The organism is Photobacterium kagoshimensis (assembly GCF_050337045.1).
Classification (GTDB): Bacteria; Pseudomonadota; Gammaproteobacteria; order Enterobacterales; family Vibrionaceae; genus Photobacterium; species Photobacterium kagoshimensis.
Map to the genome: position 1 here is coordinate 1 of NZ_JAKJSO010000023.1, position 95,767 is coordinate 95,767.

General features: G+C 46.0%; 68 protein-coding genes and 1 other annotated feature. Of the genes, 33 read left to right on the forward strand and 35 right to left on the reverse strand.

Annotated elements, in window-relative coordinates; all coding sequences use genetic code 11:
* Positions 1-964: 964 nt before the first annotated feature.
* Positions 965-1,270: an MliC family protein gene (locus tag L4C35_RS19555; RefSeq protein WP_428464476.1), complete on the forward strand. Its 306-nt coding sequence runs from the start codon at positions 965-967 to the stop codon at positions 1,268-1,270.
* Positions 1,271-1,448: 178 nt separating this feature from the next.
* Here the strand turns inward: L4C35_RS19555 and L4C35_RS19560 are convergent, their stop codons facing one another.
* From L4C35_RS19560 to hemL, 14 genes are all read right to left on the reverse strand, one after another.
* Positions 1,449-2,861, reverse strand: coding sequence for a phosphoglucomutase/phosphomannomutase family protein (locus L4C35_RS19560; protein WP_428464477.1), 1,413 nt, complete (start codon positions 2,859-2,861; stop codon positions 1,449-1,451).
* Between the two features lie 60 nt (positions 2,862-2,921).
* Entirely contained in the window at positions 2,922-5,327 is a 2,406-nt protein-coding gene (locus L4C35_RS19565; RefSeq protein WP_428464478.1) for a glycoside hydrolase family 94 protein, read from the reverse strand.
* Between the two features lie 32 nt (positions 5,328-5,359).
* Positions 5,360-7,297 (reverse strand): beta-N-acetylhexosaminidase, encoded by a 1,938-nt coding sequence (locus L4C35_RS19570; RefSeq protein WP_428464479.1) that lies wholly within the window; start codon positions 7,295-7,297, stop codon positions 5,360-5,362.
* The gene (locus L4C35_RS19575; protein WP_428464480.1) at positions 7,297-8,196 is read right to left on the reverse strand and encodes a glucosamine kinase nucleotide-binding domain-containing protein; all 900 of its coding nucleotides are present in this window, start codon (positions 8,194-8,196) and stop codon (positions 7,297-7,299) included. The genes L4C35_RS19570 and L4C35_RS19575 overlap by 1 nt, the downstream gene beginning before the upstream one ends.
* Positions 8,189-9,925, reverse strand: coding sequence for a glycoside hydrolase family 9 protein (locus L4C35_RS19580; RefSeq protein ID WP_428464481.1), 1,737 nt, complete (start codon positions 9,923-9,925; stop codon positions 8,189-8,191). The genes L4C35_RS19575 and L4C35_RS19580 overlap by 8 nt, the downstream gene beginning before the upstream one ends.
* A 91-nt stretch (positions 9,926-10,016) precedes the next feature.
* Entirely contained in the window at positions 10,017-11,012 is a 996-nt protein-coding gene (locus tag L4C35_RS19585) for an ABC transporter ATP-binding protein (RefSeq protein WP_428464482.1), read from the reverse strand.
* A 26-nt stretch (positions 11,013-11,038) separates the two neighbouring features.
* Positions 11,039-12,010 (reverse strand): ABC transporter ATP-binding protein, encoded by a 972-nt coding sequence (locus L4C35_RS19590; protein WP_428464483.1) that lies wholly within the window; start codon positions 12,008-12,010, stop codon positions 11,039-11,041.
* Positions 12,010-13,035 (reverse strand): ABC transporter permease, encoded by a 1,026-nt coding sequence (locus tag L4C35_RS19595; RefSeq protein ID WP_428464484.1) that lies wholly within the window; start codon positions 13,033-13,035, stop codon positions 12,010-12,012. The genes L4C35_RS19590 and L4C35_RS19595 overlap by 1 nt, the downstream gene beginning before the upstream one ends.
* A gap of 1 nt (position 13,036) precedes the next feature.
* Entirely contained in the window at positions 13,037-14,023 is a 987-nt protein-coding gene (locus L4C35_RS19600) for an ABC transporter permease (RefSeq protein WP_048900315.1), read from the reverse strand.
* A 141-nt stretch (positions 14,024-14,164) separates the two neighbouring features.
* Positions 14,165-15,844 (reverse strand): ABC transporter substrate-binding protein, encoded by a 1,680-nt coding sequence (locus L4C35_RS19605; protein WP_428464485.1) that lies wholly within the window; start codon positions 15,842-15,844, stop codon positions 14,165-14,167.
* Positions 15,845-16,599: 755 nt separating this feature from the next.
* Positions 16,600-19,986: a response regulator gene (locus L4C35_RS19610; RefSeq protein ID WP_428464486.1), complete on the reverse strand. Its 3,387-nt coding sequence runs from the start codon at positions 19,984-19,986 to the stop codon at positions 16,600-16,602.
* 345 nt (positions 19,987-20,331) lie between these two features.
* A complete protein-coding gene (rsmC, locus tag L4C35_RS19615; RefSeq protein WP_428464487.1) occupies positions 20,332-21,351 on the reverse strand; it encodes a 16S rRNA (guanine(1207)-N(2))-methyltransferase RsmC in 1,020 nt (339 codons plus the stop codon).
* Between the two features lie 106 nt (positions 21,352-21,457).
* Positions 21,458-22,543 carry an AI-2E family transporter gene (locus tag L4C35_RS19620; RefSeq protein WP_428464488.1) on the reverse strand — a complete coding sequence of 362 codons (1,086 nt, stop codon included), beginning with the start codon at positions 22,541-22,543 and terminating at the stop codon, positions 21,458-21,460.
* Positions 22,544-22,967: 424 nt separating this feature from the next.
* A complete protein-coding gene (hemL, locus tag L4C35_RS19625) occupies positions 22,968-24,266 on the reverse strand; it encodes a glutamate-1-semialdehyde 2,1-aminomutase (protein WP_428464489.1) in 1,299 nt (432 codons plus the stop codon).
* Between the two features lie 283 nt (positions 24,267-24,549).
* On the opposite strand from hemL, the gene clcA reads away from it, so the two are divergent.
* Both clcA and erpA read left to right on the forward strand, forming a co-directional pair.
* Positions 24,550-25,941 carry a H(+)/Cl(-) exchange transporter ClcA gene (gene clcA, locus L4C35_RS19630; protein WP_428464490.1) on the forward strand — a complete coding sequence of 464 codons (1,392 nt, stop codon included), beginning with the start codon at positions 24,550-24,552 and terminating at the stop codon, positions 25,939-25,941.
* Between the two features lie 59 nt (positions 25,942-26,000).
* Positions 26,001-26,342: an iron-sulfur cluster insertion protein ErpA gene (erpA, locus tag L4C35_RS19635; RefSeq protein WP_048900320.1), complete on the forward strand. Its 342-nt coding sequence runs from the start codon at positions 26,001-26,003 to the stop codon at positions 26,340-26,342.
* 112 nt (positions 26,343-26,454) lie between these two features.
* Here the strand turns inward: erpA and shyC are convergent, their stop codons facing one another.
* Entirely contained in the window at positions 26,455-27,774 is a 1,320-nt protein-coding gene (gene shyC, locus L4C35_RS19640) for a peptidoglycan DD-endopeptidase ShyC (protein ID WP_428464491.1), read from the reverse strand.
* A gap of 128 nt (positions 27,775-27,902) precedes the next feature.
* On the opposite strand from shyC, the gene tyrS reads away from it, so the two are divergent.
* Positions 27,903-29,090: a tyrosine--tRNA ligase gene (gene tyrS, locus L4C35_RS19645; protein WP_428464492.1), complete on the forward strand. Its 1,188-nt coding sequence runs from the start codon at positions 27,903-27,905 to the stop codon at positions 29,088-29,090.
* A gap of 54 nt (positions 29,091-29,144) precedes the next feature.
* On the opposite strand, the gene L4C35_RS19650 is transcribed toward tyrS, so the two are convergent.
* The 8 genes from L4C35_RS19650 to gltB (L4C35_RS19685) form a co-directional block, all read right to left on the reverse strand.
* The gene (locus L4C35_RS19650) at positions 29,145-29,753 is read right to left on the reverse strand and encodes a TRIC cation channel family protein (RefSeq protein ID WP_428464493.1); all 609 of its coding nucleotides are present in this window, start codon (positions 29,751-29,753) and stop codon (positions 29,145-29,147) included.
* A gap of 54 nt (positions 29,754-29,807) precedes the next feature.
* Positions 29,808-30,641 (reverse strand): vitamin B12 ABC transporter substrate-binding protein BtuF, encoded by an 834-nt coding sequence (btuF, locus tag L4C35_RS19655; protein WP_428464494.1) that lies wholly within the window; start codon positions 30,639-30,641, stop codon positions 29,808-29,810.
* Positions 30,642-31,598, reverse strand: a complete 957-nt coding sequence (locus L4C35_RS19660; RefSeq protein ID WP_428464495.1) for a cobalamin biosynthesis family protein — start codon at positions 31,596-31,598, stop codon at positions 30,642-30,644. It abuts the gene before it with no gap.
* Positions 31,598-32,296 (reverse strand): 5'-methylthioadenosine/S-adenosylhomocysteine nucleosidase, encoded by a 699-nt coding sequence (gene mtnN, locus L4C35_RS19665; RefSeq protein ID WP_428464496.1) that lies wholly within the window; start codon positions 32,294-32,296, stop codon positions 31,598-31,600. Before mtnN ends, L4C35_RS19660 begins: the two co-directional genes overlap by 1 nt.
* A 146-nt stretch (positions 32,297-32,442) precedes the next feature.
* The gene (locus L4C35_RS19670) at positions 32,443-33,855 is read right to left on the reverse strand and encodes an FAD-dependent oxidoreductase (protein WP_428464497.1); all 1,413 of its coding nucleotides are present in this window, start codon (positions 33,853-33,855) and stop codon (positions 32,443-32,445) included.
* Between the two features lie 12 nt (positions 33,856-33,867).
* Positions 33,868-38,331: a glutamate synthase large subunit gene (gene gltB / locus L4C35_RS19675; RefSeq protein ID WP_428464498.1), complete on the reverse strand. Its 4,464-nt coding sequence runs from the start codon at positions 38,329-38,331 to the stop codon at positions 33,868-33,870.
* 433 nt (positions 38,332-38,764) lie between these two features.
* Positions 38,765-40,237, reverse strand: a complete 1,473-nt coding sequence (locus L4C35_RS19680; protein ID WP_428464499.1) for a glutamate synthase subunit beta — start codon at positions 40,235-40,237, stop codon at positions 38,765-38,767.
* Entirely contained in the window at positions 40,230-44,777 is a 4,548-nt protein-coding gene (gene gltB, locus L4C35_RS19685; RefSeq protein ID WP_428464500.1) for a glutamate synthase large subunit, read from the reverse strand. Before gltB (L4C35_RS19685) ends, L4C35_RS19680 begins: the two co-directional genes overlap by 8 nt.
* A 623-nt stretch (positions 44,778-45,400) precedes the next feature.
* On the opposite strand from gltB (L4C35_RS19685), the gene mnmL reads away from it, so the two are divergent.
* The 4 genes from mnmL to L4C35_RS19705 all read left to right on the forward strand — a co-directional run bounded on the left by mnmL (position 45,401) and on the right by L4C35_RS19705 (position 51,326).
* On the forward strand, positions 45,401-46,336 hold the full coding sequence (gene mnmL, locus L4C35_RS19690) for a tRNA modification radical SAM protein MnmL/YtqA (RefSeq protein WP_428464501.1): 936 nt from the start codon (positions 45,401-45,403) through the stop codon (positions 46,334-46,336).
* A gap of 146 nt (positions 46,337-46,482) precedes the next feature.
* Positions 46,483-48,312 (forward strand): sensor domain-containing diguanylate cyclase, encoded by a 1,830-nt coding sequence (locus L4C35_RS19695; RefSeq protein WP_428464502.1) that lies wholly within the window; start codon positions 46,483-46,485, stop codon positions 48,310-48,312.
* Positions 48,313-48,474: 162 nt separating this feature from the next.
* Positions 48,475-50,844 carry an aerobic respiration two-component sensor histidine kinase ArcB gene (arcB, locus tag L4C35_RS19700; protein ID WP_428464503.1) on the forward strand — a complete coding sequence of 790 codons (2,370 nt, stop codon included), beginning with the start codon at positions 48,475-48,477 and terminating at the stop codon, positions 50,842-50,844.
* Positions 50,841-51,326, forward strand: a complete 486-nt coding sequence (locus tag L4C35_RS19705; RefSeq protein ID WP_428464504.1) for a hypothetical protein — start codon at positions 50,841-50,843, stop codon at positions 51,324-51,326. The genes arcB and L4C35_RS19705 overlap by 4 nt, the downstream gene beginning before the upstream one ends.
* 103 nt (positions 51,327-51,429) lie before the next feature.
* Here the strand turns inward: L4C35_RS19705 and arcA are convergent, their stop codons facing one another.
* A complete protein-coding gene (gene arcA, locus L4C35_RS19710; RefSeq protein WP_048900329.1) occupies positions 51,430-52,149 on the reverse strand; it encodes a two-component system response regulator ArcA in 720 nt (239 codons plus the stop codon).
* 669 nt (positions 52,150-52,818) lie between these two features.
* Between arcA and L4C35_RS19715 the strand changes: the two genes are divergently transcribed.
* Positions 52,819-53,310 carry a putative 4-hydroxy-4-methyl-2-oxoglutarate aldolase gene (locus L4C35_RS19715; protein WP_428464505.1) on the forward strand — a complete coding sequence of 164 codons (492 nt, stop codon included), beginning with the start codon at positions 52,819-52,821 and terminating at the stop codon, positions 53,308-53,310.
* Positions 53,311-53,445: 135 nt separating this feature from the next.
* Here the strand turns inward: L4C35_RS19715 and L4C35_RS19720 are convergent, their stop codons facing one another.
* Together L4C35_RS19720 and aceK are read right to left on the reverse strand one after the other, a co-directional pair.
* Complete coding sequence (locus L4C35_RS19720; protein WP_428464506.1) at positions 53,446-53,907, reverse strand: hypothetical protein; 462 nt, start codon at positions 53,905-53,907, stop codon at positions 53,446-53,448.
* A gap of 293 nt (positions 53,908-54,200) precedes the next feature.
* A complete protein-coding gene (gene aceK / locus L4C35_RS19725; protein ID WP_428464507.1) occupies positions 54,201-55,916 on the reverse strand; it encodes a bifunctional isocitrate dehydrogenase kinase/phosphatase in 1,716 nt (571 codons plus the stop codon).
* 299 nt (positions 55,917-56,215) lie between these two features.
* Positions 56,216-56,331: a sequence feature (Thr leader region), on the forward strand.
* A gap of 84 nt (positions 56,332-56,415) precedes the next feature.
* On the opposite strand from aceK, the gene thrA reads away from it, so the two are divergent.
* The 3 genes from thrA to thrC are packed head-to-tail and all read left to right on the forward strand — an operon-like array spanning position 56,416 to position 61,134.
* Positions 56,416-58,887 carry a bifunctional aspartate kinase/homoserine dehydrogenase I gene (thrA, locus tag L4C35_RS19730; protein ID WP_428464508.1) on the forward strand — a complete coding sequence of 824 codons (2,472 nt, stop codon included), beginning with the start codon at positions 56,416-56,418 and terminating at the stop codon, positions 58,885-58,887.
* 1 nt (position 58,888) lies between these two features.
* Positions 58,889-59,845 carry a homoserine kinase gene (thrB, locus tag L4C35_RS19735; RefSeq protein ID WP_428464509.1) on the forward strand — a complete coding sequence of 319 codons (957 nt, stop codon included), beginning with the start codon at positions 58,889-58,891 and terminating at the stop codon, positions 59,843-59,845.
* 2 nt (positions 59,846-59,847) lie between these two features.
* Positions 59,848-61,134, forward strand: coding sequence for a threonine synthase (thrC, locus tag L4C35_RS19740; protein WP_428464510.1), 1,287 nt, complete (start codon positions 59,848-59,850; stop codon positions 61,132-61,134).
* A gap of 121 nt (positions 61,135-61,255) precedes the next feature.
* On the opposite strand, the gene L4C35_RS19745 is transcribed toward thrC, so the two are convergent.
* Positions 61,256-62,434: a dicarboxylate/amino acid:cation symporter gene (locus tag L4C35_RS19745; protein WP_428464511.1), complete on the reverse strand. Its 1,179-nt coding sequence runs from the start codon at positions 62,432-62,434 to the stop codon at positions 61,256-61,258.
* Between the two features lie 297 nt (positions 62,435-62,731).
* Positions 62,732-63,109, reverse strand: a complete 378-nt coding sequence (grcA, locus tag L4C35_RS19750; protein ID WP_428464512.1) for an autonomous glycyl radical cofactor GrcA — start codon at positions 63,107-63,109, stop codon at positions 62,732-62,734.
* Between the two features lie 407 nt (positions 63,110-63,516).
* On the opposite strand from grcA, the gene nfo reads away from it, so the two are divergent.
* From nfo to L4C35_RS19765, 3 genes are all read left to right on the forward strand, one after another.
* Positions 63,517-64,368, forward strand: a complete 852-nt coding sequence (nfo, locus tag L4C35_RS19755) for a deoxyribonuclease IV (protein ID WP_428464513.1) — start codon at positions 63,517-63,519, stop codon at positions 64,366-64,368.
* A 530-nt stretch (positions 64,369-64,898) separates the two neighbouring features.
* Positions 64,899-65,579 carry a uracil-DNA glycosylase gene (gene ung / locus L4C35_RS19760; RefSeq protein WP_428464514.1) on the forward strand — a complete coding sequence of 227 codons (681 nt, stop codon included), beginning with the start codon at positions 64,899-64,901 and terminating at the stop codon, positions 65,577-65,579.
* A gap of 193 nt (positions 65,580-65,772) precedes the next feature.
* A complete protein-coding gene (locus L4C35_RS19765) occupies positions 65,773-66,312 on the forward strand; it encodes a hemerythrin domain-containing protein (protein ID WP_428464515.1) in 540 nt (179 codons plus the stop codon).
* 91 nt (positions 66,313-66,403) lie between these two features.
* Here L4C35_RS19765 and L4C35_RS19770 read toward each other — a convergent pair whose 3' ends face one another.
* Positions 66,404-66,586 (reverse strand): DUF3545 family protein, encoded by a 183-nt coding sequence (locus L4C35_RS19770; RefSeq protein WP_428464516.1) that lies wholly within the window; start codon positions 66,584-66,586, stop codon positions 66,404-66,406.
* A gap of 732 nt (positions 66,587-67,318) precedes the next feature.
* On the opposite strand from L4C35_RS19770, the gene L4C35_RS19775 reads away from it, so the two are divergent.
* Complete coding sequence (locus tag L4C35_RS19775) at positions 67,319-68,758, forward strand: alanine/glycine:cation symporter family protein (protein WP_428464517.1); 1,440 nt, start codon at positions 67,319-67,321, stop codon at positions 68,756-68,758.
* A gap of 140 nt (positions 68,759-68,898) precedes the next feature.
* A complete protein-coding gene (yaaA, locus tag L4C35_RS19780) occupies positions 68,899-69,678 on the forward strand; it encodes a peroxide stress protein YaaA (protein WP_428464518.1) in 780 nt (259 codons plus the stop codon).
* A 136-nt stretch (positions 69,679-69,814) separates the two neighbouring features.
* Here the strand turns inward: yaaA and srmB are convergent, their stop codons facing one another.
* Positions 69,815-71,074 carry an ATP-dependent RNA helicase SrmB gene (srmB, locus tag L4C35_RS19785; protein WP_428464519.1) on the reverse strand — a complete coding sequence of 420 codons (1,260 nt, stop codon included), beginning with the start codon at positions 71,072-71,074 and terminating at the stop codon, positions 69,815-69,817.
* A gap of 153 nt (positions 71,075-71,227) precedes the next feature.
* Positions 71,228-71,944: a tRNA1(Val) (adenine(37)-N6)-methyltransferase gene (locus L4C35_RS19790; protein WP_428464520.1), complete on the reverse strand. Its 717-nt coding sequence runs from the start codon at positions 71,942-71,944 to the stop codon at positions 71,228-71,230.
* A 348-nt stretch (positions 71,945-72,292) separates the two neighbouring features.
* Between L4C35_RS19790 and brnQ the strand changes: the two genes are divergently transcribed.
* The gene (gene brnQ / locus L4C35_RS19795) at positions 72,293-73,600 is read left to right on the forward strand and encodes a branched-chain amino acid transport system II carrier protein (protein WP_428464521.1); all 1,308 of its coding nucleotides are present in this window, start codon (positions 72,293-72,295) and stop codon (positions 73,598-73,600) included.
* 92 nt (positions 73,601-73,692) lie between these two features.
* On the opposite strand, the gene fldB is transcribed toward brnQ, so the two are convergent.
* Positions 73,693-74,211, reverse strand: a complete 519-nt coding sequence (gene fldB, locus L4C35_RS19800; protein ID WP_428464522.1) for a flavodoxin FldB — start codon at positions 74,209-74,211, stop codon at positions 73,693-73,695.
* Positions 74,212-74,450: 239 nt separating this feature from the next.
* Between fldB and xerD the strand changes: the two genes are divergently transcribed.
* From xerD to L4C35_RS19835, 7 genes are all read left to right on the forward strand, one after another.
* Positions 74,451-75,347, forward strand: a complete 897-nt coding sequence (xerD, locus tag L4C35_RS19805) for a site-specific tyrosine recombinase XerD (RefSeq protein WP_428464523.1) — start codon at positions 74,451-74,453, stop codon at positions 75,345-75,347.
* A 245-nt stretch (positions 75,348-75,592) separates the two neighbouring features.
* Complete coding sequence (gene dsbC / locus L4C35_RS19810; protein WP_428464524.1) at positions 75,593-76,321, forward strand: bifunctional protein-disulfide isomerase/oxidoreductase DsbC; 729 nt, start codon at positions 75,593-75,595, stop codon at positions 76,319-76,321.
* Between the two features lie 163 nt (positions 76,322-76,484).
* On the forward strand, positions 76,485-78,209 hold the full coding sequence (gene recJ, locus L4C35_RS19815; protein ID WP_428464525.1) for a single-stranded-DNA-specific exonuclease RecJ: 1,725 nt from the start codon (positions 76,485-76,487) through the stop codon (positions 78,207-78,209).
* Between the two features lie 295 nt (positions 78,210-78,504).
* Positions 78,505-79,603 (forward strand): peptide chain release factor 2 gene (gene prfB / locus L4C35_RS19820; RefSeq protein WP_428464526.1). Its coding sequence is split into 2 segments (ribosomal slippage): positions 78,505-78,579 and positions 78,581-79,603, totalling 1,098 coding nucleotides; the frame shifts between segments, so codons are not numbered across the junction.
* A gap of 32 nt (positions 79,604-79,635) precedes the next feature.
* Positions 79,636-81,141: a lysine--tRNA ligase gene (lysS, locus tag L4C35_RS19825; protein ID WP_428464527.1), complete on the forward strand. Its 1,506-nt coding sequence runs from the start codon at positions 79,636-79,638 to the stop codon at positions 81,139-81,141.
* A gap of 524 nt (positions 81,142-81,665) precedes the next feature.
* Positions 81,666-82,940 (forward strand): dicarboxylate/amino acid:cation symporter, encoded by a 1,275-nt coding sequence (locus L4C35_RS19830; protein WP_428464528.1) that lies wholly within the window; start codon positions 81,666-81,668, stop codon positions 82,938-82,940.
* A 232-nt stretch (positions 82,941-83,172) separates the two neighbouring features.
* A complete protein-coding gene (locus tag L4C35_RS19835) occupies positions 83,173-84,516 on the forward strand; it encodes a VpsR-related response regulator (RefSeq protein WP_428464529.1) in 1,344 nt (447 codons plus the stop codon).
* A gap of 74 nt (positions 84,517-84,590) precedes the next feature.
* On the opposite strand, the gene L4C35_RS19840 is transcribed toward L4C35_RS19835, so the two are convergent.
* A complete protein-coding gene (locus L4C35_RS19840) occupies positions 84,591-85,052 on the reverse strand; it encodes a PACE efflux transporter (RefSeq protein ID WP_428464530.1) in 462 nt (153 codons plus the stop codon).
* A 127-nt stretch (positions 85,053-85,179) separates the two neighbouring features.
* Between L4C35_RS19840 and L4C35_RS19845 the strand changes: the two genes are divergently transcribed.
* Both L4C35_RS19845 and L4C35_RS19850 read left to right on the forward strand, forming a co-directional pair.
* A complete protein-coding gene (locus tag L4C35_RS19845; RefSeq protein ID WP_428464531.1) occupies positions 85,180-86,061 on the forward strand; it encodes a LysR family transcriptional regulator in 882 nt (293 codons plus the stop codon).
* A gap of 407 nt (positions 86,062-86,468) precedes the next feature.
* Positions 86,469-86,714, forward strand: a complete 246-nt coding sequence (locus L4C35_RS19850; RefSeq protein ID WP_428464532.1) for a hypothetical protein — start codon at positions 86,469-86,471, stop codon at positions 86,712-86,714.
* Positions 86,715-86,807: 93 nt separating this feature from the next.
* Here the strand turns inward: L4C35_RS19850 and L4C35_RS19855 are convergent, their stop codons facing one another.
* Positions 86,808-87,842, reverse strand: coding sequence for an NADP(H)-dependent aldo-keto reductase (locus tag L4C35_RS19855; protein WP_428464533.1), 1,035 nt, complete (start codon positions 87,840-87,842; stop codon positions 86,808-86,810).
* Positions 87,843-88,067: 225 nt separating this feature from the next.
* Here L4C35_RS19855 and L4C35_RS19860 point away from each other — a divergent pair, with 225 nt between their 5' ends.
* The gene (locus L4C35_RS19860; RefSeq protein ID WP_428464534.1) at positions 88,068-88,370 is read left to right on the forward strand and encodes a DUF6482 family protein; all 303 of its coding nucleotides are present in this window, start codon (positions 88,068-88,070) and stop codon (positions 88,368-88,370) included.
* Positions 88,371-88,387: 17 nt separating this feature from the next.
* On the opposite strand, the gene mutH is transcribed toward L4C35_RS19860, so the two are convergent.
* A complete protein-coding gene (gene mutH / locus L4C35_RS19865) occupies positions 88,388-89,071 on the reverse strand; it encodes a DNA mismatch repair endonuclease MutH (protein WP_428464535.1) in 684 nt (227 codons plus the stop codon).
* A 783-nt stretch (positions 89,072-89,854) separates the two neighbouring features.
* Between mutH and rppH the strand changes: the two genes are divergently transcribed.
* The 5 genes from rppH to L4C35_RS19890 all read left to right on the forward strand — a co-directional run bounded on the left by rppH (position 89,855) and on the right by L4C35_RS19890 (position 95,361).
* Positions 89,855-90,376, forward strand: coding sequence for an RNA pyrophosphohydrolase (gene rppH, locus L4C35_RS19870; protein WP_048897990.1), 522 nt, complete (start codon positions 89,855-89,857; stop codon positions 90,374-90,376).
* A gap of 41 nt (positions 90,377-90,417) precedes the next feature.
* On the forward strand, positions 90,418-92,673 hold the full coding sequence (ptsP, locus tag L4C35_RS19875) for a phosphoenolpyruvate--protein phosphotransferase (RefSeq protein WP_428464536.1): 2,256 nt from the start codon (positions 90,418-90,420) through the stop codon (positions 92,671-92,673).
* 9 nt (positions 92,674-92,682) lie between these two features.
* Entirely contained in the window at positions 92,683-93,486 is an 804-nt protein-coding gene (locus L4C35_RS19880) for a sulfite exporter TauE/SafE family protein (RefSeq protein ID WP_428464537.1), read from the forward strand.
* Positions 93,487-93,517: 31 nt separating this feature from the next.
* Entirely contained in the window at positions 93,518-94,324 is an 807-nt protein-coding gene (gene lgt / locus L4C35_RS19885; RefSeq protein WP_428464538.1) for a prolipoprotein diacylglyceryl transferase, read from the forward strand.
* A 185-nt stretch (positions 94,325-94,509) separates the two neighbouring features.
* Positions 94,510-95,361, forward strand: coding sequence for a thymidylate synthase (locus tag L4C35_RS19890; RefSeq protein ID WP_428464539.1), 852 nt, complete (start codon positions 94,510-94,512; stop codon positions 95,359-95,361).
* The last annotated feature ends 406 nt before the right edge of the window (positions 95,362-95,767 follow it).

Below are 95,767 nucleotides of genomic sequence, written 5' to 3' on the forward strand. Positions count from 1 at the left end.
TAAAGTCCCGTCCGCTCCGCCACTTATACTAAGCCCGAGTCTTACGACTTGGGCTTTTTTACGTTTGTACTTTGGCTAATCATAGCGCGGCAGCGGTCGTTCAGTTAGTTAGCCTCTTTACCTTGAAGGCGGCGGCCTATCACGCCGGGGGCGCTGATTTTCGGTGTGGCAGTTTATCTATATAAAGTCCCGTCCGCTCCGCYACTTATACTAAGCCCCCTTTTGTTCGCAAATAAGAAAGTACGACTCGGGCTTTTTTACGTCTGAAATTTATGAAAGGTCTCGCTGAGCGGTCGTTCAGTTGGTTAGTCTCTTTACCTTGAAGGCAGCGGCCTATCACGCCGAGGGGTGCGCTGATTTTCGGTGTGGCAGTTTATCTATATAAAGTCCCGTCCGCTCCACCACTGATACTAAGCCCCCTTTTGTTCGCAAATAAGAAAGTGCGACTCGGGCTTTTTTACGTCTATTGCTTGGTAAAAACGCTGTGTTCATAGGGTTGTTTTATATAGAGTTTCTTCTCTACATTATCTTTGCGATAAAATGTTTTAATTCTTCATAATCGCACTTCACCTATTAATGATTCTGATCTGGCTGTTCATTGTTAACTATTTGTTTTTGATGTTTATTTTGTTATCGTATTGTTTAAATAAAGGCGACAAATACGCTTAAAAGAAAACAAATCAACGAAAGTAAAGTCAACGAGGTAAATATGTCTGAGTTTGAAATGTTAGTGATGACCGCTCTGGCGTGCGTCGGAATGGGAATGCTTGTAGTTGGTCCTGCTGTGGTTGCATACGGGCTATATAAAAAGAAGAAGACCCAAGCTTAATTGTAATAATGACTTAAATTATGAAGGCCCCTGTAATGTGCTCACCATTACAGGGGCTTTTTGTTATTGATATGTAGGGATCTTATCTACACTCATTATTGATGATGTGTTGTACTCGAAGCTAAGGAGCTATGAATGCGTAGATTGATTATTCTTGCCATAGGTTACTTAATAGTGGGGTGCTCCGTTGATCAATCTGCTTTTCCAGTTGAGATTAATTACAGTTGCCCTGCTGGCCAATTTTTTACTGTGCGTTATCCAACGGTAGAGTCTGCCGTCATTTATTATTTAAATGATGTCCGAACTTTGCAATATTACCCTTCGGGATCGGGTGCGAAATATCAGGATATATCCGGTGAAACTTTATTGTTTACCAAAGGAGATGAGGCGTTACTGGAGTGGGATGAATATCGCTTAGAGGGTTGTATGGCTGAAGAGTGAGATACGCGAATGGGTGAAAATAAGGGTGGCTGAATAGCCACCCTGTTCGCGAAAACCTGAATCCAGTAGGGAGCGATAAAGTAACACAACAATGTGGTTACCGAAGGACTCAACATTGACCTATTACTAGGCTGTAATAGCACGGCATAACTGGTCTATAACGTGCTATTCGGGGGAACTACATAAGTAAAAACTTACGCATTTTTTCAAGTACTGCTTCTGCTCTTTCTTTGTTCTCCATTTCGACAAAAATGCGTAGCAATGGCTCTGTGCCAGAGAAGCGAGCTAGTGCCCAACCGCCATTTTTGAAGTACACTTTAGCGCCATCAGCGTAGCTGACTTTCTCTATTTCATCTGTAAATTCAGGAAGCTGTTTGTCGATATAAATCTTGTTGTAAAGGCTTTCCCTTTCCGATGCTTTGAAAGTGCAGTCGCCTTCAGCGGTGTAGGCATAACCATATTTATCATAGATTTCATCGAGCATCTCAGAGAGTTTCTTCCCTGTTACACTGATCATTTCAACCAGTAAGCTTGATGCAAATACGCCATCTTTCCCTTTAATATGGCCACGAATAGTTAGGCCACCCGAACTTTCACCACCCAGTAACGAATCATCCGCTTCCATTTGTGAGCTGATATGTTTAAAGCCAACAGGCACTTCAAAGCATTGCTCATCATGAGCATGAGCGACTTTATCCAGCAGGTGAGTGGTTGCTATGTTGCGTACCACAGATCCCTTCCAACCTTTGTACTCTAGTAAGTAATAGTAAAGCAGTAATAACACTTCATTCGGGTGGATGAAGTTACCCTTTTCATCAATGATACCGAGTCTATCGGCGTCACCATCGGTGCCGATTCCAATGTCGTAACCTTCATGAGCAACAATATGCTTGAGACGGTATAGGGTTGCCGCATTGGGGGATGGCATCAGTCCACCAAAGGAGGGGTTTTGACCGTCATTAATCACATCGACATCACAACGGCCTGAAATTAATACGGTTTGAAGGGCATTTTTGGCTACCCCAAACATAGGGTCTATAACAACACGCAGGTTGGCTTTCTTGATCGCTTCAATATCGATAAAGTTGATGATGGAATCAACAAACTCGTTCATTGGGTTGATGACTTCAATTAACCCATCGCGCTGAGCGGTTTCAAATTCAACCGACTGAATGGATTGTTGCGTGATTTGAGCAACTTGCTGTTCAATCTTTTCAGTGATGATCTCGTCTGCATCTCTTCCCCCCTCAATGAAGACTTTTATGCCGTTGTAATCAGCAGGGTTGTGTGAAGCCGTGATGCACGCGGAGTAGGTTGCACCCATCGCTTTTGACTTAAACATTACTATCGGGGTTGGCACGTATTTATTGATAAAGCTAACTTTGATGCCATTGCCCGCTAAAACCTCAGCAAACCAAGCTGCGGCTTTATCAGATAGAAAACGACGATCGTAGCCAATCACAAAGCCATTTGCTTGCACTTGTTCTGTTTGCATAATATTGGCGAGAGCTTGCGCTACTAATCTAACATTGTCTTTGGTGAACTCTTCACCAATCAGGGCCCGCCAGCCGCCTGTTCCAAACTTGATCATGTGGAACTCCTATTTCTCTCGATCTCAAAATAAGGGGAGAAAGTCTCCCCTAAAAAAGTATTAGCCCATGACGACAGTAACGGTATTCACTGAGCCTGCTGCTTGTACGGGAATGGCACCTGAAATAGCGTTGCCATTGAGGGTTATAGAGGCTATGCCCTTACTAACGTTAGCTGGGTTTTCAACAGTGATATTGAAGGTCGCACCACGCCATTGGCGAGTGACTTCAAAGCCAGGCCAATCTTTTGGAATACATGGATCGACAATCAAACCATCAAAGCTTAAACGCACGCCGAGAATGTAGTTCGTTGCTGCAATGTAAGCCCAGCCAGAGGTGCCGGTTAGCCAAGGGTGGTTGGCACGACCGTGATCTTGATGGTCGCGACCCATGATGAACTGCACGTAGGAATAAGGTTCAGTTATACGTGTTTCAATCATGTCATTTTGATTGTATGGGTTTAAGGCATCGTAGAATTTCATTGCCTGATCACCACGGCCTAGCTTGGCTTCGGCTACCCATGCCCAAGGGTTAGGGTGAGAGAAGATAGCGCCATTCTCTTTAACGCCTTGGTATACGCGAGTCACAAAGCCGATATCATCATTAGGGGTGGCGAATGACGGTGCATTGAGGTGAAGGCCGAAGTCTGAGTAGAGGTACTCATCAACTGCGTTCATCGCTTTCTCACCACGCTCTTGCGTTACAGCACCAGAAACTACGGCCCAAGTATTCGATTCAAGGTGAACCTTACCTTCGGTTTGTTCGTTAGTACCCACTTTATCGCCATTTTTGGTAATACCGCGGATATACCAGCCACCATTTTCATCCCATAAGTGCGTTTCACACGCATGCTTCACGCCACCAGCCATGTCTTGGTAGCGGGCGATATCGTCATCTTTACCGAGGAATTTTGCGAGTTCAATAAACTCGGTGATAGCCCAATAGTGAAGGAAAGCCACCATCGAAGATTCGCCACCACCTAAGTTTAGGCAGTCGTTCCAGTCTGCACGCAGACCTTTGGCTATACCTGTTCGCCCTACATGTTCAGCGGTGAAGTCGAGTGCTGCTTTCATGTGGTCGTATACGGTTGCTTCGCCACCATCGGCATAAGGAATGACTTGGTCGAAGAATTCGGTTTCGCCTGTTTCCATCACGTATTTACAGATGGTTGGCACTATCCATAAGTGATCGTCGGAACAAGTATCTTCAATACCATGGATTTTATCTTCATCACTCGGTGTTGGTACAACCGTCGGTGACTTTGATGGTGCAACGTCCGCTTTTTCTGGGTCGAACCAATCAGGATCAAACAGGTGCAAACCATAGCCTGCTTTTACTTGGCCACGGAGTAGATCCACGAGGCGTTTTTTGGTCATCTCTGGGTTGGAATGTGGAACAGCCATGGCATCTTGGGCAGTATCACGATAGCCCAAGCCTGTACGTCCGCCCACTTCGATAAATGACGCAAAACGAGACCAAACCACACAGGTTTCTGCTTGGTAAAGGGTCCACGTGTTCAGCATGGTATCTAAACCTTCGTTAGGCGATTTCACTTGGAACTTGGCACAGCGCTCATCCCAGTGAGCTTTGATCCCAGCAAAAGCGGCATCAACATTGGCATGATCTTGGTATTTTTCACGTAGTCGCGCACCGTTGCCTTTACCTAAACCAAGGATATAAACGAAGCGAACTTCTTCACCTGGCTGAATCACAAATTGCTTATGTAGTGAACCACAATGGTTGTAACAGGTTTGTGCGCTGTTATTACATTGGCCTTGTTCAACGGCAATCGGGTTTGACTCGTCACGGTATAAACCAAGGAAGCTATCACGTTGGCCATCGTAGCTGTCAGGATCAAAGGTTGAAGCTAGGTAGTAGAAGCCTTCGAAATCATTGGTGTTGTAATACAGGTCGTATTCGATCACACCTTGTTGATAAGACGTACCCGCAGAGTAGAGACTCATCTGGTGGTTTTGGTTATCGGATTCAATATGGCTAAATGAAAACTCCACAAATGAAAATGCACTGATAGTACGAGGCTTATCGCTGTCATTTTTAAGCACAACATCCCAAATTTCAGCATCTTCTCCTTTAGGTACAAACAAGGTTTTTTGGGCTTTGATGCCGTTATAGTCACACTTAAATGTTGAGTAGGATAAGCCATGACGCACCTCGTAGGAGGCTTCTTCTAAGCTTTTTGCGACAGGTTGCCATGAGATAGACCAGTAATCGCCAGTCTCATCATCGCGAAGGTAAACATAGTGTCCTGGTCGATCAAAGGTGCCGTTCGGACGGAATTTAGTGACGCGATTGTACTCTGGTGAGTTATAGAACGAGTAGCCGCCTGCATTATGAGAAATCACAGTACAGAACTTTTCCGTGCCGAGGTAGTTAGTCCAAGGTGCTGGGACATCTGGTCGGGTAATGACGTATTCACGGTTGTCGTTATCAAAATAGCCGTATTTCATGTGTAACTATCCTTTTACTGTTCGATGCTGTGTTATTCACAGTGGCGGTACTGGATACCGACCGTATCTAAATATTTAAGTTGACCATTAAGACGAGCGGTGAAGTCGTCCCAGTGTCGTAAATTAGGCTGACTCCAGCAGACCTCCGCCAAAGCTAATAAGCGGGGGTAGAGCATGTGGTCAAAACGTTGTTGGGTATGGATCCGCTCACACCATAATGCCCCTTGGATCCCCATGATTTTTTTGTGAATAGGATCATGGGGTGAAAGTTCGGCAAGTGGGTGATAGCTATAAACTTTATCGAGAGGTAACTTACCCGCCCAATCGACCCCCATCTCATCAGGGGAGTAGCCTTGGACCAGATCGAGGTAAGTGAATTGAGCGGGTTGCATGATGACATCGAAGCCTTGTTGCGCTGATGTCAGTCCTGCTTCTTCACTGAGCCAAGAGTAAATAACGGTGCGGTTATCAATTTGTCCACCCTTGGTCACTTCTTCCCAGCCCATCATGCGTTTGCCTTTGGCCTGTAGGATTTCATCGGCGAAACGTAATAGGTGGCTTTGCAGTGCCATTGGGTCATGGTAGTTATGTTCCGCCATGAATGCTTGGCATGCTTCACTTTTCTCCCATGCGCCAGTAGGTACTTCATCGCCTCCTATATGGACATAAGGGGCAGGGAATAGCTCAGCCACTTCTTGCAGTACCGTTGCTATAAATTCATACGTGCCAGGTAAAGCCGCTGATAAGATGTTGTCGCTATAATTTTGGGCGCTGTTGTATTGCGATTGGTCATTAACGTCTAGCAATAGGTGCGGTAAGGATTTAATCGCTGCGCGGCAATGCCCAGGAATATCAATTTCAGGGATGATAGTGATCCCGCGATCGCTCGCATATTGAATTAATTCGCGGACATCATCTTTACTGTAAAAACCCCCATAACGCTGCATGAGGTTTGTGTATTGTGGCTCTAGTTTTTCGTTCGGGCCACGCCATGCACCAATAGCGGTGAGCTCGGGATAAGCATCGATTTCGAGTCGCCACCCTTCATCATCGGTTAGGTGCCAATGGAAGACATTGAATTTGTAGCGAGCCAATTGATTGATGAAGCTTTTTAAACGCGGTAACGGATGAAAATGACGGGCGCAATCAAGCATCATGCCGCGATAGTGATGATGCGGCTGGTCAGTGATTTCGACCATAGGTACGCTATAGTTGAGCTGAGAATCGGCATGTAGAGGAAGCAATTGAAGCAAGCTTGCGGTTGCATGAACAAAACCTGCCGGTGTGCTTGCTTGCAACCAAATATGATCTTCTTCGATCAACAAATGGTAGCCATCTTGATCGACTTTTTCACTGTACTGATAATGAATATGGCCATCGCGTTGTAAGGTTAACTGGATGGCAAAGTGTTGCTCTAGTTCCGATTGTAGCCAGCGGATAGCGTTTTCAGCACGAGGATCGGCTTGGGCGATGATAGTTGTAGCTGATAAAGTAAATTGACCCGATAACGCGGTAAGTTGAGCGGGTACAGGGATGATATTGATGGCTTTTGCTGGGTGTAATGGTGTGATGTAGCGATCTATCGGAGAGGAGCCCAAATCGACAGTGGTCACTTCTACGGGAATAGGATCCAATAGTCTCTGCTCTTTTTCTTGCCCTGTTTTACTGGTTAAGAACGCATCATTAATACCGTCATCATGAAATGAAAAAGCGGTGGTATTCATTTTAAACTCAGTATAGAAACTGGAGTTCGGCGCTAATACTGGCTCACCATTGGGTGTAAAGACACAATAGCTACCATTTTGCTCAAGGTGTCCGTTAGCAAACGATGCTGCATTGATTTTACGACTATTCGCAAAGTGCAGCACCCAATGTTTTAACGCGCTATCGGTGAGGTTGTGCAGTGTGAGCGCAAAGCGAGTTGATGACTCTGTTTTGGCTATCACTGTCATATCAAGGCGAAAGCTCATCATGCCTCCTCACTCAATGAGTAAAGGTTGTGATTAGCGCGTGCCATGGCGATCGCGCCATCCATTGCATCACCTTGAGGTTGAGCAAGGCGTTGCTGCATGGGCGGGGTTAACCAAGGGTGAATGCGCTCAGCTATGCTTCCCATCAAGCAAATTTGGTTAGCGCCACGCTTGATTAATGCCTGCATCCACATTTCAGTATCTCGTGCTGTTTGCTGCAATAGCTCGATGGCTAAGCGATCTCCTTCGTTAGCAAGAGCAAATATTTGTGGCGAGAATTGGCCGTAGTCACAAGGACGTGCGGTTTTAGACCAATCCACAATGGCATCGACATCATGGTTAAAGTGCTGCAATACATGTTGGGTCAGCGGCGTTGATTCTATGATGCCGTCAACGCTCAATAGCACTTGCTGAATAAGACGAAGCCCCATGACAGCACCGCCACCTTGGTCTGAAATAGGGAATTCACGACCACCGACGATGTGTTGCTGGCCCTTGTTAATGAAAATGCCGCATGATCCTGTGCCACCAATGAGAATGGCACCATCGTTACCGCCCCATGCACCTAAACAGGCACCGTAAGCATCAGTATTTAATGTCACCGCACCGTATGGCGTAGGTTGGTGCATAAAGGCATACCAGGCTTTTTTCTGTTCCGCGCCCGCGAGGGCGAGACCCACAGACATTTCACAATAATTGTCTGCGGTTAAATTGGCCTGGGCAGTGGCAAGCGCGATCGCCTCATTGATTGAATTGAGCGCCACGTCAGCGCCTAATAAAATATTCGCGCTGCCTGTTTTCGCTTCGCCAAGTAGTGCGCCATTAAGGTCGCAAATACGGGCGCGGCATGACGTACCGCCGCCATCAATCCCAACCAGAAAACGAGTCGTGTTATGCATGGTAGCGCTCCTTATATTGCAATGTAATAGCTAACAAATACCATGCACCATGAGGGATCCATTGCTCCCCCCAGCGCCAATTTTGGAGCATGTCATCTTTTTGTGGGTCAGGATTAAAGGCAATATCATGCTCGTTACTAAACCCTGATGTGATCCCATTACAGACGCCACCTTTGGCGTTATAAAACCCAAGGTGGGGTAAGTAATCGGGGTTGTTGCGGCCGTGGCCATCAAGCATCGACATATCAAAAGGGTTCAGCCCCACAATCCAGTTAAGGGCTTGGTGGCCATAGTCTTTCAGTTGGCGGGCTAACTGAGGATCTTCAATATAGGTTTGTGCCATAAAGGCCATTGCCGCTAATGAAGCGATACGGGCATTCTCACCTTGCCACCAGTAGCCAGTTTCATTGTGATGAGGAATGAAAAAAGCACTTTGCTTCTCACCATCGACCGCTTTGGTGTATTGGCGAGGGTAGCCAAAGGGGTTATTCACTTGGTGCGTAATGGTTAGCTCAAATTGCAGCGCCTGCTGTAAGGTTGTCGCAATTGGCTGGTAATGTTCATTTTTACTCTCAATGCTGAGGTAGCGCATTAAGGCGATAGCGGGTAATCCAGCTTCTGCTGCATGATAAAAAGGACGAGAACCATCTTGGGTGGCTGACCAAAAGTGCGCCTGTTGATCATCTGAACATTGGCGAGCACTCAGGCGAGCAGCCCAATCGCGCGCTTCATCAAGAAAGACGGTTTGTTCGGTGGCTTTGTATAATTCAACACTGGCTAAAAGGGCGCAATATTCATCGATGATATTCTCTACACCATCGTCAAGGTATTGCGTGTTATGTTCTTTTAAGTGCCAGTAACCTTTGCAGGCTGCGGCAAGGTAATCCAGGCTTGATATCGCGTAATCGGGCGAAATACGGCTGACAGATTGTTGCTGTGATAAATGCGCCGTAGCAGCCAGAGCGGCAATCGCTACACCACCACCTTGGCGGAATCCTGCGTGGTAATCTGCTGTTTTGTCACCATTTTGCGAAGTATAAGCGCAGATGTCGCGTTGACGGGTTGATTTACTCCATTTGTCGAAGACTGTCATGTAGAAGTAGCCTTGCGGTGATTGCATACGCAATAAGAAATCAGCACCATGCAGCAGCTCTTCTAATAAACGGACGCGAGTAAAATCAGCAGTATCTTGCTCATCTTCTAGTTGCGAATAGGCATGGGCCATATTCCACACAACCATAGGAATTTGTTGTGGGTTTAAGTAATTACCGTAAGAAAGGTGACTGAGGTATTTGCTGACATCACCCGATGCATCGTACCAACCGCCACGGACATCCACGGTTTTATCGCTATTCAATAAGGGCGCGGCTTGATCAGCTAGATCATACTGACCACTACAACGTTGGGATTTGAAGTAGTGAATAACGTCGCTGAATGTACGATTCATCAACAGACCTTCGGCAATTTGAAAAGAAGCTGAGTGTGAATCGCCAACACGCAGATAATATTCGCCATCGGTTTGAATATGGCTGAAATCGATACGATATATATCGCCGGTATGCCATTGATCAACTTTGCCACAGTGGGCAATTGGCAGCTGTATGACCGATTCGCCATCTGTACGACAGACTAATTGCGCCGTGCTGATTGTACATTCAGTGTTGGTCTGAATAAGTGCGTGTTTCACGCCAATACGCTCATAGCCTAGATGATTGATTAACAGCTGCATGTTTCCTCCCTTGACCGCTTTGGGTGAAAGCGGTCAGATTACTAAAGTATTTCTTACTGCGTGTGAATGGGTGTTAGGACTTATTTCCCATTTATTTTTCGTATAAATAACAACGAACAAAGTGGTTGTCAGAGAGTTGAGTGATACTCGGCAGTTTGTCACGGCATTGCTCGGTTGCATGAGTACAACGTCCTGCAAATGGGCAACCTAGGCTTTCTGGTGTCCACAATGGGATCTCACCCTTATTACCTTTGAGTTTTTCGTGGATCGACTTGCTAGGATCAGGGACCGCAGACACCAGTAGTTGGGTGTATGGGTGTTGTGGATCGTGAATAATCTCTTCGGTATCTCCCCACTCGACCATGTGACCGACATACATCACGGCGAGATCTTCAGCAATGTAACGCGCGGTAGCGATATCGTGAGTGATGTAGAGCAGCGCCATTTCTCGCTCGAACTTCATCTCTTCCATCAGGTTAAGCACACCCGCTCGAATCGATACATCCAGCATTGAGGTTGGTTCATCGGCCAGTACGACCTCTGCGCCTACTGCGATATTACGTGCAAGGTTAACCCGCTGGCGTTGACCGCCTGATAACTGGTGCGGGTATTTTGCTGCAGTTTCTTTGGGTGGGATCAGCCCCACTTGTTCAAGCAAGCTGTAGACGTGTTCTTCCAGCTCTTTTTTATTGGTTTTGCTGACTTTGTTATGGATTAACAAAGGGCGCGCAATGTGGTGGAAAATGGTATGGGTTGGGTTTAATGACCCGAACGGGTCTTGCCATACCATTTGCACGCCTTGGCGGTATTGCATCAGATCTTGATGGTTTTCAATCTCTGCAATGTCGCGGCCAAAGTACTCAATGTGGCCTGACGTTGGCGCGTACATTTTGGCAATCATTTTTGCTGTGGTTGATTTACCTGAGCCTGATTCTCCCACCACGGATAAGCCGCGGCTTTTGTACATTTTGAATGAGACGTCATTGATGGCCCGCATCATTGATTTCTTTAATGAGTTACTGTTGACGGGAAAATCTTTTACGAGATTCTTCCCTTCAATAATTGGTGATCCTGTTGGCTTGCTCATCATGTTTCCTTACTGAATTCTTTTTATTAACTGCTTTTATTGAAAAGGTGGCAGTTTGAAAAGCGATGTGGCTCTAGCTGACGAAGTTGAGTAGGGATGCTAGAACATGCGCCATGGACTTTGCTACAACGCGCTTGGAAGCGACAACCTTGTGGAACTTCCAGTAAGTTCAATGGGTTACCTGGGATACCTGTTAATCGCGTTTTGGGCCCCGTTAGTGGTGGGAATGAGCTACCCAAGCCTTCGGTGTAAGGGTGGAACGGTTTTTCCAGTATTTCTTTTGATGGCGCGACCTCGACCAGCTCACCTGAGTACATGATGCCAATGCGATCGGAGAACTCGACCATTAGCGATAAGTCATGAGTGATGAATAAGATCGAAAAGCCAAACTCTTCTTTGAGTGCATAGATCTTTTGTAGAATTTCACGCTGTACCACCACATCAAGCGCGGTGGTTGGTTCATCCATGATGATCATCTTAGGATTGAGCGCGAGGGCGATAGCAATCACTAAGCGTTGACGCATACCACCTGAAAATTGGTGCGGGTAATCGCGCAGACGATCAGGGTGAATATCAACAATTTCGAGTAAGCCTTGTGCACGACGAATAGCATCTTTGCGGCTCATGTTAGTGTGGCGCATTAGCACGTCACAGAATTGGTCTTCCATGGTCAATACAGGGTTGAGTGCATTCATCGCACTCTGGAATACCATTGACATTTGACTCCAGCGAAAGGCTGTCATATCTGGTTCGCTGAGGTTTAAAATGTCACCCTGTCCATCGAAAATCACCTCACCACCGGTGATAAATGCTGGTGGCTTATGAAGGCGCATCAGCGCCATCGCAACGGTCGATTTACCACAACCAGATTCACCGGCAAGGCCAAAGATTTCACCTTTGCCAATATCGAAACTGACGTTGTTGACGGCGCGGACATCGCCAGCATCAGTAATGTAATCCACGCAGAGATTGCGAATGGAGATTTGTGGATTAGTCATTATTTATCGCCTCCTTGAAGAGCGGGTTGTGGAGCTTCTGCCATTGCTGGTGCTTTTTCTTTTTTATTTGCTAAGTTCTTCCAACGGCGCATGCCTTTGTGTGAACGCAGTTGTGGGTTAGCAATTTCATCGACAGCGAAGTTAAGTAACGCAAGGCCAACCGCAATAAAGGTTAACGCCATACATGGCACCAATAGCTCCCACCATGCCCCGACGAGCATTGATGATGAGGTTTGCACGTTGTACAGCATGATGCCCCAACTAATGGTGCTTGGGTTACCGAGACCCAGGAAGGACAAGGTTGCTTCGGTCATGATGGCGAGCATCACTGAGCCAATGAAGCTTGCACCCACGATAGAGATCAGGTTGGGTAGAATCTCAACAAAGATGATACGGGCCGAGGATTCTCCAAGTACTTCAGCGGCTTTGATAAATTCTTTTTCACGGATTGATAGGGTTTGCGCTCTGACAACCCGCGCGCCCCAAGCCCAGGAGGTAATACCAATCACCAATGCAATCGTGGTTGGGCCTGCTTCACCAATGAAGGCGGCAATCACAAACAGTAAAGGCATTTGCGGTATAACCAGCATGATGTTCATGGCAGCAGAAAGAATGTCATCAACCCGTCCGCCAAAGTAGCCTGCAGAGACCCCGATTATGGTGGCAAGGAAACACACCATGATACCGGCACCAAAGCCAACAGCGAGAGATGTACGCGCCCCGTAAACCACTTGTGACCAGACATCTCGCCCCATACGTGTGGTGCCAAGTACATGCTCAGCATCTTTTGACATGCGCAGTGTACGTTTGCTATCTGCAAGGTTGGTTGCCACCCATCCGTCAGGGTTATTTTGCGCAGCTTTAACAACAAATGCAGGGTACTCGTGTGGATTACCTGTACGTTTGTTAGGTGCATGTTCGGTGATCACAGGGGCAAAAATGGCACCAAAAATAAAGATTAAGATAATCGATAACCCAACCAGTGCTTTAGGGTTCCCTGAGAGTAATTTAATTAAACCTTTCATATTATTTGCCTCCTTTACGTAGGCGAGGGTCCAGTGCCACGATGAGGATGTCGGCCAAGAAGTTAAAGAACAGCATAAACAGCGTCATAATCAGTAGCTGACCTTGCAGGACTTGGTAGTCACGCGCTTTGATGGCGTTGAGTAGTACGGTGCCTAGGCCTGGGTAGTTAAAGATCATCTCGATAATGAGCTGACCACCAATAGCCATACCCAATGCCATCGATAGAGCCGTTACACTCGGTAGCATGGCGTTACGTGCGGCGTAGTTGAATACCACGCGACTTTCACTCAGGCCCTTACCTTTTGCCATCGTGATGTAGTCTTCGTTTAGCAAGTTGATCATGTTATTACGCATGTTGATCAAGAAGCCGCCGATTTGAATGATGGTGGCACAGAACAGAGGCAGTACGGCGTGGTAAGCCACATCCTTAAGGAATGCCCAGCTGGTCCAGTCTGGTGTGGTGCCCGCGGTGTAAGCGTAGGTTGACGGGAACCATTTGGTGCCGATAGCAAAGGTATAGAGCACCAGCATGGCAACAACAACAGGGGGAACGGCTTGAACAACCATCATCCCTGGTGAAATAAATGCATCGTATTTACTGCCGCGTTTCCATGCTGCGTAAATACCCAATACAGAACCTAAACAGAAAGCCAAGATAACAGCAGTACCTGCAAGAAATAGTGACCAGCCCACTGCGCCAGCCATGACTTCGTTTACGGTTTGTGGGAAGGTTTGGATAGAGATACCCAGATCCCAAGCAAGAATACCTTTAAGGTAAATAAAGTATTGCTGGTAGATAGGGCCATCAACAAAGCCCAGCAGTTCTTTCATTGCCGCAATACGCTCTGGGGTCACTTGCACAGACGCATTAGCGAACATCATTGTCACGGGATCACCCGGCATGGCTCGCGGCAAAATAAAATTCAGTGTTATTGCAAATAAAAGTGCTATCAAATAAAACGATAACCGACGTATAAAGAATCCCATAACTCACACCTTAATCATCCAGCATTTAATCCCTGTGCTAGATTCAGGACAGAAATCCCCCTGACGCAAAGCGCCATAACTTTCAAAAGAGTGGGGGAAGAGGCGGTGCGCAAGGTGCACACCGCAAGTTAGTTACCTAAATTATGCTTTAGGCTTTAGATCAAGTACTTGTAGCAGACGTTCTTGCGTGTTGGTGATTGGCATTGGACGACCTTTCGGATTCTTCTCATTCCACCAACCCGTAAAGCGAGAGGTGTTGTATTGAGAAGTGTACGCACCAGACATAACAGGTACCGTTACTTGGTTTTCTGCAATGATTTTCTGGATTTTATGCGCCATGCTGATTTGCTCATCACGGTCTGCCGTTTTGTAGAAGCCATCAAGTAGCTTGTCTAGCTCTGCGCTCTTCCAGTAGTGAAGGGCGAAACGAGGCATACCTTCGTTTGCTTGGAAGCGTGAGTGGTATGCACTATCCCAGTAAGTGTATGGATCCGCACCGTGGAAGTAGTTGGTGTAAGCCACATCGTACTTCGCATCTAGCATCGTTTGGTTGTATACCGAGAAGTCAGGTGTGCTTGCTTTCGCTTTGATACCCACTTCTTCTAGCATTTCAACACTTAGCTGTACTGTGTTGTTGAAGTCAGTCCAACCGTTTGGTGATTGAATAACTAGTTCAAGTTTTTTACCCGATGGTGTTTCAACAAAGCCATCGCCGTTACGATCTTTAAAGCCCGCTTTTTTCAGTAGAGCTTTGGCATTGTTAACGTTGTAAGTCATGTAAGGCTTGTACTTGTTATGTACTTTTTCGTCAGACCATGACTCGAATGCTTGACCAAGACCTGAAGCATAATCATTCACTACACCACCGCCGTAGAAAGCGATATCGATGATAGTTTCACGGTCGATAGCCATAGAGAAGGCACGGCGGAAATCGATGTTGTTGATCGCTTCGGCGTTACCCGCATTTGGCGATTTGTAGTTGAACATAAATGCTTGGCTACCACCTGCTGGGTACCAGTATTTATTGTTCGGGCTAGCCGCTGCGTATGTGCTATCTACATCAGGAATAAAAGAGTAAGTCCAGTCAAATTGGCCACTTAGAACCTGACCTAGGAACTGATCATTACCTGCAACTTGTGGTAGGCGAAGACAATCAACGTCTAGGTTGCCATTATCCCAGTAGTTAGGGTTACGACATTGGGTGTAAAGCTGTGGAGTGAATGTTTCGATTTCTGTAAATGGACCAGTACCGACAGGGTTGGTGTTGGTAAAGCGAGTTGGATCGTCAACCTTGCTCCAAACGTGCTTAGCAACAACAGAGACTTTAGAAATCAAGTAAGGGACGCTTGAGTTTGCTTCTGTTAGTTCAAACGTGACTTTATCGCCAGATGCTTTCACGCTTTTTAGGCGCTTGTTGATACCCGTACGGTCAAGCTCTGGGTGCTCTTTTAGCATGTTGAAAGTAAAGGCTACATCCTGTGCTGAGAAGGCCTTACCATCAGACCATTTCACGCCATCGCGAATTTCAAATGTCACTTTCATTAGGTCGTCAGACATGTAGTAGTCTTTCGCCAAACGCATGACTGGCTGATTACCTTTTAGCTCATTGAATACAACAAGTGGCTCGTAGATAAAATCTTGAACGGTATCCAATTGAGTTTGTAGGTAAGGGTTAAAGTTACGAACAAATGTAGGGTAGAACTTAGGTACCATAGTCAGTTCACTACGATCAGCAGCAGCGGCAATTGGCGCTGTGAATACTGTTGTAGCAGCGGCAACTACCGCAAGTGCTAACTTGGTTTTCTTAATATTGGCAAGCATAGCTGTTCCTTACTTGTGCTTAGTTTCACTTAATGGAAATAAGTTCCGGACATATCGAACCTACTATGAAGGAAACCAACCGTGGTTTTTTCAAATGGTCGTGTAGGCTCTCAGTCCCTTAAGGAAACGCTTGAAACGGAAAATCGTCAATCTGCTCGCTCGTTAAAAACGTTAAAATATTAAAAAGTGACGTTAAAAACGTTATTTTGCGATTTGGTGATAGTATCGAGGCCGTGAAAGAGTGTGTTTTAGGTCACGTTTGTTGCTCGGCGTTACATTGGTTTTGTTAGTGCTTGCAAACCTGTTTGGCTTTGTTTTTAAAGGTTTTTGATGGCTGTTGTTTTCTTCTGTGATGTAACTCAATAGCTATTTTATAGTTAATTCCTTGCGGAAAATTTATCGATAGAATTTGTTGTGATTCGCTTCTCATAAACCACAATATTTTTCTTAGGAGGCGATAAATACGCTTATTTGCACTAATTTTCACCATCGGATAGCGTGAAATTTAACTGGTTTTCTTGCCGTTCTGAGGCTATTTTCAAGCGTGAAATTAGTCTTTTTGAGTGATGCTTATCTAATGAAATATCTGCCACCTCGCTTGTTAATCACGACTCGCTACTAAGGTGATGAGCGGGATTAGGGAGCATTGAATGGCTAGGTTTAGGGCGTCGCTGAGGTGGAACCGTGTGGGGGGAGTTAGAGCCTAAAAAAGCCCACAGAAAACAATGTCTCTGTGAGCTTGTTTGCATCACGCTTTATTGGGTAATCAGGTGCTGTAGCTTATCGCGTTTTATTAATAGTGTTTGGTAAGCGTTTGAGTGCTCATCACAGCGCGCCATAACAAAATTGATAGTGCTCAGTACCGTACGCCATCGTGGGGTTTTCGGTAGGGTTTCGACATGTAAGTATTTATCTAAAGTTCGCGTTTGCAGGGTGCTACGGTCAAGGTAGACTCGCCATAAACCACTCTCTTCAGCCAAATCAAATTTGGTTTTTTTAGTGGTTTGTTCCCAAGTAGACAGTGTTGTTTTCATCACATCCACTAGTAGTTCTCGTACGATACTGCCCTTATCTTTGTTATCACTGCCGAGCTTATCGGCTAAACGGGTAAATTCACCGCCTAATTCACGCAGTTGTTGGAGGTTATTTCTATCACCATCAAAGGCAAACCCCGACAGTACATCGATAGCACTTTCTAATTCGCTGATCCTATGTTGAGCGGAAGGGCCGACATTATCAAAAATAAACATGCGCTTAAGCCCTGACTCTTCTGGTAAATTAATGACATCAGTATCAAGTGCCTTGAGCTCATCACCGATTCGGAAGGTAAGCTGGCCATTAAAATGGTGGCTTTGACTGATGTCATCGGGCAGGTGTGTTACCAAAATATCATCAATGGTATGGCGTTCTAGCTGCTCCGGTGCACGTTTAAAGAGCTTTCCTGCTGCGGCATTAGCATAACGAACGCGACCTTCATTTTGCACACAAACGATGGCTTCGCTGGTGGATTCAAGTAACCCCATCAGACGAGTTTGGGTTTCTAACAAGCCTTCTTCAACTTGTTCCCGACGGTCAATTTCCTGTTGCAGCAATTGGTTTTGATGGCGTTGTTGTTCGGTTTTCCCTGCTTGGATATGTGCGCCAATACGGGCTATCAGCTCTTCTTTGTTAAAAGGTTTTGCGAGATAGTCATTGGCACCATATTCAAAGCCTTTCACTCTATCCTGCACTTGCCCGAGCGCAGAGAGCATAATGATAGGCAATTCCCGCAAATCGTATTGTTGACGTAAATGCTGGCACACTTCATAGCCGCTCATTTCAGGCATCATGATATCAAGTAGGATCAAAGCGGGTTGATGGTGCTCCATTAATGATAGAGCTTGAGGGCCGCTTTCTGCGGTTAATACTTGGTAGCCTTCAAGGCGCAAGAAGTTGTTCAATACCTGTAAATTGACGGGTTCATCGTCTACAACCAGCAGTAATTCACCATCAGGGTTGGAGGGGAGTGTTTCATCTTTGCAGCTTGAAACACCTAGTGTTGGTGCTTTAAAGTGGCTGCTACGACCCAGCTTACTCTCTGCGATATCTTGCTCACTGGCAAGGTTGAGGGTGAAGCTAAAGGTTGCCCCTACCATAGGTTGGCTGCTGACATACAAACGACCGCCCATTAATTCGATTAGCTGACGGCTGATTGATAGGCCTAACCCAGCGCCTTGGCGATAGTGTGCCGACCCCGTATTGGCTTGAATGAGAGGTTCAAAAATATGTTCAAGTTGCTCTGGGGGGATCCCTTGACCTGTATCTACCACTTGGACTCGAATTTGGTTTTCCAGCACCATGGCAGAAAGCACGATTTTTCCTTCTGAGGTGTATTTAATCGCATTGCCTATCAGGTTATACAGCACTTGCTCTAGGCGCTGTTCATCCGCAAGCACTGGCGGTAAATCAGCAGGGATCTGATTGATGATCCGAATCGGTTTATTGCCAACCAAATGGCGTGATAATTCAAGCACTAGATGTGTTGCAGAGGACAGATCCACCGCATGTTTATTGATGTCGAGATCGCCATAACGCATCTTGTGGTAATCCAATAAATCATCCACTAGATTTGTTAATCGCTGGCCACTATTGATCAGCATTTCAAGCTGGCGGCGTTGTGATGCCTGCACTGGGCCATTAGCGCCTGCTAATAATGATTCAGCAATGCCAACCATCCCATGGAGTGGTGTTCGTAGCTCATGCGAGGTGGTTGCCAGAAATTCATCTTTAAGCTTATCGGTAACTTGCAGTTCTTTGTTTTGCTGCTGGATAACTTTAAGATTTTGTTCCAATTCAGTATTTTGGTCGCGGATCAGGCTGATTTTTTCACGAACAGACCGTTGCATTCGCGCAAAGCTAACGGCAAGGCGACCAATTTCGTCACTTCGCTCAACGCCTTCAATTTTCTGGTCTAAATCGCCAGCGGATACGCGCTCTGCGGCCCAGGTTAGGCGTAGCAGTGGCGCTGTAATGGAGTTTGAAAGTAGGTGCGATGCAATGATCACCAATACAATGGCTGTGATCATCGCGACTAAAAATATCTTCTCAAGCTGGCGGATCCGCGCAAAGGCTTCTTCTTCTGGAAGTTCAACCACTAATGCCCAAGTATTTCCGAGGACATTGATGGGTGAAAAGGCACTCAGTACCGGGGTTTGGCTAAAGTTTAAAAAGCTACCAACGCCAGTGCTACCTTCGAGAGCTTGAGTAATACTTTCACTATTAAGGGTGTCATTATCGTTGTTACTGGTTGGGATCCTTGGTTGATGATCACTGCCGACCAGCACGGTTTGAACATAGTTATTGGTTGGAGTGGAGTCGGCAATTAGGCTGCTTATCCTGTCGTTGTTAAGTTCAAAAAAGACGTAACTGTGCAGATAGCCTTGTTGAATAACAGGTGCAGCAAACCATGCCGTTTGTAACGTTTCACCGTTATTTTGGGAGAAATCAGTAAAGGCAATCGGCACCTGTTCTGGTTGGCCTTGTATATCAATAGTTTGTGCTTTGATGGCTTTAAAAGTATTGCTGATCGCATTACCAGAAAATCGCGGGTCATTTAAGCCGATGCCGAACCGTTCAGGGTGATTGACGGAATACACCACATTACCTTTGATATCGACCAGCATGATGTCACTGAAGTCAGATCGTTTGAGGTATTCTTCAAATGCCCAATGATAACGCTTGTACATCAGGCGATAACGTTCGTGACCTATGTAGTTGGTATTGTGGTTATTAACCGATTTACCTTTTTCCGTTAGGGTATGGGTGAAATAGGTGCTGCGGTTATTGTCATCCAGTTTGCTTGGCAGCTCACCCAGTTGATGAAAAGCCCCCACTAAACCATAAAATCGCCCCCCGCTAGCATTGGCCAGCTCTGAGCGCGCAAAACTTTTTGCTTCTGATTCTTTCGCGACAAAGAAGTTATTGAGTTGCTTCTTTTTATTTTCAAGCAGTGATGCGAGGTGGGTTGTGCTTTGCTCAACCAAATCCTTGGTGTGAGAGTTCATGAAAAACATTGCTGACAGCGTTAATGGCGTAATACTCAGCACCAAAAAGGCGGTCATTAAGGTATTTTGGAGGCGCTTAAATTGGGTGGTGTTTTTCATTGCGTTGCCTGCGTGTAGGGCCATCATTTAGCGAGTTGCATGGGTGTTAATACTGTGAATCTTTACGTGGTTAATTAAAAGCGATCGCACAGTGGTGTCAATTTAACTAACTGTATTACCAGTATATTATTTTGACGTATTGCGCGTAAGAGAAAACCAGTAATGATAACAAAGCGACGAATAAAAGGAGCATTGTACACTTGTTATACTGAGTTTTTTTGAGGGATCAAGCAAGTGGATGATGAAGCGTGTGTCAAAACACAAAATTGACGGACTTAACGGAGGGGAAGCGTGATAAATGACGTAATAAGCAGCAGGTTGAGCAATTTCAACCTGCTTGCCAGGTTATTTTTTCGCGGCGTAAATATTGAATTTATTGGTGCTAGCCGCAGTGCGACACTCACCAAGACTTTTCTCAATCAGTGGTGGATATTGTAAGAAGCTATTGGCCACAATTATCAATGCACCATCATCGTGTAGATGTTGAGGCGCTTGTGCAATAAAGTCTTCCGTTGCGGTATAGAAGGTTTTTAAACCGGCATGGAACGGTGGGTTACTGATCAGGTAATTGTATGAACCTGGTAATTCGGCATAAACATCGGTTGCAGTGAATTTCGCTTCAAGATTATTGATTTTGAAGGTCTCTTTGGCTGATTCAATCGCCAGTGCGCTGATGTCACACAGTTCTAATTCAATGCTTGGGTTATTGGTTTTCATGACCGCACCGATCACGCCAGCGCCACAACCGAAATCAAGCACTTTGCCGCGTAGCTTAGGTAGCGTGTTAAGCAATAACTCAGAGCCTTTATCGAACTCACCGTGGCTAAATACACCTGGTAAAGAACGAATGGTCAGTTCTGTACCCGCGACTGTGATTGGGTAATTACGGAACCATGCTGAGAGTTCAAACGGTTTTACTTCGTTATCGCAACGGCCCCAATAAAAGCCACAACGACGTGCTGAGTCATACTTGGTCAGTGGGCCGTACGGCGTGAACATTTTTTCTGCACTACGCACACCACTGCGGTTTTCACCGACGACACAGATTTCAGTGCCAGTGCCAAATTTAGCCAATAGCATCGACAATAAATAATCCGCTTCCGCTTTAGCTTTTGGCCAGTACAGTAGGATCATGTCGATATCTAAATCTTCGGTTAATTCCGCGCCAAAGTAGCTGGTTACTTTGTTCGAGCGGCTGATTTGTCGGTGGTAGCCATAGTTAGTGGTAAATACCGATACAGACTGCGCAACGTCTACCAACGCCAGTGGGTAGTCATCGCTAAGTTCACCGACGACGAGTACTTTACGGTTGTCAAAAAACTCAAGTTGACGGGCAACGACCTGACTGGCTGCGGTATAGGACATAATGGGCCTCAAATAAACATCACGAAGGGCGCGAATTGTTCCATAAAACCAGCAGTAAAGGAAGATGAGCACCGCCGTATCAGGGCTGATACGGCGGGTTTAGCGATTAATTTCGGTCTTGTTGTTCGAGGAAGTCTTTAAATTCAACTTCATACATATGGAATAACACGGCAGTCACGGCAAAAATGATTGGGCCGTAAATCATCCCTATTAAGCCAAACAGGTGTAAACCACCTAAAATAGAGAAGAAGATCAGCAGGGTATTCATGCTGGAATTACCTTGCATCAATAATGGGCGAACTACGTTATCGATCGATCCCACGACAATGATCCCCCATGCGGATAAGAACAGCGCCCATTCCCATTGATCCACCAGTAATAAGTAAATAGAAGCAGGTAACCAAATCAGCGCGGTGCCCACCACGGGAATAAATGAAGCAAAAGCCATCATCGATCCCCAGAACAGTGCGGGGAATCCTGCTAACCACATTGCAAATCCACCGACAAAGCCTTGTACTATTGCTGTTAGAAATGCCCCGAGTACGGCGGATTTAGCCACTTGCTCAACTTCGTTAAGTAGGGTGTCTTCTTGGCTACGTGAGAGTGGGATAATCAAGCGTAGGGTCGACACCATCTTTTCGTGATCACGCAGTAGGAAAAATAACACAAACAGCATCAGTAAGAAGCTCACCAAAAAGTTGGTGGCATCACCGAGTAATTTGGCGCTCATATTGATGAGCTGTGACCCAAACTTCGATGCTGCGGAGGCGATCTTCTGGATAATAACTTGGCCATCGACGCTTTCAAATGGTGAGTATTTGTCTATTAAGCTAAGGGCTGACTGTGCATAAGGGTGGTTAAGCATTTGCTCTGCGCCACCACTTGTTAGCCAAACATAGCTGCCTTTTGAAAAGGTTGTGCCTTGCTGAATGATTGAACTAAAGACCACCAGCAGCGGGATCACGATAATGAAGGTTAATAGTGTGCATGACAAAATAGCGGCGCTATTAGGGCGCTTGGGCATTTTCGCTTCAATTTTTTCGTGAATAGGGTAGTAAAGTAACGAAATAATGAAGCCCATAACGATAGGGCCTAAATAAGGTTCAATCAGGCGGTAGCTGGCATAAGCGGCAATGATCAATGCCACAATTAACATCCAATGTCTGGATTCGGCTTTAAATGGTTTTGGCACTTTCATGTCCTTACAAGGTCAATATACCGAAAGGTTGATCACCTATCAGTGAAATAAGCTGTTAATTATCAGTCGATACTGCTTATCATCGCATCAATTTCTGTCTATGCAATAGTGATGACAAGAAAAGACTACCAGGCTGTTTTAGTTATAATGCAAAGAATAGAACAGCTTCAAAGTTATTGACCGAATGAACCGACTAAGAGAGGGATTAAATGGGATGTTGTGATAACCAGTGTGATAAAAAACCTAAACGCCGCCCGCCTTTTGCTTTAATGATCTTACTTGGCTTGGTCGTGCTTGCGGTTGTGTTTTGGCAGTAGTGTCTTGGCAGTAGTGGTTCAATTGCGTTTACTCTTTAACGGCAGGTAAAAAAACGCCACGACGAGCGTGGCGCTTTGAGTAATATTTTGAACGAATTCGCTTACGCGTTAGCTTCTTCAGCCAGAGTTGCGAATGCACGATCAGCTGCCGCGAGGGTCGCTTCGATCTCTTTGTCACCGTGTGCTAGTGACGTAAAGCATGCTTCGTATGCCGACGGTGCAAGGTAAACACCATTTTTCAGCATAAGGTTGAAGAAACGCTTGAAGCGCTCAACATCACACTTAGTCACGTCTTCGTAGCAAGTTACGTTTTCTTGGGTGGTGAAGAAGAAACCAAACATGGCGCCCACTTGGTTGGTTGCAAGTGGAATACCGTGTTTTTCTGCTAGGGCTTTAAAGCCTTCAGCGAGGTGTTTAGTTGTGAGAGAAAGACGACGCTCGTTGCCTTCTTCGGTAAGTACGGTTAAACACGCATGACCTGCAGCCATAGCAACAGGGTTACCAGACAATGTACCTGCTTGGTAAACTGGGCCTGTTGGCGCGACATATTGCATCACGTCTTTACGACCACCGAAAGCACCCACAGGCATACCGCCACCGATCACTTTACCCAGTGTGGTTAGGTCGGGTTTGATGTTGTAGTAACCTTGCGCACCACCGTGAGAAACACGGAAGCCTGTCATCACTTCATCAAGAATCAGTAGTGCACCATACTCGTCACAGATCTCGCGAAGACCTTCAAGGAAGCCCGGTACAGGTGGAATGCAGTTCATGTTACCCGCAACAGGTTCAACGATAATACAAGCAACGTCTTCTGGGTTTTCTGCAAACACAGTACGTACTGATTCTAAATCGTTAAAGGTACAAGTTAAGGTGTGTTTTGCGAAATCAGCAGGCACGCCAGGTGAGCTTGGTTGGCCCAGTGTTAGTGCGCCAGAGCCTGCTTTAACCAGTAGGCAGTCAGCGTGACCGTGGTAACAACCTTCAAACTTGATGATTTTGTCACGGTTAGTGAAACCACGTGCTAGGCGAATCGCACTCATGGTTGCTTCAGTACCTGAGCTAACCATGCGGACTTGTTCCATTGATGGCACTAAGCGTGACACCATTTCGGCCATGGTGATTTCCATTTCAGTTGGCGCACCAAAGCTAAGGCCACGCTGTGCTGCGTCGATAACGGCATCACGGATAGCAACATGGTTGTGACCAAGAATCATAGGACCCCATGAGCCAACGTAGTCGATGTACGCTTTACCATCAGCATCGAAAATGTAGGCACCGTCAGCACGTTCGATAAATAGTGGGTGACCACCCACGCCGGCAAATGCGCGGACTGGTGAGTTTACGCCACCCGGGATGGCTTCTTGTGCTTTGGCAAATAATTCTGCTGATTTGCTCATTAGTAGTGTCCTATTTAATTTATTTAATTCAGGCTGCGGCATTGTACCCAAAGGAAAACCGCCAGCGCTAGGGATGTTTGTCACCATTTCGCAGTTCTTTTCGATTTCTCACGCAGTGATCAGTGATGGAAAGCTAGTTTTCAACATTGTGAGTGTTAACTTGTGCTGGTATTGGCTAAGCTTGCAGTAGCAAATAGCTGCATATTCTTTCAGTGATTTGCACTACAGACTCTACAAGTCGTGTCTATCCTTTCTGCTGCTTACTAATTTATACGGTTTAACCATGACGGAACCTGCTCAACCTCAGGCGACAGCTCATCGTCGTCATCCTACGCGCCTAATGCGGCGTTTTTTATCGCAAGATAAAACCCCAGTATCTGTGTTACTGCTTGCTGCTATTGTTGGTGTCATCGCAGGTTTGATGGGGACACTGTTTGAAATTGGTGTGCATTGGGTCTCTGAACAGCGAACTGATTGGCTACGTGCCGAGATCAGCAGCAGCTTACCTTTGTGGCTAACCGCATTTATGGTGAGTGCAGGGTTAGCTTTCGTGGGTTACTTCTTAGTGCAGCGTTTTGCGCCAGAAGCGGCGGGTTCAGGCATTCCTGAAATTGAAGGGGCGATGGAAGATATTCGTCCTGTGCGCTGGTGGCGAGTGATCCCCGTGAAGTTTATTGGTGGCTTAGGGGCGCTAGGCTCTGGCATGGTGCTGGGTCGCGAAGGTCCAACGGTGCAGATGGGGGGAAATATCGGCCGCATGATCACTGATATTTTTCGTTTGAAAGATGAAGAAGGTCGCCACTCTTTATTAGCGGCGGGTGCGGCAGGTGGTTTGGCTGCCGCATTTAATGCGCCGATGGCTGGGATCATGTTTGTGGTCGAAGAAATGCGCCCCCAGTTTCGCTATAGCTTGATTTCGATTAAGTGTGTCATGATCTCGGCAATCGTGGCCAATATTGTCTTTCGTAGCATTCGAGGACAAGAAGCGGTGATATCGATGCCGCAATACGATGCGCCTATGCTGACATCGTTGTGGCTGTTTCTTTTGCTGGGGATGTTTTTTGGTGTCTTCGGGGTGATCTTCAACCGTTTAGTGACCCTTTCTCAAGATCTGTTCGCTCGAATTCACAACAATGACCGTCGTCGTTATTTGATCACTGGTACCTTATTGGGGGGCTGTTTTGGCCTGCTACTGCTTTATTTACCTGAGTTGACTGGCGGTGGTATTGCGATTATTCCTGATGCGACCAATGGTAAATACAGCGTTAGCTTACTATTTATCTTATTCTTAGCGCGTGTCGCTACTACGCTATTGTGTTTTGGCTCAGGTGCTCCGGGTGGTATTTTTGCGCCCATGTTAGCGCTGGGCACTCTATTTGGCACCTTCTTTGGTTCTATTGCGCAAGCGTGGTTCCCTGAATTTGGATTAGAACCAGGAATGTTTGCAATAGCAGGTATGGGCGCATTGTTTGCGGCGACCGTACGGGCACCTATTACCGGTATTTTGTTGGTGATCGAAATGACCAATAACTACCATTTGATCGTGCCTCTGATCATTACTACCCTTGGTGCAACTATGTTGGCGCAGGTTCTTGGTGGTAAACCGATCTATTCTCAGCTACTACACCGCGCAATTAAAAAAGAAAAATTACGTGCAGAGGTGGTCAATACTTGAACGAGCTAGTCAGGTATTAGATAATCCTCTTAATAACTCGATATGTTTGTGAGGTCTTGATGAGCGACACCAATTTGCCGCTAAATTTTTCAGATGTTGCCGCGAATAAAGTGAAAACGCTAATCGCTGAAGAAGAAAACCCAGAACTGAAGCTGCGTGTGTACATCACAGGTGGTGGCTGTAGTGGTTTCCAATACGGTTTTACTTTCGATGAGAAGGTAAACGAAGGCGATATGACAATTGAAAAACAGGGCGTAACACTTGTTGTTGACCCGATGAGCCTACAATACTTGATCGGTGGTACGGTTGATTACACTGAGGGCCTAGAAGGTTCTCGTTTCTTCGTTAATAACCCGAATGCCACAACAACGTGTGGTTGTGGTGCATCGTTTAGCGTTTAATTTAGCGCGAATGATGCGAGAAGACTTATGAGTCTTCTGCTGGATAAGAAGATAATAAAAAGCCGTCACTTATTGTAAGTGACGGCTTTTTTGTTGCCGGTGAGCTGGAGAATTAGCCTTGGTTGATAATCAATGGGCTGTTTGTCCCTGCCAGTAAGTTACTGAACTGTGCTAATTGGTTTAAGCGTTTATCAGCATGCTTTTTAAAGGCGGTCTTTTGCTTACCACTTAGCGACTCAGCTTGCGGTAGTTTCACAGTACGAGGGTTTTTGTGTACGCCGTTGACCAAGAACTCATAGTGTAAGTGCGGACCCGTTACGCGGCCTGTACCGCCTAGCGTGCCTACCGTTTGCCCTTGTTTCACACGTTGCCCTGTTTTGACTTTACGCTTGGTCATGTGCAGGTATTTAGTGATATAGGTGGAGCTATGGCGAATAAAGACATAGTTACCGTTAAACTTGTTGTACGACGACTTCATCACGATACCATCACCAGCCGCCCAAATAGGGGTGCCAACAGGGGCTACATAATCGGTACCACGGTGTGCTTTGACTCGACCCGTTACAGGGTGTAAGCGGCGAGGGTTGAAGTTAGAGCTCACATAACGGAAGTTTATTGGTGAACGTAGGAAAGCTTTACGCATGGCATTGCCATTTTTATCGTAATACTTGCCGTCTTCACTGCGTACTGCGGTAAATGTCTGACCTAAGTTGGTAAATGTCGCGGCAAGGATATTGCCTCGGCCAATAGATTCACCTTCCACAAATTGTTCTTCGAACAAGACTGAGAACTTATCACCGCCACGAATATCTAATGCGAAGTCGATATCCCAACCAAAAATCCCCGCAATCTCCATGATTTGGTTAGCAGTCAGCCCTGCTTTATCACCTGCATTCCAAAAGCTGGATGTGATGGTGGCTTTCGCAAAGTTCAGCTGAGTATCAACCGTTTTTGTTTCTTCTTTAGAGACAAAGCTATCTGCGGTACGGGTAATAACTAGGGTGTCGGTAGCCGTATTAGGCTTGATGAGTTGGACCAACTCATTATTCGCATCAAAGCCAAATTTCAGAGTGTCGCCTGGGCGTAGGTTAGTGAGAGAGCGTGTGCCTTCATCGGCGTTGACGAGACGGTATAAGGTTGCAGGGCTTAATCCGACTTTATCGAAGACGACAGCAAGGCTTTCACCTGATTTTATTTTGTGCTTTTTCCATGTCAGCGGCGCGGAGGGTAAAGGTGTACTTTCTGCGGGTAGCAGTTGCGGGGTCTCCACATTGACAGCAACGGGATACGCCTTGCCTACTTCAAATTTACGATCAGCCGGCGCCATGTTGTCGGGTGAAGGTAGCAGAAGCAGCAGCACGATAAGAGCACTGATCGTGGCGATCAGTATCTGATGAATCTTGGGTAATTGAGCTAGCTTACGAAACGGCATGGTGTATCTATAAATGGCCTGAATAAAAAAATAGACAACACCCAGTCTAACTGGTTTCAAAAAACATCGCTATTCAAGTAAGATGGTCGATTATTACTTTTTTGCCAATTCTGTGGGAGCGAACAAGAATGGCCAGCATTGAACAGGCTTTAGCTGAAATTAAGCGTGGTGTCGATGAGCTTATTCCAGAAGAAGAGCTGATTGCCAAGTTAAAAGAAAACCGTCCATTACGTATTAAACTGGGTGCAGATCCAACAGCCCCAGATATCCACCTAGGTCACACAGTTATCCTAAACAAGCTTCGTACTTTCCAAGAGCTTGGTCATGATGTGACGTTCCTGATCGGTGACTTCACCGGTATGGTGGGTGACCCAACTGGCAAAAACACTACGCGTCCACCGCTGACACGTGAAGATGTTTTAGCAAATGCCGAAACATACAAAGAACAAGTATTCAAAATTCTAGATCCAGCAAAAACCAAGATTGAGTTTAACTCAACATGGTTATCTGAACTGGGTGCTGAAGGCATGATCCGTCTAGCGGCAAACCAAACGGTTGCCCGCATGCTAGAACGTGATGACTTTAAAAAGCGCTACGCTGATGGTCGTCCTATTGCAATTCACGAATTCATGTACCCGCTGCTACAAGGTTACGACTCAGTAGCGATGGAAACTGACGTTGAGCTTGGCGGTACGGATCAGAAATTCAACCTTCTGATGGGTCGTGAGCTACAAAAAGCAAACGGTCAAAAACCACAGGTTGTGCTAACTATGCCACTATTGGTTGGTTTGGACGGCGTGAAGAAAATGTCGAAGTCGGCGCACAACTACATTGGTGTGAACGACGTGCCAAACGAGATGTTTGGTAAGATCATGTCTATCTCTGACGATCTTATGTGGAACTATTTTGAGTGCTTGTCATTCCGTCCACTAGAAGAAATCGCGCAGTTTAAAGAAGACATGGCGAACGGTAAAAACCCACGTGATGTTAAGATTCTTTTAGCGAAAGAAATCATTGCTCGTTTCCACTCTGAAGCAGATGCTGACGCAGCAGAGCAAGAGTTCATCAACCGTTTCCAAAAAGGTGCGATGCCAGAAGAAATGCCAGAGCTTGAGTTTGAAGCGGGTATGGCGATTGGTAACCTACTAAAAGAAGCGGGTCTGGTTAACTCAACATCAGATGCGATGCGCATGATCCGCCAAGGTGCAGCGAAGATCGACGGTGACAAAATCGAAGATACTAAGCTAATCCCAGCAGCTGGTACTGCGGTTTACCAAGTGGGTAAACGTAAGTTTGCACGTATTACTCTGAAGTAATCGTTGCTGATTATTGAGAGAATAAAAAAGGCGCTTCGGCGCCTTTTTTTATGATTAACGTAGCGTCAGAGACGGTAATGATAAGTGCCAGCGAATGGCGGCGAGACGAATCGTTAGCGTGGTGATGATACCTGCAAGAGAGGCGACTTCGGTGGCGAAGCCTGCCAATAAACCTGTGGTGTGGACAATCCCACCAAGAATACAGGCTGTTGCGTACACCTCCGTTCGTAATACCATCGGAATTTCACGCGCCAGTACATCGCGGATCACCCCACCCCCACAGCCTGTCAGTACACCCATGATCACAGCCACCATAGGCGAGGCACCAAAACGTAAGGCTTTTTCAACACCAATAGCTACAAACACCGCTAAACCTATGGCATCGGCCACGGGTAGGACATACCAAGGTAATTTTTGGGGGCGACGAATCGCAGCCATGGTAAATAAGCATGTAATAAAGATCACCCAAAGGTAATTGGTATCGGTGACCCAAAATACAGGCGTTGCGCCCAAGGCCATGTCGCGAATCGTACCGCCACCAATAGCCGTTACGCTGGCGAGTACCACGACGCCAAAGGGATCCATTCGTAACCGTCCAGCCAAGAGCACACCTGATACCGCAAACACAGCAGTACCAAACATATCAAGGAGATAGATAAGCATTAAAGTATTACCTGATAAAGAAAGCGAAAATAAAGATGACGGCAGAGTAGAGGACTACTGTGTCGCACGTCGTTGTTCTCGTACCGTGTCTAGGTGATCGCATACCTGTTTGATCGCTTTTAGCGTTCGAGGTGTCGGGCGGTTAAGCCAGTCTGAATTCACGGTAAAAACCTGTCGATTATCGACAGCGGGTATTTTACCCTGCCAGTCTTGCCATATATCAACATTTGTATTGGCGTGAGAGGTACCAAATATGATTTCTGGTTGACGGATCACAACTTGCTCTTGTGATACCTGCGGATAGGGGGCTTTACTCGTGGCAAAAATATTCTCACCGCCACAGACTTGAAATACTTGAGTTGGCCAATGGCCATCCGCGACGGTGATCATTGGGGCGGCACTGATTTGATAGAAATACCGCACTTTTTCTTGGCGCTGATATTTTTTGGTTAGTGCCGCAAGCTTTTTTCGGTAATCGTCAGCGGCCTGCTGTGCCTGTCGAGGCGAGTCAGCATATTGCCCGAGACGTTCAATGGTATCAGCAATGGCAGGTAATGCCTTGGAGGTGGAGTACACCACATTGAAGCCGAGTTGCTCAAGTTTGGCCATCTCTCTTGGAGGGTTACCGCTTTTCCACGCTAAAATTAGGTCGGGTTTTAGCGCAACAATGCGTTCGAGTTTGATGCCTCTGTGGTTAGCAACGCGTTCTAGTTCAAGTGCAGCTTTGGGGTAATCGCTGTATTCTGTCGCAGCAACCAGTTTATCACCGAGGCCAGCTACATAAGCCAACTCTGTCATATGAGGTGATAAGCTGATCACCCGCGTTGCAGGCTGTGTTGCAAAACTCAGGGTAGAAAAAAACAGTAAACAACAGCAAGCGAAACGCACTTAAAAAGCTCCTTGAAAAAGAATAATGAGGCAACTTTGTACCACTAGCCAAATAATGATTCGGTTTTTAATAACTTGCTCTATTTGTGCAAGATGTAAGGCGGCAGGAGCAATCTTTCCGCCTAGCCGTGGACGCTCTAACTTACGTTCACCATATATCGCAGGGCCACCAAGAGAGAGTGATAACTTATTTCCTGTCGCGACCAGTAACCAACCTGGTCCTGGTAGCTGCCAGTTTTCGCCTTGTTGCCATAAACTGCGCAGTGCTGCCTTGCCGTTTTGCCCAAGGGCGATGAGTAATGCAAACAAACGTAATGGCACTATGTCGAGGACGGCTAAAATACGAATGGCAGGGTAACCAAAAAAGACATATTGTTCACGGGTTGGTGACCATACTCGAGCGAGACTAACGGCAAGGCGATACATGAGTGCGCCAATGCCGCCTGCTAGGCCGTACCAAAACAGCACGCCGATCACTTGACGGCCATAGCCGAGCAGTTGTGTTTCCGCGCTCGCTTTTCCTAGCCCTAATAAAGACAGGCTCTCTGTTTGGCGGTTGAGTGTAGTGCTAAGTAGGCGTCGGCAGAGGGTTTTATTTTCAGCGCTATAGGCTTGGATCAGCTGTTGACTGAGTTGACTGATATTTTTCCAGCCCAATGCAAACCACAGTAAAGTAAGGTCAAATAGGGCATCAACCCAGACTAGCTGTTTGCAGGCAATCAGCATTATAAGCACGGTAAGCCACATTAGTGACCAAGTTAGTAAACCTGATAGCAAACGCTGGTGGCGGTTATCATTAGGTTTATTAACGCGGTTGGCGAGCATGATAGCCATGCGTTGCCATAAGTTGAGCGGGTGAAGGTCTTGCGGAATGGCAATAAGCCAATGCAATGCAATGGCACCCCACATTGCGAGTAGGGTGCTATTGTTAGCGAGTATCGCTAAAAAGTCGTTCATTACTTATTCAGTAACTCAGCCATTTTAGCCACCATCACTGAAGAGCTTTTCGCCGCTAGCGGTAGGAACTCATCAAAGCTCATTGGTGATTCTTTGTCTGCTACATCTGAAATTGCACGAACCACAACAAAGGGTACGTTGAACTGATGACATGCCTGTGCGATAGCGGCTGCTTCCATTTCTACCGCGATAACAGTTGGGAAGTTGTCACGGATAAACTGTTGTTTTTCAGCGCTACATACAAAAGCATCACCGGTACAAATTAGGCCACGTACTGCGTGCACGTCTTCCATCGTTGCCAGAGCTTGCGCTGCGATATCCATTAGCTTTTCGTCAGATGCGAAAGCGGCTGGCTGTTGTGCCATTTGACCGATTTCGTAACCAAAAGCAGTTACATCTGCATCGTGGTAGCGAACTTCTGTTGAAATCACCACATCACCCACGTTGAGGCTGCTATCAAAACCACCCGCAGAGCCAGTGTTAAGTACAACGTCTGGTTGGAATACTTCTAGCATGATTGCAGAACCTACAGCCGCTGCCACTTTACCAATGCCTGATTGCAGTAACACGATATCGGCACCGTTAAGTGTACCTGTGTAAATGGTACAGCCTGCTTTTTTATGTGTTTCACAGTTAGTCAGTTGGTCTTTTAGGATCGCAACTTCTTGCTCCATTGCACCAATAATGCCGATTTTCATAGCTAGCTTCTCTTAGTTGTTCAGTCGTGCGCTCACACTGAGCACATAATGGCGAGATTGTAACAAATAAAAAGCGAGAGGTCAGAGCTTAACGCCTCGTCTCTCTCGCTGTTTTGATCTTTCTGGATGACGTTATCCGTTATTGATTAGACATCAAGGTAGTCCATGATCCCATCGGCTGCACGTCGTCCTTCATCTATAGCTGTCACAACTAAATCTGAGCCCCGAACGGCATCACCTCCCGCAAAAATCTTAGGGTTCGATGTTTGAAAGGGGAAGGCATTTTCACGCGGGGCTTTTATGCGTCCCCATTGATCCAATTCGACATTGTAATCACTGAGCCAAGGCATCGCATGGGGTTGGAAACCAAAGGCCATGATCACCGCATCGGCTTTAATACTATGTTCGCTGCCCGCGACGGGCTGTGGGCGGCGGCGGCCTGCATCATCGGGTTCACCAAGGGCGGTTTTGACTACTTTGATGCCCGTGACATGCCCCGCTTGGTCTATCTCGACACCGAGCGGTTGTAGGTTAAACATGAAGTTAACCCCTTCTTCGCGGGCGTTTTTCACTTCGCGTTTAGAGCCCGGCATATTGGCTTCATCACGGCGGTATGCACAAATGACGTTGCTGGCTCCCTGACGGACAGAGGTACGGACACAGTCCATTGCGGTGTCACCACCGCCGAGTACCACCACACGTTTGCCTTTCATGTCGGTAAAAGGCGTTGTGGATTCTAGCCCCATGACTTTATATGTGTTGGAGATCAGAAACGGTAGCGCATCATACACGCCTTGGGCATCTTCATTTACCAGCCCAGCTCGCATGTTTTGGTAAGTCCCCACGCCGAGAAAAACTGCATCATAGTCGTTGATGAGATCGGCTAATGGCACATCTTTTCCTACTTCTGTATCGAGTTGGAACTCAACCCCCATTTCAGTGAAGATCTTGCGGCGGTTAATCATGACCTCTTTTTCTAATTTGAACGAGGGAATACCAAAGGTCAGTAAGCCGCCAATCTCAGGGTAGCGATCAAAGACCACGGGTTTGACCCCATTGCGCACTAATATATCGGCGCAAGATAGCCCCGCAGGGCCCGCCCCGATAATCGCGACTTTCTTGTCAGTCCACTCAACATGAGACATGTCGGGCTTCCAGCCCATTTCAAAAGCTTTATCGGTAATGTACTTTTCGACGTTGCCGATAGTGACAGCGCCAAAATCTTCATTGAGCGTACATGAGCCTTCGCACAAACGATCTTGAGGGCAAACACGGCCACACACTTCGGGCAAGGTGTTGGTTTGGTGCGATAACTCAACGGCTTCTATGATCCGTCCTTCGTTCGCGAGTTTTAGCCACTGCGGGATGTAGTTGTGAACGGGGCACTTCCACTCACAGTACGGGTTACCGCAGTCGAGACAGCGATCGGATTGGGCACTGGCTTGTTGTTGAGTAAAAGGTTCGTAGATTTCGACAAACTCGATCTTCCTGATTTTGAGTGGTTTTTTCGCCGGATCGACGCGCGCAATATCAATGAATTGGTAAACGTTCTGGCTCATGAGGCTCCCTCCTTATTGTGCTTGAACGCGCAGTTCAGCGGCTGAACGACTTTGATGACCCAGTAGCGTGTTTACATCGGCTGATTTGGGTTTTGCCAAATAGAACTTAGGGATCCATTGGTCAAAATCGGCCAGTATTTCTTGCGCTCTGCTAGATCCTGTTTCTTCTAAGTGGCGGTCAATCAGTCCACGAAGGTGTTCTTGATGGATAACGAGATCATCGAGTGGTAGCGCCTCGACCAGTTCAGGGTTAACGCGTCCTACAAAATCGCCATTTTGGTCGAGGATATAGGCAAAACCGCCTGTCATACCTGCGCCAAAGTTCACCCCGGTGTTGCCTAAAATTGCCACAATACCCCCTGTCATGTACTCACAAGCGTTATCTCCAACCCCTTCTACCACAGCGATAGCGCCAGAGTTACGCACTGCGAAACGTTCGCCTGCTGTGCCTGCAGCAAACAGTTTTCCGCCGGTTGCACCGTATAAACAGGTGTTACCTATGATGGTGGCTTGGTGGGTTTTAAAGGCTGATCCCATAGGTGGGTGAATGGTGATTATCCCGCCAGCCATGCCTTTACCCACGTAGTCGTTCGCATCCCCTGTAAGGTGAAGGTTAAGGCCGCCAGCATTCCATACCCCAAAAGATTGCCCTGCAGTCCCTGTTAAGTGGATATTGATCGGTGAGGAAGCCATGCCTTGATTGCCATAGCGGCAGGCGATTTCACCTGACAAACTGGCGCCAATCGAGCGATCCGTGTTGCGGATATTGTGGTAGAGATCGGCGCTACTACGTGACGTTATGGCAGGTAATGCTTGTTCCAATAAAACTTGGCTTAATGCTGCTTCATCAAATGGGGTGTTGGCTTCACTGCAGTACAAGGTTTTGCCTTCAGCGGGGGTGGGCGCATGGAGTAACCCTGTTAAGTCGAGCTTTTGTTGCTTGGCGCTCACGCCATTAAGAGCGACCAATAAATCGGTACGGCCAATTAAGTCGGTCAGTTGCTCGACCCCGAGTTGGGCCAGTAGCTCGCGAACTTCTTGGCCTAGCCCGACAAAGTAATTCATCACTTGTTCTGGCAAGCCTTTAAAGTAATCACGGCGCAGTTTTTCATCTTGTGTCGCTACGCCAGTTGCACAGTTATTGAGGTGGCAGATACGCAGGTACTTACACCCTAATGCCACCATAGGAGCGGTGCCAAAGCCAAAACTTTCCGCGCCCAAAATGGCGGCTTTAACGACATCCAACCCTGTTTTTAGTCCCCCATCGACCTGCAGGCGGATCTTATGGCGTAAGCCATTGGCCACAAGGGCTTGCTGGGTTTCTGCAAGGCCAAGTTCCCACGGGCTACCTGCATATTTCACCGAGGTTAATGGGCTGGCGCCTGTCCCGCCATCGTAACCAGAAATCGTGATTAAATCGGCATAGGCTTTGGCCACGCCGGTCGCGATGGTGCCCACGCCAGGTTCGGAAACGAGTTTGACCGAAACCATGGCACTAGGGTTGACCTGTTTGAGGTCGAAAATGAGCTGAGCTAAGTCCTCAATTGAATAAATATCGTGGTGTGGTGGTGGCGAAATCAAAGTAACGCCGGGGACGGCATAACGCAGTTTGGCAATTTCGGTGGTGACCTTATGGCCGGGCAATTGGCCGCCTTCACCGGGTTTTGCGCCTTGGGCGACCTTGATTTGAATGACATCAGCATTGACCAAGTAGTGCGGTGTCACACCGAAACGGCCTGATGCGACCTGCTTGATCCTTGAGTTGCGCTCGTTGCCAAATCGGCGAGGGTCTTCACCGCCTTCACCTGAATTGGAGTGTCCGCCTAAGCGGTTCATTGCGATAGCGAGCGCTTCGTGTGCCTCGGGGCTCAGGGCGCCAATCGACATCGCGGCGGAGTCAAAACGTTTATAGAGCTCAGTAGCCGCCTCGACTTGCTCGATAGCAATAGGGGGGTCACTGCGCTTGAGTTGTAATAAATCACGAATTGCTGCGATAGGGCGTTCATTGACCTCGCGAGCAAAGGCGAGATAGTCTTGGTGATCCCCAGATTTCACAGCCTGTTGAAGTGTGCCAACCACATCAGGGTTATAGGCATGAAATTCACCGCCGTGGACATATTTGAGTAAACCACCGTGCTCAATCGGTTTGCGCTTAAGCCACGCTTTACGGGCTAAGTTGACGGCATCTTGCTGGAAATCCTCAAAATTAGCACCAGAAATGCGGCTCGCTGTGCCTTTGAAGCAGAGTTGAATAACGTCTTGATGAAGGCCTACGGCTTCAAATAAATGCGAGCAACGGTATGAGGCGATGGTAGAGATCCCCATCTTAGACATGATCTTAAATAAGCCCTTATTGATGCCGTCACGGAAATTGAGCATCACGGTGCGATAAGGCTTATTGATCGCACCCTTATCGATCTGTTGGCCGAGGGATTCATAGGCTAAATACGGGTAAACCGCGGTTGCGCCATATCCCAGTAAGACTGCAAATTGGTGTGGATCACGCGCGGTTGCGGTTTCGATAACAATGTTGGCATCGCAGCGTAAGTTGGTTTCAACGAGGCGAGTTTGTACTGCGCCCACAGCCATTGCGGCAGGGATCGGCAGTTTGCTGACATTAATACCGCGATCGGAAAGGACAATGAGCACAGTGCCACTGCGGACTAAGCGTTCGGCTTGATCACACAGATCGAGAATAGCTTGCTGTAAATCTTTTTCGGCGGGGTCGTAGTTAATGTCGATGATGCTGTTGCGGTAATACTGGCTGTCGAGTTCAAGTAATTGAACCAGATCGGAATACAGCAGTACAGGGGATTTAAAGGCGACACGATAAGCATGGCCGTCGGTTTCACAAAACACATTCATCTCGCGACCAATGCAGGTGGCCAGCGACATCACATGTTTTTCGCGTAATGGATCAATCGGTGGGTTGGTGACTTGGGCAAACATTTGGCGAAAATAATCGGTGATCCCGCGTTCTTTGGAAGAGAGTACCGCCATTGGTGCGTCATCGCCCATCGACCCTGTCGCTTCTTGGCCGTTTTCGCCAATCACGCGAAGGACTTGATCGATTTCTTCGCGGTTCATGCCAAATTGTTTTTGGTAGGTGCTTAATTCATTGTCTGATAACGAACGGCTGCCGACTTGCTCATCATCCAATTGTTCAAATGGGGTAAGGTGTTTAACGTGGCTGTCGAGCCACTCTTTGTATGGGTGACGCGCCATTAAATCGTTATCTATGTCTTTGGAGTGCCAAATCTTGCCAAATTTGGTGTCGATAACCAGCAGCTCCCCAGGACCGACACGGCCTTTTTCTAATACTTCATCGGGGGCGTAATCCCAAATGCCAATTTCAGAGGCCAGAGTGATCAGTTTATCTTTGGTGATCACATAGCGAGCAGGGCGTAAGCCATTGCGGTCTAGGTTACATGCGGCGTAGCGACCGTCTGACATGACGATCCCAGCAGGTCCGTCCCACGGTTCCATGTGCATGGAGTTAAAGTCGTAAAAAGCGCGTAATTCGGGATCCATGTCGGGGTGATTTTGCCAAGCAGGTGGCACGAGCATCCGCATCGCGCGAAAGAGATCCATCCCTCCCGCCAGAAAGAGTTCGAGCATGTTATCCAGGCTTGAAGAATCAGAACCGCTTTCATTGACAAAAGGGGCGGCGGTTTGCAAATCAGGTAGCAGTGGCGAGGAGAACTTGTAACCGCGGGCGCGCGCCCATTGGCGATTGCCTGCAATGGTATTGATTTCACCGTTATGCGCTAAATAACGAAATGGTTGAGCCAGTGGCCAGCGTGGCTGAGTATTGGTCGAAAAACGCTGGTGGAATAAACAAATGGATGACTGTAAACGAAGATCGCCCAAGTCGGTATAAAAGCGCGGTAAATCCGCAGGCATGCAAAGGCCTTTGTAGACGGTCACTTGGGTCGACAAGCTACAGATATAAAAATCAGGATCTTCGTTGATCCGCTGTTCGATGCGGCGACGGGCGATATACAGGCGGCGATCGATGTCGCGAGGCTTCCAGCCTGCAGGGGCATTAATGAAGACTTGAACAATGTCAGGCAGAGATTCTTTGGCGATAGGCCCAAGGACTTGAGCATTGATTGGCACGTCGCGCCAACCTGCAATCGAGAGGGTCTCTTTACTGAGCTCTTCAGTGATAATTGTGCGGGCTTGCTCAGCTTTGACAGGATCGGTACTGAGAAATAGCATGCCAATGGCAAATTCGCGGGCCAATTTCCAGCGGTGTTCTTCTGCAATAATACGGTAGAAGTCGCTGGGCTTTTTCATTAATAGCCCGCAACCATCACCGGTTTTACCATCTGCCGCAATGCCGCCACGGTGGGTCATACGGTCCAGTGCTGAAATCGCTGTTCTTACTAACTTATGGCTTGTTTCCCCTTCAATATGGGCAATTAAGCCAAATCCACAATTGTCTTTTTCCAGCCTTGGGTCATACAGTGTCATGACAACTCTCCCTTGGTCTGCTCATCCTGAGCGTAAACTTTTAACCCTACCATTTGCGTATTGATAAGATTAAAAGTGGTCTGACTGCATCGTTATGGCGTTAATGGCTCACCATGGCGCATCCTGCGATCTTCCAAGTTAACGACAATTTACAGAAAGGTCAAATTTCAACCATTTACGTTTTTATTGGGCTAAATAGCGATATTAAAAACTGTAATGAATTGATATTAAACCTTATTTTAACAAGCTGTTAACAGTAAGGGGTCGAAAGAGCATCGTCTTATTGTTGCGATTATTTTGATGAAATAAGGTGATGGTGAGCTACTTTCTTTAAAGAAACGCTAGGGAAGTAGAGTGCTATCTACTGAATAATCATATAAAAAAAGCCAGCTCTATTGAGCTGGCTTTGATGTGTAGTATGTTGAGCTGAGGTTTAACTATTAGAGAGCATTAATGAATCAGCTTTGGCTTCAAGGTTAGAGCCACCCATTAAGAAATCATCGATTTCACGGGCAGATTCTCGGCCTTCATTGATACAACGAACAACCAGAGATTGGCCTGTGCGCATATCACCCGCAGCAAATACACCTGGTTGACTGGTAGCAAAACCTTCTGTCGCCACGTTGCCGCGATCATCAAGCTTAATGTCGAGCTGAGCCAGTACACCTGTTGGTTCTGGGTGTAAAAAGCCCATCGCAAGGAAGGCGAGATCACATGGAATAATACGCTCAGATCCTGCAACTTCTTCAAAGTTCGGGCGTTCACCAGCTGTCGCTTCTTGCCACTGAATATCGGCGATACGCAGGGCTTTGACATTACCAGCATCATCGCTGATGAACTCTTTGGTTAAGATGTTCCAGTGACGATCACACCCTTCCTCGTGCGAGGTCGAGGTTTTCATGATCATCGGGTACGACGGCCAAGGTTGATTAACAGGTCGTTTTTCTGGCGGGATCGGCATGATTTCCACTTGGGTTATGCTCGCCGCGCCATGGCGATTTGAGGTACCGACACAGTCTGAGCCTGTATCACCACCACCAATCACCACCACATGTTTACCTTTGGCGTGAATGTTTGCTGTTTTTAATGGCATGTCATTGGCACGGCGGTTATTTTGGGCGAGGAACTCCATCGCAAAATGGACCCCCTTGAGTTCACGACCTGGAATAGGCAGGTTGCGCGGGACGGTTGAGCCGCCCGTTAGCAAAACGACATCAAAGTCTTGGCGAAGCTGCTGGGCATTAATGTCCACGCCAATGTGCGCATTCACTTCGAATTTAACCCCAGCATCAGCCATCAGATTGATCTTGCGATCTATGATGTCCATGCCGAGTTTAAAGTCAGGGATGCCAAAGCGCAGCAGGCCGCCGACTTTTTCATCACGCTCGAACACAGTCACGCAGTGACCCGCACTGTTTAATTGTTCAGCGGCGGCTAACCCTGCAGGACCGCTACCTATGATAGCAACGGTTTTACCTGTGCGTGAACGTGGTGTTTTCGGTTTGGCATAGCCTTCGCGGTAGGCGGTTTCAACGATGGTTTTTTCAATATTACAGATAGTGATTGGGTCTTGGTTGATACCCAGTACACAGCCACTTTCACAAGGTGCTGGGCACACACGCCCTGTAAATTCTGGGAAGTTGTTGGTTGAACTTAAAATGTTCCACGCTTCTTCCCAGCTATCACGGAAAACCGCGTCGTTAAACTCAGGGATAATGTTCCCAATTGGGCACGAGTTATGACAAAACGGCACGCCACAGTCCATACAGCGTGATGCTTGTGTATTGATCTTGTCACCAAACTCCTCGTTCAAGACAAACTCTTTGTTATCTTGAATACGAATACTAGGGTCTAACTTTTTTGGTAACTCACGACCATGCTCTAAAAATCCAGTAGGCTTACCCATTTACGGCCTCCAACTCTTCCTTGTTTGCAGCTTCCGCTTTACGTTGTTGTAATACCGCTTTGTAATCCCTTGGCATCACTTTCACCATCTTTTGAAGGTTAGTTTCAAAGTTAGATAGGAAGGTTTGGGCCACAGTACTACCTGTGTATTCAACGTGCTTACTGAGCATGCGCTGTAGACGTTCTTTGTCTTCTTGCTCGATAGGATCGAGGTCAACCAGTTCTGGGTTGAGTTTGGTTTCGAAATCGCCAAATTGGTCCCAAACATAGGCGACACCACCACTCATCCCAGCGGCAAAGTTGCGACCTGTTTGACCAAGAATAACAGCAACCCCGCCCGTCATGTATTCGCAGCCGTGGTCTCCCACGCCTTCAACAACGACTTCTGCTCCTGAGTTACGGACACAGAAACGCTCGCCCGCGAGGCCTCGAATGTAAGACTCACCCGATGTTGCACCATAGAAACAGACGTTACCAACGATGATGTTATCTTCAGGTATGATGCTTGAATTGGCATCAGGGTAGAGCACGAGCGTACCGCCAGATAGCCCTTTACCCCAGTAATCGTTCGCATCACCTTCTACTTCAAATTTCACGCCTTTGGCGAGGAAAGCCCCAAGACTTTGCCCTGCCGATCCTGTGAACTTCACATTCATAGGTTGCGGTAGACCTTGGTCTTTGTAGATCTTAGAGATTTCATTCGACAGCATGGTGCCGACACTGCGGTCGGTGTTAATGATCTCAAGTTCGGTATCGACTTGCTTACCTTGAGTCAGCGCAGGTGCTGCTGCTTCAATCAGTTTGCGATCTAATACGTTTTCAAGGTTATGGTCTTGTTCTCGCTGGTTGTAGATACCATCTTCTTGACGTGCTGGTTCAACAAATAGCACCGGGCTCAGATCGAGGTTTTTGTATTTCCAGTGACCGATATCCTCACGGATTTTTAGTTTGTGTGACTGGCCGACCATCTCATCAATGGTGCGGAAGCCCAGCTCAGCCATGACTTCTCGTAGCCCTTCTGCCATGTACTGGAAGAAGGTGACTACGTCTTCGACGCGGCCATCAAAACGCTCACGCAGCGTTTTGTTTTGGGTGGCGATACCAACAGGACAGGTGTTCTTATGACACTTACGCATCATGATACAGCCTTCAACCACCAGTGCCGCAGTGGCTACGCCCCATTCCTCTGCACCTAATAAGGTGGCGACAGCAAGATCGCGTGGTGTTTTCATCTGGCCATCAGACTGCACGACAATACGGTTACGTAGGCCATTTTTCAGTAGGGTTTGGTGCGTTTCAGCAAGACCGAGTTCCCACGGTAAGCCCGTGTGGCGAATCGATGACATTGGTGATGCCCCCGTACCGCCATCAAAGCCTGCAATCAAGACCACATCGGCTTTGGCTTTTGCCACGCCAGAGGCAATGGTGCCTACGCCAGCTTCAGAAACCAGTTTCACGTTAACGCGGCCAGCACGGTTGGCATTTTTCAAATCGTAGATCAGCTGAGCCAAATCTTCGATGGAGTAAATGTCGTGGTGTGGCGGTGGTGAGATCAGACCCACCCCAGGGGTTGAGTGGCGGGTTGCCCCGATCCAGTCATCAACTTTATCGCCAGGTAGTTGACCGCCTTCGCCTGGTTTTGCCCCTTGCGCCATCTTGATCTGAATTTCATCAGAGTTTGTGAGGTAGTAAGAGGTAACACCGAAGCGGCCTGACGCAACCTGCTTGATTGCTGATCGTTCCCAGTCGCCGTTTTCTTTCTTCTCAAAACGATCCGGGTCTTCACCGCCTTCGCCCGAGTTAGATTTAGCCCCGATACGGTTCATAGCCACGGCAAGGGTGGAGTGGGCTTCATAAGAGATAGAGCCAAAGCTCATCGCACCGGTTGCAAAGCGTTTTAGAATGCTTTCAATCGGTTCCACTTCTGCCAGTGGAATGGCGCCTGCTGGGCTTTTGATGAACTCAAGTTGGCTACGCAGTGTTGCGGCATTATCACCTTGAGAGTCGACAGCATGGCAGTATTGTTTGAACTGACTGTAGTCTTTGCCGCGAGTGGATTGCTGCAGCAATGAAATTGTCTCTGGGTTAAAGAGGTGTTTTTCACCGCGTTGCTTCCACTGATAAACCCCACCCACATCCAGCATCTGAATGGGGATTTCACGGGTTGGGTAACCCACACGGTGACGGATCAGCACTTCGTGTGCGATATCATCAATGGTGAGGCCTTGAATACGCGAAACAGTCCCTGTGAAGTACTTATCAACCACAGCTTTGCTGATACCTAATGCTTCAAAAATCTGTGCACCGTGGTACGACTGTAGCGTCGAGATGCCCATTTTAGAGAAGATCTTCAATAGGCCGCCGTTTACCCCTTTACGGTAGTTGTTGAACAGCTCTTCGGTTGGCAGTTCAGGGTCGAGCTTACGTTTTTTCTGTAAGTCGACCAGCGTTTCTGTCACTAGGTATGGGTTGACTGCGTTTGCGCCGTAGCCCACTAGTGTTGCGAAGTGATGGGTTTCACGCGCATCACCGGTTTCCACTATGATGTCACACTTCGCACGCAAGCCTTTGCGGATCAGGTGGTGGTGAACCGCGCCGACTGCCAGCATGGCTGGAATAGCAGCATGGTTGGAGTTAACAGCACGGTCAGTCAGAATAATGATCGAATAGCCATCTTGCACTGCATCTTCCGAGTATTGGCAAATACGCTTAAGGGCGCGCTCTAGCTTGCCGTTTTCGCCATTGGCGCGAAAGACGATGTCTAAGGTTTTGGCTTGTAAGTGTTCTTTGTCTATCGCACGTAGCTTTTCTAATTCAGCATTCGATAGGACGGGGGATTCTAACTCTACCTTTTGGCAGTGTTCTGGTGTTTCGTCTAGCAGGTTTTGGTCTTTACCCAGGTAGGTGTTGAGTGACATCACCATACGTTCACGGATCGGATCGATCGGCGGGTTAGTCACCTGCGCAAACAGCTGCTTGAAGTAGTTAGAAAGGTGCTGTGATTGGTGCGACAGTACGGCCAGCGGCCAATCCGCGCCCATTGCACTAAGAGGCTCATACCCTGTTTTTGCCAGTGGAACGATAATTTCGTTCACTTCTTCTGAGCTCATACCAAAGGCTTGCTGGTGATGCAGCAGACGCTCAGGCGTTGGCTGATGGTGCATGTTATCGGCATCAGGCAATGATTTAAGCGTAAGCAGGTTGTCTTTCACCCATTGCTCGTAAGGCTGTGCTGAGGCGATACTGTCTTTTACTTCTTCATCTGAAATGATACGACCTTGCTCAAGATCGGCGACAAAGATACGGCCAGGTTGCAAACGACCACGGAATTGCACATTCTCAGGTTCAATTTCTACCACCCCTGATTCCGATGCCATCACTAAGAAGTCATCTTTGGTGACTGTGTAGCGCGATGGACGTAGACCATTTCGGTCTAGGGTTGCACCTACTTGAACACCGTCGGTGAAACAAACAGACGCTGGACCATCCCAAGGTTCCATTACATTCGCGTGGTATTGGTAAAATGCGCGACGTTTAGGATCCATGTTGGTGTTTTCTTGCCACGCCTCAGGGATCAGCATCATCAAAGCATGCGGTAGGCTACGGCCAGAGAGAACCAGTAGCTCCAGTGCCATATCGAAGTTGGATGAGTCAGAGCTACCTTCTTGACAGATAGGGAGCAGCATGTCGATTTCTTGCTGGCTGAACAAGTCAGACTCAAGAATGGCTTCACGCGCCTTCATCCAATTCAAGTTACCGCGCACTGTGTTGATTTCACCATTGTGGGCGATGTAACGGAAAGGTTGGGCGAGACGCCAGCGTGGGAAGGTATTGGTTGAGAAGCGAGAGTGCACGAGGGCAAGCGCTGTCACCATAGTTGGGTTTTGCAGGTCAAGGAAGTACTGAGGTACCTGCTCTGTGGTGAGCTGACCTTTATACACCAATGTCTTATAAGACAGTGAGTTGATGTAGAAGTCATCGCCAATATTCGACACGCTTTCTAGGCACACACGCACCGTATAGTTACGAAGCACGTAGAGTTTGCGTTCGAGTACGGCAGGATCTAGGTTACTACCACCTGTGATAAACACATGTTCAAACTGGGGTTCAGTGCTGAGCGGATCGTCACCAAGCATTGAGTTATCAACGGGTAAAACGCGATAACCGATCACTTCAAGGTCGAGGCGATTCGCATTACGTTCGAGGATATCGCGACACTGTTGACGTTTGTGTTCGTCTTTTGGAAAAAGCACCACACCGACACCATATTGCTCAAAAGAGGGCAACTTGATACCGAGCTTAACGGTTTCTTCGAGTAAGAACTCGTGCGGTTTCTGCAGTAAAATACCCGCGCCATCACCACTTGATGGATCACAACCTTGGCCGCCGCGGTGTTCCATGCGGGCCAGCATATCAAGGGCTTGAGTGACAATCTCGTGGGATTTACGGTTCTTTAAATGGGCAACAAAGCCGATACCACAGGCATCGTGCTCTAATTCAGGTACATAAAGCCCCTGAGCATTAAGCTCTTGATCTGTCATAGATACATCCTTCCAGTGTTCAACAGGCCTTTCCCAGGTCTGTTCTATCCCTAATCGTTATATCGTCACATCTTGCTCACTGTGAGTGGACTACCTGTCCAGTGATCAAAACGGTGCGTTTGCTGTGGGATGATGTGTGAATCATTTAGCAAACTTAATTTTGCAGCACATCTATTCTGGTAATTAGATATGCTGTCTTTTAATGAACTAGTGACATAAATCACTGCTTTTAGCGGGTTTTATGTCACAAATGTTGCTCATTATTTGCACACAAGTGTAACTATCCTACAGTTTTGATACTTTAATTACCAACAAAAAATAGCGTGATGAATCCACTATCCTCATAACCACTGCATGTAAGTGATACATGGGTGCGTAAATATTCGATAATCGTTCTTATTTTGCATATTAACCAAACACCATTTTTATTTGTCCCTGTTAACTTTGTGGGTAATGGGTGTGAGTGGTTGTTTCAGTTGTTGTTTTTTATTTACATAGAAAAAGGGACTGGCCGAGCGAGGGAGATTTACGTGCTTTTCTTGTTTTAACACAATTTTAAGCATTCGCTTTGGTGCTACGCTGCGCGGCTTATTTTTTCCATGGCCGAATATTCAGGTGATAAAATGCAACTACACGAACTCGTAAATACATTCGGGCAAGATTTACACCGCCGCTATGGTGAAAAAGTACATAAGTTAACCTTACATGGTGGCTTCAGTTGCCCTAACCGCGATGGCACAATTGGTCGCGGTGGCTGTACCTTCTGTAATGTCGCCTCGTTTGCTGATGAGCAAGCACAATACTTACCTATCGAGCAGCAACTAAACCAACGCGCGGGTGAGATCCACCGTGCCAAGCGCTATCTTGCGTATTTTCAGGCATATACCAGTACCTATGCTGAAGTACAAACCCTGAAAAAAATGTATGAAGAAGCCCTTCAAAGTGCTGATATTGTCGGTTTGTGTGTGGGAACACGTCCAGATTGTGTGCCAGATGCCGTGCTTGAACTTTTGGCGGAGTACCACCAACAAGGCTATGAAATTTGGCTCGAACTTGGGCTACAAACCGCGAACGATAAAACCCTCAAGCGGATTAACCGTGGTCATGACTTTGCGTGTTACCAAGCCATTACACAGCGAGCACGCGCCCTTGGGTTAAAGGTTTGTGCGCACTTGATTGTTGGCCTGCCTGGAGACACCAAAGCCGATAACATCGAGACGATTGAAAAAGTCGTTGCGGCAGGGGTGGATGGGATTAAATTGCACCCGCTTCATATTGTCGAGGGCAGCAAAATGGGGCAAGCATGGAAAGCGGATCGTTTAAATGCGATTAGCCTTGAAGAGTATACGGATATTGCAGCGGAGATGATTCGCTTAACACCACCAGAGGTGATTTATCACCGTGTCTCAGCCAGTGCACGTCGGCCAACCTTATTAGCGCCAGAATGGTGTGAAAATCGATGGTTAGCCATGACAGAGATAGGCCGTAATTTAGATAAACAAGGGGCACAAGGCTTCAGCCTTGATCGTCCTTTTGTTTATGAGCCGTTTGCCAAGTAGCTTCAATATCGATTGAGTTGCGCAAATACTCAAAAACGGTAGGGGATTGTGGTAACGTACGCATACTATTGCGTTGCTAGTTAATAGCAAGCGCTGCCAATATGCTTAATAAAGCAAACATCCCCTAAGGTAATGTGTTCAGACCGATGACGACTCCTAAATTTGCCGTTCACATGGCCTGTTTTTTATTGTTGGCCGGATTATCCCCAATAGCACAAGCGGCCCCGTTGCCGCTTGAGCAGCCCCTTTTCATTTTTGCGCTGATCCTCGCGATGATTGTCTTTGCGGGATCTATTTTGGCGCTCGTCTTTCATAATGCAGAGGCTTTTTCTTTCCGTAAGCTCTATTCAATGCTCACCAATTTGCCTATTGCAACCTTGATTGTCAGTAGTAAAGACGGCAAGTTGATGTACGGTAATAAAGCGAGTCGGGAGCTACTGGGGATCCGAAAAGTAGGCAGTAGCTACTATTATCCTCCAGAAGTCGAAGCCCAGATGATATGTGATGTGTTACGGCCACATACATCATTATTGAGCTTCAAAAGTTGGAAAGAAGAATTACAGTTTTCTGGCAAGCACCCCCTTTCTGTTCTCGTTTCTGGCCAATATGTCAGATATAAATGGCAACCCGCATGGCTACTTTTTATCTCTCCAGCCAATGAAGCCAGCCAGCCCGATACGACCAGTCAGCGCGATCATCGTGTGTTACAAGGAGTGTTGAATTCGCTATCGGAATTGGTCTATTTTCAGGATAAATCGGGCAAGGTGATGGGCACCAATAAGGCGTTTGACCGTTTTTGGCGCGAGCGTGAAAGTGAAGGTTTGATCGACAGTATCGAAGTATCATCAAAAAATAACTCAACCCACACATGGACGACTTCGCCTGATGGGGCAAGTCGTTTACTCGAAACCAATAAAACGGCTTTGATTGGCGACTATGGTGAGATTTTAGGCTCATTAAGCATTAGCCATGACGTGACGGATTGGCATGAAATGCAAGAAAGCCTAAAGCAAGAGATAGAAAAACGAGAAGTCACCGAGCAAGCGTTAGCGCACCGTAATAACTTATTGGATACGATTTTAAGCGCCAGCCAAGATCCCATTGGTTTGTATAACGAGCATTGGGTGTACGTTGGTTGTAACGAGCCGTTTGCTCGAGCCTTGGGTTACACGCAAGAGTCGCTATTAGGAAAAAGAGCACCAGACGTTATTGACCCTGAGAAATGGTCTGAATTTAGAGCGGTAAATGAGCAAGTGATCAGGGATAGGGTGACGGTTAAAACCGAAGACTATGTGATTTTGCCTGATGGTGAGCCGATTTGGTATGAGGTGGCCACATCACCATACCAAGATCCCATTGAAGGCACTGCAGGAGTACTGGTGATGGGGCGTGATATTACGGAACGTAAGCACGCGCAGCAGCAGCTTGCAGATGCGATCATGGAACTGCAAGAGCTCAGTTTTATTGATAGTTTAACCAAAGTCGCAAACCGACGTAGCTTCGATGAGCATTTGCGTAAAATGTGGCACAGCCATATTCGAGAGCAAAAATCACTGACATTGATCCTGTGTGATATTGATAACTTTAAAGCGTACAACGACAACTACGGCCACCAACAAGGGGATAGTGCGCTATTAGCTGTCGCCAGAACGTTGAGCCAAGTGATTAAGCGTGAAACGGATGAAGTCGCCCGCTATGGTGGTGAAGAGTTTGCTTTCTTACTACCGTGTACCGATTTAGAGGGTGGGCAAACTGTCGCGCGCAATATTCATCGCTATATCGCCCAAGCGGCCATCGAACACGCTTATTCGGAAGTAAAAGATGTGCTAACGGTTAGCCTAGGCGTTGCAACGGTTACGCCAGTGCCGAATCAAGATTATGGCGAACTGGTGCGAATGGCCGATATTGCCCTTTATAAAGCAAAAGCGTCTGGCCGAAACTGTACCATGGTGATGTCGGATAACAGTGATTTTTAAGTGCGAAGTACGTTGGCTTAAAAATACGGGCTCGACAAACATAACAAACCTGCGCAAGCAGGTTTTTTTTGCTCTGAATCACGCGAACTGAGGCGCTTCTCCTTGGGGAAATCGCCCTGCACACTTATGATGACAACAATGCTGTGAATAATGGATTTAATCATGAAACAAATCAAAGTGCTGGCCCAGTTTTACGTCGACTTGTTGGTCAAACTTGGGCTTGTCCGATTTAGCTTACTGCTGGCGTTAGCCTTGGTGGCGCTAGCCGTGGTGGTACAAGTTGGAGTGACCTTGGTATTGCAAGGTGAAGTGAACGACATTGATATTGTACGGTCGGTATTTTTTGGCCTGTTAATCACACCTTGGGCGGTTTATTTTCTATCGGTCGTGGTTGATCAGTTGGAAGACTCTCGCCAGCGCTTATCGAAGTTAGTGACAAAATTAGAAGAAATGCGTTCACGCGATATGCAGCTGAACAATCAGCTGCAAGAGAACATCAGCCAGCTGAACTCAGAGATTGAAGAGCGTGAAAAAGCTGAAGAAGGGCGTCAGATCGCGATGCAAGATCTCGAAAATGAGGTCTACCAACGTGAAAATGCTCAACTTGAACTCGCCGAACAAAGTGCACTGCTGAAATCTTTCCTCGATGCTTCCCCTGATTTAATTTATTACCGCAATGAAAAAGGGCGCTTTTCAGGTTGCAACCGTGCGATGCAAGAACTGACGGGTAAAACAGAAAAAGCGTTAGTTGGCCTTACCCCTTGGGATGTTTACAGCGAAGAAGTCGCTAGCAAAATAGCGGAAACTGACCAGCAAGTATTTAACCAAAATGTGTCGCTTACCTATGAGCAATGGTTGGAATACCCTGATGGCCATAAAGCCATATTTGAACTTCGTAAAGTACCATTTTACAGCAGAGATGGGCGTCGCTTAGGTTTGATGGGCTTTGGCCGTGATATTACCGAGCGTAAGCAATATCAAGATGCGCAAGAAAAAGCGAGCCGCGATAAGACAGCCTTTATCTCAACCATCAGCCACGAATTACGTACGCCACTGAACGGTATTGTTGGCCTGAGCCGCATGTTACTGGATAGTGAGTTAAATCCAGAGCAGCGCGGTTACATGCGAACGGTGCATGTTAGTGCGATAACACTGGGTAATATTTTTAACGATATTATCGACATGGATAAATCAGATCGTCGTCGTTTAGAGCTACTGCCTAAGCCCCATGATTTTCATGAGTTTGTTGATGAGATGGAAAATATCTCGAGCCTCATGGCTGAACAAAAACATCTGCGTTTTGATTTAGAGCGCTTATCTGAGCTACCTAAGTGTATTGAAGTCGACGGTACGCGCCTGCGCCAAGTGTTGTGGAATTTGATCAGTAATGCGACCAAGTTCACCAAAGAAGGCGGGGTGATTTTATCGGTGAGCAGCGAGCTACTTGATAATAACCAAGCAGAGATTGTCTTTGAAGTAGAAGACAGTGGTATTGGCATGCCGCACGATGAACTCGATAAAATCTTTGCCATGTACTACCAAGTTAAAGATGAGAACGACAACTTACATGCGGTTGGCACCGGGATTGGTTTAGCGGTTTCTCGTCAGTTGGTCCAAATGATGGGCGGTGATATTACCGTAATGTCTGATGTGGGCGAAGGTAGTACGTTTACGGTGACGATTCGAGTGCCTGTGGTGGAAATGGCAGCAGAAGAAGAAACCATGCCTGAGATCCAACAAGCCAGTCTCAGTATTTTGATGGTCGAAGATATTGAGTTGAATATTACGGTAGCTAAAGCATTACTAGAGAGCTTGGGGCATGAGGTGACCGTTGCTATGCGGGGCGATGAAGCGTTAGCGATCTTCGACCCAGAAGCATTTGATTTAGTGCTATTGGATATTCAACTGCCTGATATGACGGGCTTTGATATTGCACAAAAACTACGGGAACAATACGATTATTTACCAGCCCTTGTTGCGCTAACGGCAAACGTGATTAGCGATAAAAGCGAATACTTAGCCAAAGGTATGGATGAAGCGTTAAGTAAACCATTGAGTGTCAAAGCGATCACTGATGTGATTCAAAATCTCGTGCTCACTTGTCCGATTGATTACGATGAGGAAGACGAGGCTGAAGTTGAAGAAAGCAGCGTGCCACCGAGTGATGAGATCATGAATCAGTTACTCGACCTAGAAATGCTTGAATCGTACGTGGATATTGTCGGTACCCAACCGGTTCATGACAGCATCGCGATGTTTGAAAAAATGATGCCGGATTATATTGCGATCCTCGATTCAAACATGATCGCTAAAGATAAAGACGGTATTAAGTTTGAAGCCCACAAAATTAAAGGGGCGGCAGGCTCTATTGGCTTAAAACACATCCAGCAAGTGGCTCAAAAAGCGCAATCACCAGAGCTGCCAGCGTGGTGGGAGAACATTAACGACTGGGTTGATGAGATTAAAAGCGGTTATGAACCTGATCTGCAAGTGCTACGTAATTGGCTTGCACAGCAAGAGGATAAATCATGAAGGGATTGAAAATAGCAGGCGTGCTGGCGAGCAGCATGGTGTTAATGGCCTGCGCTGGGCAAAGTAGCACAACGTCAACGCAACAGAATGATATTTGGCAGTCACCGGGTCAAGTCATGCTAGCAGAGACTCCTGCGAAGTTAGATAGCTATTTATGGCTCAATAGCATGCCTGTTGTTGGCGAAGGAGATAACCAGCAAGGCACTTTGCTTGCGTCAGTGAAGGTGGTGAGTGCGACTCAGCAAGCTTTGCCTAAAGAGGTGACAGTAACACAGGTGCTATTGGCAACAGACAATCAGCAATGGTTGTCGAACCGTCAGCTTGAAGTGAATCCGATGGATAACAATGGGATTGAAGTTATGCTGCGCCAAGGCCCGAATTGGCCCGCAGGTACAGCGGTCAACGTGGCGTTAACGTTAAGCTATCAAGGCAAAGAAATGACCCTGACCCAGCGCCAAGTCAAAATCGATCAGGTTTTCTAAGCATCTAGTTTGTTGGTGAGCTTACTCAGGGGCTGGTTTTTAAAGGCTGTAGATACAAAAAAGGCACTTTTCAGTGCCTTTTTTTATTGAATAAACACAGGGCTTATTCTTCGCCTAAGTCACCACAAAAACGGTAACCTTCACCGTGAATTGTTGCGATGATTTCAGGGGTATCAGCAACAGACTCAAAGTGTTTACGGATACGACGAATCGTTACGTCAACAGTACGGTCATGTGGCTTAAGCTCACGGCCAGTCATCTTCTTAAGAAGGTCTGCGCGTGTTTGAATTTTGCCTGGGTTTTCACAGAAGTGAAGCAGTGCACGGAATTCAGAGCGTGGTAGCTTGAATTGGTCGCCGCTTGGACTTACTAGTGAACGGCTGTTGATTTCAAGTGACCAACCATTGAACTCGTAACGCTCTACAAGTTTCTTGTCTTCAGTTGGTAAACCTTGATTCATTGCACGAGTCAGTAGGTTGCGTGCACGAATAGTCAGTTCACGAGGGTTGAATGGTTTAGTGATGTAGTCATCAGCACCAATTTCAAGACCAAGGATCTTATCAACTTCGTTGTCACGGCCAGTTAAGAACATCAGTGCCATGTCACCTTGCTCGCGTAATTCACGCGCAAGTAATAGACCATTTTTACCTGGAAGGTTAATGTCCATGATGACTAGGTGTACATGGTGCTCTGAAAGCATCTGGTGCATTTCTGCGCCATCATTTGCTTCAAATACAGTATAACCCTCAGCTTCAAAGATGCTTTTAAGGGTGTTACGTGTTACGTGCTCGTCTTCTACAATTAGAATATGAGGGGTTTGCATTGGCAGTACCTAATTAAAAAACTGAATCTGGTCAAACACAGAATAGTTAAATTCTATAAAAAAAATTCACATACAGGCAAAGTCTTCTACAAAAAAACGCAGTTTATTGCGGATATAACTACCTGTGTGGTACGCCATCCTAAATCTTTATCGTTACTTCATCTTAAACAACGACAAAATCGTCCTAAAAACGGACATTGGCTTACAATTCCCTTGGATGGCGATGATTCTAAGCACTTAACAGCACGCTAACAATAATGGTGTATTGTTTCGTTACCGCTTTCTTGGTATTTCTTGATTTATATCAAACAGAGTGATGAATCATTACGACTATCGACAATGTTTAACAATCTCTACAAATACATTGTTGCTTCATTGGCTTGAATCTAGCCATCTGTAAATATTTGTCATCTAAGTGGTCTTCAAGGTGCATTGCTGCTGAGGTTGAATAACACTTTGTTTACGCAAGTTTTGCAATTCTAACAGCATTTGAGTGAATTCGCATGGTTCTTCAACATTATCATGCTGTTTAATAGCAAATAGTCAGAGCATATTCTGAACAATATTAACAACCCTGCAATTGATTAGGTCAATTTTGTCACGTTACCTACACTGATTAACAAGATAATGATTTTTAGCGCTGTTTTATCAGAATCAGAGGAGGATGAGATGAAAGACTTATTACCTGATTTATGTGATCACTATGAACAGGATGTTCGCTGGTTGCCACTGTCATTTGTTGATTATGGTGGAAAGTCGATTTTTTTCGGGGAAGTGGTCACGCTACGTTGCTTTGAAGATAACAGCTTAGTCCGCGATATTGTCAGCCAAGACGGTAAAGATAAGGTGTTATTTATTGACGGGCACGGTTCGTGTAACCGCGCTTTGCTCGGCGACCAACTCGCTATGCTCGCAGTAAAAAATGGCTGGCAGGGGGTCGTGATCAATGGGGCTGCCCGCGATGTTGCAACCTTGTCAGAGTTGGATTTAGGGGTGAAGGCGTTGGCTGCTTGCCCAATTAAAACGGTGAAGCGCCAAACGGGTGATTTAAATGTGACCTTAACCGTCGGCCATACGATGGTGTACCCCGGTGACTACTTATATGCTGATCTTAATGGGGTTTTGCTCAGTCGTGATGCGCTTGATTTATCGGTGTTATAGGCGTTTATGGTTAGGGGGCTAAACCGTAGGTGAAAAAGGGCAAGCTACGGTGTAGTTTGCCCTTTTGAATATTGACTGCTTGTGTCATCCGCTATTTGTCCGTGATGTTACGTATGATCGTTAAAGTGATGGGGGTTAAAAGCGAAAACCAATACCAAGTTGGTAGATCTGTTCAATATCTTCGTAATCAACGGTTGCATGTAAATTGATTTTTTCACTGACGTTAAACTGACTCGATACCTCCAAGCCCATGGTTGCTTCTTGATTGAGTTTTTTCTCTGTGGTTACTGCGCTGCGTAAGCTCATTTTGGGGGTGAGATTGTACTTTACGCCCGAGAGCATGCCGCGGCTGGCCGCTTGATTTTCATTGCCCGAGGTGAGTCGCGTACTCAAATACAGCTCAACATCATTATTCAAAGAATAGGCGTAACCGCTATCAATCTGCCATAGGTCAAACTGCTCGGCGTTCTTTGATTGCGATGACATAAACCAGCCTGATGCTGTCTCGTCACGAATAAGGTCGAGTAGACCTTTATCTGCTGCTGTTGTTGGTAATGCCACTACCAGCAGGGTAATTGTGATCAGCAAATGTCTCATTGCTTCACCTTCCCTGTTTGTTGTTATTTATTGGTCTGTCGCAAATTTGCCATGAAATATGAGGGATGCGACATTGCTAATAATACTAGGACATATTTCTTATTTTTGACATGTCGTCTCAAAGTTAATGAGATATCCAGCTAAACTTTTTTGCGCTTGTTACGTTATGCGACATGGTGGCTAAAAGGAATGTGATCTTGCTGCCGCAGCGACGCTAAGGTGTGGTTAATCTTGCCTTATGAGGCCGCGAATAAGCCTTACTGGTGTAAGGCTCGAGGGCGAAATGCCGTCAATTACTGACGAAAACGCAATGGCTTAGCGTAAGGGTAGACATCTTCATATTGTTGATTGGTAATGTTTTCTTGTAGTTGACGCCAATAGCTAGCTTCAAATAAATCGCAGTGGAGTTCATTAAACAGGGCTCGGATTTTCGGGTTAATCAGCAAGAAGGTGCGAAACTCCTCGGGGAACACATCGTTGATCCCCACGCTGTACCAAGGCTCTGCCGCCATTTCATCTTCGGGGTAGCGCGGCGGTGGAATTTCACGGAAATTCATCTCTGTCATATAGCTAATTTCATCGTAATCATAGAAAACCACCCGACGGTGACGTGTGACGCCAAAGTTTTTAAACAGCATATCGCCAGGAAAAATATTGGCAGCCGCCAGTTGTTTAATGGCTTTACCGTATTCATCAACGGCATGGCGCAAGTCCTCGTCGTTGGCTTGGTCGACATAGATGTTAAATGGCACCATGCGACGCTCCATATAGAGGTGCTTGATCATGATAGTGTCATCGGTCACATCAATGATCGATGGCGCAACGTCAAGTAGCTCTTCTAGTAATTCATCGCTGAACCGTGCTCGGTCAAAACTGAAGTTACGATATTCTTGTGTATCAGCCATGCGGCCAACCCGATCGTGTTCCTTAACGAGCTTATATTTCTCTTTTACGGTGTCGTGGCTGATGTCTTTTTGTGGAGCAAACTTATCTTTTATGATTTTAAAAACAAAGCCATAAGACGGAAGGGTGAATACCGACATCACCATGCCTTTGATGCCTTCGGCGGTGACAAATTGATCGTCGGACTGTTCCAAATGGGAGAGAAACTCGCGATACAGTTCTGTTTTTCCATGCTTCTGACAGCCTATCGCTGTGTACAGTTCAGCCCGTGTTTTGTTAGGCATTAGTTCGCTCAGAAACTGGACTAAAGCGGCAGGTGCGGGGGCGTAAACCATGAAATAGGAGCGGGCGAAGCCAAAAATAATACTCGCATCGTCGACATCGCAGATACAGGCATCGACATACAGCTCCCCATTGCTATTGGTTAATATCGGTAAAATAAAGGGGTATTGCTGTTGGTTTTCAAGGGTTATACGACCAATCAAATACGCCGCTTTGTTGCGGTAAAAGGGTTCGCGAATTAACTCGAGTGTGCTCGTGTTAGTGAGTGCATGGCCAAATACTTGTTCTAGGTGCTGGCTAACTAAATCGATATCACGGGCTTTATCTTCCCAGTCTGCGGTAAATGGGGTGTCGTTGAATAAGCGAGTAAATAACGATTGAATACCGTTAGTGGCAAAGTAAGTGCGGGTTAAGGGCGTTGGATAAGTGGGTAAACGGCCTTCTTGTGAACTGTGAACAAATAGTTTGTCACGGTTGATATTACGGTGTTCAAAGATGCGGCAATAGACAGAATTAAAGAAACTCTCGGCGATTTCATAACGTGGATAATCCAATAAGAGATCTTCATAAGCGGCTTTGACGCCCATTAAAAAATCGCGATTTGCATAGCGTTCACCCAGCATGATCTGGATCTGGCTGGTGACGAGTCCGACATGGTTAGCATAGAAACTAATACGCTTTTTAAGGGCTAGATGCACGGCTGGCCAATCACGCTTTTCAAAGCGATCCTGTGCGCCTGCGGTAACATCTAAAAAACGACCGTACATGGCGTCAAAGCCCTGCAAGATAGTATGAGCGACAAGTTGTTCCATGGCTGCGGTCATTCGGGTCCCTCCAGAATGATGAATGGCTATGCGTCAACAGTGCATGTTCGTATTTGCTAAATAGAACACTGAAGATAGATCAACACTATGCAACGACTAGCGTTTAACTGCAATCAAAGCGGATGGTTTTTTATACGTATTACCAATAATGAACAATAGCAGCTTGTCTTAATAAACGTGTATTTATGATGATTTCTCGCACAAGGAAAAAGAGAAATTGGTTGACTCATCACCAAATGTTCGGTAAACGTTAACTAATCCAGCATATTGAGAACGACTTTTAGTCATGATGAAAAACGTATTCAGCACAACAACCACGATTATTATTACCGACACCATGGGTGTTGGGGCTAGCTGATACGTACAACAATTATCAGAGAAGCCCGCACCCCAATCAGGTGCGGGCTTTTTTTTCACTTTTTACATCACAATTTAGTTTGACCGTTACACTGCATTTTATGCAGTTGTCTGCAAAATTTAAGGGATTTGGGAGTAGGGAATGCGCGTATTAAAGTTTGGTGGTTCATCGTTGGCAGATGCCGACCGATTTTCAAGAGCAGCAGACATCATTGCAAACAACGCTCGTCAGAGTGAAGTGTCTGTGGTGCTATCGGCGCCGGGTAAAGTGACCAATAAGCTGGTTTCGGTGATCGACAATACCGTTGCAAATGGTGAAGCCGAGTTACAGCTTGCCGATTTAGAAAATGTCTTTCAAACCTTGTTTACGGATTTAAAAGCGGCTGAGCCCAATTTTGATAAAGCGCTGTTGGACGCCAAGCTAGCCAGTTCGCTTGGGCAGCTAAAACAGTACGTTCACGGCATTAAGTTGTTGGGGCTGTGCCCTGATAATGTTTACGCCAAGATGATCAGTAAAGGTGAGCGGTTATCGATTGTGGCGATGAAAGCCATGCTCGAAGCTAAAGGCTTGAAAGGCCACTTAATTGACCCAGTTGAATACCTATTAGCACATGGTGAATACCTAGAAGCGCATGTTGACATTGAGGTGTCGACCCAGAATTTTAAGCGTAATCCACTACCTGCAGGCCATGTAAATATTATGCCGGGGTTTACGGCGGGTAATGAAAAAGGCGAGCTTGTTACGCTAGGGCGTAATGGTTCGGACTACTCAGCGGCAGTACTGGCGGCGTGTTTACGTGCAGAGTGCTGTGAGATTTGGACCGATGTTGACGGTGTATACAGCTGTGACCCACGTATTGTGCCTGATGCACGCCAAATCAAATCGCTTAGCTACCAAGAAGCGATGGAACTGTCTTACTTTGGCGCTTCAGTACTACACCCTAAAACGATTGCCCCGATAGCCCAGTTCCATATCCCTTGTTTAATCAAAAACAGTTTTAACCCGCAAGGCGCTGGCTCACTCATTGGTCAAGATACGGGTGAAGATAAGCTCGATATCAAAGGGATCACGACCTTAAAAGATCTGACCATGGTGAATGTGTCAGGCCCTGGCATGAAAGGCATGGTGGGCATGGCGAGCCGCGTGTTTGGTGCCATGTCGATTGCGGGTGTGTCGATTGTGCTGATCACCCAATCGTCATCGGAATACAGCATCAGTTTCTGTATTGAAAGCGAAGATAAAGTGGCAGCCAAACAAGCCCTACAAGATAACTTCGAGTTGGAATTGAAAGAAGGATTGTTAGAGCCCGTTGAATTTTTAGATGACGTGGCCATTGTGACTTTGGTCGGTGATGGTATGCGTACCTCGCGTGGCATTGCATCGCGCTTCTTTACATCGCTTGCGGAAGTGAACGTCAATATCGTTGCGATTGCGCAAGGTTCCTCTGAGCGAGCGATTTCTGCGGTTATCCCTGCGAATAAAGTGTCTGAGTCGGTGAAAGCCTGCCATGAGAACCTTTTCAACAGTCAGCATTTCTTGGATGTATTTGTGGTTGGTGTCGGTGGTGTTGGTGGTGAGCTGGTGGATCAAATTCAACGCCAACAAAGCAAGTTAGCTGAAAAGGGCATCGTTATTCGTGTGTGCGGTTTAGCCAATAGCCGAGGCTTGGTGCTAAATAGCAATGGCTTACCGCTGGACAACTGGCGTGATCAAATGGGCCAAGCGCAGCAAGGCTTTGAACTTTCAAGTCTGATCCAATTGGTTCAGCGTAACCATATCATTAACCCTGTCATCATCGACTGTACCTCAGAACAAGCAATTGCTGATCAGTACGTTGATTTCTTAAGTGCTGGTTTTCACGTAATTACACCCAATAAAAAGTCGAATACGGCGAGCATGGCTTACTACCATCAACTTCGCCAAGCTGCTCGTGGCACGCGCCGTAAATTCATGTACGACACCACTGTTGGTGCCGGTTTACCTGTCATTGAAAATTTGCAGAACTTACTTGCGGCTGGTGATGAACTGTCGCGCTTCTCGGGGATTTTATCTGGCTCAATGTCGTATATCTTCGGTAAGTTAGATGAAGGCATGAGCTTTAGTGAAGCGACAACGGTTGCCCGTAATAATGGCTTTACTGAACCCGACCCTCGTGATGATCTGTCTGGGATGGATGTCGCGCGTAAGCTATTGATCTTGGCCCGTGAATCAGGGCTTGCTCTAGAACTTGAAGATGTGATTGTGGAACAAGCATTGCCACCGGGTTTCGATGCCGAAGGCTCGGTTGATGACTTTATGGCCCGCTTACCAGAAGCGGATGCTTACTTTAAGCAGTTATCGGAAGCCGCAGCGAAAGAAGGTAAAGTGTTACGCTATGTGGGGGAAATTGATCGTGACGCCGAACAAGGTCAGTGCCGCGTGAAATTGGCGGCAGTTGATGGTGACGATCCTATGTTCAAAATTAAAGATGGCGAAAATGCATTGGCATTCTATAGCCGTTATTACCAGCCAATTCCGTTAGTATTGCGTGGCTATGGGGCAGGTACAGAAGTAACAGCAGCAGGTGTATTTGCTGACTTAATGCGTACGTTAGGCTGGAAATTAGGGGTATAAAATGAGTGTAGTAGTATATGCGCCAGCATCGATTGGTAATGTCAGTGTCGGCTTTGATGTGCTTGGTGCGGCAGTATCACCGCTGGATGGCTCTCTATTAGGGGATCGCGTAAAAGTCGAAACCAGTGACCAGCCTTTTGTACTGCAATGTGTTGGCGAATTTGTAGCTAAGTTGCCACCGAAAACAGAAGACAACATTGTGTTTGACTGCTGGCAAGTGTTTGCGCGCGAACTTGATAAAAAAGGCTTAGCGGTGAAGCCGGTTAAAATGACGCTAGAAAAAAACATGCCAATTGGCTCGGGTCTGGGCTCAAGTGCTTGTTCTGTGGTTGCCGCGCTTGATGCGCTTAATCAGTTTCATGATCTGCCATTAACTGAAACCGAATTATTAGCGTTAATGGGGGAAATGGAGGCTAAGATTTCGGGTAGTCTTCACTATGATAATGTGGCACCTTGTTACCTCGGTGGACTGCAATTTATGGTCGAAGAACTCGGTATTATTAGCCAATCTGTACCGTGTTTTGACGATTGGTATTGGGTCATGGCGTACCCTGGCATTAAAGTACCGACAGCGGAAGCGCGGGCGATTTTACCCTCGCAGTATCGTCGCCAAGATGTGATAGCCCACGGCCGTCACTTAGCTGGCTTTATTCATGCGTGTTATTCCCAACAGCCCGCACTTGCCGCGAAGATGATTAAGGATGTGGTGGCTGAACCTTACCGTGAACAACTGCTACCTGGTTTTGGGAAGGCACGTGAGTATGCATTACAAGCAGGAGCGCTTGCCAGTGGGATCTCGGGATCGGGCCCGACCATGTTCACCGCATGTGATAACCTTGAAGTTGCAGAGCGTATAGCGCGCTGGCTTCAAGAGAATTATGTTCAAAATGACGAAGGATTTGTCCACGTCTGTCGCCTCGACAGTCAGGGCTCAAAAGTAACAGGAAGTGAGCTATAACCATGAAGCTGTATAACTTAAAAGAACATCAACAACAGGTATCGTTTTCTCAAGCGGTACGTCAAGGCCTTGGCCGTAACCAAGGTTTATTTTTCCCATCTGAATTACCTGAGCTAGGTGATATTGACGCGTTACTCGAGCTCGATTTTGTCAGCCGCAGCAGCAAAATCCTATCGGCATTCATTGGTGAGGAGTTAGCTCGCGATACAGTAGCTCAAATGGTTGAAAATGCGTTTCAATTTGAAGCGCCAGTCGCCCAAGTAAAAGACGGTGTGTACGCGCTTGAATTATTCCACGGCCCTACTTTAGCGTTTAAAGACTTCGGTGGTCGCTTCATGGCGCAGTCTTTAGCCGCAGTGACCGATAGCGATGGCCAAATTACTATCTTAACCGCAACCTCGGGTGATACGGGGGCGGCCGTTGCGCATGCCTTCTACGGTATGGATAACATCAAAGTCGTGATCCTTTACCCGAAAGGTAAGATCAGCCCGCTGCAAGAAAAGCTGTTCTGTACTTTAGGGGGGAACATCACCACAGTGGCAGTCAACGGGACATTTGATGATTGCCAAGCTTTGGTGAAACAAGCGTTTGATGATGCCAAGTTGCGTGAAGATGTTGGTTTAAACTCAGCGAATTCCATCAATATTAGCCGTTTAATGGCGCAGATTTGTTATTACTTTGAAGCCGTTGCTCAATTGCCGAAAGCGGCGCGTGGTGAGCTTGTTGTGTCGGTACCGAGTGGTAACTTTGGTAATTTAACCGCGGGCTTACTGGCTAAATCATTAGGCTTACCCGTGAAGCGCTTTATTGTGGCAACCAATGCCAACGACACCGTACCGCGTTATCTTGAAACGGGTGAATGGTTACCGAATGCGACTATCCCAACCATTTCCAATGCGATGGATGTGAGTGAGCCGAACAACTGGCCACGTATTGAAGAGCTCTGCCAACTAAAAGGGTGGGGGCTTAACGAACTCGGTTACGGTTCAGTTACTGATGAGCAAGCCGCTGAAACATTACGTGAAATGCACAATGAAGGTTACTTATGTGAGCCACATGGCGCGATTGCTTATCGGGTATTGAATGAACAACTCAATGATGGTGAAACGGGGCTATTTTTATGCACCGCACACCCTGCGAAGTTTATTGAGGTTGTTGAAGAGATTCTTGAACAGAAAATAGATTTGCCTGCGACCTTGGCCAAACATGGTGCGATGGATTTACTGTCGCTGGAGCGAGATAAAGACTTTGAGCAACTCAAGGCCGTACTTTATAGCGTTCAAAGCTAGAGTTAGCAGTAAGAGATTGCTTTAACCACAGAAAACGGTAGTCGATGACTACCGTTTTTTTTGCCTGTGAGACGCGATTGATACCAACTTGAATCACGGACTCAAATCGGTATCAAGCTTATTAGGCTTCTTCTTGTATGGCTGGGGCTTGTTCTGCATTCGGTTTAGCAAAGCGATTTACCCATAGCGAAATAGCACCGTCCCCTGTGATATTACAGGCAGTACCAAAGCTGTCTTGTGCCATGTAGAGTGCAATCATGAGAGCAAGCTCAGCTTCACCAAATCCTAGCATGGTCGACATTAAGCCGAGCGCAGCCATCACCGCACCACCAGGGGCGCCAGGGGCGGCAATCATGGTGACACCTAACATCATGATGAAAGGTAGCATTTCCCATAGCGAAGGGATCGCGATGTGCTGACTCAGGGCCATTACCGCTGTTGAACAGGTCACCAACGTAATGGTTGAGCCTGACAAATGGATAGTGGCACAAAGTGGCACGGTAAAGTTGGCGATTGACTCATCCACACCGTTGACTTTGGTTTGGCGCAAGGTCACAGGAATGGTTGCCGCTGAAGACATAGTCCCTACCGCCGTAAAGTAAGCAGGCAGCATGTTTTTAATTAGAGTAAATGGCGACTTGCCTAACGCCAGGCCTGTGACTGTGTATTGGATAGTGATCCAGACCCAGTGCATCATAATGGCTAACGCTAACACCACGCCAAAGGTCTTCAAGGTTGTGAATACCGTTCCCTCTGCAGCCATTTCGGCAAAAACACCGGCGATGTAGAAAGGGAGGAAAGGAATAATAACTTTCGCCAATAACAGATCAATAACGCCACGTCCTTCATCGGCTAATTTACGCAAGCTATTGCTGTTGGTAATGCTAATCCCCATACCAAATAGGAAAGCAGTAGCTAATGCTGTCATCACCCCAAATAAAGGCGGGATCTCAATGGTAATAAAACTAGTGAGGGTGTCTGATGCATTCGCGGCTGCGGCTGTTGGCTCTGGAAGCCCGGCAATAACAATACTGGCGACGATGAAGGCAAGGCTGCCTGCAATAATAGTGGAGCCATAGGAGAGGGCGACCGTTTTACTTAATAGTGAACCTGAGTTCTTCGGTAAGCTAGCAATACCGCTAGTAATATAAAACAGAATGATTAACGGGATGGTAAACCCGATTAACTGGCCTCCAAGTTGTTTAATGGTGAGTAGTAGACGAATGACGCCATCTGGTGCGTAAAACCCGAGTAAGATACCGACTAAAATACCGGTGATCAGTTTAAGGATTAACTTCATAACGCTGACTCCTGAGATGCATACCGTGGATAAATCGCAGAATATATATGATGTGGCTAACTAACTGGTTGTTAATTAGACAATGCCAATAACCTACTCTTTTTCTGGTTTTATTCGCTATTGACTGTCTCGAATTGAGATATATATATTAAATTGATTGCATTTTGTGATGGGCGTTTTATACACAAAGGTAACAAGTGGTGAGGGTGACACTAGAAGTGTGAGCTGCTCTCAGGACATAAAAAAAACGGCATCTAAGAGATGCCGTTTTTATAAATCTTTGCTATCAGGCTGCGATTACAGGCTGTTAGTGAAAGTACGCGCGATAACGTCGCGTTGCTGTTCAACAGTTAGAGAGTTGAAACGTACAGCGTAACCAGAAACACGGATTGTTAGCTGTGGGTACTTTTCTGGGTGCTTAGCTGCGTCTTCTAGCGTTTCACGCTTAAGAACGTTTACGTTTAGGTGCTGACCGCCTTCGATTTTAGCTGGTGCTTCGATAGCAACTTCACGGCTTTCGTATTCACCTAGATCTGCAGCTGGGATAACTTGATCAGCTTCAAAACCAGCAGAAGCTGCAACACAACGCGCTTCGTTAGTTTCGCTATCTAGTAGCCAGATAGAGTTTAGTAGATCGTCGTTTACTGCTTTAGTGATTTGAATACCTGTGATCATGACTTACTCCTTGAAGGATTGTAGTTAATTTTTCAATTATATGTTGAGCTGGCTGTATTATATATGCCGAACGACACAAAATGATATTGATTTAGATCAAATAACTACAAAAAACCTCAAAAAAACCAAGGCTGTTTTATTGAGCTACATCAAGAGAATTGCATTATTACTGATAAGTTACAGCTATTTTATATTTTAAAATATTTTTTAAACTTTCATTTGTAATTTTATTACTACATTTTTAGCGGTGTTTTATGACGCAATCCCTTGAAAAATGCGTTTATCACCTACCTATTTTGTTGTAATTGTCGTGCAAAAGTAACAGCCTTTAAAAAGACAAGAATGGCATTTGTGCTTCCGTTAGAATAGAAATCGAGAAAGTAAATTATCAATAAAAAGGGTCAACAATGAAGTTAATTGGTGCGCATGTTTCAGCGGCGGGTGGTGTTCAAAATGCACCGCAAAATGCTTCAGCGCTTGGCGCAAATGCATTTGCTTTGTTTACTAAGAATCAGCGTCAGTGGGTTGCGAAGCCGTTAGAGCAAGATGTGATTAATAAATTTAAGGCGTGTTGTCAGCTGCTGGGTTATAGCTCAGATGCGATTTTACCTCATGATTCATACTTGATTAACTTAGGAGCACCTGAAGCTGACAAGTTAGAGAAGTCGCGCAATGCTTTTATTGATGAGATGCAACGCTGTCAGCAACTTGGTTTAACCTTGCTCAATTTCCATCCTGGTAGCCACCTTAAAAAGATCTCAGAGCGTGATTGTTTAGCCTTGATTGCAGAATCGATTAACTTAGCTCACGCCGAAGTACCCGAGGTGGTCGCTGTTATCGAAAATACCGCAGGGCAAGGCAGTAACCTTGGCTGGCGCTTTGAGCACCTTGCTGAGATCATTGAGCAAGTTGAAGACAAATCACGTGTTGGGGTTTGTATCGATACCTGCCATACGTTTGCGGCAGGCTATGATTTACGTACCGAGAGTGCCACTGAAGCAACATTTACAGAGTTCGATCAGGTCGTGGGTATGCAGTACTTGCGTGGCATGCACTTGAATGATTCTAAAGGTCAATTGGGTAGCCATCTTGATCGCCACCATAGCCTAGGTGAAGGCGAGATAGGTTGGGAGTGCTTCCGTTTCCTGATGCAAGATTCGCGTTTTGATAATATGCCTTTGGTGCTTGAAACCATTAACCCTGATATTTGGCATCAGGAAATTAAAACTTTACGCAGCTTTATTCCGTCAAATCGCTAGTGTTGTTGTGTGCGTTGATGCAATAACTGGTGCGATAAAAAAGAGAAGAATAAAGACCTTATCCAATAGAGACTGGTATACATAGAGTGTGCATTGGCTGCTTGTCGATGCACTGTGATGGCTCACGGCTGAACGCATTCGGTGCTTAGCTTCTTTTTTCCGATACTAATAACAAATGACAATATTTTTTAGTGCTTGTTTTTAATTGGTTTTTTGTTGTTTTGCGAAGTTGGCATTTTTCTTCCATTCGTTTTGGTAACCAAGGTAGCCGCTGATTAAAAGCGGCTGGTAGCAGATAAGCGATGAAGGAAATGATCATGAAAAGTATCAATGAACAAACACTAACCCTAGCCTACGCCACTCAACTTCCTCAAGCCTATCGCCCTATTCAAGGGCGAGGTCATTGGCGAACACCTGTGGTACCGCATAAATGAATGGTGGTAGTGCCAAGTTTAAATGTCAGGGCTACTGTTCTTATTATGGTGGCTCGGTAAAATACGGGCCATTATTATTGGTAGTAGGACATATCCATGAGCCAGACTTTCAATTGGCAAACTCTTTTTTCACAAGAAACCACTAAAGAATACTTCAAACACATCGAGCAGTATGTCGCGACTGAGCGTGCACAAGGAAAAGCCATTTTTCCGCCAGCCTCGGATGTGTTTAATGCTTTTGATTCGACGCCTTTTGAGCAGGTTAAGGTAGTTATTCTAGGCCAAGATCCATATCACGGCCCAGCTCAAGCGCATGGCTTGAGCTTTTCGGTTCTACCTGGGGTAAAAACACCGCCATCTTTGGCCAATATGTATAAAGAGCTGGCGACGGATATTGATGGTTTTACCGTGCCAAACCATGGCTACTTACAACCTTGGGCTGAGCAAGGGGTATTGCTGTTAAATACCGTGTTGACGGTGGAACAGGGCAAAGCGCACTCCCATGCCAAAATAGGTTGGGAGACCTTTACTGATAGCGTGATTGATGCGTTGAACGCACAGGGCGAAGGTATTGTCTTTTTATTGTGGGGCGCGCATGCGCAGAAAAAGGGGAAGAAGATTGATACCCAGCGCCATCATGTATTAGCGTCTGCTCATCCTTCACCACTGTCGGCCTACCGTGGATTCTTTGGTTGCCAGCATTTCTCTCAGACAAATATCCTACTATCGCAGATGAATAAATCAGCCATTAATTGGCACTTAAAAGATATTGCTTAAGATTTCTAAAATATTGGTGTTTTTATTCGTATTGATGATCAAATAATCAAGATCAAACCACCACTATCCTTCCTTTTATAGGCTTAACTTATATTGAGAGAAACAATGTAGCGTTAGCTTGATAACACTGCTTAAAGGATCAGAGAGTAATGATACTCGGATGCTATCAAGGAAGATAAGCTGGGAGGTTAGTATGATGTTAGAAAAAATTCACGCTGAACATGGTCATATCAATCGGTTATTACACATTTTGGAGCAGAAACTCCACGCCATTCAGCAAGGACAACCCGTCAACTATAGCCTGATTAAAGATATTGTTGAATATCTACACAAACATGCGGAATGTTGCCATCACCCAAAAGAAGATGTGATTTATCATTATTATCAGCAGAAATACGCCGATAAAGGGGTGATGAAAGAGCTAGATAGGGAGCATCAAGAATTGGCACTATTAACGGATATGTTTGCCGATACCGTTGACATGATTCTGATGGATGCGGTGATCCCACTTGATGTTTTTGCTGATAAATTGAATCAGTTCGTCACTCGCCAACGTATGCATTTAGAATTTGAAGAGAAATATGTATTTCCTTTGATCCGCCGTCATTTCACTACCCAAGACTGGATTGAGGTGGGTAAACAATACCAAGAATGCGAATGTGATCCCTTGTTTGGTGATCAAGCTCTACCGCGTTATCAACGTTTACGGGAACGTTTAGCAGAGTCGGTTTAGCGGACTGGCTGCTGTTAAAAAGGCTGATGTAATTTTGAGGGCGAGTGCGAAAAGGCAAGCGCCAAAGGTTGGCGCTTGTACGTTTGTGCGGTTAGTAGTCATAAAGATCATCTGAGTGGTCTCTCAGCATGTCGATACCCTCAAGTTCCTTTTGTAGTCGCTGTCTATCTTTCAAGGCTTCAATTTCACGCCATTTACGTTTAACCGGCTTACTGCGGCTAGCACGAGCAGGACGTTCGATTGCAAGAATGTCGTCGAATGCATAGTTATCCATAATTAGCACCTCTTTCCTTACAGGGATGAAGCAATCTGACTGATACACATAAAATGCTGACGAAATAGCCAGATTGCCTTCTAGTTAAATAGCATACTGACAAATAAAATAAAATTGATGTATTTCGCAAATGTTATCGTTATATGAAGTTTTTATGTGGTTGGCTTCACAAGTGTAATTTGACCGCTCAAAAAACACGCAAGGTAAACGTTTGCGCGGGATGTTAAACACCCTGAAATTTTCTGTTTTCCCGTTGATCTATTCGTCGCGTTGAGCCGCGAAATACCCGTGTTACAAGCCCATAATTGCTGGGCTGTTATTCACTTAAAGACTCGGCGGTTTTTACCTAATGCTTTATCCATCGCGTCAGTGATAACACCATGTTGCGAAATATCTTGATTAATGTTGCAATCTCGCAAGGTTTACACCGTTATCAAATGGACATAATGGCTCGATATTACGATGATATGAGCGCGTGAGCATATTGCGTTAATGGCCTTTTATTTGGCATGATCATCCGCCATCAGTTGCTTGGTCGATGATCAACGCATCATTATTAGGCTTTCACATTCCGCTGAAGGGCTAACAATACGCTTATTTGTCTACGGTTTTGTACCGCAAACACATAACAACAACTAAGGTTGATAAGAAACAACCGATATTGATTTACGTATTCTGACTCGTTTTTGAGTCTAGAAGTGTTTTTATATTTATGATTTTAGAGGGGGAAACGTGACAAGTCAGATTAACTTCTTAAACGATCTGTTATGGGGTTCCGTACTTATTTACCTCCTTATTGGGGTAGGTATCTACTTTACTTACCGTCTTGGGTTTATTCAGTTCCGTCACTTCGGCCATATGTTCACTGTGATGAAAAATAGCCGTAAATCCGACAAGTCAGGTATTTCATCTTTCCAAGCGCTATGTACTAGCTTAGCGGCGCGTGTTGGAACGGGGAATATGGCAGGGGTTGCTGTTGCTTTGACACTGGGCGGCCCTGGTGCGATTTTCTGGATGTGGTTGATCGCTATGTTGGGGATGGCGACGGCATTTGCAGAAAGTGCGCTTGCGCAGCTATATAAAACACGAGATGACGAAGGCAATTATCGCGGTGGTCCAGCCTATTACATGGAAAAAGGCTTGGGGATGCGCTGGATGGGTGTCGTTTTCTCTATTTGTTTGATCATTGCTTTCGGCCTCGTTTTTAATTCGGTGCAAGCCAACTCTATTACGCAAGCAATGAATGTCGCCTTTGGTTGGAACCCGATGTACGTCGGTGTGGCCTTGGTGATCATGGCGGGTTTCATTATCTTTGGTGGCATGCGCACAATAGCGCGTACTGCTGAGCTGCTAGTGCCAACGATGGCGCTATTTTACTTGTTGATTGCGATGTATATCATGGCGATTAACATTGAAAAACTGCCTGACGTGCTGATGTTAATTTTCCGCAGTGCATTTGGTTTAGAAGAGGCTGCATCGGGTGCATTAGGCTATACCATAGCGCAAGGCATGATAAATGGCCTGAAGCGTGGTTTATTCTCGAATGAAGCGGGTATGGGTTCTGCGCCGAATGCTGCGGCTTCAGCCACGCCGTATCCGCCACACCCTGCGTCACAAGGTTATGTACAAATGCTAGGTGTGTTCATGGACACCATAGTGATTTGTTCTGCCACCGTGGCGATTATTTTGATGTCGGGTGAATACGTACCGCACGGTGAAATCACAGGTATCGAATTGACACAGCGTGCATTGAGCTCGCAAGTCGGTGGTTGGGGTTCAATCTTTATTGCTGTGGCTATTTTCTTCTTTGCGTTTACTTCGCTGGTGGCGAACTACTCGTATGCTGAAACTAACCTGATTTTCTTAGAGCATAACCATAAAGCGGGCTTAAATGTATTCCGCGTGGTTGTTTTAGGTATGGTGATGTTCGGTGCAGTCGCTGATTTGCCAACGGTATGGGCAATGGCTGATGTCTCGATGGGGATGATGGCGATTATCAACCTGGTGGCGATAGTGCTCTTATCGGGCACTGTGGTGAAGCTGGCGACAGATTACAATAAACAGCTGTCGCAGGGTAAAGTGCCAACATTCGATAGTAAAGATTACCCAGAACTGCATGCTCAGCTTGAAGAAGGCATTTGGGATCAGGATAAGACAAATAGTAGCCGATAGCGGGTACTATCATCGCTTTACTCTATTGCAGTAATTCAAAAAGCCATGCGACATTCGTGTGGCTTTTTTGTATTTAGGTGATACCCTTTTTAGCCATTATACAAAGAATAAAACTCAGCTGAAAAAGGGAATAAAGCCTTATGTTAATTGTGGTTTCTCCTGCAAAAACGCTCGACTACGAATCGCCATTGGTGACCCAAACTTATACCCAGCCGACTCTAACCGAACACTCTGCGGCGCTGATCAAAGTGTGCCGTGAGCTGACGCCTGCTGATATTTCAACGCTGATGAAAGTAAGTGATAAAATTGCAGGCCTGAATGTGGCCCGCTTTACTGAGTGGCAGCCTGAATTTACGACACAAAATAGCCGCCAAGCGATTTTGGCGTTTAAAGGTGATGTCTATACTGGGCTTGACGTTGAAACCATGGCTGAAGAGGATTTCGCGTGGGCGCAAAATCACCTACGTATGCTATCAGGGCTTTATGGCTTACTACGCCCTCTCGATTTAATGCAACCTTATCGCCTGGAAATGGGCACTAAGCTGGGTAATGAACGTGGTACTAACTTGTATCAGTTCTGGGGCAACATCATCACAGAGGCCCTAAATACAGCATTGGCAGAGCAGGGGGATGAGGTGTTAATTAATCTCGCCTCGAATGAATACTTTAAAGCGGTGAAGCCAAAATCATTGCAAGCCAAAGTGATCACGCCGGTGTTTAAAGATTGTAAGAATGGGACTTATAAAGTGATCAGCTTTTATGCCAAAAAAGCGCGCGGCATGATGGCACGCTACATTATTGATAACCGTGTGGATTCAATTGAAGCACTTAAAGCGTTTGATACTGCGGGTTACTATTTTGTTGAAGCGGAATCAACAGCGACAGAGTTTGTGTTTAAGCGTGAAGAGCAAACGAAATAAGCGTATTTTTTAGTTCGTTTAACGACAATACGTGCGTATTAAAAAAGGCAGTGTCATCGACACTGCCTTTTTGTATTCGTTATCACATTGATAAGCAAGAGGTGGTAACTGGCGTTGCGCGAGTTACCTTACTGCATTATTTCGCGTCTTTCGCCGCTGCATTTTTCTTTTGCTTTTTCAGCGCTTTCTTTTGCTTCGCTGCTTTTAGCTTCTTATCAACTTTGACTTTTTTCTTCTTGATGGTTTTTGCTTTTTTGCTTCTTGGGCGTAGGCCTTCAAGGAAACGCTCTGGCACTTCCTCTTTCATGTAGCGACCGATACGCTCCATCATGCCTTGGTCATGTGCTTCAACCAGTGAAATCGCCGTGCCTTTTTTACCTGCACGTGCTGTACGACCAATACGGTGTAAATATACGTCTGCGGTACGTGGTAAGTCGTAGTTAATTACGTGGCTAACGTCGGGTAAATCGATGCCACGCGCTGCAACGTCGGTTGCAAGCAGCACAGAAACTTCACCATTACGGAAGCGTTCAATCGCATTAATACGTGATACCTGTGCCATTTCACCTTGGATCCAGCTGCACTTGATATCCATAGAGGCTAATTGGTCACGTAGTTCACCTAGACGCTCACGCGTTTTAATGAATACGATACTACGTTCAGTTTGATTCTTTAATAGCTCTTCAAGGATAGCCAGCTTGTGTGGCATATCATCACAACGTAGGTATAGCTGATGGATTTTCTTACGTTCACGACGTGAAGGCTCGGCATCAACTTCAACAGGCTCGTTTAGAATCGTTTCAGAAAACTCACGCACACCTTTACCTTCAAGTGTTGCTGAGAACAGCATACTTTGGTTGCGCCAGCGACATTCTTTGTGAAGGCGATCAACGACTTTAGCGAAGCCCATATCTAGCATGCGGTCGGCTTCATCAAGGATCAAACACTCGATAGCACGACAGTCAAAACGCTCAGCTTCGATATATTCCATTAGGCGACCTGGTGTTGCAACAACAAGATCTTGGGTTTTACCCAGTAGATCAGCATGGTCGTCGTAAGAAATACCACCAGTGATGGTGAAGATGTTTAGCGTCGTATGTTTTGCAAGGTTACGTGCTTCTTCTGCTACTTGAATAGCAAGCTCACGGGTTGGCGTGAGGATCAATACACGTGCAGGCCCAGGCTTCTTACGAGGGAAGTCCAGCAAGTGTTGGATCATTGGAAGAAGAAACGCGGCGGTTTTTCCGGTACCCGTAGGAGCAGAAGCCAACACATCGCGGCCGTCCAAGGCATGAGGGATAGCCTGCGCCTGAATATCTGTCGGGCGTGAATAACCTATTTCTGCAATTGCTCGTAATAGTTCGCTATCTAACTCTAATTCGGAAAAGTCTCTCACCAGTCATCTCTCCTCGGGAATAAGACCAACGCCAGCCATTACATAAGTGTACGAGGTAATGGCAAGAGGCATAAATATAAGGGGCGGCATTATATACCCAAATGAAGGCAAGATGCGAGGTTCCCTGTTACTGCGTTTATATCATGGCATTTATTACATTTTTAAGTAGAAATTTTGAGTTAATGCGATGAATTCATCTGAATATTGACCTTGCTGATGGATGTTCAACGTTTGCAGCTGCGTGGTGCACGCTGATGGGGTCAGTGAAAACAGTAAACGATTGATAGATTTTCGCTCTGTGGTTCTGATTTCACATAGGTGCTGGCAATAGAAACCAAGCTGGTGGGCCGCTTTAATGAAAAGTCGCCCCTCATATTCAGGCAAAATAAAGCTCGCAACCCCCGTTGGGCTGAGTAAATTTTTCACACTATCGAGCAAGGCCTGGTGGCTTAGCGTATCAGTGTGACGTGCTGTGGCACGCTTATCGCAATCAGCCTGCTGACCAAAGTTAAAATAAGGTGGGTTGCAAATGATGGTGTCGATAGAGTGGGGCGTTTGTTGAGCGCTCCAATGTAAGAGGTCGTCATGAATTACGCTCAGGCGCGTAGCCCACGGTGATTGCAGGAAGTTATGTTGAGCGGCTTTTGCTGCGCTAGGATCGATCTCCAGCGCCACAATATGATTGCGTGACTCAATACTGCGTTGGGCACTCATGAGGGCGAGCAGTCCACTTCCCGTTCCTATATCGAGAATCGTACCGTCCGTTTGTAGCGGTGCCCATGCCCCTAATAAGACACCGTCAGTGCTAACAGGCATGCCACAGCCTAAGTCATCAACGTGGAATTGTTTGAAAGTAAAGCCGTTTGCCATGTTTCCTCCTGTTTCAGTGGCTATTATATCGGTATTTTTATTACATGCTTAGGGAATAATTTTTGGTTGGTTGGCCTCTTGATAGAATATTCCCCTGTTTGAGATCTGTTATATAGCTCCTGTTTATTGGTTTTTAGTTTCGATTTCTCTTTTCAATTTGGTGTTACATACTGCTTTTTGCGGTTGAACTCTGGATATAGTGGTGTTTTACCCTGCAAGGTTGCTTATTGAGCATTTTTTCTTCATTATGCTGACATATTTGTTACAACTTACTATTAGTATCTAGTAACAAAATAATAACAATATGCAGACATAAATCATGAATTAGACGAAGAGTGAAGGTGAAGTTTGAAAAAGACACTCAAAGTAACAGACATCCTAGCATTGGGTTTTATGACCTTTGCGTTTTTCTTGGGGGCGGGAAATATCATCTTTCCGCCACAGGCAGGTCAACTTGCTGGCGATAATTTACTCCCAGCGATGTTTGGTTTTCTTTCTACTGCTGTCGGTCTACCGCTGATCGCGATTATTGCTGTCGCTGTTGCTGGCGGTGGTTGGAAAGGATTAACCCGTGATCTTCCACCTTCTGTAGCGACCCTGATGGCAGTGCTGATTTTTATCATTATTGGTCCAGCTTTTGCAGCACCTCGAACAGGTCTTGTCGCTTATGAAATGGCTGTTAAACCCTTTATTGCCGATGCCGGTCAACTGAGTTTGACGCTGTTTTCTGTGGTTTTCTTTGCGGTTGCCTTGTTCTTTGCATGGTCACGCGGCAAATTGATCGACATGATAGGTAAGTTCTTAACACCAGCCTTGTTTGCAGTGTTAGCAGTGCTTGCTATTGCTGTGTTTGTTAACCCGCAAGGTGATATTTTACCTGCACAAGGTGACTACGTTGCGCAAGCGTTCACAACGGGATTCTTGGAAGGCTACAACACCATGGATACCTTCGCAGCGCTGATGTTTGGCATGCTGATTGTTGATGTTATCCGTAAGAAAGGTGTAACAGACGAGAAAACAACCTGTACTTACTTGGTATATGCCGGTGTGATTGCAGCTGCTGGTTTAGCGTTTGTTTACATTTCTTTGTTCTACTTAGGCGCCACCAGTGCAGGTGTTGCACCTGGCGCTGAAAACGGCGGTGCGATTCTAAGCATCTATGTTCAAGCCTTGTTTGGTAGCACGGGTCAAATTATTCTTTCTGCTATCGTACTCTTAGCTTGCTTAACAACGGCTATCGGCCTTATCAGTGCATGTTCTGACTACTTTAGTTCACTGACTAAGCTGTCTTACGAGAAGTGGGCGGTTATCTTAGCGGTAGTATGTGGTGTGGTTGCTAACGTTGGTCTTAGCCAGCTAATTTCGCTGTCTATTCCTGTACTGTTTGCCCTGTACCCAGTAGCGGTTGCTTTGGTTGCGCTAACATTTGTACGTAAATGGTTGCCAAACCCACGTGTAGCGTACCGCGCTGTACTGTTAGTGTCGCTATTGTTTAGCTTTATTGATGCGGCGAAATTCATGGGTATTGATGTGTCTGCGTTCAATGTATTGCCATTGTTTGACTACGGCATGGCATGGGTTATCCCGACACTGGCTGCGCTTGTCGTCACACGCTTTATTGGTGCGCCAGCCCAACAAGAAGCGCAACCCGCGTAAGTTTGTTTCGTTATCCTTACTTCGTAAGGGTAAAAAAATGGGATGCCTTGGCATCCCATTTTTGTATCTGGTGGTTCAGTGAACGAAGACGATTACAGTGTTTCAGCGTATTCCGTCATGATCTGTTCACACCAAGTGGTGATACGTAGATCGCTTTGTTCAAACTGACTGTCTTCATCGAGCGCTAAACCAACGAAGAACTGTTCATCTTCGGTAAGGGCTTTAGAGGCTTCAAACTCGTAGCCTTTGTTTTCCCAGTAACCGACAAAATTTGCACCTGTAGGCAGCAGTTTATCGTGTAGCATGCCCATTGCATCGAGGAACCATTCGGTATAGCCCTCTTGGTCACCTAAACCAAAGAGCGCAATAGTTTTTCCTGCCAGCTGTAGGCCGTCAAGTTGTTCCCAAACCGCTTCCCAGTCTTCTTGTAGTTCACCAAAGTCCCACGTGGAAATCCCTAAAATCAGCATGTCGTAGTGATTCATTTCGCTGACGTTGGTTTCTTTGATGTTATGCAGTGTGACTAGCTCAGGTCCGATACAGTCTCGAATTTTTTCGGCTGCCATTTCGGTGTAACACGTGGTCGAGCCGTAGAATAGGCCTATGTTCATGAGGGCTTCTCGTCGGTTGAGGGCGTACCTATCGGTATGGAATAGCGAGAGTGTACCTGTGTTGCTGCGAATCCTCTATGGTTTGCTGATACTGAGCGCAATACAAAGGTAACTTTTTTGCGGTAAATAGACTACTATAGCTAAAACTACTGTATTTATACCCAGTAGCTAAATGTTGGGTTTATATCTAGGACTTATACCTAGGGCTAATACCCATGAACTAAAGGTCCGAGGTTGTAGTGGAAAACGATGAAATCAGTATCGAGCGCTTTCTCGATGCCATGTGGATGGAAAGAGGGTTGTCGGAAAACACCCTGATGTCATACCGCAATGACTTATTGAAATTACAGCACTGGCTGGCCGATAACGGATTAACGGTTCTGACAGTATCAGAAGATGATTTACATAAATATCAGCAGTGGTTATTTGATGCTGATTATAAGCAAACCTCTCGTGCAAGAATGGCTTCAGCGATCCGTCGTTTATTCCAGTATTTGAACCGAGAAAAAATGCGCCCAGACGATCCCAGCGCGATGTTAGCAAGCCCTCGGCTGCCGAAGCGTTTACCGAAAGACATTAGTGAAGCAGAAGTGGATGCATTATTGGATGCCCCCGATCCTAATGATCCGCTCGAACTGCGTGATAAAGCCATGTTGGAATTGCTTTATGCTACCGGTTTACGTGTGACCGAGTTGGTGAGCTTAACCATGGAAAACGTCAGTCTGCGCCAAGGTGTAGTACGTGTTATCGGTAAAGGTGAAAAAGAACGCTTAGTGCCGATGGGCGAAAATGCCATTGATTGGATTGAACAGTTTATCGAAACGGGTCGGCCACAACTTTTAGGTGAAAAAAGTTCAGATGTAGTCTTTCCCAGTCGCCGAGCCAAGCAGATGACACGGCAAACATTTTGGCATCGGATTAAGCATTATGCGGTATTGGCGGGAATCGATACTGAAAAATTATCACCGCACGTGATGCGTCACGCCTTTGCTACGCACTTATTGAACTATGGGGCTGATTTGCGCGTAGTACAGATGTTGCTGGGCCATAGTGATCTCTCGACCACACAGATCTATACTCATGTTGCGACAGAGCGCTTGAAGCAACTGCATCAAACGCATCACCCGCGTGCGTAAACATTGCGGATATGTTCGCAAACTGGATGTATGATCTGTTGCGTATTAGTGCGGTTGCTTTATGCTGCCCATCGAAGAAACCAACTCACTACGCTTTATCGCCAATTTAGGGATAGAGAAAGCCTGTAAGAAAGGAACTTTGAAAGTTTTTGGCACTCTTACAGGTCTGTTCTTGTAGTGGGTAGTGATCGCATCACTATTTTCTGCGGACATTCCGCTTTTTAGACGTAAAAGGAAAGAATCGAATGCACTTTTTTGGTCGTACTCTGCTTGCCACTGCTGTCGCTTTGACTGCGTTTTCAGTTTCGGCAAAACCTGATAATGCCGCTATTGAATCGAAGTTGAGTGCGCTAGGTCTTGCACCTACTTCGATTTCTCCTTCACCGGTTCCTGGTATGAATGAAGCGCTAACAGACCGTGGCATTGTGTATGTGTCTGACAATGGTGAATACTTCATTGCCGGCCACTTATACCAAAATACAGGTGCACAACCGGTGAATCTCACCGAACAAAAAATGGCGAAAATCAATAAAGGTAAGCTACAAGGTATGGAAGACGAAATGATCGTCTACCCAGCTAAAGATGAGAAATACGTGGTTACCGTCTTTACTGATACCAGCTGTGGTTATTGCCGTAAATTGCACAGCGAGATCCCTGCATACAATGATGCGGGTATTACCATTCGCTATCTTGCGTTCCCTCGTGGCGGTGAACGTTCGCGTAACCTCGATGAAATGGGCGCAATTTGGGGAGCAAAAGATCCCGCGCAAGCGATGAATGATGCTAAAAATGGCACCTTCAACACAGAAGGTGTGAAGCCACGTAACGACATTGTGATGAAGCAATTCGAATTAGGCCAAGCCATGGGCGTGTCTGGTACACCTGCACTAGTGCTTGAAGATGGTACATTGATCCCTGGTTACCAACCTGCACCTATGCTGCGTAAAATGCTAGACAGCAAAGCGAAAAGCTAAGCCTAATAAGGCACTATAATTATTGAAAACCCGTATAGCCGATAGCTGTACGGGTTTTTTATTATTTGGGATCTGAATTCGATAGCGCGATTTGTTGTAGATCGGTGGAAAGAGTGCGGTAGAATAAAATTTCAGCCCTCAATAAGAATCGATAGCCGTCACTATGATTGAAGTTAAACGCCGTCCTGATGCTGATATATCAGGCTTCTCCTCAGCAACGCCTGCCATCTTGCAACGCATTTATGCCAGCCGTGGTATTCAAAGCGAAGCCGAACTTGAACGCGGCGCCAAAGGTTTACTCAGCTATAACCAACTCCATGGTATCGCCCCCGCCGTCGATTTATTAGTGAAAGCCCTGAAAAACAACACGCGCATTATTATTGTCGGCGACTTCGATGCCGATGGTGCAACCAGTTCGGCGCTATCGGTACTGGCATTGCGTATGTTGGGGTCTACTAATGTCGATTATTTGGTACCTAACCGTTTTGATGACGGTTATGGCTTGAGCCCTGAAGTGGTTGAGCAAGCGCACACCAAAGGGGCTGAACTGATCATGACGGTGGATAACGGCGTGTCGTCCATTGCGGGTGTAGCTGCAGCGAAAGCCAAAGGGATTGATGTCTTGGTGACTGACCACCATTTACCTGGACATGAGTTGCCACAAGCCGATGCGATTGTTAACCCAAACTTGCATGAATGTGATTTCCCATCGAAAGCCCTATGTGGCGTTGGTGTTGCCTTTTATTTGATGCTCGCGGTTCGCGCTGAACTGCGTAAAACCACCTGGTTTGTCGAGCAAGGCATTGCTGAACCGAATTTGGCTGAGTTACTCGATTTAGTGGCGTTAGGTACAGTCGCAGATGTGGTGGCACTCGATGGTAATAACCGTATTTTGGTGCATCAAGGACTGCAACGTATTCGGGCTGGTAAATGTCGTCCGGGAATCCAAGCTTTGATTGAAGTGGCGAATCGCGATCCTTCGCGGATTGTGACCAGCGATCTCGGGTTTGCTTTAGGTCCGCGTATTAATGCAGCAGGTCGCTTGGATGATATGTCCTTCGGGGTGGAGTTGTTGCTATGTGACAACATTCAAGCTGCGCGACGTATGGCCTCGGAACTTGATGGCCTAAACCAAACTCGCAAAGAAATTGAACAGGGCATGAAAGATGAAGCCTTGGCTATTTGTGAACGGCTTAAATTTAACAAGAACGACATGCCTTATGGTTTAGTCCTGTTTCAGCGTGACTGGCACCAAGGGGTGATTGGTATTTTGGCTTCGCGCATTAAAGAGTTATATCACCGCCCAGTGATCGCTTTTGCGGATGCAGGCAAAGGTGAAATTAAAGGATCGTGCCGTTCGATTGTGGGTTTACACATGCGTGACGTATTGGATCTGATTGATACGAAAAACCCTGGCATGATTACAAAGTTTGGTGGTCACGCCATGGCGGCAGGGTTAACTATCCCTGAAGATAAACTTGATGCTTTCAGTCAGGCTTTTGATGAAGCGGTACGCGCTGAGCTGGACGAAGATGCCCTTAAAGGTGTATTGCTCACTGACGGTGAATTAAGTGCGGGTGAGCTGAACTTAGCCACGGCTGAAATTTTACGTAGTGGCGGCCCATGGGGGCAGCAATTTCCTGAGCCGAGTTTTGATGGCCAGTTCCGTTTGCTGCATCAAAAGCTGGTGGGCAGTAAGCATTTGAAAATGATGGTGGAGCCACTCAGTGGTGGTACTGTGATTGATGCTATCGCCTTTAATGTTGATTTACGTCGTTGGCCTGATGCTTCAGTGCAAATTATCGAGCTCGTGTACCGATTGGATATCAATGAGTTTAGAGGCAACACCAGTGTACAGCTGATGGTCGAGCACCTCGATGCCAAGTAAAGCACGGGTTATTGTGTTTTAATCAACAAAATTGTCATTTATACAAAAAGGCGAAACTGCATAAAGTTTCGCCTTTTGCTTTTAAAGGTCAAGAAGGCTGAATAATCAGTGATCTTTGTTTGAATATCTTGTCGAGAATCAGGCTTCTGGCTAGATATCAAGCCATCTTAGCCTCGCAATTTGTGAGCGGTTTCAGAAAATAAAATCACACATAACCTTGTTCCAGCTCTGTATATTCTATCTACAATTCGATAGAATCTTTCGGTTATGTCCATTTCGGCTATGAAGAGTGGCAATGTTCGAGATTAATCCAATTAAAAACCGACTTGAGGATGTATCAGCACGTACTGACATTCTTAGGGGGTACCTTTGACTACGATGCTAAAAAAGAGCGTCTAGAAGAGGTCAATGCTGAACTAGAGCAACCAGATGTATGGAACGAGCCAGAACGTGCTCAAGCTCTAGGTAAGGAGCGCTCTGCGCTAGAAGCAGTCGTAGATACAATCGACCAATTAGATCAAGGCGTAGAAGACGTTGAAGGTCTACTTGAGTTAGCGATTGAAGAACAAGATCAAGAAACATTTGACGAGATTGAACCTGAGTTAGCTGAGCTTGAAGTTAAGCTAGAAAAACTAGAGTTCCGTCGTATGTTCTCTGGCGATCATGATGAATCTGATTGTTACATCGACTTACAAGCGGGTTCTGGTGGTACAGAAGCGCAAGATTGGACGTCGATGATGCTGCGTATGTACTTACGCTGGGCAGATGCCAAAGGTTTCAAAACTGAAGTGATTGAAATCTCTGACGGTGATGTTGCAGGCCTAAAATCGGCTACTGTACGCATCAGTGGTGAGTACGCTTACGGTTGGTTACGTACCGAGACTGGTGTTCACCGTTTAGTGCGTAAGTCACCGTTCGATTCAGGCGGTCGTCGTCATACCTCGTTTGCTTCTGCGTTTATTTACCCAGAAGTGGATGACAATATCGCCATCGATATTAACCCATCTGATCTACGTATCGACGTATACCGTGCATCAGGTGCGGGTGGTCAGCACGTTAACACCACTGAATCAGCAGTACGTATTACACACGTACCAACAAATACAGTGGTGCAGTGTCAGAATGACCGTTCTCAGCACAAGAACAAAGATCAAGCAATGAAGCAGTTGAAAGCAAAACTGTTTGAGCTTGAAATGCATAAACAAAATGCTGAGAAGCAAGCCAATGAAGACTCTAAGTCTGACATTGGTTGGGGTAGCCAGATCCGTTCATACGTACTGGATGACTCCCGCATTAAAGACTTACGTACAGGGGTAGAAAATCGTAATACCCAAGCTGTACTGGACGGCGATTTAGACCGTTTTATTGAAGCCAGCCTGAAATCAGGTCTCTAACCATATTTGGTTAATAATTAAGGGTTCCCCCCATGACTGATCAATTACAAGATGAAAATAAGCTGATTGCTGAACGTCGTGCGAAGCTAGATATGATTCGCCAAAACTGTAAAGCAAACGGCCACCCGAATGATTTCCGTCGTGATAGCCTATCGGCTGATCTACAGGCTAAATACGGTGAGCTAAGCAAAGAAGAGCTAGAAGAAGCGAACAACGTTGTTGCGATTGCAGGCCGTATTATGGCTAAACGTGGTCCATTCCTTGCGATTCAAGATGTGTCTGGTCGTATCCAAGCATACGCAGCAAAAGACGTGCAAAAAGAACTGAAAGAAAAACTTTCAGGTCTTGATATCGGTGACATCATCGGTGTTAAAGGTGCGCTTCACAAATCAGGTAAAGGCGATCTTTACGTGAACATGGAAGAATACGAGCTGCTAACTAAAGCGCTTCGTCCACTTCCAGAGAAGTTCCACGGTCTAACTGACCAAGAAATGCGTTACCGTCAACGCTACGTTGATCTGATCGTAAACGACGATTCTCGTACGGCGTTCATTATCCGCTCTAAGCTGGTAACGGCTATCCGTAACTTCATGGTCTCTAAGCAGTTCATGGAAGTTGAAACCCCAATGATGCACGTGATCCCAGGTGGTGCAACAGCACGTCCTTTCATCACGCATCACAATGCGCTAGATATCGACATGTACCTACGTGTTGCACCTGAGCTTTACTTGAAGCGTCTAGTGGTTGGTGGTTTTGAGCGTGTATTCGAAATCAACCGTAACTTCCGTAACGAAGGTCTATCGCCACGTCACAACCCAGAATTCACTATGATGGAATTCTACATGGCGTACGCTGACTACAAAGATCTGATGGATCTAACTGAAGAAATGTTGTCTTCAGTAGCTCAAGAAGTACTTGGTGCGTCTGCAATGCCTTACGGTGACGAAATGGTTGAGTTTGGTGGCAAATACGCACGTATGACGATGCTAGAAGCGATCAAACACTACAACCCTGAGCACGCTGACATTCAAGCGCTAACAGAAGAAGGCGTTCAAGATCGTGACCTTATGGTTAAGATTGCGAAATCTGTTCACGTTGAAGTAGAAAGCTTCTGGACATGTGGTCAGCTACTTGAAGAAATCTTCGGTGAAACCGCAGAGCCACAGCTAATTCAACCAACCTTCATTACTGGTTACCCAGCGGATATTTCTCCACTGGCGCGTCGTAGCGATGACAACCCATTCTTCACAGACCGCTTTGAGTTCTTCATTGGTGGCCGTGAAGTTGCAAATGGTTTCTCTGAGCTTAACGATGCTGAAGACCAAGACCAACGCTTCAAAGCGCAGGTTGATGCGAAAGACGCGGGTGATGATGAAGCAATGTTCTACGATGCAGACTACATCACTGCACTAGAGCACGGCCTACCGCCAGCTGCAGGCCAAGGTATCGGTATCGATCGCTTAGCAATGCTATTTACAAATACGCACACTATCCGTGACGTAATCTTGTTCCCAGCGATGCGCCCTCAAGCAAACTAATACTGTTAGCTTGATGTGAAGAAAACCACTCGTTATGCGAGTGGTTTTTTTATGCCTTCAGTTTGCCCATTTTTAATATCATGACGGCCCTGTTATAAACACATCAACGGGGGATGTTTGTCGCTACCTGGTGGGCGATAGTTTGGTATTTTGTGCTGTTATTGATTTTGTAAATTGTGTTTCTTTTAAGCAATGAATGTTTCTTCTTATTCCTATAGTGGATACATGGTGTGATTGCATTCACATTATTAAGTATTTAATTGCTGTCATTCTTCCTCGTAATCCTCTGCAAAATTCATACATGTGTTTATTGATAAGTTACCGATTTAACGTGAGTTTAGTTTTTCGTGCTGCAAAAAAGTTAGTTTTGCAGTGTTTAAAATTAGTGGGTAAATGTGGCTGAATTGTAAAATTTACACTTTCCAGTTAGGTCTATCTATGTAAAATGTCGCTGAACTTACGAGGAACAGTGAGATTGGGTAGTACACAAAGTATTAACAAGCACAACTAACTGGAGATGGACGATGAACAAATCGCTATCAGGAAAGATATTCACAGGCCTATTTGCTGGCTTGATTATTGGTACCGCAATTCAGTACCTATTTAACGGCGTAACCTTGATGGACACTTATGTACTGGGCTTAGCGGAAGGCGCTGGCGGTATGTTTGTTTCACTGATTAAACTGCTGGTGGTGCCACTGGTATACGTTTCTATCGTATGCGGCATTGTTGAGTTAAAAGACATCACGGCATTTGGTCGTCTTGGTGGTAAAACCTTTGGTCTTTACATTATTAATACCATCATCGCGATCACGGCAGCCTTAACGGTGGGTATGATCTTCCAGCCCGGTGCCGATGCTAACTTAGCCGGTACAGTGTCAGAAGCGGTAGAGCTGACCACAACAGAAACGCCTGATATCTTCTCGTTGATAGTCAATATTGTACCGAGCAACCCGGTACAGGCCTTTGCTAGCGGCGATATGCTTCAAATTATTTTTATGGCTATCCTGACGGGTCTGGCGATTCAAGCGCTTGATTCTCGTGGGGGCCCTGCAATCAAAACCTTCAAAATGGCCAATGAGATCATGATGAAGCTGATTGGTCTAGTGATGAGTCTTGCACCCTACGGTGTATTTGCCCTGATGATTCAGTTAGGTGCGACACTGGATGCGAACACCTTGATGTCTGTTGCTGGCTATGTCGGCCTTGTGGTTGCGATGCTAGTGTTCTGGATTTTCATCTTCTATCCAATGATGGTCGGTCTAACAACGGGTATCAAGCCATCAACCTTCTTACGCCATATTCGTGAACAAATCTTGTTCTCGCTATCAACAGCTAGCTCGAACGCCACGATTCCTGTCACTATGCGTACCTTAACTGACAAAATTGGGGTGTCGAAATCTGTCGCGGGCTTTGGTGTACCACTGGGTGCAACCATGAACATGTCTGGTGTATCTATTTACATTGCATTGGCGACTATCTTTGTTGCGAACGCATTTGGTCAGCCAATTAACTCTGCTGACTTGTTCACATTAGGCTTAACAATTCTTCTACTATCAATTGGTGCGGGTGGTGTTCCTGGCGGTGGTGTTGTGATGGTCGGTGTGTTACTTCACCAACTAGGTTTACCACCTGAAGGCCTTGCAATTATCGCAGCGGTTGATCGTATCAACGATATGTTCTGTACCAGCTCTAACGTTGTTGGTGACACCGCGGTAAATACCATTGTGGCCAAAAGTGAAAATGAAATCGGGGTTGAGCAAGTCGATGAAATTGGTGAAACAGTAACCGCTAGCTAAATTTCCGATAATACCATTCTGAATAAAAAAGCGCCTATTGGGCGCTTTTTGCGTATAATCTCTCTCTTTTTTATGAAATTGCATCAAGTGCAATATTAACTATAGTAAACATGTTGCATTTATTTAATTGTGCCATATATCATCAACCACATCTTGTCCGATAATTGGCAAAATTGTGCTCTCAGCACATTGAATATCGGGTAATAAGTAGTTCAGATATAAGGCGAAAAGGATGGGGAGCGCATTATTCATGAGTTCAAACCCTGGTGCATTAGTGGTTTTTGGTGGCGGAAAAGCAGAGTGGCTGACCACATTAGAACAGGCTGGTTGGATGTGTCATCGCTGCTATGATTTGCGTGCAGCTGAAGGTTTACTGATTGATGTTGGCCCGTGCATTGGTGTGATCGATCTTAGCCAAGATGATTTTAGTTTGCAGGGTATAGCTGCATTAGTGAATCGTAATAAACAGGTGCGGTGGTTAGCATTGGTCCGAGATGATCAACTAAAGTCAGATGCGATCTGCCTGTTTATCGTTAATTTTTGCATCGATTATTTCACGGCACCGCTACCTATTTCTCAGTTGCAAAAAACCATAGGCCATCAGATTGGTATGTTGCAATTGGAGCGAAAAATTTGGCCTCAACTCGGCCAGTTTGGTCATTTGGGGCTTCAAGGTGATAGCGAGTGCATGAAGAAGCTGCGTCATCAGGTACGCCGTGTTGCCGCAACAGATGTCCCCGTGTTTATCCAAGGTGAAGTGGGTACAGGTAAAGAGTTAGCTGCCCAAGCTATATTTCAGGCATCAAAAAGGGCGCGAGCAGGCTTTGTCCGGATCGCTTGCCAGCAGTTAACATCATCATGGCTACAGCAAAAAGAGGCTGATGCAGAAGGTGTAAATTGCATTCTTGAAGCGGCTAAAGATGGGGTGCTATACCTTGATGAAATCGCCGATCTGAGTGATGCCCGCCAACGGGAATTACTGCAGTATATTGAAGAGGGTGAATTCACAACCCAATGTGGCCGTCTAGTTGGAGGGGATATTCGCTTAATATTGGCGACCCGCCATGATCCTGAAGAACTGCTCGCAGAAGGTAAGCTGCGTCAAGATTTGTATTATCGACTCAATGTATTGAATTTGTCTGTGCCTGCATTACGAGAAAGGCAGCAAGATATCCTAGATTTAGCGAATTTTTTCTTATTGAAGTTTGCACGGCAATATAACAGTGTCGCTCGTCAGTTTTCTGATGAAGCCATTCGCATGCTACAGACTTATTTGTGGCCGGGTAATGTGAGAGAGTTGCTGACGCAAGTGAAGCGAGCAGTACTCCTTGCTGAGCAGCCAACCTTAGAGGCTGATCAGCTCGACATACCTCGCTTGATCGATGATAAGCAAAGTTTGAAAAAAATTCGGGAAGAATCAGAACGTAGTGCTTTATTAGCGGTATTGGAAAACAATAAAGGCCAGATTTCAGCGGCAGCCCGTGAACTGGGTGTATCACGCGCGACCATGTACCGTTTATTGAATAAACACGATTTGATCACTTCACCGAAAAGTTTTCGTCAGAGCACAACGTGATGATGGGCACAGTGTTGGAGCGATAATAAAAAAGCGCATTACGCGCTTTTTTTGTTTTGGTAGACCAAGTCATGTTAGTGGTTGGTGCACTGCGGTGTGTCAGTTGGTGCTTCTATGACCGCTGATTCATGAATTGGAAACAACTTGTCGTACGCCAAGTTATAACCGTACGCATAGAATAAGAAGAAGACCACCATGCCTAAATCTAAGATCAACGCATCGTATAAGGTCATATCTAACCACCATGCCATAACGGGTAGGGTGATCACTAATAGACATAGCTCGAAAATAATCGCGTGAATCACGCGTACTTTTCCACTTTTTCTCGTGGTACCAAAGTGTTTTAACATGGTTTTATCAAACATCAGGTTATAGCCATAGTTCCATACCGTCGCGATGATAGAAAACCCTAACCCCATGACACCCATGCGTTTTGGATCTAAACCAACCAGATGACTTACCACAAAAGTGATCAGCAGTAGGGCGATTAATTCAAAGCCGATAGTGTGGCGAATTCTGTCTAATGTAGTACGCATTGTTAACTCTCACTCTATTCAATTTCACAGCATTTTCGCGTGTTGATGCCACTAAGAATAACGTCTTTAAAGATAGTTTGAAGTTAGATACTATCGTTAAAGGCGATAGTTTATGGGTGTTAAGCGTATGCAATTTTCTTTTGAGCAGTTAGAGGCTTTTGTTGCTTCTGCCGATAGTGGTTCCTTTTCTGCAGGAGCGCGGCGGTTAGGTAAAGCGCAGTCAGTAGTCAGTACCGCGGTAGCCAATCTTGAAGCCGATCTTAACCTGACATTGTTTGATCGTAGCCGTCGCTCACCTGTGCTGACAAAGCATGGTGAAGCATTACTTATCAAAGCGCGGCATATTTTGGAACAGTGCGGTAGCTTGTTGGCCAGTGCACAGGAATACCAAGCAGGGGTAGAAACCAAAATCACCTTGGCGGTAGAGTCGATGACCATGACCCAAACGATAGCCGATCAACTCAAGGTGTTTGAAGCCCAGTACCCTATGGTCGAATTGGAAATACTCAATGCGGCAGAAGGTGATTTGTTGGAATTACTGGATACGGGTCGAGCTCAACTCGCCTTGATGGTGCAACTCGATAGTTTGGTGGAAGGGTTCGATTTCTATGGTATAGGTCAACTGGAGATGTGCCACTTAGTATCGCCACAGCACCTTTTAGCCAAAGAGTCCGTAGTGGATTGGCATCATCTCAAATCGCATCGTCAGATTTTATTGAGTGGTCGTTATCGAAAATTAGCTCACCGCTGGCAGCTCTCTGATTCAATGTGGATCACAGACAGTGCTTTATCGGCAATGTTGTTGGTTAGTAGTGGTATTGGTTGGACTGTGTTGCCACGTAATATTGTTGGTGATCTTATTCAGTCTGGTTTATTAACCGAGTTAGTGACCAAGATGGACACAGAGGCCTGGCGCCAATCGGTTGATGTGGCTTATTCCAATCAACAAGCCTTAGGACCAGCCACTAAAGCATTGTTAGCTTTGCTGAAAGAAATTCAATTGCAGTGATGCCTTTCGTTAGAACAATCAGAAATAAGATAGAGCAGCTGATTTTATTATGCTGCTTTTTTAGGCTTAAATGATGACTTATTGGTATAAAGAATGCTGATAGTTAAAGTGGCTAGCATAAAAATGCTTTATTCATTTTGGTGAATATTTGTGCTTGTTTAATTCTCTACAGTGGTTAAAATTTACACGTACTTAACACTTACCCACATATTCACTAGGAGGCGACCATGATGATTTTCTCAATGCATACATGTATTGCGCCGTTTAGTGATACCTCTAAAAATTCAACACAATAACAGCCATCCGCTGTAACTCAGGGCCGCGGATACTGTCGCGGTTACTTGCAGTAAAAGTTTGATCTCGTCAGCATCAGTGACCCTCCAATATTAACTATGGAGAGTTAAATTATGCGCCAATCAGTTTATTTACGCCTAGCGGTACTATTAGTTCGTGCTGATCTTTATCGTGAGCATCAAGCATGGCGACGTGAAAACCGTCGAATCCAAGTGGATTTTTCACACCTATCTGAGCACTTGTTGCAAGATATTGGCATTGGTAAAGATCGCCGTTTAGATGCCGAATTCGGGGCTAGTCTTGCACAACGCAAAACACGTCACCTTCGACGAGAGTTTCGATCTAGACAGCTCACGTAATAGCTGCCCTGTCGCTATTACGTATCAAAGTGGCAGGGCAGAATAAACCGGTAAGAACAGATAATCATCCCCGCCTTATGCGGGGATGATTCGTTATGGGCAAGGGTTAGAATATTGCACACCGATTTCGGAGAGATCCTGTAAAACATCATCAGTTAGACTGAGGTCAATACTCTTAATATTGGCATCTAATTGGTCAAGGTTGGTTGCCCCAATGATGTTTGAGGCGACAAAAGGAGGTTGATTAACAAACGCTAATGCCATTTGGGCCGGATCGAGGCCATGTTTATGGGCGATGGCGACATAAGCTTGAGTGGCGGCGACGCCTTGTGGGTTGAAGTAGCGCGAGAAGCGCTCGAATAAGGTACAGCGCGCCCCTGCAGGTTTAGCACCGTTGAGGTATTTACCACTGAGGGTACCAAATGCTAATGGTGAGTAAGCGAGGAGTTCAACGCCCTCGTGGTGACTGATTTCAGAGAGCCCAACTTCGAAACTACGGTTAAGCAAACTATAAGGGTTTTGGATCGAGATCACCCGAGGAAGATTATGTTTCTCGGCTAATTTGAGGAAGGACATCACCCCCCAAGGCGTTTCATTGGAAAGACCGATATAACGAATTTTACCTGCACGTTGTAGCTCAGCCAGCGCTTCTAGCGTATCAAGAATGGTTACACCCGAATTGTCTTCTTTGTATTCGTAGTTCAGTTGACCAAAACAGTTGGTTTCGCGTTGTGGCCAGTGTAATTGGTATAAGTCGATGTAATCGGTTTTTAAGCGATTAAGGCTGGCATCAACGGCATCATGAATGTTGCGATGATCCAGTGCCATATTATCGCGAATATAGGGAAGGTTACGTGGCCCTGCAATTTTGGTTGCTAATACCACCTTGCTGCGTAGCCCTGTTTTCTCTAACCAATTGCCGATGTAGGCCTCTGTTAATCCTTGGCTCTCTTTATTGGGGGGAACAGGGTACATCTCGGCAGTATCAATGAAGTTTATCCCGCGCTCAAAGGCGAAATCGAGTTGGCTGTGTGCCTCTTTTTCTGTGTTTTGTTCACCAAAGGTCATGGTGCCAAGGCAAATTTTACTGACCTCGAGTGAGGAATGGGGAATGCGGTGATATTTCATTAGCCCTCCTTGGACTGCAAGTACCAACAAATAGGCTGTTTACTGCTACTTTCCAACAGGTGCTTAGGTGTACCACCCTAGCATGCAAGTGAAATGGCATTTGTTGGCTGGGTATATGTTATTAACTTAACGAGAGTTTATGCAGATGTCGACTGCCATTTACTTGCTGAGTGAGGGAATGTGACACATAGTTATATCTAGCCACTGTCGAAAGGATGCAGATAAATGCAACTGACTCAGTTTAAGCACTGGCTTAAATCGCCAGGTAAGCCCCAGCCAAAATGCGTGGTGATGAGCCACGCTGGTATGGCCGATTACTTGATGGAGATAGAATTTAAGCACCAGTTGGTGCCACTTAAAGATGATGCCGATGGTATGCTAATGTTTCGGAATATGGAGCAAATTGGCGATCTTTTGAAACCTTTGGGGATCGATACCGTCATCTTACGTGTTATCGATCCTTACGATGAGTTTTCACCTGATAATCAGCTATCACGCTGCAACGAAGACATGAGGATCATCCTCTGATACAAAATGAGGTAGGGCTAGATGATAAAGTGTTTGGCAAGAATGGCCGCGGTAAAATGGGTTTTGAGATAAAACCCACGAGGTAGCGTTTTGATTGGCTGACCATTCGCACCATAGGCTTCGGTTAACGCTTTATTGTTGGCCGCCTTTGGTCGTAACTGTAATACCTCGCCGTGTTTGGCGGTGATCTGCTCGACCTGTCCCAACACGATCATGTCCATTAATTCTTCCCAGTCTTGACGAAGTTGGCTTTCTTCTTCTGGTGATGGCTGCCATAACAGGGGCGAACCAACGTGGCGATCAGCCAAGGGAATATCGCGCTCTCCTTCGACAGGCACCCACAATACTTTGGCTAATTTATGACGAATGTGGCTATTTTGCCAATTAAGACCATGCAAGCCTATTAATGGGGCAACGCAAACAAAGGTGGTTTCTAATGGCTTACCATGATAGCCAATAGGGATGGTTTTTAGCTCGATCCCGAGTTCAATAAAATCAGGTACGGGTTTGCTGCCCGCACTTGCCCCTAAGTGCCATTCGAGTAATTGTCCTACCCAACCTTTATCACGTCGCAGATCTTGCGGTGGAGTTAGACCCGCTTGGGCAGCCAGCTCTCCCAGCGTGAGTCCTGCTAAGGCTTGTGCTCGTTCAAGCAATTCTTGTTCGGTTTGTGGTGGTAAGGGGGAGGAAATACTCGTCATACTAAGCCACTTTAGGTTAAACAGTGAGGTCACGTGAGTATTTTATCATAAGCCACCGATGAACTGATGATTAGCGGACAAGGCTGTTGTCTGGTTTGAGGTGTTTTTAAGCGAATGTTGGCTATGGTATCTGATTTTCAAACAAACGGTAGATAGTAATGCTTTATTGCCTGCATTTTAGTTGCCTGAGGGTCAATAGATGTGGGGGGGTAGCTGCGAGGGAGAAAGTGGTAGCCAAGAATATGGGCTAGGATCATATCGAAAAGATATCCACAGGTCTTTTGATTAAAAAAAGCACAGCGCCAAGCTCTGGATGTATACACAGGGGTTAGTGTGCTTTTTAGGCAGAATGCTGGGGTTGTTATCAGGTAAGAGGTCTTGATGGTGTGGATAATTTCATAACTGGTGGATCTTTAACCGATCCGCTTTTGCTGATGTTTTAGTCACTCACTCTACGTGTTTGTTAATGTGTTCTTCCTTGTAATATTATGTTTTTAGTTGGTTTTTGCCTTGTTTGGTTTGTTTTTTAATCATTGCCCAATCTCGCTGATAAGGTACTTTATTCACGTTAAAGGTGCTTCTTCACAAATCTATCCACAGAAAAAGTGAATAAATGTGGGTTATGTCTCACTTGGCTGTTTATAAAACATTCCTTGTTATTGAGTTATCCAGAAACTGAGTGCTAGGTAGGAAAAAACAGTTAATAATTAGAATGTTTGTTAACCTTTGGCGCGATCTATGAAAAAATCAGCTGTAATAGAGATTTATAATTGAGGTCGTCTAGTGATTGATGGCGATGGATACCGTCCTAATGTCGGGATAGTTATCTGTAATAGCCACGGCCAGGTATTCTGGGCTCGACGATATGGACAACATTCTTGGCAGTTTCCACAAGGTGGTATTGATGAAGGGGAAACCCCTGAGCAAGCCATGTACCGAGAATTGTATGAGGAAGTAGGGCTTACCAAAAAGGATGTAAGGATCATAGCCTCCAGCCGCCATTGGCTGCGCTATAAATTACCCAAACGTCTAGTCAGGTGGGACTCGAAACCCGTTTGTATCGGGCAGAAGCAAAAGTGGTTTTTGCTTAGCCTAGAATGCGATGAGTCAAAGGTGAATATGCAGCGTGGGAGCACGCCGGAGTTCGATGGTTGGCGATGGGTCAGTTATTGGTATCCGGTGCGTCAGGTGGTGTCTTTTAAGCGTGATGTTTATCGACGCGCATTAAAAGAGTTTGCCGCAATGGCGATGCCATTTAAGGAACGTAAAGAGCGTAGAGTGAAGCGTCACAAGGGTCGCCGTTAAGCTTGCTGATGCCCACTCTAAAGTAAGGCGCAAAACAGCTTATGCTGACACAGCTCAGAGAAATTGTAGAAAAAGTTGCCAGTGCTGAAACCCTGATCGATGCGCTCGATCAGTTGGTGATCAGTACTTGTCAGGCAATGCATACCGATTGTTGTTCGGTGTATATCGCTGACTATAAACGTCAAGAATACACCTTGATGGCAACACAAGGCCTAGTCAAAACCCGCCATCATATCAGTTTGGGTTTTGACGAAGGCTTAGTCGGGTTGGTTGGCCGCCGAGCCGAGCCTATCAATATCGCCGATGCGCGATCACATCCCCAGTTTAAACACCTGCCTGGTACAGGCGAAGAACACTTTGGTTCTTTCTTTGGCACGCCTATCACACACCAGCGTAATGTCTTAGGTGTGTTGGTTATTCAGCAAAAAGATCGTCGCGAATTCGATGAAAGCGAAGAATCGTTCATGGTCACGCTCGCGGCACAGCTGGCGGTGATCCTTGCCCATGCTAAAGCGCAGGGGATGTGGCCAGATCAACACGATGGTTTGCATTTAATTGGTTCGGCTTCATCGCAAGGGGTCGCGGTGGCTAAAGCATGGTGGGATGATAACCAACCACGTTTAGAACATGTCTTGCCTGCCTCTTCATTGAACTTAGAGAATGAACAAGAGCGGCTGACGATTGCAATTGATTTGGCGAGTAATGAATTTCGCCGTTTGCGTAAGCGCTTTGACAGTGAATTGCATAAAGAAACTTTAGCGATTTTTGATCTGTTCAGCCACTTGCTTAATGATCCTATGCTACGTAAGGATTTGTTTGCCAAAGTGGCATCGGGCGATCAGGCTGAATGGGCTATTCGTCAAGTTGTTGAAGCGTATTCAACCCGTTTTGCCAACATGAAAGATGCGTATCTCAAAGAGCGTGCGCACGATATTCGAGAACTCGGTCAACGCCTGTTGTTCTTTTTGCAAAATGAAGACGTTATCGAGTACAAGTGGGATGAACCGCGTGTACTGCTTACACGGGAATTAACCGCAGCCATGCTCGCGACAATTCCACGAGATAAATTAGCGGGGGTTGTCGCCCAAGAAGGCGCCGCGAACTCACATGCGGCGATCTTATCGCGTGCACTCGGTATACCTGCAATCATGGGGGTCGATTTTATCCCTGAGAAAATCCATAACTGCCAAGTGGTTGTGGATGGTTACCGGGGTGATTTCTTAGTAAACCCCAATCGTCATGTTTTAAAAGAATACCGACGTTTATTACGCGAAGAAAATGAATTAGATAAAACCGTTGAGAGTGCACTAGCGAAATGTGCGGTCACCAAAGATAATCAGCGTGTTTACGTACACCTTAATGCAGGCTTGAGTGCCGATACCAGTATCGCGGTTAATCGTGGTGTTGATGGTGTGGGGCTCTATCGAACTGAAGTTCCCTTTTTATTGCAACGTAGTTTTCCATCAGAGGAAGAACAAACGGCGCAATATCGGACCATTTTAGCGTCATACCCCAATAAGCCCGTGGTGATGCGTACCCTTGATATTGGTGGCGATAAACCGCTGCCTTATTTATCAATAGAAGAGGATAACCCATTCCTTGGCTGGCGTGGTATTCGCTTTACCTTAGATCATCCGGAAATTTTTCTTATTCAAGTTAGGGCCATGCTAAAAGCCAGTATTGGTTTGGATAATATGGACATCTTGCTGCCCATGATCTCTGGGATCGCAGAGCTTGATGAAGCGATTATTTTGATCGAACGGGCGTTTGAAGAAGTGAGTAAGCACGCGCAGCATCAAGGTAAGGTATTACATCGTCCACGGTTAGGGATCATGATTGAAGTCCCCTCGATTTTGTATCAGCTGCCAGCATTAAAAGGCAAAGTAGACTTCATTTCGGTGGGAAGTAACGACTTAACCCAATATTTATTAGCGGTTGATCGGAACAATGCACGGGTTGCGAATGTCTATGATGCATTACACCCTGCAGTTTTACATGCTTTGCAGCATATTTTGGTATCTAGCCAGCAACTTGGTATTCCTGTTAGTGTGTGTGGTGAGCTTGCAGGTGATCCGGTTGGGGCATTATTGCTGGTGGGCATGGGTTATCGTTCGTTAAGTATGAACACCCGTAATGTCGCCAAGATTAAATATATCCTTCGTCAGATAGCCTCTGAGGATATGTCGAAGTTGGCCCAGCTAGCGCTTCAGTCATCGGTAGCGACAGAGGTTAGAACAACAACAACTCGTTTCGTCGAAGACAAAGGTCTTGGCGGCTTTATTCGTGCTGGTAAGTAGGGTAAATAAATGGAATCCACATTATGGCTGTTTGCCATGTGCTTGGCACTAGGGAGTGTCGTTGGTTTACTTGCTGGGTTGTTGGGTATTGGTGGTGGTTTATTAGTGGTCCCTGCTTTAGTGTGGTTATTACCGCAGGCGGGGATCCCCACTGAGATGGTCATGCATATCGCATTGGCAACATCATTAGCCAGTATTGTGCTTACCTCGGGGTCATCGGCGCGCAATCACTTGCGATTAGGTAACGTTGATCTGCAAGCGGTGAAAATGTTGGCACCGGGAATTGTGCTGGGTGGGCTGGGTGGCAGTATGATTGCAGAGCTAGTGCCTGCTGAATTGTTACCGAAGATTTTTGCAGGAATAGTGCTATTTTTGGCGTTACAAATGTTGGCATCTATCCGCTTTTCAACCCATGAGCGAACCCTTCCAAGTCCGACTAAGTGTATTTTTAGTGGCGGGATCATTGGTGTGGTATCGAGCTTAGCGGGTATTGGCGGTGGTTCACTTACTGTGCCTTACTTAAATTGGCATGGATTAGAAATGCGACGTGCCATTGGCAGTGCTTCATTGGCTGGGGCAATTATTGCAGTGGCTGGTATGCTAGGCTTTATTGCAGCAGGGGTAGGTGATGAAGCATTACCGCCTATGAGCATTGGGTATGTGTATTTACCCGCTTTAGTGGGAATTGTCTCGACGTCAGTGCTAACTACTCGCCATGGTGCTGCTTTAGTGAGCAAAATGCCGACTCCGACATTAAAGAAAATATTTGCTGTATTTTTACTTTTTATCAGCTTCAAAATGTTTATGGGTTAACCCCAATAAACAACACAATGAGATAACTTGAATGAGCCAAGGTTTTTTTACATTCCCTAATATCGACCCGATATTAATTGAAATTGGTCCGCTAGCTATTCGCTGGTATGGACTAATGTATTTACTCGGTTTTGTCTTTGCGATGTGGCTAGCCAACCGCCGTGCCGATAAACCTAATAGTGGCTGGACCCGTGAACAAGTTAGTGACTTATTGTTTGCTGGCTTTTTAGGTGTTGTGCTGGGTGGACGTATCGGTTACGTGCTGTTTTATAATTTTGGCTTATTCCTTGATAACCCTCTTTATCTGTTTCAAGTCTGGACTGGGGGCATGTCGTTCCACGGCGGCCTGCTGGGGGTGATCACGGCAATGTTCTGGTATGCCCATAAAAATGGTCGTACTTTCTTTGGCGTGGCAGATTTTGTTGCACCGCTGGTACCATTCGGTTTAGGGGTTGGCCGTTTAGGTAACTTTATTAATGGTGAGCTATGGGGACGTGTTAGTGATGTGCCTTGGGCTATTGTGTTCCCAACGGGCGGGCCATTGCCACGCCACCCTTCACAGCTTTATGAGTTCTTCCTTGAAGGACTAGTGCTATTAATCATCTTGAATCTGTTTATTCGCAAACCACGTCCAGCAGGGGCGGCATCAGGCTTGTTCTTGTTTGGTTATGGTAGCTTCCGCTTTATTGTGGAGTATTTCCGTGAACCGGATGCCCAGCTTGGCTTATTTGGTGGCTGGATCAGTATGGGCCAAATTCTGTCGTTACCTATGGTGATCGGTGGTCTATTAATGATGCTGTGGGCATATAAAATGCAGCCTAAAGGCAAAACCGCATAACATCTCTGTTAGGTAGAAGAAAAGAGCAGCTCACTGGAGCTGCTTTTTTTATGGCTGCTTTTCTGGGGAACATGGTATTTCATCAAAAAAAGCCCCGCGATTTCTGGTAAGATCGGCCACAATTTTTTTGAGTAGCTGAAAGGCCTTGTGCATGCTTTCGGTTTTAATGACGAGCGAGTAGAACGATGAAGCAGTATTTAGATCTCTGTCAGCGTATTGTTGACGAAGGTGTTTGGATTGAAAACGAACGCACTAACAAACGTTGTTTAACCGTTGTGAATGCTGACTTAACGTTCGATGTTGCCAATAATGAATTTCCACTAATCACTACCCGTAAAAGTTTTTGGAAATCGGCGATTGCAGAATTGCTAGGCTACCTACGTGGTTATGATAATGCGGCAGATTTTCGTGCATTAGGTACCAAAACCTGGGATATGAATGCTAACGAGAACCAAGCATGGCTGAATAACCCTCACCGCAAAGGCCATGATGACATGGGCCGAGTCTATGGTGTGCAAGGACGTAGTTGGCAAAAACCTGATGGCACGACTATCGATCAGCTGCGTAAAATTGTCGACAACTTGTCTAAAGGCATCGATGACCGTGGCGAAATCATGACATTTTATAACCTAGGCGAATTCGACTTAGGTTGCCTGCGTCCTTGTATGCACACCCATACTTTTTCGTTACTGGGCGATACGCTTTATCTAACCAGCTACCAGCGTTCGTGTGATGTGCCGCTTGGCCTTAACTTCAATCAGATCCAAGTCTTTACCCTACTGGCTTTAATGGCGCAAATTACGGGTTTAAAAGCAGGTAAGGCGTACCACAAGATTGTAAATGCACACATTTATGAAGATCAACTTGAGCTTATGCGTGATGTACAACTGCAGCGTGAACCCTTTGCTTCACCACAATTGATCATTAACCCTAAAATTAAATCACTAGAAGATTTAGAAACCTGGGTAACAATGGATGACTTTGAAGTGGTGGGTTACGAGCACCACGAAGCGATTAAATATCCATTTTCGGTATAAATTGAGCGATAGTTAAAGCATGAGATCAGCAGTAAACGAGTGCGTGCTGCTGATGAAAATGAATATTTCCTGCTGTTGATTTGTTTTAGTACTAATCAATCACCATTAAAAAAGGTTCTTCGCGGATTAGCGGGAACTGAAAACAAAAACGGTAGTTAATGGTATGGTTACATCGCCAAACACAACCTTCCAAAAACTACCGTTTTCATGTCGAATAATACTTTCCTATCTTCCTTCTGGGAAGGCTTTCAGATTATAAAGTCCCATAAAACTGATTCTTTAATTACAATCACTTTAAAGCCTGATTCCACCGCTGTGTGTCAATGCGGTCGCTCATCCAACTCTATCCATGACTATCATTGGCGAGTTCTAAAAGAAGCGATGATGTTCGATACTCCTGTTGAGC

Excerpts from the sequence above, each read along its gene's own strand:
- L4C35_RS19555 (WP_428464476.1), top strand. The coding sequence starts at position 965 with ATGCGTAGATTGATTATTCTTGCCATAGGTTACTTAATAGTGGGGTGC.
- L4C35_RS19560 (WP_428464477.1), bottom strand. The coding sequence starts at position 2,861 with ATGATCAAGTTTGGAACAGGCGGCTGGCGGGCCCTGATTGGTGAAGAG.
- L4C35_RS19565 (WP_428464478.1), bottom strand. The coding sequence starts at position 5,327 with ATGAAATACGGCTATTTTGATAACGACAACCGTGAATACGTCATTACC.
- L4C35_RS19570 (WP_428464479.1), bottom strand. The coding sequence starts at position 7,297 with ATGAGCTTTCGCCTTGATATGACAGTGATAGCCAAAACAGAGTCATCA.
- L4C35_RS19575 (WP_428464480.1), bottom strand. The coding sequence starts at position 8,196 with ATGCATAACACGACTCGTTTTCTGGTTGGGATTGATGGCGGCGGTACG.
- L4C35_RS19580 (WP_428464481.1), bottom strand. The coding sequence starts at position 9,925 with ATGCAGCTGTTAATCAATCATCTAGGCTATGAGCGTATTGGCGTGAAA.
- L4C35_RS19585 (WP_428464482.1), bottom strand. The coding sequence starts at position 11,012 with ATGAGCAAGCCAACAGGATCACCAATTATTGAAGGGAAGAATCTCGTA.
- L4C35_RS19590 (WP_428464483.1), bottom strand. The coding sequence starts at position 12,010 with ATGACTAATCCACAAATCTCCATTCGCAATCTCTGCGTGGATTACATT.
- L4C35_RS19595 (WP_428464484.1), bottom strand. The coding sequence starts at position 13,035 with ATGAAAGGTTTAATTAAATTACTCTCAGGGAACCCTAAAGCACTGGTT.
- L4C35_RS19600 (WP_048900315.1), bottom strand. The coding sequence starts at position 14,023 with ATGGGATTCTTTATACGTCGGTTATCGTTTTATTTGATAGCACTTTTA.
- L4C35_RS19605 (WP_428464485.1), bottom strand. The coding sequence starts at position 15,844 with ATGCTTGCCAATATTAAGAAAACCAAGTTAGCACTTGCGGTAGTTGCC.
- L4C35_RS19610 (WP_428464486.1), bottom strand. The coding sequence starts at position 19,986 with ATGAAAAACACCACCCAATTTAAGCGCCTCCAAAATACCTTAATGACC.
- rsmC (WP_428464487.1), bottom strand. The coding sequence starts at position 21,351 with ATGTCCTATACCGCAGCCAGTCAGGTCGTTGCCCGTCAACTTGAGTTT.
- hemL (WP_428464489.1), bottom strand. The coding sequence starts at position 24,266 with ATGAGCAAATCAGCAGAATTATTTGCCAAAGCACAAGAAGCCATCCCG.
- clcA (WP_428464490.1), top strand. The coding sequence starts at position 24,550 with ATGACGGAACCTGCTCAACCTCAGGCGACAGCTCATCGTCGTCATCCT.
- erpA (WP_048900320.1), top strand. The coding sequence starts at position 26,001 with ATGAGCGACACCAATTTGCCGCTAAATTTTTCAGATGTTGCCGCGAAT.
- shyC (WP_428464491.1), bottom strand. The coding sequence starts at position 27,774 with ATGCCGTTTCGTAAGCTAGCTCAATTACCCAAGATTCATCAGATACTG.
- tyrS (WP_428464492.1), top strand. The coding sequence starts at position 27,903 with ATGGCCAGCATTGAACAGGCTTTAGCTGAAATTAAGCGTGGTGTCGAT.
- L4C35_RS19650 (WP_428464493.1), bottom strand. The coding sequence starts at position 29,753 with ATGCTTATCTATCTCCTTGATATGTTTGGTACTGCTGTGTTTGCGGTA.
- L4C35_RS19660 (WP_428464495.1), bottom strand. The coding sequence starts at position 31,598 with ATGAACGACTTTTTAGCGATACTCGCTAACAATAGCACCCTACTCGCA.
- mtnN (WP_428464496.1), bottom strand. The coding sequence starts at position 32,296 with ATGAAAATCGGCATTATTGGTGCAATGGAGCAAGAAGTTGCGATCCTA.
- L4C35_RS19670 (WP_428464497.1), bottom strand. The coding sequence starts at position 33,855 with ATGAGCCAGAACGTTTACCAATTCATTGATATTGCGCGCGTCGATCCG.
- gltB (WP_428464498.1), bottom strand. The coding sequence starts at position 38,331 with ATGACACTGTATGACCCAAGGCTGGAAAAAGACAATTGTGGATTTGGC.
- L4C35_RS19680 (WP_428464499.1), bottom strand. The coding sequence starts at position 40,237 with ATGGGTAAGCCTACTGGATTTTTAGAGCATGGTCGTGAGTTACCAAAA.
- gltB (WP_428464500.1), bottom strand. The coding sequence starts at position 44,777 with ATGACAGATCAAGAGCTTAATGCTCAGGGGCTTTATGTACCTGAATTA.
- mnmL (WP_428464501.1), top strand. The coding sequence starts at position 45,401 with ATGCAACTACACGAACTCGTAAATACATTCGGGCAAGATTTACACCGC.
- L4C35_RS19695 (WP_428464502.1), top strand. The coding sequence starts at position 46,483 with ATGACGACTCCTAAATTTGCCGTTCACATGGCCTGTTTTTTATTGTTG.
- arcB (WP_428464503.1), top strand. The coding sequence starts at position 48,475 with ATGAAACAAATCAAAGTGCTGGCCCAGTTTTACGTCGACTTGTTGGTC.
- L4C35_RS19705 (WP_428464504.1), top strand. The coding sequence starts at position 50,841 with ATGAAGGGATTGAAAATAGCAGGCGTGCTGGCGAGCAGCATGGTGTTA.
- arcA (WP_048900329.1), bottom strand. The coding sequence starts at position 52,149 with ATGCAAACCCCTCATATTCTAATTGTAGAAGACGAGCACGTAACACGT.
- L4C35_RS19715 (WP_428464505.1), top strand. The coding sequence starts at position 52,819 with ATGAAAGACTTATTACCTGATTTATGTGATCACTATGAACAGGATGTT.
- L4C35_RS19720 (WP_428464506.1), bottom strand. The coding sequence starts at position 53,907 with ATGAGACATTTGCTGATCACAATTACCCTGCTGGTAGTGGCATTACCA.
- aceK (WP_428464507.1), bottom strand. The coding sequence starts at position 55,916 with ATGACCGCAGCCATGGAACAACTTGTCGCTCATACTATCTTGCAGGGC.
- thrA (WP_428464508.1), top strand. The coding sequence starts at position 56,416 with ATGCGCGTATTAAAGTTTGGTGGTTCATCGTTGGCAGATGCCGACCGA.
- thrB (WP_428464509.1), top strand. The coding sequence starts at position 58,889 with ATGAGTGTAGTAGTATATGCGCCAGCATCGATTGGTAATGTCAGTGTC.
- thrC (WP_428464510.1), top strand. The coding sequence starts at position 59,848 with ATGAAGCTGTATAACTTAAAAGAACATCAACAACAGGTATCGTTTTCT.
- L4C35_RS19745 (WP_428464511.1), bottom strand. The coding sequence starts at position 62,434 with ATGAAGTTAATCCTTAAACTGATCACCGGTATTTTAGTCGGTATCTTA.
- grcA (WP_428464512.1), bottom strand. The coding sequence starts at position 63,109 with ATGATCACAGGTATTCAAATCACTAAAGCAGTAAACGACGATCTACTA.
- nfo (WP_428464513.1), top strand. The coding sequence starts at position 63,517 with ATGAAGTTAATTGGTGCGCATGTTTCAGCGGCGGGTGGTGTTCAAAAT.
- ung (WP_428464514.1), top strand. The coding sequence starts at position 64,899 with ATGAGCCAGACTTTCAATTGGCAAACTCTTTTTTCACAAGAAACCACT.
- L4C35_RS19765 (WP_428464515.1), top strand. The coding sequence starts at position 65,773 with ATGATGTTAGAAAAAATTCACGCTGAACATGGTCATATCAATCGGTTA.
- L4C35_RS19770 (WP_428464516.1), bottom strand. The coding sequence starts at position 66,586 with ATGGATAACTATGCATTCGACGACATTCTTGCAATCGAACGTCCTGCT.
- yaaA (WP_428464518.1), top strand. The coding sequence starts at position 68,899 with ATGTTAATTGTGGTTTCTCCTGCAAAAACGCTCGACTACGAATCGCCA.
- L4C35_RS19790 (WP_428464520.1), bottom strand. The coding sequence starts at position 71,944 with ATGGCAAACGGCTTTACTTTCAAACAATTCCACGTTGATGACTTAGGC.
- fldB (WP_428464522.1), bottom strand. The coding sequence starts at position 74,211 with ATGAACATAGGCCTATTCTACGGCTCGACCACGTGTTACACCGAAATG.
- dsbC (WP_428464524.1), top strand. The coding sequence starts at position 75,593 with ATGCACTTTTTTGGTCGTACTCTGCTTGCCACTGCTGTCGCTTTGACT.
- recJ (WP_428464525.1), top strand. The coding sequence starts at position 76,485 with ATGATTGAAGTTAAACGCCGTCCTGATGCTGATATATCAGGCTTCTCC.
- lysS (WP_428464527.1), top strand. The coding sequence starts at position 79,636 with ATGACTGATCAATTACAAGATGAAAATAAGCTGATTGCTGAACGTCGT.
- L4C35_RS19830 (WP_428464528.1), top strand. The coding sequence starts at position 81,666 with ATGAACAAATCGCTATCAGGAAAGATATTCACAGGCCTATTTGCTGGC.
- L4C35_RS19835 (WP_428464529.1), top strand. The coding sequence starts at position 83,173 with ATGGGGAGCGCATTATTCATGAGTTCAAACCCTGGTGCATTAGTGGTT.
- L4C35_RS19840 (WP_428464530.1), bottom strand. The coding sequence starts at position 85,052 with ATGCGTACTACATTAGACAGAATTCGCCACACTATCGGCTTTGAATTA.
- L4C35_RS19845 (WP_428464531.1), top strand. The coding sequence starts at position 85,180 with ATGCAATTTTCTTTTGAGCAGTTAGAGGCTTTTGTTGCTTCTGCCGAT.
- L4C35_RS19850 (WP_428464532.1), top strand. The coding sequence starts at position 86,469 with ATGCGCCAATCAGTTTATTTACGCCTAGCGGTACTATTAGTTCGTGCT.
- L4C35_RS19855 (WP_428464533.1), bottom strand. The coding sequence starts at position 87,842 with ATGAAATATCACCGCATTCCCCATTCCTCACTCGAGGTCAGTAAAATT.
- L4C35_RS19860 (WP_428464534.1), top strand. The coding sequence starts at position 88,068 with ATGCAACTGACTCAGTTTAAGCACTGGCTTAAATCGCCAGGTAAGCCC.
- mutH (WP_428464535.1), bottom strand. The coding sequence starts at position 89,071 with ATGACGAGTATTTCCTCCCCCTTACCACCACAAACCGAACAAGAATTG.
- ptsP (WP_428464536.1), top strand. The coding sequence starts at position 90,418 with ATGCTGACACAGCTCAGAGAAATTGTAGAAAAAGTTGCCAGTGCTGAA.
- L4C35_RS19880 (WP_428464537.1), top strand. The coding sequence starts at position 92,683 with ATGGAATCCACATTATGGCTGTTTGCCATGTGCTTGGCACTAGGGAGT.
- lgt (WP_428464538.1), top strand. The coding sequence starts at position 93,518 with ATGAGCCAAGGTTTTTTTACATTCCCTAATATCGACCCGATATTAATT.
- L4C35_RS19890 (WP_428464539.1), top strand. The coding sequence starts at position 94,510 with ATGAAGCAGTATTTAGATCTCTGTCAGCGTATTGTTGACGAAGGTGTT.